General features: G+C 64.7%; 94 protein-coding genes (2 of these 94 running past the window's edge). 45 read left to right on the top strand and 49 right to left on the bottom strand.

The window, feature by feature from the left end; translation table 11 throughout:
* The 4 genes in view from kdpB to XH83_RS29260 are tightly spaced (at most 40 nt apart) and all read left to right on the top strand, a layout consistent with a single transcriptional unit that may run on beyond the window.
* A protein-coding gene (gene kdpB / locus XH83_RS29275; RefSeq protein WP_194404092.1) for a potassium-transporting ATPase subunit KdpB crosses the window boundary here: on the top strand, positions 1 to 1,843 show its 3' portion. The gene continues 275 nt to the left of window position 1, outside the view; only the last 1,843 of its 2,118 coding nucleotides appear in the window; its start codon lies off the left edge, out of view; it ends in the stop codon at positions 1,841 to 1,843.
* Between the two features lie 12 nt (positions 1,844 to 1,855).
* Entirely contained in the window at positions 1,856 to 2,461 is a 606-nt protein-coding gene (locus XH83_RS29270; RefSeq protein ID WP_194404091.1) for a K(+)-transporting ATPase subunit C, read from the top strand.
* Between the two features lie 40 nt (positions 2,462 to 2,501).
* Complete coding sequence (locus tag XH83_RS29265) at positions 2,502 to 5,219, top strand: sensor histidine kinase KdpD (RefSeq protein ID WP_194404090.1); 2,718 nt, start codon at positions 2,502 to 2,504, stop codon at positions 5,217 to 5,219.
* Entirely contained in the window at positions 5,216 to 5,905 is a 690-nt protein-coding gene (locus XH83_RS29260; RefSeq protein ID WP_194404089.1) for a response regulator, read from the top strand. Before XH83_RS29265 ends, XH83_RS29260 begins: the two co-directional genes overlap by 4 nt.
* A 117-nt stretch (positions 5,906 to 6,022) precedes the next feature.
* Here the strand turns inward: XH83_RS29260 and XH83_RS29255 are convergent, their stop codons facing one another.
* Positions 6,023 to 6,907, bottom strand: coding sequence for a Ku protein (locus XH83_RS29255; protein WP_194404088.1), 885 nt, complete (start codon positions 6,905 to 6,907; stop codon positions 6,023 to 6,025).
* Positions 6,908 to 7,026: 119 nt separating this feature from the next.
* Between XH83_RS29255 and ligD the strand changes: the two genes are divergently transcribed.
* Positions 7,027 to 9,726 (top strand): DNA ligase D, encoded by a 2,700-nt coding sequence (gene ligD / locus XH83_RS29250; protein ID WP_194404087.1) that lies wholly within the window; start codon positions 7,027 to 7,029, stop codon positions 9,724 to 9,726.
* A gap of 127 nt (positions 9,727 to 9,853) precedes the next feature.
* Here ligD and XH83_RS29245 read toward each other — a convergent pair whose 3' ends face one another.
* Positions 9,854 to 10,018 carry a DUF3309 family protein gene (locus XH83_RS29245; protein WP_007595743.1) on the bottom strand — a complete coding sequence of 55 codons (165 nt, stop codon included), beginning with the start codon at positions 10,016 to 10,018 and terminating at the stop codon, positions 9,854 to 9,856.
* A gap of 181 nt (positions 10,019 to 10,199) precedes the next feature.
* Here XH83_RS29245 and XH83_RS29240 point away from each other — a divergent pair, with 181 nt between their 5' ends.
* Positions 10,200 to 10,517 carry a polyhydroxyalkanoic acid system family protein gene (locus XH83_RS29240; protein WP_194404086.1) on the top strand — a complete coding sequence of 106 codons (318 nt, stop codon included), beginning with the start codon at positions 10,200 to 10,202 and terminating at the stop codon, positions 10,515 to 10,517.
* Between the two features lies 1 nt (position 10,518).
* On the opposite strand, the gene treY is transcribed toward XH83_RS29240, so the two are convergent.
* Genes treY through XH83_RS29210 form a run of 6 tightly spaced genes read right to left on the bottom strand, consistent with a single transcriptional unit; the run spans position 10,519 to position 24,519 of the window.
* Positions 10,519 to 13,305: a malto-oligosyltrehalose synthase gene (gene treY, locus XH83_RS29235; protein ID WP_194404085.1), complete on the bottom strand. Its 2,787-nt coding sequence runs from the start codon at positions 13,303 to 13,305 to the stop codon at positions 10,519 to 10,521.
* A gap of 1 nt (position 13,306) precedes the next feature.
* Positions 13,307 to 15,061, bottom strand: coding sequence for a malto-oligosyltrehalose trehalohydrolase (treZ, locus tag XH83_RS29230; protein ID WP_194404084.1), 1,755 nt, complete (start codon positions 15,059 to 15,061; stop codon positions 13,307 to 13,309).
* The gene (gene glgX, locus XH83_RS29225) at positions 15,058 to 17,136 is read right to left on the bottom strand and encodes a glycogen debranching protein GlgX (protein ID WP_194404083.1); all 2,079 of its coding nucleotides are present in this window, start codon (positions 17,134 to 17,136) and stop codon (positions 15,058 to 15,060) included. Before glgX ends, treZ begins: the two co-directional genes overlap by 4 nt.
* 3 nt (positions 17,137 to 17,139) lie before the next feature.
* On the bottom strand, positions 17,140 to 19,278 hold the full coding sequence (gene glgB, locus XH83_RS29220) for a 1,4-alpha-glucan branching protein GlgB (RefSeq protein WP_194404082.1): 2,139 nt from the start codon (positions 19,276 to 19,278) through the stop codon (positions 17,140 to 17,142).
* Positions 19,271 to 22,561 carry a maltose alpha-D-glucosyltransferase gene (gene treS, locus XH83_RS29215; RefSeq protein WP_194404081.1) on the bottom strand — a complete coding sequence of 1,097 codons (3,291 nt, stop codon included), beginning with the start codon at positions 22,559 to 22,561 and terminating at the stop codon, positions 19,271 to 19,273. Before treS ends, glgB begins: the two co-directional genes overlap by 8 nt.
* A gap of 11 nt (positions 22,562 to 22,572) precedes the next feature.
* Positions 22,573 to 24,519 carry a maltotransferase domain-containing protein gene (locus tag XH83_RS29210; RefSeq protein WP_194404080.1) on the bottom strand — a complete coding sequence of 649 codons (1,947 nt, stop codon included), beginning with the start codon at positions 24,517 to 24,519 and terminating at the stop codon, positions 22,573 to 22,575.
* Positions 24,520 to 24,723: 204 nt separating this feature from the next.
* On the opposite strand from XH83_RS29210, the gene malQ reads away from it, so the two are divergent.
* Both malQ and XH83_RS29200 read left to right on the top strand, forming a co-directional pair.
* Positions 24,724 to 26,685, top strand: coding sequence for a 4-alpha-glucanotransferase (gene malQ, locus XH83_RS29205; protein WP_194404079.1), 1,962 nt, complete (start codon positions 24,724 to 24,726; stop codon positions 26,683 to 26,685).
* A gap of 31 nt (positions 26,686 to 26,716) precedes the next feature.
* On the top strand, positions 26,717 to 28,519 hold the full coding sequence (locus XH83_RS29200; RefSeq protein WP_194404078.1) for a glycoside hydrolase family 15 protein: 1,803 nt from the start codon (positions 26,717 to 26,719) through the stop codon (positions 28,517 to 28,519).
* A 65-nt stretch (positions 28,520 to 28,584) separates the two neighbouring features.
* Here XH83_RS29200 and XH83_RS29195 read toward each other — a convergent pair whose 3' ends face one another.
* From XH83_RS29195 to XH83_RS29165, 7 genes are all read right to left on the bottom strand, one after another.
* A complete protein-coding gene (locus XH83_RS29195) occupies positions 28,585 to 29,397 on the bottom strand; it encodes an HAD family hydrolase (protein ID WP_194404077.1) in 813 nt (270 codons plus the stop codon).
* A 26-nt stretch (positions 29,398 to 29,423) separates the two neighbouring features.
* Positions 29,424 to 29,954: a gluconokinase gene (locus tag XH83_RS29190; protein WP_194404076.1), complete on the bottom strand. Its 531-nt coding sequence runs from the start codon at positions 29,952 to 29,954 to the stop codon at positions 29,424 to 29,426.
* Positions 29,941 to 30,690 carry a 6-phosphogluconolactonase gene (gene pgl, locus XH83_RS29185; RefSeq protein WP_194408436.1) on the bottom strand — a complete coding sequence of 250 codons (750 nt, stop codon included), beginning with the start codon at positions 30,688 to 30,690 and terminating at the stop codon, positions 29,941 to 29,943. Before pgl ends, XH83_RS29190 begins: the two co-directional genes overlap by 14 nt.
* Positions 30,690 to 32,201, bottom strand: coding sequence for a glucose-6-phosphate dehydrogenase (gene zwf, locus XH83_RS29180; RefSeq protein ID WP_194404075.1), 1,512 nt, complete (start codon positions 32,199 to 32,201; stop codon positions 30,690 to 30,692). Before zwf ends, pgl begins: the two co-directional genes overlap by 1 nt.
* Before the next feature lie 28 nt (positions 32,202 to 32,229).
* Entirely contained in the window at positions 32,230 to 33,228 is a 999-nt protein-coding gene (gene gnd, locus XH83_RS29175; RefSeq protein WP_194404074.1) for a phosphogluconate dehydrogenase (NAD(+)-dependent, decarboxylating), read from the bottom strand.
* Between the two features lie 12 nt (positions 33,229 to 33,240).
* Positions 33,241 to 36,090, bottom strand: a complete 2,850-nt coding sequence (locus XH83_RS29170) for a bifunctional transaldolase/phosoglucose isomerase (protein WP_194404073.1) — start codon at positions 36,088 to 36,090, stop codon at positions 33,241 to 33,243.
* Positions 36,091 to 36,228: 138 nt separating this feature from the next.
* Entirely contained in the window at positions 36,229 to 36,462 is a 234-nt protein-coding gene (locus tag XH83_RS29165; protein ID WP_210347025.1) for a hypothetical protein, read from the bottom strand.
* Here XH83_RS29165 and XH83_RS29160 point away from each other — a divergent pair.
* The 4 genes from XH83_RS29160 (at position 36,461) to XH83_RS29145 (ending at position 42,196) form a co-directional block, all read left to right on the top strand.
* On the top strand, positions 36,461 to 37,114 hold the full coding sequence (locus tag XH83_RS29160; protein WP_246776346.1) for an STM3941 family protein: 654 nt from the start codon (positions 36,461 to 36,463) through the stop codon (positions 37,112 to 37,114). The genes XH83_RS29165 and XH83_RS29160 overlap by 2 nt on opposite strands.
* 295 nt (positions 37,115 to 37,409) lie before the next feature.
* On the top strand, positions 37,410 to 39,353 hold the full coding sequence (locus tag XH83_RS29155; protein WP_194404070.1) for a PrkA family serine protein kinase: 1,944 nt from the start codon (positions 37,410 to 37,412) through the stop codon (positions 39,351 to 39,353).
* Between the two features lie 30 nt (positions 39,354 to 39,383).
* A complete protein-coding gene (locus tag XH83_RS29150) occupies positions 39,384 to 40,661 on the top strand; it encodes a YeaH/YhbH family protein (protein WP_194408435.1) in 1,278 nt (425 codons plus the stop codon).
* Complete coding sequence (locus XH83_RS29145) at positions 40,658 to 42,196, top strand: SpoVR family protein (RefSeq protein WP_194404069.1); 1,539 nt, start codon at positions 40,658 to 40,660, stop codon at positions 42,194 to 42,196. Before XH83_RS29150 ends, XH83_RS29145 begins: the two co-directional genes overlap by 4 nt.
* A 210-nt stretch (positions 42,197 to 42,406) precedes the next feature.
* Here XH83_RS29145 and XH83_RS29140 read toward each other — a convergent pair whose 3' ends face one another.
* From XH83_RS29140 to XH83_RS29115, 6 genes are all read right to left on the bottom strand, one after another.
* Positions 42,407 to 42,850 carry a DUF1801 domain-containing protein gene (locus XH83_RS29140; protein ID WP_194404068.1) on the bottom strand — a complete coding sequence of 148 codons (444 nt, stop codon included), beginning with the start codon at positions 42,848 to 42,850 and terminating at the stop codon, positions 42,407 to 42,409.
* A gap of 9 nt (positions 42,851 to 42,859) precedes the next feature.
* Entirely contained in the window at positions 42,860 to 43,063 is a 204-nt protein-coding gene (locus tag XH83_RS29135; RefSeq protein ID WP_194404067.1) for a hypothetical protein, read from the bottom strand.
* A 45-nt stretch (positions 43,064 to 43,108) separates the two neighbouring features.
* Positions 43,109 to 43,540 (bottom strand): SRPBCC domain-containing protein, encoded by a 432-nt coding sequence (locus XH83_RS29130; protein ID WP_194404066.1) that lies wholly within the window; start codon positions 43,538 to 43,540, stop codon positions 43,109 to 43,111.
* The gene (locus tag XH83_RS29125) at positions 43,537 to 43,860 is read right to left on the bottom strand and encodes a helix-turn-helix transcriptional regulator (protein WP_194404065.1); all 324 of its coding nucleotides are present in this window, start codon (positions 43,858 to 43,860) and stop codon (positions 43,537 to 43,539) included. The genes XH83_RS29130 and XH83_RS29125 overlap by 4 nt, the downstream gene beginning before the upstream one ends.
* A gap of 98 nt (positions 43,861 to 43,958) precedes the next feature.
* Positions 43,959 to 44,408, bottom strand: coding sequence for a DsrE family protein (locus XH83_RS29120; RefSeq protein WP_194404064.1), 450 nt, complete (start codon positions 44,406 to 44,408; stop codon positions 43,959 to 43,961).
* Between the two features lie 40 nt (positions 44,409 to 44,448).
* Positions 44,449 to 45,069 (bottom strand): hypothetical protein, encoded by a 621-nt coding sequence (locus tag XH83_RS29115; protein ID WP_194404063.1) that lies wholly within the window; start codon positions 45,067 to 45,069, stop codon positions 44,449 to 44,451.
* A 330-nt stretch (positions 45,070 to 45,399) separates the two neighbouring features.
* Between XH83_RS29115 and XH83_RS29110 the strand changes: the two genes are divergently transcribed.
* Entirely contained in the window at positions 45,400 to 46,908 is a 1,509-nt protein-coding gene (locus XH83_RS29110; RefSeq protein WP_194404062.1) for an SUMF1/EgtB/PvdO family nonheme iron enzyme, read from the top strand.
* A gap of 16 nt (positions 46,909 to 46,924) precedes the next feature.
* A complete protein-coding gene (locus XH83_RS29105) occupies positions 46,925 to 47,374 on the top strand; it encodes a DUF4399 domain-containing protein (RefSeq protein WP_194404061.1) in 450 nt (149 codons plus the stop codon).
* On the opposite strand, the gene XH83_RS29100 is transcribed toward XH83_RS29105, so the two are convergent.
* The 10 genes from XH83_RS29100 to pqqA form a co-directional block, all read right to left on the bottom strand.
* The gene (locus XH83_RS29100) at positions 47,375 to 48,430 is read right to left on the bottom strand and encodes a 2-oxoacid:ferredoxin oxidoreductase subunit beta (protein ID WP_194404060.1); all 1,056 of its coding nucleotides are present in this window, start codon (positions 48,428 to 48,430) and stop codon (positions 47,375 to 47,377) included.
* Positions 48,427 to 50,274 carry a 2-oxoacid:acceptor oxidoreductase subunit alpha gene (locus tag XH83_RS29095; RefSeq protein WP_194404059.1) on the bottom strand — a complete coding sequence of 616 codons (1,848 nt, stop codon included), beginning with the start codon at positions 50,272 to 50,274 and terminating at the stop codon, positions 48,427 to 48,429. The genes XH83_RS29100 and XH83_RS29095 overlap by 4 nt, the downstream gene beginning before the upstream one ends.
* The gene (locus XH83_RS29090; protein ID WP_194404058.1) at positions 50,244 to 52,043 is read right to left on the bottom strand and encodes an FAD-dependent oxidoreductase; all 1,800 of its coding nucleotides are present in this window, start codon (positions 52,041 to 52,043) and stop codon (positions 50,244 to 50,246) included. The genes XH83_RS29095 and XH83_RS29090 overlap by 31 nt, the downstream gene beginning before the upstream one ends.
* A gap of 240 nt (positions 52,044 to 52,283) precedes the next feature.
* A complete protein-coding gene (locus tag XH83_RS29085; protein ID WP_194404057.1) occupies positions 52,284 to 52,961 on the bottom strand; it encodes a DUF4286 family protein in 678 nt (225 codons plus the stop codon).
* A gap of 13 nt (positions 52,962 to 52,974) precedes the next feature.
* On the bottom strand, positions 52,975 to 53,961 hold the full coding sequence (gene pip, locus XH83_RS29080) for a prolyl aminopeptidase (RefSeq protein WP_194404056.1): 987 nt from the start codon (positions 53,959 to 53,961) through the stop codon (positions 52,975 to 52,977).
* On the bottom strand, positions 53,951 to 55,132 hold the full coding sequence (gene pqqE / locus XH83_RS29075) for a pyrroloquinoline quinone biosynthesis protein PqqE (protein WP_194404055.1): 1,182 nt from the start codon (positions 55,130 to 55,132) through the stop codon (positions 53,951 to 53,953). The genes pip and pqqE overlap by 11 nt, the downstream gene beginning before the upstream one ends.
* Entirely contained in the window at positions 55,129 to 55,440 is a 312-nt protein-coding gene (gene pqqD / locus XH83_RS29070) for a pyrroloquinoline quinone biosynthesis peptide chaperone PqqD (protein ID WP_126255155.1), read from the bottom strand. The genes pqqE and pqqD overlap by 4 nt, the downstream gene beginning before the upstream one ends.
* 12 nt (positions 55,441 to 55,452) lie before the next feature.
* Positions 55,453 to 56,232: a pyrroloquinoline-quinone synthase PqqC gene (gene pqqC / locus XH83_RS29065; RefSeq protein WP_194404054.1), complete on the bottom strand. Its 780-nt coding sequence runs from the start codon at positions 56,230 to 56,232 to the stop codon at positions 55,453 to 55,455.
* A complete protein-coding gene (pqqB, locus tag XH83_RS29060; RefSeq protein WP_194404053.1) occupies positions 56,229 to 57,158 on the bottom strand; it encodes a pyrroloquinoline quinone biosynthesis protein PqqB in 930 nt (309 codons plus the stop codon). Before pqqB ends, pqqC begins: the two co-directional genes overlap by 4 nt.
* 131 nt (positions 57,159 to 57,289) lie before the next feature.
* A complete protein-coding gene (gene pqqA / locus XH83_RS29055; RefSeq protein ID WP_007595659.1) occupies positions 57,290 to 57,370 on the bottom strand; it encodes a pyrroloquinoline quinone precursor peptide PqqA in 81 nt (26 codons plus the stop codon).
* Positions 57,371 to 57,631: 261 nt separating this feature from the next.
* Here pqqA and XH83_RS29050 point away from each other — a divergent pair, with 261 nt between their 5' ends.
* From XH83_RS29050 to tarD, 5 genes are all read left to right on the top strand, one after another.
* Positions 57,632 to 57,889, top strand: a complete 258-nt coding sequence (locus XH83_RS29050; RefSeq protein WP_194404052.1) for a hypothetical protein — start codon at positions 57,632 to 57,634, stop codon at positions 57,887 to 57,889.
* Between the two features lie 206 nt (positions 57,890 to 58,095).
* On the top strand, positions 58,096 to 59,496 hold the full coding sequence (locus tag XH83_RS29045) for an amidase family protein (protein ID WP_194404051.1): 1,401 nt from the start codon (positions 58,096 to 58,098) through the stop codon (positions 59,494 to 59,496).
* Between the two features lie 2 nt (positions 59,497 to 59,498).
* On the top strand, positions 59,499 to 59,975 hold the full coding sequence (locus tag XH83_RS29040; protein ID WP_194404050.1) for a glutathione peroxidase: 477 nt from the start codon (positions 59,499 to 59,501) through the stop codon (positions 59,973 to 59,975).
* An 11-nt stretch (positions 59,976 to 59,986) separates the two neighbouring features.
* Positions 59,987 to 60,229 (top strand): DUF3297 family protein, encoded by a 243-nt coding sequence (locus tag XH83_RS29035; RefSeq protein ID WP_041748727.1) that lies wholly within the window; start codon positions 59,987 to 59,989, stop codon positions 60,227 to 60,229.
* Positions 60,230 to 60,356: 127 nt separating this feature from the next.
* A complete protein-coding gene (gene tarD, locus XH83_RS29030; protein WP_194404049.1) occupies positions 60,357 to 61,526 on the top strand; it encodes a D(-)-tartrate dehydratase in 1,170 nt (389 codons plus the stop codon).
* Between the two features lie 204 nt (positions 61,527 to 61,730).
* Here tarD and XH83_RS29025 read toward each other — a convergent pair whose 3' ends face one another.
* Positions 61,731 to 63,083, bottom strand: a complete 1,353-nt coding sequence (locus XH83_RS29025) for a malonyl-CoA decarboxylase (RefSeq protein ID WP_194404048.1) — start codon at positions 63,081 to 63,083, stop codon at positions 61,731 to 61,733.
* Positions 63,084 to 63,314: 231 nt separating this feature from the next.
* Positions 63,315 to 64,136, bottom strand: a complete 822-nt coding sequence (locus XH83_RS29020) for a helix-turn-helix transcriptional regulator (protein ID WP_371746173.1) — start codon at positions 64,134 to 64,136, stop codon at positions 63,315 to 63,317.
* Between the two features lie 52 nt (positions 64,137 to 64,188).
* Between XH83_RS29020 and XH83_RS29015 the strand changes: the two genes are divergently transcribed.
* Positions 64,189 to 65,361, top strand: coding sequence for an MFS transporter (locus XH83_RS29015; RefSeq protein ID WP_194404046.1), 1,173 nt, complete (start codon positions 64,189 to 64,191; stop codon positions 65,359 to 65,361).
* A 371-nt stretch (positions 65,362 to 65,732) separates the two neighbouring features.
* Positions 65,733 to 68,000: a cation:proton antiporter gene (locus XH83_RS29010; protein ID WP_194404045.1), complete on the top strand. Its 2,268-nt coding sequence runs from the start codon at positions 65,733 to 65,735 to the stop codon at positions 67,998 to 68,000.
* Here the strand turns inward: XH83_RS29010 and XH83_RS29005 are convergent.
* Positions 67,997 to 71,146, bottom strand: coding sequence for an efflux RND transporter permease subunit (locus tag XH83_RS29005; protein WP_194404044.1), 3,150 nt, complete (start codon positions 71,144 to 71,146; stop codon positions 67,997 to 67,999). The genes XH83_RS29010 and XH83_RS29005 overlap by 4 nt on opposite strands.
* A 12-nt stretch (positions 71,147 to 71,158) precedes the next feature.
* Positions 71,159 to 72,352 carry an efflux RND transporter periplasmic adaptor subunit gene (locus XH83_RS29000; protein WP_194404043.1) on the bottom strand — a complete coding sequence of 398 codons (1,194 nt, stop codon included), beginning with the start codon at positions 72,350 to 72,352 and terminating at the stop codon, positions 71,159 to 71,161.
* Positions 72,353 to 72,585: 233 nt separating this feature from the next.
* Between XH83_RS29000 and XH83_RS28995 the strand changes: the two genes are divergently transcribed.
* Positions 72,586 to 73,377, top strand: coding sequence for an ABC transporter substrate-binding protein (locus tag XH83_RS28995; RefSeq protein ID WP_194404042.1), 792 nt, complete (start codon positions 72,586 to 72,588; stop codon positions 73,375 to 73,377).
* 151 nt (positions 73,378 to 73,528) lie between these two features.
* Here the strand turns inward: XH83_RS28995 and XH83_RS28990 are convergent, their stop codons facing one another.
* The gene (locus tag XH83_RS28990) at positions 73,529 to 74,533 is read right to left on the bottom strand and encodes an NAD-dependent epimerase/dehydratase family protein (RefSeq protein ID WP_194404041.1); all 1,005 of its coding nucleotides are present in this window, start codon (positions 74,531 to 74,533) and stop codon (positions 73,529 to 73,531) included.
* Positions 74,534 to 74,784: 251 nt separating this feature from the next.
* Here XH83_RS28990 and XH83_RS28985 point away from each other — a divergent pair, with 251 nt between their 5' ends.
* Both XH83_RS28985 and XH83_RS28980 read left to right on the top strand, forming a co-directional pair.
* A complete protein-coding gene (locus tag XH83_RS28985) occupies positions 74,785 to 74,964 on the top strand; it encodes a hypothetical protein (RefSeq protein ID WP_194404040.1) in 180 nt (59 codons plus the stop codon).
* 207 nt (positions 74,965 to 75,171) lie between these two features.
* A complete protein-coding gene (locus tag XH83_RS28980; protein ID WP_194404039.1) occupies positions 75,172 to 75,942 on the top strand; it encodes an outer membrane protein in 771 nt (256 codons plus the stop codon).
* 130 nt (positions 75,943 to 76,072) lie between these two features.
* Here XH83_RS28980 and XH83_RS28975 read toward each other — a convergent pair whose 3' ends face one another.
* The 3 genes from XH83_RS28975 to XH83_RS28965 all read right to left on the bottom strand — a co-directional run bounded on the left by XH83_RS28975 (position 76,073) and on the right by XH83_RS28965 (position 79,281).
* Positions 76,073 to 77,140, bottom strand: coding sequence for a hypothetical protein (locus tag XH83_RS28975; RefSeq protein ID WP_194404038.1), 1,068 nt, complete (start codon positions 77,138 to 77,140; stop codon positions 76,073 to 76,075).
* A 95-nt stretch (positions 77,141 to 77,235) separates the two neighbouring features.
* On the bottom strand, positions 77,236 to 78,723 hold the full coding sequence (locus XH83_RS28970; protein WP_194404037.1) for an NAD(P)/FAD-dependent oxidoreductase: 1,488 nt from the start codon (positions 78,721 to 78,723) through the stop codon (positions 77,236 to 77,238).
* A gap of 93 nt (positions 78,724 to 78,816) precedes the next feature.
* Positions 78,817 to 79,281 carry a cupin domain-containing protein gene (locus tag XH83_RS28965; RefSeq protein ID WP_194404036.1) on the bottom strand — a complete coding sequence of 155 codons (465 nt, stop codon included), beginning with the start codon at positions 79,279 to 79,281 and terminating at the stop codon, positions 78,817 to 78,819.
* Positions 79,282 to 79,467: 186 nt separating this feature from the next.
* On the opposite strand from XH83_RS28965, the gene XH83_RS28960 reads away from it, so the two are divergent.
* Positions 79,468 to 80,493: an AraC family transcriptional regulator gene (locus tag XH83_RS28960; RefSeq protein WP_194408434.1), complete on the top strand. Its 1,026-nt coding sequence runs from the start codon at positions 79,468 to 79,470 to the stop codon at positions 80,491 to 80,493.
* 102 nt (positions 80,494 to 80,595) lie between these two features.
* Here XH83_RS28960 and XH83_RS28955 read toward each other — a convergent pair whose 3' ends face one another.
* Together XH83_RS28955 and XH83_RS28950 are read right to left on the bottom strand one after the other, a co-directional pair.
* On the bottom strand, positions 80,596 to 82,464 hold the full coding sequence (locus tag XH83_RS28955) for an ATP-binding protein (protein ID WP_194404035.1): 1,869 nt from the start codon (positions 82,462 to 82,464) through the stop codon (positions 80,596 to 80,598).
* A gap of 128 nt (positions 82,465 to 82,592) precedes the next feature.
* Positions 82,593 to 83,225: a cupin domain-containing protein gene (locus XH83_RS28950; RefSeq protein WP_194404034.1), complete on the bottom strand. Its 633-nt coding sequence runs from the start codon at positions 83,223 to 83,225 to the stop codon at positions 82,593 to 82,595.
* A gap of 214 nt (positions 83,226 to 83,439) precedes the next feature.
* On the opposite strand from XH83_RS28950, the gene XH83_RS28945 reads away from it, so the two are divergent.
* From XH83_RS28945 to XH83_RS28910, 8 genes are all read left to right on the top strand, one after another.
* Entirely contained in the window at positions 83,440 to 85,125 is a 1,686-nt protein-coding gene (locus tag XH83_RS28945) for a peptide ABC transporter substrate-binding protein (protein ID WP_194404033.1), read from the top strand.
* A 27-nt stretch (positions 85,126 to 85,152) separates the two neighbouring features.
* Positions 85,153 to 86,103 carry an ABC transporter permease gene (locus XH83_RS28940; protein ID WP_194404032.1) on the top strand — a complete coding sequence of 317 codons (951 nt, stop codon included), beginning with the start codon at positions 85,153 to 85,155 and terminating at the stop codon, positions 86,101 to 86,103.
* A 4-nt stretch (positions 86,104 to 86,107) separates the two neighbouring features.
* Positions 86,108 to 86,983 carry an ABC transporter permease gene (locus tag XH83_RS28935; RefSeq protein WP_194404031.1) on the top strand — a complete coding sequence of 292 codons (876 nt, stop codon included), beginning with the start codon at positions 86,108 to 86,110 and terminating at the stop codon, positions 86,981 to 86,983.
* A gap of 40 nt (positions 86,984 to 87,023) precedes the next feature.
* Entirely contained in the window at positions 87,024 to 88,352 is a 1,329-nt protein-coding gene (locus XH83_RS28930; protein ID WP_194404030.1) for an FAD-binding oxidoreductase, read from the top strand.
* A gap of 7 nt (positions 88,353 to 88,359) precedes the next feature.
* The gene (locus XH83_RS28925) at positions 88,360 to 89,286 is read left to right on the top strand and encodes a glyoxylate/hydroxypyruvate reductase A (protein WP_194404029.1); all 927 of its coding nucleotides are present in this window, start codon (positions 88,360 to 88,362) and stop codon (positions 89,284 to 89,286) included.
* 9 nt (positions 89,287 to 89,295) lie between these two features.
* Positions 89,296 to 91,164, top strand: coding sequence for an ABC transporter ATP-binding protein (locus tag XH83_RS28920; RefSeq protein WP_194404028.1), 1,869 nt, complete (start codon positions 89,296 to 89,298; stop codon positions 91,162 to 91,164).
* 341 nt (positions 91,165 to 91,505) lie between these two features.
* A complete protein-coding gene (locus tag XH83_RS28915) occupies positions 91,506 to 92,021 on the top strand; it encodes a hypothetical protein (RefSeq protein WP_194404027.1) in 516 nt (171 codons plus the stop codon).
* A 315-nt stretch (positions 92,022 to 92,336) separates the two neighbouring features.
* Positions 92,337 to 95,711, top strand: coding sequence for an adenylate/guanylate cyclase domain-containing protein (locus XH83_RS28910; RefSeq protein WP_194404026.1), 3,375 nt, complete (start codon positions 92,337 to 92,339; stop codon positions 95,709 to 95,711).
* Positions 95,712 to 95,714: 3 nt separating this feature from the next.
* Here XH83_RS28910 and XH83_RS28905 read toward each other — a convergent pair whose 3' ends face one another.
* A complete protein-coding gene (locus tag XH83_RS28905; RefSeq protein WP_194404025.1) occupies positions 95,715 to 96,938 on the bottom strand; it encodes a polyhydroxyalkanoate depolymerase in 1,224 nt (407 codons plus the stop codon).
* Between the two features lie 159 nt (positions 96,939 to 97,097).
* Here XH83_RS28905 and XH83_RS28900 point away from each other — a divergent pair, with 159 nt between their 5' ends.
* Positions 97,098 to 97,754 carry a glutathione S-transferase family protein gene (locus XH83_RS28900; RefSeq protein WP_194404024.1) on the top strand — a complete coding sequence of 219 codons (657 nt, stop codon included), beginning with the start codon at positions 97,098 to 97,100 and terminating at the stop codon, positions 97,752 to 97,754.
* A gap of 280 nt (positions 97,755 to 98,034) precedes the next feature.
* On the opposite strand, the gene XH83_RS28895 is transcribed toward XH83_RS28900, so the two are convergent.
* On the bottom strand, positions 98,035 to 98,259 hold the full coding sequence (locus XH83_RS28895; protein WP_194404023.1) for a hypothetical protein: 225 nt from the start codon (positions 98,257 to 98,259) through the stop codon (positions 98,035 to 98,037).
* A gap of 184 nt (positions 98,260 to 98,443) precedes the next feature.
* On the opposite strand from XH83_RS28895, the gene XH83_RS28890 reads away from it, so the two are divergent.
* On the top strand, positions 98,444 to 98,800 hold the full coding sequence (locus XH83_RS28890; protein ID WP_194404022.1) for a hypothetical protein: 357 nt from the start codon (positions 98,444 to 98,446) through the stop codon (positions 98,798 to 98,800).
* A 9-nt stretch (positions 98,801 to 98,809) separates the two neighbouring features.
* Here the strand turns inward: XH83_RS28890 and XH83_RS28885 are convergent, their stop codons facing one another.
* Positions 98,810 to 99,913 (bottom strand): mandelate racemase/muconate lactonizing enzyme family protein, encoded by a 1,104-nt coding sequence (locus XH83_RS28885; protein WP_194404021.1) that lies wholly within the window; start codon positions 99,911 to 99,913, stop codon positions 98,810 to 98,812.
* A 170-nt stretch (positions 99,914 to 100,083) separates the two neighbouring features.
* Between XH83_RS28885 and XH83_RS28880 the strand changes: the two genes are divergently transcribed.
* From XH83_RS28880 to XH83_RS28860, 5 genes are all read left to right on the top strand, one after another.
* Entirely contained in the window at positions 100,084 to 100,917 is an 834-nt protein-coding gene (locus XH83_RS28880; protein WP_194404020.1) for an AraC family transcriptional regulator, read from the top strand.
* A gap of 140 nt (positions 100,918 to 101,057) precedes the next feature.
* Positions 101,058 to 101,984: an SMP-30/gluconolactonase/LRE family protein gene (locus XH83_RS28875; protein ID WP_194404019.1), complete on the top strand. Its 927-nt coding sequence runs from the start codon at positions 101,058 to 101,060 to the stop codon at positions 101,982 to 101,984.
* Positions 101,985 to 102,124: 140 nt separating this feature from the next.
* On the top strand, positions 102,125 to 102,718 hold the full coding sequence (locus XH83_RS28870) for a GNAT family N-acetyltransferase (RefSeq protein WP_194408433.1): 594 nt from the start codon (positions 102,125 to 102,127) through the stop codon (positions 102,716 to 102,718).
* Between the two features lie 16 nt (positions 102,719 to 102,734).
* The gene (locus XH83_RS28865; protein WP_194404018.1) at positions 102,735 to 104,381 is read left to right on the top strand and encodes a GMC family oxidoreductase; all 1,647 of its coding nucleotides are present in this window, start codon (positions 102,735 to 102,737) and stop codon (positions 104,379 to 104,381) included.
* A 166-nt stretch (positions 104,382 to 104,547) separates the two neighbouring features.
* Positions 104,548 to 105,048, top strand: a complete 501-nt coding sequence (locus XH83_RS28860) for an Imm42 family immunity protein (protein ID WP_194404017.1) — start codon at positions 104,548 to 104,550, stop codon at positions 105,046 to 105,048.
* A 1,003-nt stretch (positions 105,049 to 106,051) separates the two neighbouring features.
* Here the strand turns inward: XH83_RS28860 and XH83_RS28855 are convergent.
* Both XH83_RS28855 and XH83_RS28850 read right to left on the bottom strand, forming a co-directional pair.
* A complete protein-coding gene (locus XH83_RS28855) occupies positions 106,052 to 106,894 on the bottom strand; it encodes a MoxR family ATPase (protein WP_194404016.1) in 843 nt (280 codons plus the stop codon).
* A 94-nt stretch (positions 106,895 to 106,988) separates the two neighbouring features.
* A complete protein-coding gene (locus tag XH83_RS28850; RefSeq protein ID WP_194404015.1) occupies positions 106,989 to 107,234 on the bottom strand; it encodes a GlsB/YeaQ/YmgE family stress response membrane protein in 246 nt (81 codons plus the stop codon).
* A gap of 122 nt (positions 107,235 to 107,356) precedes the next feature.
* Here XH83_RS28850 and XH83_RS28845 point away from each other — a divergent pair, with 122 nt between their 5' ends.
* From XH83_RS28845 to sseA, 3 genes are all read left to right on the top strand, one after another.
* Positions 107,357 to 108,532, top strand: a complete 1,176-nt coding sequence (locus tag XH83_RS28845; protein ID WP_194404014.1) for a VWA domain-containing protein — start codon at positions 107,357 to 107,359, stop codon at positions 108,530 to 108,532.
* A 128-nt stretch (positions 108,533 to 108,660) separates the two neighbouring features.
* Positions 108,661 to 109,074 (top strand): rhodanese-like domain-containing protein, encoded by a 414-nt coding sequence (locus XH83_RS28840; protein ID WP_194404013.1) that lies wholly within the window; start codon positions 108,661 to 108,663, stop codon positions 109,072 to 109,074.
* Positions 109,075 to 109,265: 191 nt separating this feature from the next.
* Positions 109,266 to 110,114: a 3-mercaptopyruvate sulfurtransferase gene (sseA, locus tag XH83_RS28835; RefSeq protein WP_194404012.1), complete on the top strand. Its 849-nt coding sequence runs from the start codon at positions 109,266 to 109,268 to the stop codon at positions 110,112 to 110,114.
* A gap of 1 nt (position 110,115) precedes the next feature.
* On the opposite strand, the gene XH83_RS28830 is transcribed toward sseA, so the two are convergent.
* On the bottom strand, positions 110,116 to 110,889 hold the full coding sequence (locus tag XH83_RS28830; protein WP_194404011.1) for a hypothetical protein: 774 nt from the start codon (positions 110,887 to 110,889) through the stop codon (positions 110,116 to 110,118).
* Positions 110,890 to 111,258: 369 nt separating this feature from the next.
* On the opposite strand from XH83_RS28830, the gene XH83_RS28825 reads away from it, so the two are divergent.
* On the top strand, positions 111,259 to 112,467 hold the full coding sequence (locus tag XH83_RS28825; RefSeq protein WP_194404010.1) for a L,D-transpeptidase: 1,209 nt from the start codon (positions 111,259 to 111,261) through the stop codon (positions 112,465 to 112,467).
* Between the two features lie 57 nt (positions 112,468 to 112,524).
* Here the strand turns inward: XH83_RS28825 and XH83_RS28820 are convergent, their stop codons facing one another.
* Positions 112,525 to 113,487 (bottom strand): D-2-hydroxyacid dehydrogenase family protein, encoded by a 963-nt coding sequence (locus tag XH83_RS28820; RefSeq protein ID WP_194404009.1) that lies wholly within the window; start codon positions 113,485 to 113,487, stop codon positions 112,525 to 112,527.
* Between the two features lie 146 nt (positions 113,488 to 113,633).
* On the bottom strand, positions 113,634 to 113,849 hold the full coding sequence (locus tag XH83_RS28815) for a hypothetical protein (RefSeq protein WP_194404008.1): 216 nt from the start codon (positions 113,847 to 113,849) through the stop codon (positions 113,634 to 113,636).
* A 234-nt stretch (positions 113,850 to 114,083) separates the two neighbouring features.
* Here XH83_RS28815 and ettA point away from each other — a divergent pair, with 234 nt between their 5' ends.
* On the top strand, positions 114,084 to 115,343 hold the 5' portion of the coding sequence (gene ettA, locus XH83_RS28810) for an energy-dependent translational throttle protein EttA (RefSeq protein ID WP_194404007.1). The gene runs 390 nt beyond the window's last position; the window shows 1,260 of its 1,650 coding nt (coding positions 1-1,260); its start codon is at positions 114,084 to 114,086; the stop codon falls past the right edge of the window.

Here is a 115,343-nt window from a genome sequence, read left to right as displayed (position 1 = left end):
GGCCGAAGGCCGCGGCAAGGCGCAGGCCGAGACGCTGCGCAAGACCCGCACCGAGAGCCAGGCCAAGCTTTTGAGCGGCGCGGGCCGTGATTTCAGGCTGGTGCCCGGCACGAGCCTGAAGGTCGGCGATCTCGTCCTGGTTGAGGCGGGCGATACGATCCCCTCGGACGGTGAGGTGATCGAGGGCGTCGCCTCCGTCAACGAAGCCGCCATCACCGGTGAATCGGCGCCCGTCATCCGCGAATCCGGCGGCGACCGTTCGGCTGTGACCGGCGGCACGCAGGTGCTGTCCGACTGGATCCGCGTCCGCATTACGGCGGCCCAGGGCTCGACCTTCATCGACCGTATGATCAAGCTGGTCGAGGGCGCCGAGCGGGCCAAGACGCCAAACGAGATCGCGCTCAACATCCTGCTCGCCGGCCTCACCATCATCTTCGTTTTCGCCACCGTCACCATTCCGAGCTATGCGGCCTATGCCGGCGGCTCGATCTCGGTGATCGTGCTGGTCGCGCTGTTCGTGACGCTGATCCCGACCACGATCGGCGCGCTGTTGTCCGCGATCGGCATCGCCGGCATGGACCGTCTGGTGCGCTTCAACGTGCTGGCGATGTCGGGCCGGGCGGTGGAAGCGGCCGGCGACGTCGATACGTTGCTGCTCGACAAGACCGGCACCATCACCCTCGGCAACCGGCAGGCGACCGCCTTCCGTCCGGTGCGCGGAGTGACCGAGCAGGAGCTGGCGGACGCCGCCCAGCTTGCCTCGCTCGCCGACGAAACTCCGGAAGGCCGCTCCATCGTCGTGCTGGCCAAGGAGAAGTACGGCATCCGCGGCCGCGACATGGGCGAGCTCGGGGCCACCTTCATCCCGTTCACGGCGCAGACCCGCATGAGCGGCGTCGATGCCGGCGGCTCATCGGTGCGCAAGGGTGCGGTCGATGCCATGCTGAACTATATCGGCGGCGGCGCTGTGACCGCGGTCGCATCCGGCAATACGGCGCGGGCGATGCAGCCTGCCGCGCTCTCCGAGCTCGGCCGCGAGATCCAGGGCATTGCCGACGACGTGTCGAAGTCCGGCGGCACGCCGCTGGCCGTCGCCAAGGACGGCAAGCTGCTCGGAATCGTCCAGCTCAAGGACATCGTCAAAGGCGGCATTCGCGAGCGCTTCGCCGAGCTCCGCCGCATGGGCATCCGCACCATCATGATCACCGGCGACAATCCGATGACAGCGGCCGCGATCGCGGCGGAAGCCGGTGTCGACGACTTCCTGGCGCAGGCCACCCCCGAGGACAAGCTCAAGCTGATCCGCGACGAGCAGGCCAAGGGCAAGCTGGTCGCCATGTGCGGCGACGGCACCAACGACGCGCCGGCACTCGCCCAGGCCGATGTCGGCGTCGCCATGAACACCGGCACGCAGGCCGCGCGCGAGGCCGGCAACATGGTCGATCTCGACTCCAACCCGACCAAGCTGATCGAGGTGGTCGAGATCGGCAAGCAACTGCTGATGACGCGCGGCGCGCTGACGACGTTCTCGATTGCCAACGATGTCGCCAAGTACTTTGCGATCATTCCGGCGATGTTCCTGGCGTTCTACCCTCAGCTCAACGTGCTCAACGTCATGAACTTGTCGAGCCCGCAGAGCGCCATCCTGTCGGCGATCATCTTCAACGCGCTGATCATCATCGCGCTGATCCCGCTGGCGCTCAAGGGCGTTGCTTATCGCGCGGTCGGCGCCGGTGCCCTTCTGCGCCGCAACCTTCTGGTCTACGGCCTGGGCGGCATCGTCATTCCGTTCATCGGCATCAAGGCAATCGACCTCGTGGTCACTGCCCTGCACTTGGCCTAAAGGAGGCCTGTCATGTTGAGAGAAATCCGTCCCGCCATCGTCTTGTTGCTGGCGCTCACCGCCATCACGGGACTGGCCTATCCGCTGGCAATGACCGGCATTGCCGGTGTGCTATTTCCGAAACAAGCGCAAGGCAGTCTGATCGAGAAGGACGGCAAGGTGATCGGCTCCGCCCTGATCGGACAGGAGTTCAAGGACGACAAATATTTCCACGGCCGTCCCTCGGCGACGCTGGCCCCGGACCCGAATGATTCGACCAAGACGGTGTCGGCACCCTACAATGCCGCCAATTCCGGCGGCTCCAATCTCGGCCCGACCAGCAAGGCGCTGGCCGACCGGCTGAAGGAGGACGTGGACAAGCTCAAGGCCGAGAACCCGAGCGGGCCGGTCCCGGTTGACATGGTGACGACCTCGGCCAGCGGCCTCGATCCCGACATCTCGCCGGAAGCGGCGCAATTCCAGGTGCCGCGCGTGGCGAAGGCGCGGAATATGCAGGAAGACGCCGTGAGGCAGCTTGTGGCTTCCAACGTTCAGGGCCGCGTGCTCGGCTTGCTCGGCGAACCCCGGGTTAACGTTCTGGCGCTGAATCTCGCGCTGGATCGTGCGTCGGCGAAGTAGCGGCCTAGGCTGGGAATGCCCCGATGATTATATTGGCCTGATGGTTCAACAGCGCCGCGATCCCGAACAACGTCCGTCCCCCGAAGCACTGCTGGAAGCGGCGCGCCGGGAGGAGAGCGGCAAGCTGAAGATCTTCGTCGGCGCCGCGCCCGGCGTCGGCAAGACCTACGAGATGCTGCAAAGCGCCCACGCCAAGCGCAAGGCCGGCATCGACGTCGTGGTCGGCTTCGTCGAGACCCACGGCCGCGCCGAGACCGAGGCGCTGGTGCGCGGGCTCGAAATGGTCCCGCGCAAGCGGCTGGAGTACCGCGGCCAGATCGTCGAGGAGATGGATCTCGATGCGGTGATCGCGCGCCGGCCGCAGATTGCGCTGGTCGACGAGCTCGCCCACACCAACGCAGCAGGTAGTCGCCATCCCAAGCGCTATCTCGACGTCGAGGAGCTGCTGACCCACGGCATCGACGTCTACACCGCCGTCAACATCCAGCACATCGAAAGCCTCAACGACGTCGTCGCCCAGATCACCCATGTCCGGGTGCGCGAGACGGTGCCCGATTCCGTGTTCGACCGCGCCGATGCCATCGAGCTGATCGACCTCACGCCCGACGATCTCATCCAGCGGCTGAAAGAAGGCAAGGTCTACGTGCCCCGCCAAGCCGAGCGGGCGCTGGAGCACTATTTCTCGCCGGGCAATCTAACTGCCTTGCGTGAGCTCGCGCTGCGGCGCACCGCCGAGCGGGTCGACGAGCAGCTGCTCACTCATATGCAGGCGAATGCGATTTCCGGGCCCTGGGCCGCGGGCGAGCGGATCCTGGTCTGCGTCAGCGAGGATCCTCGCGCGGCGGGCCTCGTCCGCTACACCAAGCGGCTGGCCGACCGGCTGCATGCGCCGTTCACCGCACTCTCGATCGAGACGCGGCGCTCGCTGCAATTGTCCGACGAGGAGCGCGACCGGCTGGCCGACACGCTGCGGCTGGCGGAATCGCTCGGCGGCGAGGCGCTGACCATCCCCGCGGTCGGGCGCCGCATCGCCGATGACGTCGTCAATTTCGCGCAAGGCAACAACGTCACCCAGATCGTGATCGGCAAGTCGACGCGCTCGCGCTGGTTCGAATTAACGCGCGGCTCGGTGGTGCATGATCTGGTCCGCCGTGCGGGCAATATCAGCGTTCACGTCATTCCCGGCGACGAACTTCCGGCCGAGGATGCATCCAAGACGGCGGTGCAGACCGCCGCGCGATCCGAGCCTTTCGATGCCCGACCTTATCTCTACGCGCTCGGGATCGTGCTGATCGGCCTTGGCGCCGCCAAGTTGATCCAGCCCTATTTCGGCATCGAGAACGTCGATCTCGTGCTGCTGACCTCGGTCGTGGCGGTTGCTGTACGCTATGGCCTGTGGCCGTCTTTGCTGGCGACGGTCGCGGCGTCGCTCTGCTACAATTTCTTCTTCATCCCGCCGATCTACACCTTCACCATCACCGACCCGACCAACGTCGCCGCATTTTTCCTGTTCATGGTGGTGGCCATGCTGGTCTCCAACGTCGCCGCGCGCGTGCGCATCCAGGCCGATACCGCCATTGGCCGGATCAGGATGACCGAGCAGCTCCACGCCTTCAGCCGCAAGCTCGCGGGCACCGCGACGCTCGACGACGTGCTGTGGGCAACAGCCTACCAGATCGCGTTGATGCTGAAGGTCCGCGTCGTGCTGCTGCTGCCGGAAGACGGCTTGCTGACGGTGAAGTCCGGCTACCCGCCGGAAGACGATCTCGACCAGGCCGATCTCGCCGCCGCCAACTGGGCCTGGAGCAACGACCGCCCCGCCGGCCGTGGCTCGGATACGCTGCCGGGCGCAAAACGGCTGTTCCTGCCGATGCGCACCGGGCGCGGCCCGATCGGCGTCATCGGTATCGACAATGACCGCACCGGGCCGCTGCTGACGCCGGACCAGCGCCGGCTGCTGGACGCATTGGTCGACCAGGGCGCGCTGGCGATCGAGCGCGTGCTGCTGGTCGAGGATATGGACCGCGTCAAGCGCACCGTCGAATCCGAACGCTTGCGCTCCGCACTGTTGACTTCGATCTCGCACGATCTGAAGACGCCGCTCGCTTCGGTGCTGGGAGCGGCCTCGACCATGCGCGATCTCGCCGGGGCCTTGTCCGACACGGAGAAGCGCGACCTGCTGGCCACCGTCATCGATGAATCCGAACGGCTCAACCGCTTCATCGCCAATCTGCTCGACATGACCAAGCTCGAATCCGGCGCCATCGTGCCCAACACGGCGCTGCATGACCTCGGCGAGATCGTGGGCAGCGCGCTGCGGCGCGCAGCCAAGATCCTTGGCGGCCATAAGGTCGAGCTGGTGCTGGCCGCCGATCTGCCGATGCTCCAGCTCGATGCCGTACTGTTCGAGCAGGTGCTGTTCAACCTGCTCGACAACGCCGCCAAATATTCGCCACCCAACACGACGGTCTCGATCCGCAGTCGGCGCGATCGCGATCATGTCGTGCTCGAGATCGTGGACGAGGGGGCCGGCATTCCGCCCGACGAGCTCGAGAGCGTGTTCGACAAGTTCTACCGTGTGCAGAAGGGCGACCATGTCCGTCCCGGCACCGGGCTCGGCCTTGCCATCTCCCGCGGCTTCGTCGAGGCGATGCGCGGCACGATCTCGGCCGCCAACCGCAGCGAGCGGAGCGGCGCCGTCCTCACCATCCGTCTTCCCGTTCCGGCAGAGAGCCGCGCATTGGATACCGCCGCATGAGCGCCGCCCCGATCAAGGTCCTGATCATCGACGACGAGCCGCCGATCCGCAAATTGCTGCGGATGGGGTTGTCGACGCAAGGCTACGACATCCTGGAGGCGTCGAACGGCAAGATCGCGCTGGAGAAGCTCGAGGAAGCGCCGGCGTTGATCATTCTCGATCTCGGACTTCCCGACGTTCAGGGACACGAATTGCTGCGCACCATCCGCGCCCGCAACGAGGCCGTGCCGATCGTGGTGCTGTCGAGCCGCGGCGACGAGGCCGGCAAGGTCCAGGCGCTCGATCTCGGCGCCGACGATTATCTGACCAAGCCGTTCGGGATGGACGAGCTGTTGGCCCGCCTGCGCGCGGCGCTGCGCCACCAGCTCCAGGTCCAGGGCGAACGCCCGGTGTTCCGCACCGGCGATCTCTCCGTCGATCTCGTCCGCCGCATCGTCAAGGTCGGCGAACGCGAGGTCAAGCTGTCGCCCAAGGAATACGATCTTTTGCGCGTGCTGGTGCAGCACGCCGGCAAGGTGCTGACCCATCGCTTCCTGCTCAAGGAGCTCTGGGACGAATTGACCGACGCGCAATACTTACGCGTCTACGTCCGCCAGCTTCGCCAGAAGATCGAAGCCGATCCGGAACGGCCGCAATACGTGCTGACTGAGACGGGGATCGGATACCGGTTGAGGGCGGGGGATTAGTCTCGCTGTCATTCCGGGGCGCGCCCTTGGCGCAAGCCCGGAATCCCAATTCTCTGCTCGGCGCATTCGGCATGATGGAATCCGGGTTCGATGCTTCGCATCGCCCGGAATGACGAGCTATCCCGCCTTCCTCTGCCGCGCGGTCGACCGGTGCGTCTTTCGCGCGGCGCGTTGCCGCCCGGACGTCCGCCGCGCGTGAGACTTCGCCGTCGTCTTCTTCCCGCCGCGGCCCTTCAGGCTCTGCTTCAGGGCGTCCATCAGGCTGACGACGTTGCTCGGCCGCTCCTCGGGCTCGGGCAGCTCGATCTTCTTGCCGCTGGCCTTGCGTTTGACTAGCGCCTTCAGCGCGGTCTCATAGTCGTCCTTGAATTTGCCGGGGTCGAAATGCGCGGCCTTGGTGTGGAGGATATGGCCGGCGAGCTCGACCATGTCCTTGCTGATCTTCGGGCTCTTGATGTCGTCGAAGAACTGGTCCTCGTCGCGCAGCTCGTAAGGGAAGCGCAGCGTGGTGCCGAGCAGGCCCTTGCCGAGCGGTTCGATCGCGATCATGTGCTCGCGGTTGGTGAGCACGATCTTGGCGAGCGCCACGCGGTCCTGGTCCTTCATGGCGTCGCGGATCACCGCGAAGGCGTCGACCGCGGCCTTGCCGTCGGGCGCGATGTAGTAGGGATGGTTGAGGTAGCGCTGGTCGATCTCCTCGCTCGGCACGAAGCTCTCGATGTCGATGGTGTGATTGCTCTCGATCTGGACCGCCTCGAGCTCCTCCGGCTCGATCTCGACATATTTGCCTTTGCGCAGTTCATAGCCGCGGCCCTTCTGGTCGCTCTCGACGACGTCGCCGGTCTCGGAATCGATCATCTGCTGCTTGAGCCGGTTGCCGGTTTCGCGATTGATCAGGTGAAACCGCGTCTTCTCGGCCGCCGTGGTCGCCGGGTAAAGCACGACCGGACAGCTGACCAGCGACAGCTTCAACGTTCCCTTCCAATAGGCGCGCGGGGCCATTCCATTCTCCAGCGTTTTCAAAGGCATTTTGGAACCCCAACCCTCCCACAGGGTTTTGGTTCCGGATGGGACTTTGGCCGTGTTAGGCTTGAATCCTCGGAAGAAAAGCGGGACTGCTCGTGCTGCAAAAACTCTCCACTTACCGACAGAAGCGAGACTTCGAGAAGACACCCGAGCCGTCGGGCAAATCCGCAGTGGCGCCGTCGAAGCAGCGGCGCTTCGTCATCCAGAAGCACGATGCGTCACGGCTGCACTACGACCTCCGGCTTGAATTCGACGGCGTGTTCAAGTCTTGGGCCGTGACGAAGGGGCCCTCGCTCGATCCCCACGACAAGCGCCTGGCGGTCGAAGTGGAGGACCACCCGCTCGACTATGGCGATTTCGAAGGCACGATTCCGGAAGGGCAATATGGCGGCGGCACGGTGATGCTGTGGGACCGCGGCACCTGGGAAGCGGACGATCCGGAAGCGGGCTTCAGGAAAGGCGATCTGAAGTTCACCCTGCATGGCGAAAAGCTGCAGGGCAGCTGGGTCTTGGTGCGCATGCGCAACCGCGGTGGCGAGAAGCGCACCAACTGGCTGCTGATCAAGCATCGCGACGAACATGCCCGCGAGGGCAAGGACAATGACATTCTCGACGAGGACAAGTCGGTCGCCTCCGGCCGTGCGATGGACCAGATTGCCGAAGGCAAGGGACGCGCGCCAAAGCCGTTCATGCTGGCGAAGGGCGCCAATACCAAGGCTGACGCGGTCTGGCAGTCCAACCGTGCCGAAGAGGCGAAGGGGCGAACGGTCAAGCCGGCACCTCGTGCGGCGTTGAAGGCCGGCAAGAGCGCCAAGACCAAGTTCCCGAAGAGCAGGGCGGCAAAGAAGAAGGCCACCACAGCGACGAATGCGAAGAAGGTCGCGAAGATGCCGGACTTCGTGGCGCCGCAACTCTGCACGCTGGTCGAGCGGCCGCCGGCCGGAGAGGGCTGGTGCCATGAGATCAAGTTCGACGGCTATCGCGTGCAGCTGCGGGTCGGGGACGGCGAAGCGACGTTGAAGACGCGCAAGGGTCTCGACTGGACCGGCAAGTTCGGCGCCATCGCCAAGGAGGCAGCCACGCTGCCGGACGTGATGATCGACGGCGAGATCGTTGCGCTCGACCACAATGGCGCGCCGAATTTCTCCTCGCTTCAGGCTGCGCTGTCCGATGGCAAGACCGAGGAGCTGATCTTCTTTGCCTTCGACCTGCTGTTCGCGGAAGGTGAGGATTACCGGCGGCTGCCACTCGGCGAACGCAAGGCGCAGCTGAAGGAATTGCTGGAGGCGCGGAAGCGGAAATCGAGCCAGATCCGCTATGTCGAACATTTCGAGAGCGGCGGCGATGCCGTGCTGCAATCGGCCTGCAAGCTCGAGCTCGAAGGCGTGGTGTCGAAGAAGCTGGATGCGCCCTATCGTTCGGGACGCACCGAGAGCTGGGTCAAGTCGAAATGTCGCGCCGGCCACGAAGTGGTGATCGGCGGCTACAAGACCACGAATGGCAAATTCCGCTCGCTGATGGCCGGCGTGCAGCGTGGCGATCATCTCGCTTTCGTCGGCATGGTCGGCACCGGCTTCGGCGCCGACAAGGTCAAGCGCATCATGCCTTCGTTGAAGGCGATGGCAGCCAAGGAAAGCCCCTTCGGCGGCAAGAATGCCCCGAAGAAGAGCCGGGAGGTGCACTGGCTGAAGCCCGAGCTCGTCGCCGAGATCGAGTTCGCCGGCTTCACCGCCGACGGCAATATCCGCCAGGCCGCGTTCAAGGGGCTGCGGCAGGACAAGCCGGCCGAGGAGGTGGAGGCGGAGAAGCCCGTCGACACCGAGCTCGCCGCGCCCACGGCCGGCAGGCGCGTGGCGAAGACGGCCAAGCGGTCGAAAGATACCGGCACCGCCGAGGTGATGGGCGTCGTCATCTCCAAGCCGGACAAGGAGCTGTGGCCGGACGATGGTGACGGCGAGGGCGTGACGAAGCTTGATCTCGCCCGCTATTTCGAGGCGGTCGGCGCCTGGATGATCGAACATCTGAAGGGGCGCCCGTGCTCGATCGTGCGAGCACCCGACGGCATCGGTGGTGAAACGTTCTTTCAGCGTCATGCCATGCAGGGCAGCTCGAACCTGCTCGAACTGGCTAAGGTGTCTGGCGATCGTAAGCCGTATTTGCAGATCGACCGCGTCGAAGGGCTTGCCGCCGTCGCGCAGATCGGCGGCGTCGAGTTGCATCCCTGGAATTGCGCGCCAAACGCCTATGATACGCCGGGCCGGCTGGTGTTCGACCTCGATCCGGCGCCGGATGTCGCTTTCGCCGATGTCGTGGACGCGGCCAAGGACATGCGCCAGCGGCTGGCCGACGTCGGCATGGAGAGCTTCTGCAAGACCACGGGCGGCAAGGGCCTGCACGTGGTGGTGCCGCTGCTTCACGGCGCGCGCGACAAGGTGAGCTGGAAGGAAGCCAAGGCTTTCGCGCAGGGCGTCTGCCAGTGGATGGCTGACGACGATCCCGAGCGCTATCTGCTCAACATGTCCAAGAAACTTCGCAAGGGGAAGATCTTCCTCGACTATCTCCGCAACGACCGGATGTCGACGGCGGTGGCGCCGTTGTCGCCGCGGGCCCGCGCTGGAGCGACGGTCTCGATGCCTGTCACCTGGGCTCAGGTGAAGAGCGATCTCGACCCGAAGCGCTATACGGTGCGTAGCGTGCCGGGCCTGCTCGGGCGATCGAAAGCGTGGGAGGATTATGATGATGCGGCGACGTCGATCAAGGCCGCGATCAAGAAGCTTGCGGCGAAAACGAAATAGGGTGGGTCAGCCCGGCGACGACGCGAAGCACCGTCGCTGAGCGTAACCCACCACTTCCGCCTCCGTGGAAACCAAAGAGGTGGGTTATGCCTTGCGGCCAACCCACCCTCCGACATCGTGGATGCCGCTAGATCCGTCCGAGCAGCAGAAGGATCAGCAGGATGACGATGACGAGCCCGAGGCCGCCGCCGCCGTAATAGCCGGTCCCGTAGAACGGGCCGCCGCCGATGCCGCTGAAGCCGCCGAGCAAGGCGATGACGAGAATGATCAGAATGATCGTACCGATAGACATGCAAAAATCCTCCAGCCCTTTGTAGAAAGGGCGTTGCACCCTGTCCCTTTGTGCGGGGGCAACTTGCCGCAGGTTTTAAAGTTCCCGCGATGAAACACGGCGGGAGGATCAACTTGCATGGAACCTTTGTGGCCGTACTTGGCATGACTATGTTGAGATCAATCGTCATTTGGGCAGGGCCATGTCAGCACCGCTTGTCGTTTCAATCCCGCATCGTCTCGGCCGCGAGGAGGCGGTGCGCCGGCTCAAGACCGGGCTCGGCCGCGCGGCCGCCAGCATTCCCGTGATGCAGGTGGAGGAGGAGCGCTGGAGCGGCGACAGCATGGCCTTTCGCATTCGCGCGATGGGGCAGGTCGCAACGGGGAAGGTCGATGTCGGCGACGATCAGGTTCGGGTCGAGGTGGTGCTGCCCTGGCTGCTGCAGCGCTTCGCCGAGATGGCGCAGGCCACGATCAAGAAGCGCGGGCAGCTGCTGCTGACCAAGGACGGCGGAAAGTAATTCAGGCGCGTGCACGCGGCCGCGCCGGCCTGACGGCGCTTGCCGTGCGGGCTTCGACGACGAAAGCAGGAAAATCGCGGAAGGCCTGCGCGAGCGGCAGTTCGTTGCCTGCAAAGCCCGCCGCCGCATAGCCCGTGATATCGATGGTTGCGTCGACTCCGTCGGGCGCTGGCCATTCCCGGCCCGCTTGCGTGAACGGCGCGAAGTGACGCCCGACCACGACGATCGCCGCGCTGCGGCCGTGGCGGCGGGCGAAGGCAATGACGTGGTCGGCATGTGTGCCGTGCACCGCCAGCGGCTGGTAGTCGCCTTGCGCGAAGACGTCGGCGAGCTCGTTGCGCAGCCGTAGGAGACGCCGTGTCCAGGCCAGCTTGATCAGGCCGTCCGGCCAGCTCTTCTTAAGGCCGCCCCAGTCCGGATCGTCCAGCGACCCCAGCGCCGCATGCCGCGCGCCAAAATCGATCGGGCGGCGGTTGTCGGGGTCGACCAATGAAAGGTCCCAGAACTCGGTGCCCTGATAGAAGTCGGGCACGCCGGGCAGCGTCGCCTTGAGGGTGAGCTGGCTCAGCGCGTTCAGTGCGCCCAGCAGCGCCACGCGCCGGGCCAGCGTCTGCAGCGCCTCCAGGAATTCACCTGACAGCGTGGGATCGAGGATCTTGTCGATGAAGCTCTTGATGCCGTTCTCATAGGCTTCATGCGGGTTAAGCCAACTCGTCTCCTCCTTGCCTTCGCGCGCGGCCTTCAGGGCGTAGGCCTGGATGCGCTCGACGAAGCCCGAATCGATCGGCCCCTGCAGCGGCCAAGCCCCAAGCAGCGTCTGGTAGAGCATGTATTCGAAGGTCGCCGACGGCGCGCGGAAATTGCCCTGGAGCGTGAGATGCGGCGCGTTCAACACCTTCCAGCGCGAAACCGCGCTGGTCCATTCACCGGGAATTTCGCTTAAGCCCGCGATGCGCGCCCGGGCATCCTCGGCGCGTTTGGTGTCATGCGTCGCGGTCGCCGTCATTCCCAGCGGCCATTCCCTGGCGCGGGCCTGCATGGCCTCGTGGAAAGCTGGAATGTTGAGGCCGTTGCTGGCGGGATCGCCGCCGACCTCGTTCAGGGCGAGCAGCCGGTGGAATTGATAGAACGCGGTGTCCTCCAGCGACTTCGCCATCATCGGGCCGGTGAATTGCTGCACCTTCAGCGCGAAGCGGCGCACGCGCGGGGCGCTGTGTGGCGGGCGGCCGGGCTTGAGCAGATCCATGGTCAGGGCGTCGCGCAGGAAATCGAAGATGCCTTCGTCCGCGGCGAACCATTCGGAGCGGGCGCGCGCGATGGTGTCGTCGATCAGCTTGCGGTCGGCGGCCGTCGCGCCGCTGTTGGTCAAATAGGTACGGTACACCGGGAAATGCAGCACATAGAGTTCCAGTGCCTGCCGCAGGCTGTCCGCGGAGAAATCCCGGGTCGAGTAATGCCCGTTGGCGATGCGCGCGAGCAGGCGCGTCAGCACCGTGAATTCGCTGGTGAGCAGCGTCTCCAGCACGCGCCGCTTGGCCTCCTTGACGTAAGGCGCAAGCTGTGGCGGACGGTTGCTGATCTGCCGCCAGGTCTCGTCCAGCGCCGCCAGGCCCTTGGTGTCGACCAGGACCTGGGTGATGACGTTCATCCATTCATAACCGGTGGTGCCCTGAACGCCGGCGAAGTGCGGCAGGCGTTCGTGCTCGCACAGGATCTTTTCGATCACCGTGTAGAACGGCTTGCTGTTTCCTTGCGCATCGCGCACCAGGCGGCGCAGCCGCTGGCAATATTGCGCGGGATCGCGCAGGCCGTCGATGTGATCGAGCCGGATGCCCTGTAGCCTGCCGCCAGCGATGAGCTGCTTCACCAGCCGGTGCGTGGCGGCGAAAGTGGTCGCGTCCTCGACACGCAGGCCCGCAAGTCCGTTGACGTCGAAGAAGCGGCGGTAGTTGATATCGCTGGAGGCGAGCCGCCAGTGCCCGAGCTTGTAGTTCTGACGTTCCAGCAGATGATGCAGCGCCAGGGTCTGCGCGGGACGATCCTTGGCGGCACGATAAGCAGCAAGGCCGCGTGCGATGATATCGGCGCCACCTGCGATCTCCCTGAGCTCGGTCTTGAAAGCGGGGGCTTCCTTGCGGTTGGGGCGGCGCAGTCCGGTGTAGCGCGCCGCGAGCGAGAGCAGGCGTTTGCCGGCCTCCGTTTCGGCGGCTTCCGCGTCCTTCACGGTCATGCGCAGGATCTCGCCATAGCGCTCCGGCGCGATCGGCAAGCGATGTTCGAAATACCAGGCGGAGAAGCTGCCCTGGTCGGGATCGTAGCGCAGCTCGATCTCGCCGCTCTCCAGTGCGTCGCCGTAGGACTTGCCGAGGATCGGCAGCAGCACGCCGCCGCGCGCGCGGTAAGGCAACAGGTCCCAGTCGATGTCGAAGGAGACCGCGTGCGGCGAGGCCTGGCCCCATTCGAGCACGTCGAGCCACCAGGGATTGTCCGCGAAATGCACGCCGACATGGTTCGGGACGAAGTCGATGACGAGGCCGATGTCGTGGGCCTCGAGTGCGTCGCTCAGCCGTGTGAAGCCGGATTCGCCGCCGAGCTCCGGATTGAACTGGCTGTGATCGACGGTATCGTAGCCATGGGTCGAGCCCTTGCGCGCCTTCATCACCGGCGAGGCGTAGAGATGCGTGATTCCCAGCGCCTTGAGGTAAGGCACGACGGCGGCGGCCTTGTCGAAGTCGAAATCCGCGGTGAGCTGCAGCCGGTAGGTCGCGAGCGGAATGGCAGGAGGCATGTTAACCTCCGAGATGCCAGATCACCGACCATGGCGCGAGCCGCTCGCCGCTCGCGTCGCCCCAGATGGGAGCGCCCGTCGCGCCGTCGGGACGCGCGATGTCCTTGTCCGATAGATTGGCGGTCAGGCGCAGCGCCGTGGCGTCACCCATCCGCCAATGAGCGGTGAGCAGGCCGTTGTCTGCCGCCTCGGCCTCGCCGAAACTTGCGCCCCTCAGCCGCGGCACGATCTCCTTGCGACGCAGCGCAAGCAGCTGTCGGACCAACGCGAGCCGGGCGTCCTGCAGCGGCGTGCGGCCGGTCCAGTCGAGCGCGGCCGATTGCAGCGTTGCGGGATCGAGCGGATCGGGCACCTCGTCGCCGTATTTTTCGTAGGCCCAAGCATATTCCTGCTTGCGCCCCTTGCGGACGGCATCGGCGAGCCCGCCCTGGAAATCGCAGAAGAACGGGAAGGGCACCGTCGAGCCCCATTCCTCACCCTGAAACAGCATCGGCACCATCGGCGCGAGCAGGGTCACCGCGAGCGCGGCCTCGATTTGCTGCGGCGATGCCAGGCTTTCGAGTCGGTCGCCGAGCGGGCGGTTGCCGATCTGGTCGTGGTTTTGCAGGAAATTGACGAACGTCGCAGGTGGCAGCTGACTGCTCGGCTCGCCGCGCGGCTTCTTGCCCCAGAACTCCGAAACCTCGCCCTGATAGACGAAGCCCGAGGCAAGTGCGCGTGCGAGGTCCATGCGCGGCGTCTGGTAGTCGCCGTAATAGCCGGCATGCTCCCCGGTCAGCATCACATGCCAGGCATGGTGATAATCGTCGTTCCACTGCGCGCGATACTTGCCGTTCGGCGGCTCCTGCGCCGCGTCGAGCAAGCTAGCCCGGTTGTCGCCATTCTCGAGCACGAGATGGATGTGCCGACCCGTCGCCTTCGAGAGCTCGCCGACAGCGGCGCTGAGATCATGCAGCATCGATATCTCGCCGGGGATCGCCATGATGTGATTGGCGGCATCCAGCCGCAATCCGTCGAAACGGTAATCGGTCAGCCAAGACAGCGCATTCTCGACCGCGAACGCGCGCACCTGCGGCACGCGATAGTCGATCGCGCTGCCCCAGGGCGTATGCGCATCGGTGAAGAAGGCCGGCGCGTAGCGGCCGAGATAATTCCCCTCGGGGCCGAAATGGTTGTAGACGACGTCGAGGAACACCATCAGCCCGCGCAGATGCGCCTCGTCGATCAGCGTCTTCAGGTCCTCGGGGCGGCCATAGGCGCTGTCTGGCGCATACCACAGCACGCCGTCATAGCCCCAGCCGCGGCGTCCCGCGAAATCGGCCAGCGGCATCAGCTCCAGCGCGGTGATGCCGGTTGCCGCGAGATGATCCAGCTTGTCGATCATGGCGTGGTAAGTGCCTTTCGACGTGAAGGTGCCGACATGGGTCTCGATCAGCACCGTCTCTTCCCAGGGCCGGCCGCGCCAATCGCGCGCGCGCCACGGAAAGGCGTCGTGATCGATCACCTCGCTCGGGCCGAACACGTCGTCGGGCTGGAAAGCCGAGGCCGGATCCGGCACGTCGATGTCGTCGTCGATCCTGAATTTGTAGGAGCTGCCGGCGGTGAGACCGGCAATCTCGGCCACGTACCAGCCATCCTGCCGGCGCTGCATCGCATGTCGTCGGTCGAGCAGAAGGTCGACACGGCGCGCGGCGGGCGCCCACAGGCGGAACGACACGCCGTCCTTCGTCGGCCTCGCCCCGAAGGACGGCCTCATAGCGCCCCCGCGAAGGCGAGCACGGAGCGCGGCGGCGCCTTGCTGTCGCTTCCGGGCGGGAAGTCGATCGTATTCAGCTTGGCATCCGTCGTGTTCAGGATCTGCTGCCAGCTCTTGTATTCGGTCATTTTGGGCAATTTGAATGCGATGTCTTCGGGGGCGGCGTTCAGTACGATAAAGATCGCGGCGCCACCCGGTTCCATCGGCCCCATCACATAGGAGAGGAATCGTCCCTCCGGGAATTTCCAGTCGTTCTCCGTCATCTCGTCGCCGGCGGGCGTCAGCCACAATGCGCCGTAGGACACACCGTCCGCAGGGCGACCGTCGAGCCAGCGGTGACTGCGAAGCTGCGAGAACCGGCGGCGGATGTCGGCGAGATGGCCGACGAAATCGACCATGTCGTCGCTCTCCTTGCCGAGATTATCCCAGCCGACCCAGCCGATCTCGTTGTCCTGGCAGTAGGCGTTGTTGTTGCCCGATTGCGAGTTGCCGACCTCGTCGCCGGCGAGGATCAGCGGAACGCCCTGCGCCAGCATCAGGCAGGCCAGCACGTTCTTGCGAAGCTGGCGGCGCAGGCCGAGGATCTGGGGATCGTCGGTCGGCCCCTCGACACCGCAATTGTTGCTGTGGTTGTCGTTGGAGCCGTCGCGATTCTCCTCGCCATTGGCCTCGTTGTGCTTCTCGTTGTAGCTGAAGAGGTCGGCAAGCGTGAAGCCATCATGGACGGTGATGTGGTTGATGCTGGCGCGCGGCCGCCGTCCGTCGTGGTTGAACAAATCGGACGACGCCGTCATGCGGCTGGAGATGTCGCCGATCAGGCTGCCTTCGCCGCTCCAGTAGCGGCGCATGGCGCTGCGATAGCGATCATTCCATTCCGACCATTGCGAGGGGAAGGCGCCGACCTGGTACCCGCCGAGGCCGAGATCCCAGGGCTCGGCGACAAGCTTGACGGTCGCCAGCACCGGATCCTGCCGGATCGCGGTCAGGAAAGAGATGCCGCGGTCAAAGCCGTTCGGTCCGCGCGCCAGCGTGGTGGCGAGATCGAAGCGGAAGCCGTCGACATGGCAGACCTCGACCCAGTAGCGAAGTGAATCCATCACCATCTGCAGCACACGGGGATGGGTCAGGTTGACGGAAGAGCCGCAGCCGGTGAAGTCGTCGTAATAGCGTGGATTCTCGCGGTTCAGCCAGTAATAGGAAGCGTTGTCGATGCCGCGGTAGCACAGCGTCGGGCCGAGATGGTTGCCTTCGGCGGTGTGGTTGTAGACGACATCTAACATCACCTCGATGCCGGCATCGTGCAGCCGTGCCACCGTGGTGCGGAAGGAATCGAGCGCGTTGTCCTGGGCATAGCGCGGCTCGGGCGCGAAGAAGGACAGCGTGTTGTAGCCCCAATAATTGGCGAGCTTCTTCTCGACCAGGATGCGGTCGTCGACGAAGCTGTGCACCGGCAGCAGCTCGACCGTGGTAACGCCGAGCTTCTTCAGATGCTCGATCATCGCCGGCGAGGACAGGCCGCCATAGGTGCCGCGCAAATTCGGCGGCACGTCGTCGCGCTTCTGCGTCAGACCCTTGACGTGAGCCTCGTAGATGATCGTGTCTTCCCAGGGGATGTTGGGGCGGATCTCGCGGCGGCCCCAGTTGAAGGTTTCGTCGACCACGACGGCCTTGGGCATGCCACGCGCGTTGTCGCGCCGGTCGAAGGACAGGTCCTCGCGGGGCGAGCCGGTGCGGTAGGCAAAATGCGCATCGCTCCAGACCAGGCGTCCGGAGAGCCGCTTGGCATAGGGATCGAGCAGCAGCTTGTTGGCATTGAAGCGATGGCCGTGCTCGGGCTCGTAGGGACCGTGCACGCGATAGCCGTAGAGCTGGCCCGGCGAGACGTCATTGAGATAGCCGTGCCAGACATCCTCGGTCTTCTCGGGCAGCTCGATGCGCTCGAGCTCGCGGCGGCCTTGCGTGTCGAACAGGCAGAGCTCGACCTTCTGTGCGTTGGCGGAGAACAGCGCGAAATTGGTGCCGCGTCCGTCCCAGCTTGCGCCGAGGCGTGCGGGCGATCCAGCAGTCAGGCGCATGTGTCAGCTTTCCGGAACGAGGAAGATCGCGGCGAGCGGCGGAATGGCGAGGCGAAGCTCGCCGCCCTCGGCATTGACCTCGCCGATATTGCCGACATTGCTGCCGCCATAATGGGCGGAATCCGAGTTGAGCACTTCCTTCCATTTGCCGCCGAAGGGCACGCGAACGCGGTAGTTCTGATAGACGTTCGGCGAGAAGTTGACGATGACGAGGCACCGCGCGTGCTCGTCGAATCCCTTGCGCAGCCAGGCGAACACGTTGCGGCCGGCGTCGTCCGTGATCAGCCATTCGAAGCCGGCGGGGTCGCAGTCCATCTGGTGCAGCGCCGGCACCGCGCGGTAGAGCCGGTTGAGGTCCCGGATCAGTGCCTGGGTGCCGGAATGGTACTTGTATTCGAGCAGGTGCCAGTCGAGCGACTGGTCGTGATTCCATTCGCGGCTCTGCGCGATTTCCGCGCCCATGAACAGCAGCTTCTTGCCGGGATGGCCGAACATGAAGCTGTAATAGGCGCGCAGATTCGCAAAACGCTGCCACTCGTCGCCGGGCATGCGGCCGAGAATCGAGCGCTTGCCGTGCACGACCTCGTCATGAGACAGCGGCAGGATGAAGTTTTCCGAGAACGCGTAGTGCAGGCCGAACAGGATCTCGTCGTGATGGTATTTGCGGTGGATCGGATCCTTGCTGATGTAGTTCAGCGTGTCGTGCATCCAGCCCATGTTCCACTTGTAGCCGAAGCCGAGCCCGCCGAATTCGACCGGCCGCGACACCTGAGGCCAGGCGGTGGATTCTTCGGCAGCCGTGGTCGCCTGCGGAAAGCGGGCGAAGACCTCGGTGTTGAAGCGGCGAAGGAAGTTGATCGCCTCGATGTTTTCGCGGCCGCCATACTGGTTCGGGATCCATGCGCCGGGTGGCCGGCTGTAGTCGAGATAGAGCATGGACGCGACGGCATCGACACGCAGGCCGTCGATCGCGTAACGCTCCATCCAGAACAGCGCGTTCGACACCAGGAAGTTCGTCACTTCGGTGCGGCCGTAATTATAGATCAGTGTGCCCCAGTCGAGGTGGCGGCCCTGCAGCGGGTTGGCGTGCTCGTACAGCGCGGTGCCGTCGAAGCTGCCGAGCCCGTGCGGATCGTCGGGGAAATGACCCGGCACCCAGTCGAGCAGTACGCCGACGCCCTCGCGGTGGCAGGCATCGACGAGGGCGGCGAAATCCTCAGGGCTTCCGAAGCGGCTGGTCGGCGCGTAGAGGCCGGTCGGCTGATAGCCCCACGAGCCGTCGAACGGATGCTCGCTGACGGGCAGGAATTCCAGATGGGTGAAGCCCATGTCGCGGGCGTAGGCCGGCAGCTGCTCGGCCAGCTCGCGATAGGTCAGCCATTCATCGCCGTTCTTGCGACGCCATGAGCCGAGATGAACCTCGTAGATCGACATCGGCGCCGACAGCGCGTTGATGCCGTCAGGTGACGGGCGCGGCCTCGGCAGATGAGCCTCGTCGAACACGATCGAAGCCGTCTTCGGACGGACTTCGCTCGCAAACGCCATCGGATCGGACTTCAGCGGCAACAGATGGCCATGCGGTCCGATGATCTCGAATTTGTAGTGATCGCCGGCCTTGGCGTGCGGGATGAACAATTCCCAATAGCCGGCGCCGCGCACCCGCATGGGATGGCGCCGTCCGTCCCAGAAATTGAAATCGCCGACCACGGACACGCGCCGTGCATTCGGCGCCAGCACCACGAAGCCGATGCCGTCGACGCCTTCATGACGCATCGGATGGGCGCCGAGCTTGTCGTAAAGGCGCTGGTGGGTGCCCTCGCCGAGCAAATAGAGGTCGAAATCGGTCAGGATCGGCGGAAAGCGATAGGCATCCTCGAACTCAACGACGTTGCCGCCGAATTTCGCGCGCAGTTGATAGTGCTTCGAGCCGTTGGGCAGCGCACCGATGAACAGTCCGGCATCGTGCACGCGGTCGAGCGAGGCGACCTCGCCATGTTCGCCGACCGCCTCGACGTTGGAGGCCTCGGGCAGAAACGCGCGCACCACGCTTTTGCTGCCCTCAGGGTGCAGCCCGAGATAGTGGAAGGGGTCGGAGTGGCGGCCCTCGATGATCGCATAGGCCTCGGCAGGCAGTTTAGGCATGGGCTTCGCTCTCATTGGACAGAATGCGAAGCAGTCCGGTCAGCGGCGCATGGAGCCCCTCAGGCCGGTGGGACAGCTCGTACTCTAATTCATTGAAGGCCTGATCAAGCAGGAAAAATCTTATCAGGCCTTCCGCGGACTGCCGGTCCTCCGGCCACAGCCGGCGATCGGTCATGGCTTCGCGATAGGCGGACAGGAAGGTCGAACCGGCTCGCTCGCGCCATTCGTCGAGCGCGGCCGCGAGCCGGCCCTGCTCGTCGGAAACCCCCGTCAGCGCGCGGCCCAGCGCCGCGTTGACCGAGGCATCGATCGAGCGGATCAGGCCGGCGACGTCGCGCGCGGCAGGCAGCTTGCGCCGCTTGTCGGCCAGCGGCTGGCGCGGATCGCCGTCGAAGTCGATGATGAAGATATCGTCCTTCACGATCAGAGTTTGCCCGAGGCGGAAGTCGCCATGATGACGGATGTTCAACCCGCCGATCCCCGAAGGCAATAGCGCATTCAGGGCGTCGGACAGGCTCGCCCGCATCGCGGTGAGGCGGTCGATCAGGGGGCGGTCCGCCTCCCGCAGACCGTCGCGGCTATCGGCCAGCCGATCGAGAACCCGCTGGGCCCGCGCTTTGAGGTCGGACACCCAGGCCTTGACCTGGGCAGTCTCGATCGGCACCGGGGCGAGATCGTCGGACTTGGCCGCGGCGAGAGCGAGGTGCAGCTCGGCGAGCCTGCGGCCGATCTGCGCGATGAAATGCAGATAGGGCGCCTGCTCCTGGGTCTCGCGCGGCATTTCATCGGCCGACAACACGCGCTGCTCGTCGATATAGCGATCGAGATAACCCGTGGTCACGGTCCAGCCGTCGCCCTGGTTCTCGACATAGGCATGCAGCACGCCGAGCGCGCTGCGCTGTCCGCCCTCGACCAGCTCGACGCTGCCGAGCAGCGCCGGCGTGTTGGCGAAGCGCGCGACCTCGGTGAGATAATGGCCGATCTCGATCTCGGGACTGACGCCGCTTTCGAGCCGGCGGTAGATCTTGGCGACGTATTGGTTGTCGACCAGCGCGGTGCTGTTCGATTGCTCGATGGTGCGGATACGTTCGGGCTCCTTGACGGTATAGTCGGAGAACTTGCTGGTCGCCTTGAATTCCAGCCGCAGATTGTTCTCGTCCACGACCAGGTGTTGCGACAGACCTCGCAAGAACAGGCCGATGAATATCGGATCGGTGGCAACGTCAAGCAGAGTGCCCTCGCGCGCGCCCTGGCGGACGGCGGCGAGCGCCTTTGGGTTGAAGCGTTCGCGGTCGAAGCGCACCCATTCGATCTGCATGGGCAGCACGTATCGCGTAGTAACGTCGTCCCGCGCCGTCTCGAAGAACGCAATCCACGGCCTGTTGTCACCGATGTCGCTGAAAGGCACCGCCGACGTCAGCGTGGTCTTGATCTGCTTGGGATTGTGCTCGGGATACCAGCGGGTCCGCGACAGGAATCCCGGCAGCACGTCGCGCTCGAAGACGCCGCGCTCGCGGGCCAGTGACACCCAGTTGGAATTCACCGGCACCACCAGCGTCTCGAATTCCGGCACCGCGCGCGGCGTCACCGGCTCGGACTTGTCGCGCTCCTGAAGCTGGAACCAGTAGAAGCCGTAGGGCCCCAGCGTGATCATGTAGGGCAGTTCGCCGATCGCGGGGAATCGCGTGCGGCCGAGCATCTCCTGCGGGATGCGGTCCTTCCACGGCGACAAATCGAGCTCGGTGGCCTGCGCGGCGCGCGACAGATTGGCGACGCACAGGATTACCTCGTCGCGATACTGCCGGACATAGGCCAGCACGGCGCGGTTGGCCGGGCGGATGAAGGTCATCGTGCCGCGGCCGAAGGCGAGCGTCGACTTGCGCACCGAAATCAGGCGCTTGGTGGCGCTGAGCAGCGACGACAGGCTGCGCGACTGCGCCTCCACGTTGACCGATTCGTAGCCGTAGACCGGATCCATGATCAGCGGCGCGTAGAGGCGGGCGGGGTCGCAGCGCGAGAAGCCGCCGTTGCGGTCCGGGCTCCACTGCATCGGCGTGCGCACGCCGTTGCGGTCGCCGAGATAGATGTTGTCGCCCATCCCGATCTCGTCGCCGTAATAGATGATCGGCGTTCCGGGGAAGGACAGCAGCAGCGAGTTCATCAGTTCGATCTTGCGCCGGTCGTTGTCCATGAGCGGCGCGAGGCGCCGGCGGATGCCGACATTGATGCGGGCGCGGGGATCGTTGGCGTAGGTGGTCCAGAGATAGTCGCGCTCGACGTCGGTGACCATCTCCAGCGTCAGCTCGTCATGATTGCGCAGGAACAGCGCCCATTGGCAGCTCGCCGGAATGTCCGGCGTCTGACGCAGGATGTCGGTGATCGGAAAACGGTCCTCCTGCGCGATCGCCATGTAGATGCGCGGCATCAGCGGGAAGTGATAGGCCATGTGGCACTCGTCGCCACGGCCGAAATATTCCTGCACGTCCTCTGGCCATTGGTTGGCCTCGGCGAGCAGCAGCTTGCCCTTGGAGTATGAATCGAGCTCCTGGCGCAGGCGCTTGATGATCGCATGCGTCTCGGGAAGGTTCTCGTTGTTGGTGCCGTCGCGCTCGCAGAGATAGGGGATGGCGTCCAACCGGAAGCCGTCGACGCCGGCATCCAGCCAGCGCTTCATCACCTGGATCAGCGCGCTGACCACGCGCGGATTGTCGAAATTGAGGTCCGGCTGGTGCGAGAAGAAGCGGTGCCAGTAGAACGCGCCGGCCTCGTGATCCCAGGTCCAGTTCGACTTTTCCGTGTCGGTGAAGATGATGCGCGTGCCCTGGTACTTCTGGTCGGTGTCGCTCCAGACATACCAGTTGCGGGCGCTCGAGCCGGGATGGCTGCGGCGCGCGCGCTTGAACCATTTGTGCTGGTCCGAGGTGTGATTGACGACGAGCTCGGTGATGACGCGCAAGCCCCGCTTCTGCGCTTCCTGGATGAAGCGCTTGAAGTCCTTCATCGTCCCGAAATCGGGATTGACCGAACCGTAATCGGCGATGTCGTAGCCGTCGTCGCGACCGGGCGAGGGATAAAACGGCAACAGCCACAGCGCGGTGACGCCGAGCTCCTGCAGATAGGGCAGCTTCTCGGTCAGCCCGGCGAAGTCGCCGATGCCGTCATTGTTGCTGTCGGCGAAGGCCTTGACGTGGAGCTGATAGATGATGGCGTCCTTGTACCACAGCTCGTCCACGATCTCGGCAGCCTCAGCCTTCTTGGTGTCGACGGAAGATAGAACGTTCATGGCGTGCCCCTTTACGCCAGGCAGCGGAACAAATGCGCCGGATCGCGGTCGGGATCGATACGCAACCTGATCCCGCCCCATTCGATGCGGGACTGTTCGCCGGTGAGGAGGTTTTCGAGTGTCGTCACATGGTGACGCTGCCCGCCGGCGTCAACGGTGACGTCGCCGAGCGGCAGCCAGCATTCGCGCACGTGGCCGGAAAGTGCGATCACGATGACGACAATGTTGGCGGGCTCAGCCGCCTCCTTGACGAAGGCGATGGTCTCGCCGTCTTCGACGTCCAGAAAACGCAAATTCGCCGTTTGCTGGAGCGCGGCGTTGTCGTTGCGGATGCGGTTGAGTGCTGCAATATAGGCCTTGATGTTGCCGGGCTGGTCCCAGTCGCGCTGCTTGATCTGGTACTTCTCGGAATCCTGATATTCCTCGCGGCCGGGGATCGCCTCGTGCTCCAGCAGTTCGAACCCGCTGTAAACGCCGTAGCTGCCCGACAACGTCGCCGCCAGTGCGAGGCGCGATTTGAACGCCCAGGCTTCGCCGCCCTGGAGATGATAGGGCAGCAGATCGGGCGTGTTGACGAACAGATTCGGACGATAGAAGTCGCGCTCGGGATAGCGCGTCAGCTCGCCGAGATATTGCTCCAGCTCCCAGCGCGAGGTGCGCCAGGGGAAATAGGTGAAGGACTGCGCAAAGCCGAGCTTGGCTAGGCCCTTCATCAGCTTCGGCCGCGCAAACGTCTTGGAGAACAGGATCACCTCGGGATGCCGGCGGCGGATGTCGCGGATCAGCCAGTCCCAGAATGCCAGCGGCGCGGTGTCGTGGTTGTCGATGGCGAAGATGGTGACACCATGGTCGATCCAGAACAGCATGGCGTCGCGAAAGGCGTTCCACAGGCCGATGCGGTCGACCGAGGCGAAATCGGGAATCACGATGTCGGAATAGCGGCCGTCCGCGGTCCGCACCGAGCGGTCGGGCCGCCATTTGAACCATTCCGGATGCTCCGTCAGCCAGGGATGGTCCGGCGAGCACTGCACGGCGAAGTCCAGTGCAAGCTCGAGACCATATTCGAGGCACGTCGCGACCAGCGCGCGAAAATCCTCGATGGTGCCGAGCTCCGGATGCAGTGCATCGTGGCCGCCCTCGGCGGCGCCGATCGCGTAGGGCGAGCCGGGTTCGCCGTCGCTCGCCACCGGCGCGTTGTTGCGGCCCTTGCGGCGGCTGTGGCCGATCGGGTGGATCGGCGTGAAGTAGAGCACGTCAAAACCCATCGCCGCGATATCAGGCACGCGCGCGATGCAGTCGCGCAGCGTGCCGTGCTGGCCGGGGATCCGGCTCTGGCTGCGTGGCATCATCTGATACCAGGCGCCGAACCGCGCCCTGTCGCGGTCAATGGTCAGCGGGAAGGACGGTGAGCGGGTCAAATCGGGTCGGGACTGGCTCTCGGCCATGGCATCGCTGAGCTCGCTCGCCAGCAGCGAGGTGACATCGCCGGTCTGCAGATAATCCTCGCATTGTCTGACGATGACAGCCGCGGCGGCCTGCGGCGCGCCATGCGCCTTGGTCAGGAGGCCGGCCCCCTCGAGCGCATCGAGGCTGACATCGGCCCCGGTTCGCTGCTTGCGTGCGACGGCGTGGGACCAGGTGGCGAACTCGTCGGTCCAGGCCTCGATCGCATAGGCATATTGGCCGGGCTCCGCCGGCGTGAAAGCGCCGGACCAGCGGTCATTGCTGTGATGGATCATCGGCTCGCGCCGCCAATCCCGGTCCTGCTCGGGGCGCCAGAGCAGCGCGGCCCCGACCACGGCCTCGCCATCGCGATAGACATCAGCCCATACCTCGACCCTCTCGCCCGCGATCCGCTTCACGGCGAAGCGGCCGCCATCGATCGCGGGATAGACGTCTTCGATGAGGAAAGCGCTGCCGGCTGCGGCACTTTCGACAGTTTGAATTGTCTTGTTCACGGTGATGCCATTGACAAGAAAGCAGGGGCCCGTTTCCCTTGTCGGGAACCTACCCTTGGTACCTATATAGAAAGCCGCTTGTGTGTCATTAGTTCCGCCCGGGAACGGCAGGCATGGTTTTGAGTTGAGCCAGACTAACGTCTTCCGCTGCCTCGTTAAAATCGATGCCCCCGGCCCAAGGGTGGCCTGCAAGCTGCGTGCCGAATGGATCTTTTAGCTCAAGCCCGCATCAAGGGCGTTCAATCCGAATTCGTTGACGCCCTCGGAAAGCTGCGGGTCACTGACCCCGTGGCCCTGAAGTCCATCCTCGACGCCCTGCCGGAGAAACGGGTTTACCGCTTCGTGAGCGGGCCGGTCGTGGTTCGCGCACTCGGACATCCGCGCACGGAATTGGCGGCGATCGGCGCGCCGCCGCTGCAATGGACGTTGACCGCAACCAGCAAATCGATCGCCCAGGGGGAGACCCGCGAGCCCGTGATCGCCTGGCCGGCCGACCTGCCGCTCGGTTATCACCGCCTGACGCTGACCGATGCCCAAGGCGTGACGGAAGAGGTGCCGATGATCGTGGCGCCGGAGCGGGCCTTCGGCGGCGATTTCGACCGCGGCTGGCTGCTCGCCGTGCAGCTCTACAGCGTCCGCTCCAACCGCAACTGGGGCATCGGCGATTTCACTGACCTCGCCGATCTGGTCAGGCTCGCCAAGCAGCTCGGGGCCGACGGCGTCGGGCTCAATCCGCTGCACGTTCTGTTCGACGACCACCCCTCGGATTGCAGCCCCTATTCGCCGAACAGCCGGCTGTTCCTCAATCCGCTCTATATCGATGTCGAGGCCATTCCCGAATTCGCGGCTGATCTCGTGCCCGACGCAGCCGCGACCGCCGTCCGTCTGCGCGAAGGCGATCGCGTGCCTTACGCCGACATGGCCGCGCTGAAATGGCTGGCCTTGCGCGCTGCCTTCAACAGCTTCGTGACGAGCGCGAGCCAAGCGCGCCGCAAGGAATTTGACGCCTTCCGCGCCGAGCGCGCGCCATTGCTGTCGCGCTTTGCCTGTTTCGAGGTGCTGCGGCATCGTTTCAATGTGCCGTGGTGGGAATGGCCGGCGGAATGGCAGCAGCCGGACGAGGCGAAATGCGCCGGGCTGCGCAACGGACCCGACAAGCGCGAGGTCGAATTCGTCGAGTTCGTGCAATGGACGGCGGACAGCCAGCTGCATGCCGCCAAGCAGCTCGCCAGCCAGCTCGGCATGCGGGTCGGGCTCTATCTCGATGTCGCCGTCGGGGTGCAGTCCAATGGCTTCGATGCCTGGAACGAGCAGATGGCGATCTCGCGCCATCTCGCCGTCGGCGCGCCGCCCGACGTGCTCAACACCGTCGGCCAGGATTGGGGCCTTGCCGGCTTCAACGCCGGCGGCCTGGAAGCGCAATCTTTCGTGCCGTTCGCCGACATGCTGGCAGCCTCGATGCGCCATGCCGGCGCCATCCGCCTCGACCACGTGCTCGGGCTGAAGCGGCTTTATCTCGTGCCGCGCGGCTTCAAGCCCGATAACGGCGCCTATGTGCAGATGCCGTTCGAGGCGCTGCTTGGCGCCGTGGCGCGCGAGAGCGCGGCCCACAAATGCATCGTGATCGGCGAGGATCTCGGTACCGTGCCGGAGGGTTTCCGCGAGATGATGCAGGATTTCGGCATCTGGTCCTATCTCGTCATGATGTTCGAGCGCGACGATGCCGGTCATTTCCGCCCCGTCGACCACTACAGGCCCAATGCGCTGGTCACGCTGAACACGCATGACCTGTCGACCTATGCCGGTTGGCGCTCCTTTGGCGATCTCAAGATGAAGCGATCGCTCGGGCTCGATCCCGGCGAGAACGACCAGGCGCGCTGGGATGCGCTCGGCGCCCTCGACGAGATCCTGCGTCAGAACGGCATCAAGGCCAACGACCTCTATTCGGTGCTCGCCTTCCTGTCGCGCACGCCGTCGCGGCTGCTCGCGGTGTCGATGGAGGATCTGCTCGGCGTCATCGACCAGCCCAATATTCCCGGCACGATCGACGAGCACCCGAACTGGCGCCAGCGTCTTCCCGTCGCGCTCGACAAGATCGCCTCCAAGGTCGACCTCACGGCCTTGCGAGCGGCAACCCGGGAACGTTCGTTGAACGGCGGAAGTTGATCGGAAGGGGGCTTCTCAGGCTCGCACGACATTGTCACAGAAGATCGAAGACTATGCGCTGATCGGTGATTGCGAGACCGCCGCGCTGGTCGGGCGCAACGGCTCAATCGATTGGCTGTGCTGGCCGGCCTTCGATTCCGACGCGTGCTTTGCCGCCATCCTCGGCACCCATAAGAACGGCCGCTGGCTGATCGCGCCGAACGAGGACGTCATCGGGACATCGCGACGTTATCTCGGCGATACCCTCATCCTCGAAACGCGTTTTGAGACCAAGAGCGGCACCATCGCGCTGATCGACTTCATGCCGCCGCGCGGCAAGGCGTCGGACATCGTCCGGCTGGTGCGCGGCATCGAGGGCTCAGTGAAAATGCGGATGGAGCTCGTGATCCGCTTCGGCTTCGGCATCGACATTCCCTGGGTGCGGCGGATCGACCATTCGCTGATGGCCATTGCCGGCCAGGACATGACGGTGTTGCGCACGCCGGTCGGGACCCGCGGCGAGGATCTGACCACGGTCTCCGATTTCGAGGTGAGGGCAGGCGAGACCGTGCCGTTCGTCCTGACCTACGGCCCCTCGCATCTCGAGCCGCCCGCGCCGATCGATCCCGAGACCGCGCTCCGGGACACCGAGGAGTTCTGGAAGGACTGGTGTGGCCATTGCACCCGCGACGGCGACTATCGCGATCTCATCATGCGCTCGCTGATCACGCTGAAGGCGCTGACCTTCGGCCCGACGGGCGGCATCGTCGCAGCACCGACCACGTCACTGCCGGAAAAGCTCGGCGGCAGCAGGAACTGGGACTACCGCTTCTGCTGGCTGCGCGATGCCACCTTCACGCTGCTGGCGCTGATGAACTCGGGCTACACCGAGGAAGCCCTGGCTTGGCACAATTGGCTGCTGCGCGCCGCCGCAGGTTCGCCGGCGAACATGCAAATCATGTACGGCATCTGGGGCCAGCGGCGGCTCCTGGAATGGGAGGCCGGCTGGCTCGACGGCTATGAGGGCGCAAAGCCGGTGCGCGTCGGCAATGCGGCGCATGCGCAGCTTCAGCTCGACGTCTACGGCGAATTGATCGACGCATTCCACCAGTCGCGCATGGCCAAGCTCAAGCTCGACGATGAAACGACATGGGCGCTGGAATGCGCCGTGCTCAATCATCTCGCCGAGGTCTGGGACCGGCCCGATCACGGCATCTGGGAGCGCCGGGGCGAGCCCAGGCACTACGTCTTCTCCAAGGTCATGACCTGGGTCGCCTTCGACCGTGGCATCAAGAGCGCCGAGACGTTCGGCTTCAAGGCGCCGCTGCTGCACTGGCGCACCTTGCGCGAGGCCATTCATCGCGATGTCTGCAACAGGGGATTTGACGCCGAGGAAAACGCCTTCGTCGAATCCTATGGCGCGAAGCTGCTCGATGCATCCGTGCTGCTGCTGCCGGCCGTCGGTTTTCTGCCGGCGGACGATCCGCGGATCCGCGGCACCATCGCGGCCGTCGAGGCCCGCCTGATGCGCGACGGCTTCGTGCTGCGGCACGATCCGCGCGAGCTGCCCGCGGACCAGCCGCCGCTCGAAGGTGCGTTCCTGGCCTGCACATTGTGGCTCGCCGATGCCCATGTGCTGGCGGGCGATCTCGACAAGGCGCAAGCCTTGCTCGATCGCGTGGCCGGCATCGCGAATGACGTTGGTCTCCTGGCCGAGGAATATGATTCCGTGACCCGGCGCCAGACCGGCAATTTCCCGCAGGCGCTGACCCACATCGCGCTGATCAACACCGCACACAATCTGTCCGCGGCAAGGCAGAAGAGCGAAAAGCCGGCGATGCAGCGGTCGAAGTGAGGAGGAGAGGTGCGCTCCCGCGCTGCGCGGCGACCTCTTCCGCAAGCGGGAGAGGTTGAAACACCTCACCCCACTCCATTCCGCTTCAGGATCATCTCCATCGCTTCCGCAAAACCGTCCTGCTCGTTGCTCGCGGTGACGTGCGTCGCCTGGTCCTTGACGTTGTCGGTGGCGTTGCCCATGGCGATCGAGGTGCCGCTGACGGCGAACATCGCGAGGTCGTTCTGCATGTCGCCAATAGTGGCGACGGCGCTGGTCGCGATGCCGAGCCGCCTGGCCATTGCCTCGACGAAGGTGCCCTTGTTGAAGCCGGGCGGGGTGATGTCGAGATAATAGGTCTGCGAGCGCACGGCGGTGGCCTCGACGCCGAGCGCCTCCTGCATCGCCTTTTCGCAAGCCTCGAGGCCCGCGGCATCGGCACTGGCGCCGACGATCTTGCAGGCACTGGCGAGATACGGCGAGAAATCCGTCACAATGGTGGGATCGGAGCGGATCGTGTGCTGCTCGTGCGCGACGTACTTGCCGTCGGGATTGTCGATCAGCCATTTGTCGGTGGTAAACAGCCAGATGTCGGCGCCGAACTCGCGAAGGATCTGCAAGGCGCGCTCGGCCGCGCCGGCCGGGATCAGGTGCTGCTCGACCGGCCGCATCTCGGGATCGACGATCGAGGAGCCGTTGAACGGGCCGACCGGCAGCCACAGCGCCAGCGGCTCGATCAAAAAGCGCATGCCGATGGCGGGACGGCTGGAGGTGATGGTGAAGCCGATGCCGGCCTTATGCAGCCGCTGCACTGCGCTTCTCGCGCGCTCGGTCAGGGTCTTGTCCTTGGTCAGCAGCGTGCCGTCGACGTCGGATACGACCAGTGAGATTTGCGTCATGGCAGAACCTTCAGGTTTTTCAGGTCTCAGCGCTTCGCCCCGCCCAGCTTCAACTGCCGTACGATGCCGTCCACGATCGCTTCGACCGTTTCATCGATCGAGACGGTGATGACGTGCTCGCCGGCTTCCGGCGGCTCCAGCGTCTCGAACTGGCTCGTCAGCAACCCCGGCGGCATGAAATGGCCCTTGCGCTGGGCGAGCCGCTCGGCGATCAGCTCTTTCGTACCCTTCAGGAAGACGAAGCGGACATCGTCGCGCCCGCGCAGCAGGACGTCGCGGTAGGTGTGCTTCAGCGCCGAGCAGGCGATGATGACGTGCTCGCCCTCGTCGCAAACCCGCGCAATCTCATCGGCGATGGCGTTGAGCCAGGGCCAGCGGTCCTCGTCGGTGAGCGGGTGGCCGGCGCGCATCTTCTCGACATTGCTGGCGGGATGAAAGCTGTCGCCGTCCTCGAAACGCCAGCCGAGCCGCTGGCCGAGCGCTGCCGCGATCGTACTCTTGCCCGACCCCGACACGCCCATCACGATCAATGCACAAGGTGCTTCAACGCCCGCCACGAATGCCCTCCGGAAGCGCGGCTTGGTCGACCAGCCAGACGGTCTCACCCTTCGAGCGCGCGCGTAACGCCGGCAGAGTCTCGCCATTGAGGAGGCGCGTCAAGATCGGTTGCTTGTCGTGCCCGGCCATCTCGAACAGCATTTCGTAGCACGACGCAAGGACGGGCAGGGTAAGCGAGACCCGCGGCACGAAAGGCGCGACATTGGCCTTGGGCACCCCGACGACCCAGCGCTCGCTCTCCTCGACCTCGGGGAAGCCGGGAAACAGCGAAGCTGTGTGGCCGTCCGGGCCCGCGCCCATCAGGACCATGTCGAACAGCGGACGCGACGGATCGAGGCGTCCAGAGCCGTAGAAGGCCTGCAGCTCGCGCGCGTAGGCTTCGGCGCTTTCCTCGGGAGATTCAGTTTTGGTCGGAATCGGGTGGATATGGCTCGAGGCCGCATTGCGATCGAGAAACGTCGTGCGCGCGACCGCCATGTTGTTGAGGGGATCGCTCTCGCCGACGAAGCGCTCGTCGCCGATGAACCAATGCACGCGCTGCCACGGGATCTTGTAGCGATATGCGTCGCTGCCGAGCAATTGATAGAGCTTCTTCGGGCTGGAGCCACCGGTCAGGCAGATCGCGATGCGGCCGGGATTGGCCGCGATCCGTGCCATCACCCGCTCGGCCGCGGCCTGCGCCAGGGCTTCGGCGTCGGCCGCGACGATCAGCTTCGGCTGGCCCGCTGCGGCCATCACGAGAACTTCCGCCAGCTTCGCCCGTCGCGCCGCAGCAGCTCGTCGGCGCATTTCGGCCCGTCGCTGCCGGCTTCATAGGTCTCGATGCCGTTGGTGCCTTCACTCTTCCAGGCGTCCAGGAACGGCTGCACGGCCTGCCATCCAGCCTCGATGCCGTCGGCGCGCTGGAACAGGATGTTGTCGCCGATCATGCAGTCGTAGATCAGCGTCTCGTAGCCGGTCGAGGGGTCGGCCTGGAAATAGTCGCCGTACTTGAATTTCATCTCGACGCCGTCGATCGTGATGCTCGGTCCCGGGATCTTGGCGTTGAACTGAAGCTCGATGGTTTCAGTCGGCGCGATACCGATGGTGAGGAAGTTCTGCGACAGGCGGTCGACGTCGGTCCCCGAGAACATGGACAACGGTGCCTGCTTGAACTTGATCGCGACCTCGGTGCGCTTGTGGCCCAGCGCCTTGCCGGTCCGCAAATAGAAGGGGACGCCGGCCCAGCGCCAATTGTCGATCATTAGCTTCAGCGCAACGAAGGTCTCGGTGGTGCTGCCGGGTTTGACATCCTCGGTCTTGCGATAGTCCGGGACATCGTCGTCGCCGACGCGGCCTGCGAGATATTGCGCGCGGACCGAGTTTTTCAGCGCATCCTCCCGGCTCGGCAGCTGGATCGACGTCAGCACCTCGGCCTTTTCGGAGCGGACCGAATGGGCGTCGAAGCGCGCCGGCGGCTCCATCGCGACCAGCGACATCAACTGGAACAGATGGTTCGGCACCATGTCGCGCAGCGCGCCGGTCGCATCGTAGAAGCCGCCGCGATGGCCGACGCCGAGCTTCTCCTCCACCGTGATCTGGATATGGTCGATGTGGTTGCGATTCCAGATCGGCTCGAACATGCCGTTGGCGAAGCGCAGCACCAGGATGTTCTGCACCGTCTCCTTGCCGAGATAATGATCGATCCGGTAGATCTGGTGCTCGTCCATGATCTTCAAAAGGTCGGCATTCAGCGCCTTGGCCGACGCGAGATCGGTGCCGAACGGCTTTTCGATCACGAGGCGGCGCCAGGCGCCGTTCTCCTTCATCATGCCGGTGCGGCCGAGCTCACGCGCGGTCGGCGCGAACGCGGCCGGCGGCGTGGCCAGGTAGAACAGGCGGTTGCCGCCGGTTTCCTGCGCGCATTCCAGCGAATCCAGGTGTTCGCGCAGGCGATCGAACGACGGCGGGTCCTTCGGATCGGCCTCGACGAAGGTGACGCATTGCAGCAGCTGCTTTGCGATGTCGTCGTCGACCGGCCGCGTCGCGAACTTGCGCAGGCCCTTCATCAGGCTGTCGCGCAGCTCGTCATCCGACTGGCTCTTGCGGGCCACGCCGACGACACAGAACTTTTCAGGCAGCAGGTGCTCGGCGGCGAGATTGTAGAGCGATGGCATCACCAGCCGATGGGTGAGGTCGCCGGTCACGCCGAAAATGACGAAGGCGCAATTTTCCGGCTTGCGCTTGGCTTGCGGGTCTTTTGTCACGAATTGTTGGCCTTCGCTTCGCTACTTGCTATTTCGACTTCGCAGCGCCCGGCTGCTTCGGCTCCCTGTGGCCGCCGAATCCCGCGCGCATTGCGGAGAGAATTTTTTCGGCGAAGGTGTGTTCCCGGCGGGAACGGAAACGTGTGTAGAGCGCCGCGGTCAGCACTTCAGCCGGCACGGCCTCGTCGATGGCGGCATTCACGGTCCAGCGTCCCTCGCCGGAATCCTCGACGAAGCCGGAATATTCGGCGAGCTGCGGGCTGTCGGCGAGCGCGGTCGAGGTGAGGTCGAGCAGCCAGGACGGGATCACCGAGCCGCGCCGCCACACTTCCGCAATGTCGGCGAGATCGAAATCGTAGCGATGGTCCGCCGGCAGGGCCTCGATGTTGGCGTTCTTGAGAATGTCGAAACCTTCGGCATAGGCCTGCATCAGGCCGTATTCGATGCCGTTATGGATCATCTTGACGAAGTGGCCGGCGCCGACGGGGCCGGCATGGATGTAACCCTGCTCGATGCGGGGATCGCGTCCCTCGCGTCCCTCGGTGCGCGGAATGTCGCCGGCGCCGGGCGCGAGCGCGGCGAAGATCGGGTCGAGCCGGTCGACCACCTGTTTCTCGCCGCCGATCATCATGCAATAGCCGCGGTCGAGGCCCCAGACGCCGCCGGAGGTGCCGACGTCGACATAGTGGATGCCGCGGGCTTTCAGCGCCTTGCCGCGGCGGACGTCGTCCTGCCAGAAAGTGTTGCCGCCGTCGATGATGACGTCGCCGTCCTGCATCACGCCGGCGATCATGTCGATCGTCGTTTCGGTGATGTGGCCGGCCGGCAGCATCACCCAGGCCGTGCGGGGACGCTCGAGTTTCGAGATGAAGTCCTCGAGCGTCGCCGAGCCGACTGCGCCGTCGGCGGCAAGGCCGGCTACGGCCTTGGCGTCCTTGTCGTAGACCACGGTCGAATGTCCGTGGCGCATCAGGCGGCGAACGATGTTGCCGCCCATCCGGCCGAGGCCGATCATGCCGAGTTGCATTGGCGATATTCCTTAAGTGAGCGCGTCGGTGAGCGCCGCGTTGAGAGCGGCAAGACCCTTCTTGAGCCCGCCCTTGAGGTGGACGCGCAACGCGCGCCGGCCACGCTCGGTGAGCACGTCGAAATCGCCGCGCGCCTGCGCCGCCTTGATCACGCCGAAGCTGGCCTTCTGGCCCGGCACCTTGAGGTCCTTGGCATCGTCGGCCGTGATCTGGAGGAACACGCCGCTGTCGGGTCCGCCCTTGTAGGCCTGCCCCGTGGAGTGCAGGAAGCGCGGTCCGAACTCGGCGCAGGTTGCGACATGCCGCTTCTCGCGCACCTCGAGCCGCATGGCCTGGAGCGCGTCGATTGTCGCCTTGTCGCGCGCGACATAGCCGAGCAGGGCGACATAGTCGCCATCGCCCGAGCGCGACAGATGCGCCTTCAGCCAGGAGGTGAGATCGCCATTGGCGCCGGCGGCGCGCAGCGCCGTGGCGTTGGCCTCGTCGGTATAGAGATCGGCCTCATCAGTGCTGACCACCGGCTCCTCTTCCGGCAGCGCGCCGGTCTTCTCGAACGACGCCGTCAGCTCGCGAGTCTTGATCTTGGCCGCTTCCACGTCCGGCTGGTCGAACGGGTTGATGCCGAGGATCGAGCCCGCGACTGCGGTCGCCATCTCGAAGCGGAAGAATTCCTGGCCGAGATGGTCGATCGACTTCATGACGATGCGAACCACGGGATGGCCGGCCGCTTCGATCGCGGCGAGCTTGGAATCGTGGGCGGCGTCCGCTTCGCCTTCGATGCGGATGTCGATGAAGAACCGGTCGTTGCCGTAGACCGCGGGATCGCCCAGCGGCTCGCCCTCGATCGGGATCAGGCCCTTGCCTTCCTTGCCGGTCGATTCCGCGATGAGTTGCTCGGCCCAGGCGCCGAAATCGGCGATCTTCTTCGAGGCCAGGATCGTCACCTTGTCGCGACCTTCGAGGCCGGCATGGCCCAGGGCGAGGCCGAGCTGCACGCCCGGGTTTTCGCTCGGCGGCACGTCCGGCCCGCAGGAGCGGGCCATGGCGAGCGCGTGCTTGACGAAGGTCTTGACGTCGATGCCGGCGGTTGCCGCCGGCACCAGGCCGAACGGCGACAGCACCGAATAACGGCCCCCGATCGAGGGCTCGCCATGGAAGATGCGGGCGTAGTTCAGCTTCTTGGCGGCCTTCTCCAGCGACGAGCCGGGATCGGTCACAGCGATGAAGCGATGGCCGGTCTTCACCTTCGCACCCACCGCCTTGGCAACCTGCTCGTGGAAATAGTCCTTCATCGCGTTCGGCTCGGTGGTGCCGCCCGACTTGCTCGAGACGATGAACACGGTGCTCGCGATGTCGATCTTCGCCTCCATCGCCCGCACCTGCGCCGGGTCGGTGGAATCAAGCACATGCAGCTTCGGGAAGCCGGGCTTCTTGCCAAAGGTCTCGGCCAGCACCTCGGGGCCGAGGCTCGATCCGCCCATGCCGAGCACGACGGCGTCGGAGAATTTCTGGCCCTTCACGCGGCCCGCATAATCCTCGTAATCGGCGACGTCGGCCTTGGCCGCGCTGTCGAGCCAGCCGAGCCATTTGTCCTCATCAGTGCCGGTCCAGACCGACTTGTCGCGCTGCCACAGCCGGCGGATCTTGGCGGACGCCCGCCATTCCTCGGTGCTCTTGGCCACGGCCTTGCCGAGGCCGTCGCCGAGCGAGAGCTCCTGACCATCGAGCGCGGGCGCGAGCACGGTCGCGCGCTTGTGGGCGACGGCGCCGTAGAGCTTGTCGGCGGCGTCGGCGAACAGCTTGACGCCGTCCTTGACCAGTTCCTCGGTGATGGCGTCGAGCGAGATCCCGGAGCGCTCCAGCTCTTCGAGCACGCGCCTTGCGTCGTCGACGTTCTCCTCCAGGCTGTCGCGCGGCTTGCCGTGGTCGCGGAACGCGTCCAGCGTCGCCGGCGGCACCGTGTTGATGGTGTCGGGGCCGATCAGCTCCTCGACATAGAGGACGTCGCTGTAATCCTTGTTCTTGGTGCCGGTCGAGGCCCACAGCATGCGCTGCGGCTTGGCGCCCTTGGCGGCGAGCTTGTCCCAGCGGGGGCCCGAGAACAGGCGCTTGTAATCCTGGTAGGCAACCTTGGCGTTGGCGATCGCGACCTTGCCCTTCAGCGCGGCGAGCCGCTCCTTCTCGGACGGGTCGTTGGCGCGGGCGATCTTTTCGTCGAGCTGCTTGTCGACTACGGAGTCGATGCGGCTGACGAAGAAGCTCGCCACGCTCGCGACATGCGAGGGATCGCCGCCGCCGGCGACGTATTTTTCCAGGCCGGCGATGTAGGCTTCGGCCACCTGGAGGTAAACCGCTTTGGAGAATAGCAGCGTGATGTTGATGCTGATGCCGTCGCCGATCAGCGTCTCGATCGCCGGCAGGCCCTCGGGCGTTGCCGGCACCTTCACCATCAGGTTCTTGCGACCAACGTCCTTCCAGAGCCGCCGTGCTTCGGCGACCGTGCCTGATGTGTCCATGGCGAGATAGGGCGAGACTTCCAGGCTGACATAGCCGTCGCCGCCTTTGAGGCGGTCATAGACCGGGCGGAGCACGTCGGCGGCGGCCTGGATATCCTCGACGGCGACGGCCTCGAACAGATCGGCCACGGTCCGGTCGCCGCGCTTCAGCGCCTTGCCGATCGGGGCATCGTATTCGTCCGAGCTGCCGATCGCCTTCTCGAAGATCGAGGGATTGGAGGTGACGCCCTTGACGCCATCGGTGTCGATCAGCCGCTTCAGGTCGCCCTTGGCGATGAAGCCACGGGCCAGGAAGTCCAGCCAGACGGCTTGTCCGTGCTTTTCCAGTTCTTTGACGGGATTCATGATGCTTATTTATCTCCAAGCCTGCGGGCGAGGGGTTTCCGCGCCGGTCCTGACGCGCTATCCTCTAGCTTACATGCTCCCGGGAGGGAACCAATCAAGGGTACAGGCGTCATACCCTCCAGTGTAACTCCGTCGCGATCATGGCGATCCGGGCGGCAGCAGGGTTGTTGCGAAAAAGTCCTTGAGTTGCGTAATCTTTGAGTTGCGTAAAAGGTCGTTGGCCGAAAGTTCGGCCAAGTCTGGTTGCGTCAAGTCTGGTTGTGTAATGTCGGCCGCTTCGCTATCAACCAGTGGCTGTGCGGATGCCATCGGCTGATTCCAGTGCATCTGGTGAATAGCTCGGTCGCAAATGGCCATGCTGGGGGAAAGCATGCACGCTCGTCATGAAGGCATGGCGTTCGCCGTCGCCAATAGTGCGCCGCCGGGCGCGCAGGCCGGATCCGTCGACGGATCGCAGGATCTCGAAATCAGCCCATGTAGGACCTTGCTGCGACTGCTGGTTGCGGCGGGCTTTGCGATGACCCTGTTCAGTGCGACCCTTGCCTTCCACTGGTGGGATGGTCTTGGCGATTACAACACGATGGTCGGATATGCCGGCGTCGTGGTGTTCGCCTTGGTGACGATCCGGCTGATCTGGATGCTTCCCACCGAGCGGGGCCCGGTTCTCATCGTCAATCGCTACGGCATCCGCGATCTCCGCCTCGGCAATGAATTTCTGCCGTGGGATTCGATCGCGCGGATTTCTGCCGAACAGTGTCGCGGCCGCGAGATGATCGTGCTGACGCCGACGCCGGACTTGCAGCGGCACCTCCGCAGCATGCGCAACCTGGCCCGTCATGCGCAGAACGATCGTATCGTCATCCGGGCAGAGGGCCTGGCGACCGATTTTGATACAGTGCTGCGTGCTTGCCGCGACGCGCACGCAGCCAGCACGCCGCGCACCGCATTGCAGCAGGAAGATGAACGCGGCACCCAAGGCGATGCTCAAGACAGTGCCCAAGGCTTCGCCGTACAAGCGTCATAAGATCGCCGCCGGGATCGCTATGCTGCAACGCCGGATGAACGCATCCCCGGTAATGCCCGGATGTTGCGACCGAGTGACATTTTTTGGAAATGAGCCAATATAGACAGAGATTCGCACAAATTACGGGCATGTGCCTGTTCGTAACTCAACGAGTGCCTACGTTGTGCGTTGCGTCGTGTTGGCACCCGGGTGTCCAATGATCGTCATGTGCTCACGCTGATTCGAAACGGCCTGAGGAACGGTCCGGTAACTGCTTTCGTTTCAGCTTGTAGCGGAACTCACGCGGAGAGGGATCATGTACAACGATTCTCTATTCAACGCTTTCGCTCGGTCGTTCGAGGCGAGAAGCCAGCACGACATGTCGATGGCGGAATATCTGGAATCGTGTCGAAGCGATCCCATGAAATACGCGAACGCGGCCGAACGACTGCTAGCAGCGATCGGTGAACCTCAGACGATTGACACGGCCAAGGACCCACGCCTTGGCCGTATTTTTTTGAACCGCACGATCCGGACCTATCCGGCCTTCGCCGGCTTCTACGGCATGGAAGAAACGATCGAGCGCATCGTTGGTTTCTTCCGGCATGCGGCGCAGGGCCTCGAGGAACGCAAACAGATCCTCTATCTGCTCGGACCTGTCGGCGGCGGCAAGTCTTCGCTCGCCGAGCGGCTGAAGTCGCTGATGGAAGTGCATCCGATCTACGTGCTCAAGGCCGGCGACGAACTCTCCCCGGTGTTCGAGAGCCCGCTCAGCCTGTTCGATCCCGATCAGCTCGGCCCGATGCTGGAAGAGAAATACGGCATTCCGCGCCGGCGTCTCACCGGCTTGATGAGCCCGTGGTGCTACAAGCGGCTGGAAGCCTTCGGCGGCGACATCTCCCAGTTCCGGGTCGCCAAGATCCAGCCGTCGCGGCTGCGCCAGATCGCAATCGCCAAGACCGAGCCCGGTGACGAGAACAACCAGGACATCTCCTCGCTGGTCGGCAAGGTCGACATCCGCAAGCTGGAGACCTACGCGCAGAACGATCCCGACGCCTACAGCTATTCCGGCGGCCTCAACCGCGCCAACCAGGGCGTGCTCGAGTTCGTCGAGATGTTCAAGGCCCCGATCAAGATGCTGCACCCGCTGCTCACCGCGACGCAGGAAGGCAACTACATCGGCACCGAGAACATCGGCGCGATCCCGTTCACCGGCGTGATCCTCGCGCACTCCAACGAAGCCGAGTGGGCGAGCTTCAAGTCCAACAAGAACAACGAAGCCTTCATCGACCGCATCTGCGTGATCAAGGTGCCTTACTGCCTGCGGATCACCGAAGAGCAGAAGATCTATGAAAAGCTGATTCAGGGTTCCGAGCTGGCCTCGGCGCCTTGCGCGCCCTCGACTCTGGAGACCCTGGCACGGTTCTCGGTGATGTCGCGCCTGCGCAAGCACGAGAATTCCACCGTGTTCGCCAAGATGCGGGTCTACGACGGCGAGAGCCTGAAGGAATCCGATCCGAAAGCGCGCAGCGTCCAGGAATATCGCGACGCCGCCGGCGTCGACGAGGGCATGGACGGCGTCTCGACCCGTTTCGCGTTCAAGATCCTGGCCGCGACCTTCAACCACGACCCGCAGGAGGTCGCCGCCGACGCCGTGCATCTGATGTACGCGCTGGAGCAGTCGATCCGCCGCGAGCAGCTGCCGGAGGAAGTCGAGAAGCGCTATCTCGAATTCATCAAGGCGGATCTGGCGCCGCGTTATGCCGAGTTCATCGGCAACGAGATCCAGAAGGCCTATCTGGAATCCTACTCGGATTACGGCCAGAACCTGTTCGATCGCTACGTCGACTATGCCGACGCCTGGATCGAGGACCAGGACTTCAAGGATCCCGACACCGGCCAACTGCTCGATCGCGAGCTTTTGAACCAGGAACTGACGAAAATCGAGAAGCCGGCGGGCATCGCCAACCCCAAGGACTTCCGCAACGAGGTCGTCAAATTCTCGTTACGGTCGCGGGCCCAGAACGGCGGCAAGAATCCGACCTGGACCTCCTACGAGAAGATTCGCGACGTGATCGAAAAGAGGATATTCTCCCAGGTCGAGGACCTGCTTCCGGTCATCTCCTTCGGATCGAAGAAGGACGGCGAAACGGAGAAGAAGCATGGCGAGTTCGTCGCTCGCATGGTGGAGCGTGGCTACACCGAGCGTCAGGTTCGCCGGCTCGTCGAATGGTACATGCGCGTGAAGCAGGCCGGTTGAGGCGGATGGGAGGCGAATGGTAAAGTGCCCATTCACATTATTGACAGGCGCCTGAATCCAGGCGGCAAGAGTCTTGAGAACCGCCAGCGGTTCTTGCGTCGGGCCAAATCCCTGGTGCAGGGCGCCGTCAAGAAGACCTCGCAGGAACGCGACATCAAGGACGTCCTGGAGGGGGGCGAAGTCACGATCCCCCTCGACGGCATGCACGAGCCGCGCTTTCGCCGCGAAGGCGGTACGCGCGACATGGTGCTGCCCGGCAACAAGAAGTTCATCGAGGGCGACTATCTGCAGCGCTCCGGCCAGGGCAGTGCCAAGGATTCCGGCCCGGGCGAAGGCGACAGCGAGGACGCGTTCCGCTTCGTGCTCTCCCGCGACGAGTTCGTCGATCTCTTCCTCGACGATCTTGAGCTGCCGGATCTCGCCAAGCGCAAGATCGCGCAGACCGAGAGCGAGGGCATCCAGCGCGCCGGCTACACCACCTCGGGCTCGCCCGCCAACATCTCGGTGAGCCGGACGGTGAAGCTCGCGCTCGCCCGCCGCATCGCGCTCAAGCGTCCCAGCAAGGACGAGATCGAGGAGCTGGAGGCCGCGATCGCCGCCTGCACCGACGAGGACGAGCGCGTGGAGCTCATGGCTCGGCTCGAAAAACTGAAGGCGAAATCGAAACGCATTCCCTTCATCGACCCGCTCGACATCCGTTATCGCCGCTACGAGAAGGTGCCGCGGCCGGTGGCGCAGGCGGTGATGTTCTGCCTGATGGACGTTTCCGGCTCGATGTCCGAGCACATGAAGGATCTCGCCAAGCGCTTCTACATGCTGCTCTACGTGTTCCTGAAGCGCCGCTACAAGCACGTCGAGATCGTCTTCATCCGCCACACCGACCGCGCCGAGGAGGTCGACGAGCAGACCTTCTTCTACGGCCCGGCCTCGGGCGGCACGCTGGTCTCCAGCGCGCTGCAGGCGATGCACGAGATCGTGCGCGAGCGCTTCAACCCGTCGGACTGGAACATCTATGCCGCGCAGGCCTCCGACGGCGACAATTCCTATTCCGACGGCGAGCTGACGGGCATGCTGCTGACCGACAAGATCCTGCCGGTCTGCCAGTTCTTTGCCTATCTCGAGGTCGGGGAGTCCGGCGGCAGCGCCTTCGATCTCTCCGACTCCTCGCTCTGGACCCTCTATGAGCGCCTGCGCAACGGCGGCGCACCGCTCTCGATGCGCAAGGTCTCCGAGCGCAGCGAGATCTTTCCGGTGTTCCACGATCTGTTCCAGCGCCGCGAAACTGCCCAGGAGAAGGCCGCTCCATGACTGAACGATTGTTCGAAGGCGCGGATTGGGATTTCCACACCTTGCAGCGCATCACCGATGCCTGCGAGGCGGTGGCGTTGAAGGATCTCGGGCTCGACGTCTATCCGAACCAGATCGAGGTGATCACCGCCGAGCAGATGCTGGACGCGTATTCGTCGGTCGGCATGCCGCTGTTCTACAAGCATTGGTCGTTCGGCAAGCAATTCGCCTATCACGAGGCGTCCTATCGCAAGGGCCTGATGGGACTCGCCTACGAGATCGTGATCAACTCCTCGCCCTGCATCTCCTATCTGATGGAGGAGAACACGGCGACGATGCAGACCCTGGTGATCGCGCACGCCGCTTTCGGCCACAACCACTTCTTCAAGAACAATTACCTGTTCAAGCAGTGGACCGACGCCGACGGCATCCTCGATTATCTCGACTTCGCCAAGACCTATGTCATGCAATGCGAGGAGCGCTACGGCCGCGTCGAGGTCGAGCGCACGCTGGACGCCGCGCACGCGTTGATGTCGCACGGCATCGACCGCTATCCCGGCAAGAAGAAGCTGGATTTGCGCGTCGAGGAGAAGCGGGCAGGGCGCCGCCGCCAGCACGAGGAGGAGGTGTTCAACGACCTCTGGCGCACCGTCCCCAAGGGCGCCGCCAAGAGCCGGTCCGCGCTCAGCATCGAGCGCCGCCGCAAGCTGCTCGGGCTGCCGCAGGAAAACCTGCTCTACTTCCTGGAAAAGAGCGCGCCGCGCCTGGCTCCGTGGCAGCGCGAGTTGCTGCGCATCGTCCGCCACATCGCGCAATATTTCTATCCGCAGAGCCAGACCAAGGTGATGAACGAGGGGACGGCGACCTACGTCCACTATCGCATCATGACCAAGCTGCACGAGCAGGGCCGCATCAGCGACGGCAATTTCCTCGAATTCCTGGGCTCGCACACCAACGTGGTGTTCCAGCCCGAATTCGACGACCGGCGGTTCTCCGGATTCAACCCTTACGCGCTCGGTTTTGCCGTGATGCAGGACATCGAGCGGATCGTCACCAAGCCGGAAGACGAGGACCGCGAGTGGTTCCCCGACATCGCCGGCAAGGGCGACGTGATGGGCGTGCTGCGCGACGTCTGGGCCAACTACCGCGACGAAAGCTTCATCGGCCAGTTCCTGAGCCCGAAATTGATGCGGCACTTCCGCATGTTCCATCTGCACGACGATCCGGAGGAGCGTGCCGGCATCCGCGTCGACGCCATCCATGACGAGCGCGGCTTCCGCCGCGTTCGCCGCGAGCTGGCACGGCAGCACGATGTCGGCTACATCGACGCCAATATCGAGGTGGTCGACGTCGATCTTTCCGGCGACCGCCGCCTGATCCTGCATCACCACGTCATCAAGGGCTCGCAGCTGAACGAGACCGACGCCAAGCGCGTGCTGCAGCACCTCGCCGATCTCTGGACCTACGACGTCGCGCTGATCGAGGTCGATGCCAACGACAAGGTCCTGCGCGAATACGTCGTCAGCCCGCGCCCGATCGCAGCCGCGGTGGCGTGAGGGCCTGCCGATGTGAGCAATACAGCGGCGCGTTAATGTGCCCTCGCCCCTTGGGAGCGGGCAGCGACGCCGGTAGATGCAAGCGCACTGGGGTGAGGGGTATCGCTCCGCAACTTCCGTGTCGACAGAACTCCCATCCGGCGCTTCGCGCCACCTTCTTCGACAAGGGGAGAAGGGCTGTTCCCGCTGCGGCTACGCCACCGCGCGCTTTTATCCCGATCGCTTCACCGGCTTCTTCTTCGCCTTGCTCGCATTCAGCTCCACCGCCGCGCGGATAAGCGCCTTCAACGCCTTCTCGTTGACCTTCTCGCCCTCGCGAATATCGATCGCGCGCCGCACATTGCCGTCGAGGCTGGAATTGAACAGGCCTGAGGGGTCATCGAGCGCCGCGCCCTTGGCGAAGGTCAGCTTCACCACTTCCTTGTAGGTCTCGCCGGTGCAGATGATGCCGTCATGCTCCCACACCGGAACGCCGCGCCATTTCCATTCCTCGACGACATCAGGGGCGGCCTCCTTGATCAGGCCGCGGACCCGCGCCAGCATGTCGCCGCGCCAGTCTCCGAGCTCCTTGATCCTGCCGTCGATCAGCTTGGAGGGGGAGGCTCCATTCGCGTCCGACGCGCCGGCCTTCTTCGCGGTCACGGTCTTTTTCATGCTCTCGCCTCACGCGTTGCTGCGGCTGAGATAGGGCTGCGCGAACAGATACAGCCCTGTCGCGAGCAGCGGAATCAGCGGCACGAGCGCCAGGAAGCCGATCCACACGGCCTGGAGCTGCATGATCATGGCGACGATGTTGGCGATGACCGCAAGCGTGAAAGCCATCGACAGCCAACGATGAATTTGCCGTATCCACATCTGCGTGCTCATTGGGTCCTCTCTTGAGAATGTTCGGAAATAGGCGCGGGCGGAGAGCTAGGCTCCTCGCGCCAGCACCTCGTCCAGTTTTGCCAAAAACTGCTTCCAGCCGGCCTGCGCGCCGCCAAAAGCCTGCTTCTGTGTCGGGCTGAAGCCCGCCTGCTCGACGCGCAGATGCGTGCCGCTGCTGGTCGGCGTCAGCGTGAAGGTGACGACGCTTCTGAGGTCGAAGGCGGCGTCCTCATGCGAGAAATTCCAGGTGTAGGCGAGGCTCTTCTGCGGCTCGAGGGTGAGCACCTCGCAGTCCAGCACGCCGCCCCATTCGCCGCGCAGGTTGAAGCGATGACCTACCTCGGGCTTGAAGTCGTTCTTCATCAGCCAGTCCTCGATCAGATGCGGCTGCGTCAGCGCGCGCCAGAGCCGTTCGGCCGGAAACGCGAATTCGCGTTCGACGACCACGGAGCGCGTCTGGCTTGAGGCTTCAGTCATTGGTCCATCCTCTTCAGGAGATCATCGAGCGCGTCGAGCCGCTTCTGCCAGAAGCCGGCCATCTGGCTGGTCCAGTCGACCAGCGGATCGAGCGCGCCGGGCTGGGCGCTGTAATGGGTCTGGCGTCCCTCATGGCGGTCCCGCACCAGGCCGGCCTGCTTCAGCGCACCGAGATGTTTTGAGACCGCCGGCTGCGAAACGCCGGATCGCACCGTCAATGCCCCGACCGTCTGCTCGCCCTCGCGGCACAGCCGCTCGAAGATCGCCCGCCTCGTGGGGTCGGCGAGCGTCCTGAACAGGATATCGGGGGCGGGGGACATGGAAAATCCATAACCTTGGAGTTATGGATTAATGCATAACCGTGGAGTTATGGGTAAGTCAAGGGGTGTCGGACGCCATGGCGCGTCGCGGCGCCGCCCTACGGCCGCAAGTACAGATACCCCTGCGACTGCAGCTCGGCCAAACGAACCACGCCGCCCTTTTCCGCGCTGACGAAGCCCGGCAGCAGCTCCTTCAGCGTGACGTTCTGCGCCTTCATCGTGTTGCCGCAGGCGGCGAGCTCGACGCCGTCCTTGGAGAATTCGCCGATCCGCTTGCTGAGATCGGGGTTGGCTTGGCCAGCGTGAAACGCTTTCAGCGCCGGACCGTGGATCACCAGCGCTATCGTGACGTGTTCGGGGCCACCGACCCCGTCGATGTGGTTCTGGATGTTGCCGAGCACGAAGTTGACCTTCTCGGCGTCGCTGAGGTGATAGACCACTTTCAGCTTGTTGCCCGCGCCCGCTTCCGTCGCGGCTTGCGCACGCGAGGCGCCGAACGCTGCGCCCAGCGCCGAGACGGCGCTCCACAGGATGTTCCGGCGGTTCATGGCGATCTCCCTCGACTGGCCTGGATTCGCCGGACACATATCACTTGTGGCGCAGTGCCGCGAGTTCCTTGCGGTCGGTCACCAGCGAAGCGCATTCGCTGGAATCGGTGCGATCGAGCCGGAAAATCCTGTCGTCGGCGCCGCCGACGAGCGATCGCTCGGCGTCGTCGTCCGGCTTGTTGTTCTGCCAGACCCTGACGCGCTCGAGCCGCACGATCGCCGACCTGTCGTCCTTCGAGAGTGCAACGCCGATGCCGCCGCCCTCGCAGTCGACGCCGCAACCCAGGCGGACTTCGTTGCCGCCCTTGGTGAACACAGCGTGATTGCACGAACCGCTCGAATCGAAGTCGCCGGAGCGATGCCGGTACCTGAAGCCGAGCCGGAAGGAGTTGTGCAGCTCCTTGTCCTCCTTGTCCAGTTCCGCCGAGATCAACAGCTTCATCGAGGCGACCTTCTGCTTCGGATGCCGCGCAAGATGGTCGGCATCGTAGCGGCGGACGAAGCAGGCATAGGCTTTTGCGCCGGGGGCGCCCGCATACATGCGCGCGTTGAAGGTCTCGGCTTCAGCCTTGCTGGCCTCACGGATGTCGTCGCCTTCCTCGGCCTGGGCGGCGCCGATGAATGCGGCAAGGGCAAGCGGGAGGACAAGAGTAAGCTTCATGATCGCACCGGGCGCTTGGCGGCAATAGCCCGCCGCGGCAGGGCGGCGCAGGCCTGCCATTAGTCGCGGCGCCAGCGCACTGCGTTCAGGCCTTCGGCACGGTCACCCGTGCGACTATCCCGGCACGAACTCGGGCCGTCGTCTCAGGCCGGGCCTTAGTCATTGATGGCACCAAGAAGGTTCAATTGATGCACTCCTTGATTTCTCCGGAACCCGATGTCGGCGATGGCGGCGACATTGTCTCGGTTCGACAATGTGGTAGCGTTCACAGACGGCCGCCTTTGGCAGTCGTAAGCTGGGGCTGCCTTGTAAGCGTGTGGAGTCCCCCGCATGGGCGAAATTCGCAACTTCAGATCCGGCAATCAGGATGAGCCGCCGCCACACGGCCCCATGCCTCGCCGTCTCGCGGCGATCATTGTCGGCGACATCGCTTCCTACAGCCGCATCATGCAAGCGGACGAGGAGGGAACGCATGTCCGCGTCAAGCGGATCGAGCGCGATATCATCCAGCCCAGCATCATCGAGCACCATGGAAGTCTGGTGAAGACCACGGGCGATGGCTTCATCGCCATCTTCGACAGCCCCGTTGAGGCCGTTCGCTGCAGCATCGTGATCCAGCAGAACCTCATCGGCCGCAATGCCTCGCTTCCAAAGCATTCGCGGCTCGAATACCGGATTGGCGTCAATCTCGGCGACGTGATCGTGGAGCCGGACGATATCTACGGCGATGGCGTCAATATCGCCACACGTATCGAAGGCATTGCGGAGCCTGGTCAGGTCTATATCTCAGGCGCGATCTACGAGCAGATCAAGCACAAGGTGGTGTGCGGCTATGAGTCGCTCGGAGACCGCAAAGTCAAGAACATCACCGATCCGGTGCGTGTCTATCGCGTGCTGCCGGATGCAGATGCGGTCGGCAGGACGCGAGGGCGGCGCGAAAATACCCTTATCTTCCTTTTGGCCATCACGGTGCTGATTATCGCGACCGGCGTGCTCTGGTATTTGCTGGTGCAGCCCGGCAGGATCAACGAGCAGGCCGCCACGCCCACCGCCGCCCCGGCCGCGCTGCCGCAGGAGGCAGCGACGCAGACGCCACAACCCTCCCCATCATTGGCTTCCGCCCCTCCGTCGCCGTCGCCGGCGCCCAGCCCATCGGCGACGCCGCCTCGCGAACCCGAGATGATCGCCATTCGCGGCGGAAGCTTCGCGATGGGAAACAATGACGACCCGACCGAACGGCCTGTCCACCAGGTCGCGGTCAAGCCGTTCTCGATCGGAAAATTTCCGGTAACCGTGCGGGAGTGGAACGAGTGCGCCGCCGCCGGGGCGTGCGGATTTACGGCCACCGGCAAGGACGATGCCCCCGTCAGCAACGTGAGCTGGGCCGATGCGCAACAATATGCCGCCTGGCTCGCGCAGACGACGAAGAAGCCTTACCGCCTACCGAGCGAGGCCGAATGGGAATATGCCGCGCGCGGCGGAACGCAGACCAAATACTGGTGGGGCGACAAGCTCCAGCCGGGCATGGCCGGGTGCAAGGATTGCGGTGATCTTGCGGCTGAGCAGCCGGCCAAGGTCGGCAGCTTCAGGCCCAATCCATTCGGGCTTTATGACATGGGCGGCGGCATCGATCAGTGGGTCGAGGACTGCTGGCATAAGACCTATCAGGGCGCGCCGGGTGACGGCTCGGCATGGAGCAGCGGCGACTGCAGCTCTCATGTCCTGCGCTCGGGGTCCTGGAAGAACGATTCGAGATATGTGCGGCCGTCAAATCGCGATGGTTACGACACTAATGTTCGCTACCCTACACATGGATTCCGTGTCGCACTCAGTCCGTAAGTGCTGGAGTAGTTTGATGAAGATCATTGGCTGTGTCGCGCTGGTAGTCGCGATCGCATTGCTACCGGGCCCGGCCTGTTCGCAGGGCAAGGCTGCGCCCAAGGACGCCAAGCTCTATTTCATCACGCCGCATGACGGGCAGAAGGTTCGCGGTGGGGTCTGGGTCCGGTTCGGCTTGCGTAACATGGGTGTGACGCATGCTGGCGACGACTACCAGAACGCCGGCCATCATCACCTGCTGGTCGACGTCAACGACCCCATCGATCCGAATGAGCCGATCCCGCAAGACAAGTCGCACCTGCATTTCGGCGCAGGGCAGACCGAAACCATGCTTGAGCTTGCGCCGGGCACGCACACGCTCCAGCTGGTGCTCGGCGACGCCAAGCACTATCCGTTTCAACCGCCCATCGTGTCGGAGAAGATAACGATCCGAGTCAGGTCGTCGGCTTCGGCGCGGAGCAAATGATCACCGCAGGCTGGCGTTGATCTTGTCCAGCACGGCCGAGCCCGGGCACAGCGTATCCGCCTCCAGCGTGTTGAGCGGCGTCTCGACCGTGTTGAGGTGCTCGTGCAGATCTTCCGCGTCGGGGTCGACGTAGAGGAGGCCTGTGACGATCTGCCCCTTGGCGGCGTGCTTCGCGAGGAAGGTCTGGGCGCCCAGCCGGTCATGCGGATCGTAGTCGGCGTCGATCTTGCGCAGCGCGATCTTGCTGCCGTCATGCTGCTCGACCATCTGCACCGTGCCGGGCGCGTAATCGACGGCGATGGGATCGCGGCCGACCAGCACATCGAGCCGGTTCACGGCGTCATTGTGCTCGCGGACATAATCAAAGCTCTTGGTCGAGCCGGCGTGGTTGTTGAAGGCGATGCAGGGGCTGATGACGTCGATGAAGGACGCGCCCTTGTGGCGGATCGCGGCCGCGATCAGCGGCACCAGCTGGGTCTTGTCGCCGGAGAAGCTACGCGCGACGAAGGTGGCCCCGAGCTGCAGCGCGATGGCGACGAGGTCGATGGCGTTGTCGGTGTTGGTCACGCCCTTCTTGCTCTTCGAGCCGCGGTCGGCGGTCGCCGAGAACTGGCCCTTGGTCAGGCCGTAGACGCCGTTGTTCTCGACGATATAGGTCATGTTGACGCCGCGCCGGATCGAATGCGCGAACTGGCCGAAGCCGATCGAGGCGGAATCGCCGTCGCCGGACACGCCTAGATAGATCAGGTCGCGATTGGCGAGGTTGGCGCCGGTCAGCACTGATGGCATGCGGCCATGCACGGAGTTGAAGCCGTGCGAATTGCCGAGGAAATAGTCCGGCGTCTTCGAGGAGCAGCCGATGCCGGAGATCTTTGCCACCCGGTGCGGCTCGATCGACAATTCGTAGCAGGCCTCGATGATCGAGGCGGTGATCGAATCGTGGCCGCAGCCCGCGCACAGCGTCGAGATCTTGCCCTCGTAGTCGCGATGCGTGTAGCCGAGCTCGTTCTTCTTCAGGCCCGGATGATGGAATTTCGGTTTTGCGATGTAGGTCATGACACGGCCTTGCGGAGCGGGGTCACCTTGAGGTGATCCTGGTGATCGCCAATGGCTTTTGCGATGAAACGGGCGGTGATCGGCGAGCCGTCATAATGCACGATCGGCACCAGACGCACCGGGTCGATGCCGTTCTCGTTGACGATGAGCTGGCGCAGCTGGCTGTCGCGGTTCTGCTCGACCACGTAGACGAAGTCGTGCTCGGCGAGGAAGCTTGCGACGCTCGAGTGGAACGGGAAGGCGCGGATGCGCATCCGGTCGAGCTGATGCCCGCGCGCTTCCAACAGGCCGATCGCCTCGTCCATCGCCGGCGACGTCGAGCCGAAATAGATCACGCCGTATTTGGTCGGCCGCTCTGCATTGGCCTGCAGCGGCCGCGGCACCAGGTCCTGCGCGGTCTCGAACTTGCGCATCAGGCGCTGCATGTTGTCGGCGTAAACCGAGCCTTCCTCGGAGTAGCGCGCATAGCGATCACGCGAGGTGCCGCGGGTGAAGTAGGAGCCCTTGGTCGGATGCGTGCCGGGATAGGTGCGGTAGGGGATGCCGTCGCCGTCGACGTCGAGATAGCGGCCGAAGTCGCGGCCCTCTTCCAGCATCTCCGCGGTCATCACCTTGCCGCGATCATATTGCTTGGCATCGTCCCACTTCAGCGGCCGGCAGAGCCGGTGGTTCATGCCGATGTCGAGATCGAGCATCAGGAAGATCGTGGTCTGCAGCCGCTCGGCGAGATCGAAGGCGGCCGCCGCGAACTCGAAGGCCTCGGCCGGGTCTTCCGGGAACAGCAGCACGTGCTTGGTATCGCCGTGCGAAGCATAGGCGCAGGCGATGATGTCGCATTGCTGGGTGCGGGTCGGCATGCCCGTCGAGGGGCCGGCGCGCTGGATGTTCATGATCACGGCCGGAATCTCGGCGAAATAGGAGAGGCCGATGAACTCGGTCATCAAGGAGATGCCGGGGCCGGAGGTCGCGGTGAAGGCGCGGGCGCCGTTCCAGGAGGCGCCGATTACGATGCCGATCGAGGCGAGCTCGTCCTCGCCCTGCACGATGGCGTATTTCGCCTTGCCCGTTTCAGGGTCGTGCCGGTACTTCTTGCAATGGGCCGTGAAAGCCTCCGCCACCGACGATGACGGCGTGATCGGATACCAGGCGCACACCGTAGCGCCGCCATAGACGGCGCCAAGAGCGGCGGCGCTGTTGCCCTCGATGAAGATGCGGTCGCCGACCTTGTCGGATTTCTTCACCCGCAGCCCGATCGGACATTTCAAATTCTGCAGCGCCCAGTCGCGGCCGAGATGCAGCGCGTGGACGTTGGAGGAGAGCAGCTTCTCCTTGCCCTTGTACTGCTCGCCGATCAGCTGCTCGATCAGCTTGGGGTCCATGTCGAGCAGCGCCGAGAGAGCGCCCAGATAGATGATGTTCTTGAACAGCTGGCGCTGGCGCGGATCGGTGTAGGTCGAGTTGGTGATGGCGGTTAAGGGCACGCCGATCACGGTGATGTCGTCGCGGAACTTGGTCGACGGCATCGGCTTGGTGGAATCGTAGAACAGATAGCCGCCCGGCTCGATGCCGGCGACGTCCTTGTCCCAGGTCTGCGGATTCATGGCGACCATCATGTCGACGCCGCCGCGGGCGCCGAGATGGCCTTCTTCGGTCACCCGCACCTCGTACCAGGTCGGCAGGCCCTGGATGTTGGAGGGGAAGATGTTGCGGGGGGATACCGGCACGCCATGACGCAGGATCGCGCGTGCGAACATCTCGTTGGCGCTGGCCGAGCCCGAACCGTTGACGTTGGCGAAACGGACGACGAAGTCGTTTACGCTGCTGATCGGCTTTTTGTCGGACATGTCGAACCTGCGTGGGTCATCTCGATGAAATATTTCTGCATGTCCCAGGCGCCGGTGGGACAACGTTCGGCGCACAGCCCGCAATGCAGGCAGACGTCCTCGTCCTTGACCATCACGCGTCCGGTCTTGAGGTCCGAGGAGACGTAGAGGTCCTGGTCGGGATGCGCCGAGGGTGCCTTGAGCCGCTGGCGCAGATCGCCTTCTTCGCCGTTGTCGGTGAAGGTGATGCAATCCATCGGGCAGATGTCGGCGCAGGCATCGCACTCGATGCAGAGCGAGGTCGAGAACACGGTCTGCACGTCGCAGTTCAGGCAGCGTTCGGCCTCGCCGAGCGCCAGCTTGACGTCATAGCCGAGCTCGACCTCGGCGCGGATATCTTTCAGCGCGATCACCTTGTCGCGATGCGGCACCTTGTAGCGCTTGTCGACGGAGATGTCGTTGTCATAGCTCCATTCGTGGATGCCCATCTTCTGCGACGAGACATGCACGTCCGGCAGCGGACGTTCGGTAATGTCCTCGCCCGACAGCATCTTGTGGATCGACAGCGCGGCGTCGTGGCCGTGCGCCACCGCCCAGATGATGTTCTTCGGGCCGAACGCGGCGTCGCCGCCGAAGAACACCTTTGGATTGGTCGAGACGAATGTCTTGGGATCGACCTTGGGCATGTGCCATTTGTCGAACTCGATGCCGCAATCCTGCTCGATCCAGGGGAAGGCGTTCTCCTGGCCGACCGCGACCAGCACGTCGTCGCATTCGATGGTCTGGTCCGGCTCGCCGGAGGGAACGAGGTTGCGGCGGCCCTTGGCGTCGTATTCGGCCTTCACCTTCTGGAAGGTGACGCCGGTGAGCTTGCCATTGTCGTGAACGAAAGCGACGGGGACCATGAAATTGAGGATCGGAATATCCTCGTGGAGCGCATCCTCCTTCTCCCAGGGCGAGGCCTTCATCTCCTCGAAGCCGGAGCGCACTACGACCTTCACCTCTTCGCCGCCGAGGCGGCGCGCGGTGCGGCAGCAATCCATCGCGGTGTTGCCGCCGCCGAGCACGATCACGCGCTTGCCGATCTTGTCGACATGGCCGAACGACACGTTGGCCAGCCATTCGATGCCGATATGGATGTTGCCGGCTGCTTCTTTGCGGCCGGGAATGTCGAGCTCGCGGCCGCGCGGCGCGCCGGAGCCGACGAAGATCGCGTCATATTTCTCCGCGAGCAGCGCCTTCATGCTCTCGATGCGGTGGCCGCCCTTGAATTCGACGCCAAGACCCAGGATGTAGCCGGTCTCCTCGTCGATCACCGAATTGGGCAGTCGGAATTTGGGAATCTGCGACCGCATCATGCCGCCGGCTTCCGGATCGGCATCGAACACGGTGCAGTGATAGCCGAGCGGCGCCAGATCACGCGCCACGGTCAGCGAGGCCGGGCCGCCACCGACGAAGGCGACGCGCTTGCCGTTCTTCGCTGCGGGGCGCGGCAGGCGCTGCCTGATGTCGTCCTTGAAGTCCGCGGCGACGCGCTTCAAGCGGCAGATCGCAACCGGAGTTTCCTCGACGCGTCCGCGCCGGCACGCCGGCTCGCACGGACGATCGCAGGTGCGTCCCAGGATGCCGGGAAACACGTTCGATTTCCAATTGATCATGTAGGCGTCGCTGTAGCGGCCTTGTGCGATCAGTCGGATGTATTCGGGAACCGGAGTGTGTGCAGGACAGGCCCATTGGCAATCGACCACTTTGTGAAAGTAGTCGGGGGCCGCGATATCGGTCGGTTTCATTCCTACCCTGTCCGCGCAGGCCCAAAGACCCCGCGGCCTTTTTTTGTGAGCATGGCGAGCGCTTAACGCGCTTCGATCTGGTTTCTGAATGACGTCATTGGGTTAGCTTATTAGAACGGCTCCGAAGTACAACGGCAAATTTGCGGGATCACCGGCTTTCATGGGAGCCAAGCGCGCACAGCATTAACGGCGGCGCGTGATGCGCGTGCGGTGCAGCATGTTGCGATGCGCGCGAGCGCGTCAACTCTGCGCGATGTCGCTCTTCGCGAGGTCCCACATCAGGCTGTACGTGCCGACGGAGACGGGGGGCGGGAAGGGCGCAGCCGCCGGGCCGGTGAAACGTTCGGCGATCACGGCCGAGACCGCGCCGACATGGGTGCCGTCGATCAGCACGAACCAGTCGCGCGCGCCTTCGTTGCGGATCGCGGGCATGTCCGCCTTTGCGCCGGACAATTCCGGCTCGCTTTCGAGCAGGTGCATCGAGATGATGCCGTCACGCTCTTGCGGCGCCAGCTTGTCTTGCAGTGCGTCACGCCACGCGGCCGCATTGTCCGCGGCGGGACGCAGCCGCACCAGGCCGAGCGCAGCGCCCCGGCCGGTGCCCTTGCTGAGCGTGATGCGCGCCACGACGCGCAGCATGTCCTTGAAACGCGCCATGGACCGCCGGGACCATTCGGTCTGATTGGCGAGCCGCGCGCGATAGGCGGGGCTGTCCAGCACGTCGATCGTTTCCGTCGAGTACAGCGAGAGATATTTGGGACTGGCGGCATGCGCGACATAGCGCCGCGCCTCCAGGAAACCCTCGATCGCGACGCGCTCTTCCAGATGCTCGCGATCGTACCAGCGGTTGAAATCGTCCTCATCGGCTGCGTCGATATTCATCGACGTCAGCAGCATGCCTTTCCCGGCGAGCGGCATTCTTCTTGTCCTCTCATCGCCCGATCTTCGATGCGAGGTCGGCGATCGACTTCATCACCGCGTCCCTCACGCCGGCATCATAGAGCGAATGCCCGGCTTCTTCCACGACGCGAAGCTCGGACGTGGACCAAACTTTTGCGAGCGCGTGGGATGTCTCGGGAGGACACAACAGATCGTAGCGGCCCTGCACGATCATGCCGGGAATGCCCGCGAGCCGGCCCGCGTTCCGCAACAACTGGTCTTCGCTCATGAAGGAATTGTTGACGAAATAATGCGCTTCCATGAACGGTGTCGCCGGCAGCGTGCGCCAGACGTTCAGCGACGCGAGGTCGAGCCGCGTCTTGCCGGGCTTGTGCTCCGACAGAGCGCGCTCGGTGTCGTGCCAGGCCCGCGCCGCAGGGCCGTGCACGGCCGGATCGGCATCGAGGATGCGGCGCCAATAGGCGTCCACCGGCTGCGCCCGCTTTTCAGGCGGCAGCACGCTGAGAAAATCCTCGTACAGTGCGGGATAGAATTGCGCCAGGCGCACCGTGAACGCCGTCTCGACCTCCGCCCGGGTGCCGAGGAACGTCGCGCGCAGCGCAATGCCGGAGACGCGCTCGGGATGTGCCTCTGCGTAAGCCAGCGCCAATGTCGCGCCCCAGGAGCCGCCGACCACCATCCAGCGTTCGAAGCCGAACTTCTCGCGGATTCTCTCCATGTCCGCGATCAGATGCGCCGTGGTGTTGTGCTCGCGCGAGCCCTTGGGCCGGCTGCGGCCGCAGCCGCGCTGGTCGAACAGCACGGCGCAGAAGCGGTCGGGATCGAACAGCCGGCGATGGTCCGGCTGGCAGCCGCTGCCGGGCCCGCCATGCAGATAGATCGCCGGAATGCCGTCGCTGCGGCCGACGCTCTCGACATAGAGCTCATGGCCGTCGCCGACGTCGAGCATGTCGGAGGTCAGCGGCGCAAAAGGATCGGCACGCCTGGCGGAAGCGGCCGCGTCGGCGTCAGGTCCCATTCTCGGATTCCAGGGTGCCGCCGGCAAAATTCCGATAGAGGAAGCGGCTGGTCTCGCCCTCGGCCTCGGCTTCCGCCTGCTTGAAGATGGTCTCGTGCAGCGGCGACAGCGCGCAGGCCGGATCGGTGTTGGCGGCGTCGCCCGTCAGAGCAAAGGCCTGGCAGCGGCAGCCGCCGAAATCGATCTCGCGGAATTCGCAGGATTTGCACGGCTCCTTCATCCAGCCGGTGCCGCGATAGCGGTTGAAGGCCTCCGAGTTCTGCCAGATCCAGGCGATCGAATGGTTGGAGCGCACCGATTCGAACTCGAGCCCGGTGATGCTCTCGGCGGCGTGGCAGGGCAGCACCTTGCCGGCCGGCGAGATGTTGAAGAACTGCCGGCCCCAGCCGCCCATGCATTTCTTCGGCCGCAGCGCGTAATAGTCGGGAACGACATAGTCGATCGCGAGCGTGCCCTTGAGCCGTTCGCGCGCCTCCTCGACAATGCGCGTGCATTCGTCGAGCTGCGCGACGGTCGGCATCAGGGCAGCGCGGTTCTTCAGCGCCCAGCCGTAATACTGGACATTGGCGACCTCCAGGCGATCGGCGTCGAGATCGACGGACATCTGGATGATGTCAGGCAGCTGGTGCAAATTCTGCCGGTGCATCACCGCGTTAACGGTGAGCGGCAAATCCAGCTCGCGCGTCCATTTCGCCACTTCGAGCTTCTTGCGATGGCCGCCCTTGTAGCCGGCAACGCGGTCGGAGAGGCCCTCTTCGATGCCCTGGAAAGAGATCTGCACATGGCAAAGCCCGGCGTCCGCAAGCTCGCTCAGCCGCTCGCGCGTCAGCAGCACGGCCGAGGTGATGAGATTGGTGTAGAGCCCGACATCGCTGGCGTGCTTGACCAGCTCGACCAGGTCCTTGCGCGCCGTCGGCTCGCCGCCGGAGAAATGCACCTGGAGCACGCCGATCTCGGCGAGCTCGCTCAAGACTTTCTTCCATTCCTCGGTGGTCAGCTCCTTGCCCGAGCGGTCGAGCTCGACCGGGTTGGAGCAATAGGGGCATTGCAGCGGGCAGCGATGGGTGATCTCGAGCAGCACGGCAAGGGGGATGCCGAAGGTCTCCGCCGTCGAGCGCTGCTTCTCCAGCACCGCCAGGCTGTCGCTGGGTGGGATGGTCACGTCGCTCATGACGTCTTCTCCCTGATCTCCGTCAGAAAGCCCTTGTCGGCGAGGTCCTGCAGCATGACGATGACGTCGGCCAGGATCGCCTCGCGGGGAGCTGCGTATTTCGCCGCCAGCTGATCGGATACGTCGCCGACACTGCGCTTGCCGTCGCAGAGCTGCAAGACCTCGACAGCGATCTCGTCCGGGGCCAGCACGCGTTCCGGGGCCAGGATCACCCAGACCTTGCGGGTCTCGTCATATTTCAGCTTGGCATGCCGCGGCAGCACGGGGCGGCTCGCCTCGCTGACGCTGATGTTGCGCGGCCCGGCCATTGCTGCTCCTCTTCAGCCCGCCTTGGGCACGAACGCGCCCGGCGGAATGTTGCCCTCGACATAGGCGTGCTGGAGCGCGTCCAGCTGCACCCACAGCACGTTGGTCTTGAAGATCAGCGCGTTGCAGACCGAAGCGCGCTCTTCCGGCGTCCTCGCATGCGTCCTGACATAGTCCAGCGCGAAATTGGCATCGCGCGGCGCCTGCGTCAGGCGGCGCTTGAAGTAGCTCATGATGTCGGGATTGACGAAGTCGTAATGCTCCAGCATGCCGGCGATGCGCTCTTCGTGCAGGTTGGGCGCAAACAGCTCGGTCAGCGAGGAGGCGATCGCCTCCAGCGGGCTCTTTTCGCGGCAATAGTGCACGTAAGCCTCCACCGCGAAGCGCGTCGCCGGCAGGATGCCTTCGGTGGATTCCACGTAGGCCGTGTCGAGGCCGAGGCCTTCGGTCAGCTTGATCCAGCGCTCGATGCCGCCTTCGCTGCCGACATCGCCGTCATGGTCCTCGATGCGGTGGCGCCATTCCACGCGCGTGGCGCGGTCGCGGAAGCGCGAGATCACCACCGCGTCCTTGATCGGGATCGTGCTCTGGTAATAGTAGCGGTTCAGCGCCCAGGCCTGCACCTGGCCCTTGTTCAGCTTGCCGCCGTGCAAGAGCTTATGGAACGGATGCAGGCTGTGATAGCGCGTTGCCCCGATATGGCGCAGCGTCGCCTCGAGCTCCTCGGCGGAGTTGAGCCTGATATCCCTGCCGATCGAGAGTGCAGTCATTCCCGTCATTGACGCCGTAGTCACAGCACGATCTCCGTTCCATCCGCCGGTATCTGCCAGCCCGCCGCTTCAGCCGTCTTGCGCTCGGGTGAGGCAGGCAGCAGCGCCGGGTTCGAGTTGTTGATATGCAGAAATATCTTCCTGTCGATATTGAGGTCGGCGAGGCGCGCGATGGCGCCGTCGTCACCGGACATGGCGACGTGTCCCATGCTCCTGCCGGTCTTGTGGCCGAGCCCGGCCCTGATCATCTCGTCGTCGCGCCAGACCGTGCCGTCGAAGAACACCAGCGAAGCGCCGTCGATCTCGGCCTTGAGCGCGTCGGTGATTTCGGCGCAGGCGGCGATGAAGTAGAAATATTTGCCGGTCGACTTGTCGGTGATCTTCAGGCCCAGCGTATCGCCGTCGCCGCTCTCGCCGCCGGGATGCGCCTTGCCTTCCAGATACCAGGCCGACTTGCCCGAGACCGCGAACGGCAGCATTTCGAGCCCTGAACGCGCACCATCGGGAAGGCGCGGCTCGAACGGCTCATGGATGCCGATCGGCTGGCGCCGCACGTGCTTCTCGTTCAGCACGTTGAAGATGCTGTTGCTGGCCAGGATCGCCAGCACTTTCTCATGTGCATAGATCGTGAACGGCGAGCTCTCGCGCATCGATAGCAGGCCCGCCACCGCATCCACTTCGCTGTTGGTCAGGACCACGCCCGCGACAGGCGTATGGCGTAGCGCCCCGGCCTTGGGGTGCAGCTGCGGCGTGGCATTCAATTGCTGGCGCAGGTCGGGGGAGGCGTTGATCAGGAACCAGTTCTCGCCGTCGCCGCTGAAGGCGATCGAGGCTTGCGTCCGGTGCAGCTCATTCCCGCCATTGCGGGCCGCCCGGCAGCCCTCGCAGCCGCAATTCCACTGGGGAACCCCGCCGCCGGCTGCGGCACCCAGGACGACGACGCGAAGCATGATCCGTCTCCTGGAAAGGAACACGCGCGGTGGATCTCAGGCCGACGCAAATGCCGACACGGATTCTTTCCTTCGGAAACGCGTCGTGACCGAAAGATCCACCGCCGCAGAACGCGAAATCGCCAACCGGCTTACTTGCGGGTGGCGCTCACATACATGTTGATTTCCATGCCACAGGGCACTTCGACGATCTTCGGGGCTTTCCATGCCATTTTGGCTCTCCATTTTTGCGAATTCGGACGTATCCGCCCACCCTCTAAGTTAATGCGCGCCGAGAAGTTCGCTAGTGAAATTTTCCCGGACCTAGGTAGTAGGCCTCCCGAATGCTGCACTGCGAGAGAGCGCATTCCGGCCGCAAAGATGCGCGAATGACACACGCAAAATGCCGATAGGTCGTGATCCCTGTCGGGATAAACGAGTTGTGAGTTTGCAACGGCTTCCAATCGGCTACAGGCGACCCCATTGGATCAGGCATGCCCAGATATTTCTTCAACACCCGTATCGGCGACGAACTGATCGTGGATCCTGACGGCGAGGACCTGCGCAACCCCGATCGCGCCTGGGAGGTCGCCCGCCAGATGATCCTGGAGGTGGTGAAGTCCGAGGGCACTCAACGGGCCCTGCTCGAGGCGGTGATCGAGGTGACCGACACCGAAGGCGAGGTCGTGCTGGAGTTTCCCTTCACTGAGGCGCTGCTGGACATCCCGGATCCGTCCGCGACAAGGCATTAGAGCCACGCGAGGTGCGCTGCCTCCCCCACTTGCGGGGGAGAGCTGGGGAGAGGGTGTCTCCGCAAGCGAGAACCCCCAGGGGACAGAGCCCTCACCCGCGCCTTCGGCGCGATTACGCGCTGAGCTCCCGCCCTTCACCCCCGCGAAATCCGCATGGCTTTGCCGCGTTCCCGGCGCTAAAAGACGCCGGTTACACGGAGCAAGCCATGCAAGATCTCTGGCGCCTGTCGGCTGCCGACCTCGCCACCCTCGTCAAGTCCAAAAAGGTGTCCGCCAGGGAGGCTGCCAAGGCCGGTCTCGCCCGGCTCGATGCCGTCAATCCCAAGCTCAATGCGGTGATCGACCACCGGCCGGACGACGTGCTCAAGCAGGCCGATGCCGTCGATGCCGCCATCGCGCGGGGCGAGGATCCGGGCGTGCTCGCCGGTGTGCCCGTCACCATCAAGGCCAATGTCGACCAGGAGGGCTTTGCCACCACCAATGGCCTGAAGCTGCAGCGCGACGTGATCGCGCGCGAGGACAATCCGGTCGTCGCCAATTTCCGCAAAGCCGGCGCCATCCTGCTCGGCCGTACCAATTGCCCGGCCTTTTCCTATCGCTGGTTCACCACCAACCTCATCCATGGCGACACCAAGAACCCGCGCGATGCCTCGCTGACGCCGGGCGGCTCCTCCGGCGGCGCCGGTTCGGCGGTCGCGGCCGGCATCGGCCACATCGCCCACGGCACCGACATTGCCGGCTCGATCCGTTATCCCGCCTACGCCTGCGGCGTGCACGGTCTGCGCCCCACGCTGGGGCGCATCCCCGCCTTCAACCCCGCGCTGCCGGAGCGCCCGATCGGGCCGCAGATCATGGCGGTGTCGGGTCCGCTGGCGCGCACCGTCAACGATTTGCGCATCTCGCTCGAAGCCATGTCGGCGCGCGACATCCGCGATCCCTGGTTCGTGCCGGCGCCGCTGCAAGGCCCGGCGCGAGACAAGCGCGCCGCGCTCTGCCTCAATCCGGGCGGCCTTGCCACCACGCCCGAGGTGAAGGCGGCGGTGAGCGACGCCGGCAAGCGGCTGGAGCGGGCGGGGTGGACCGTCGATATCATCGAGGACACGCCGCCGATGCGCGAGGCGGTCGAGTGGCAGATCAAGCTCTGGCTCGGCGATGGCTATGAGGCGCAGCTCGAGGCGGCCGAACGCGAAGGCGATCCCGGTGCGCTGGCCTGCCTGCGCGGCAACCGCGCCAGGGTCACGCCGATGGACCAGGCCAATTACGCCAAGGCGCTGACGCGGCGGGCCACGCTGACCCGCGACTGGATGCTGTTCTTCGAGAAATACGCCGTGCTGTTGACGCCGGTCTCGGGCGAGTTGCCATTCCCGGATCATCTCGACCGCAAGGACGACGAGTCCTTCAAGCGGGTGTGGGAAGCGCAGCTGCCGCAGATCGCGATTCCCTTCATGGGATTGCCCGGCCTCGTGGTCTCCACAGGTCTCGTCGGCAAGGCGCCGGTGGGCGTGCATGTCGTGTCCGGCCGCTATCGCGAGGATCTCTGCCTGCTCGCAGGCGAGGCGATCGAGGCGGGCGGCGTGCCGCCGTCGCCGATCGATCCCGTGGGCTAGCGATGTCGGTGATCTACGACTTCAAAGCCAACTCGCTGGCCGGCGAGGAGGTCCCGATGCGCCGCTTCGAAGGGCAGGTGCTGCTGATCGTCAACACCGCGAGCAAATGCGGCTTCACGCCGCAATATCGCGGACTGGAAGATCTGCATCGCGATCTGTCGCCGCGCGGCTTTGCCGTGCTCGGCTTTCCCTGCAACCAGTTCGGCGCGCAGGAGCCGGGCCAGGCAAGCGAGATCCAGGCGTTCTGCTCGACCAATTACGACGTCACCTTTCCCCTGTTCGAGAAGATCGACGTCAACGGCGCCAATGCGCACCCCCTGTATGAGTACCTGAAACGCCAGCAATCCGGGCTTCTCGGTGCCTCCATCAAATGGAATTTCACCAAATTCCTGGTGGACCGAGCGGGCAAGGTGGTCGCGCGCTACGCGCCGACCGCACGGCCCGAAGGATTGCGCAATCAAATCGAAACACTGCTGTGAGCGAGACAATCATGAGCGACGAATTTCCGGACCGCCTGTCGGTCGATCCGAACAGCCCGTATTACAACGCGGACATCCTGTCGCGCGACGTCGGCATCCGCTTCAAGGGTGTCGAGAAGACCAATGTCGAGGAGTACTGCATCAGCGAGGGCTGGGTCCGCGTCACCGCAGGGAACGCCAAAGACCGCCACGGCAACCCGCTGACCATCAAGGTGCACGGACCCGTCGAGCCGTACTTCAGGGATAAGAAATAGTCACCGTCATTCCGGGGCGATGCGAAGCATCGAACCCGGAATTTCGAGATTCCCCGGTGCGCAATTGCGCACCTGAGGTCTGGTCCTTCCGACCCTCCCGGAATGACGCCAAGAGAAAGCCTGCCCCATGTCCGTCCGCATCGTCGACGTCCGCGAGATCACCAAGCCGATCTCGTCCCCGATCCGTAACGCCTATATCGACTTCACCAAGATGACGACGAGCCTCGTCGCCGTCGTCACTGACGTCGTGCGCGACGGCAAGCGCGTCGTCGGCTACGGCTTCAACTCCAACGGCCGCTACGGGCAGGGCGGCCTGATCCGCGAACGCTTTGCCTCGCGCATCACGGAGGCCGATCCGACGTCGCTGCTCAATGGCGCCGGCGACAATCTCGACCCCGACAAGGTCTGGGCCGCGATGATGACCAACGAGAAGCCCGGCGGCCATGGCGAGCGCTCGGTCGCGGTCGGCACCATCGACATGGCGGTGTGGGATGCGGTGGCCAAGATCGCCGGCCAACCGCTGTTCCGTCTGCTCGCCGAGCGCCACGGCGTCAAAGCCAATCCGCGCGTCTTCGTCTACGCCGCCGGCGGCTACTATTATCCCGGCAAGGACCTCTCGATGCTGCGCGGTGAGATGCGCGGCTATCTCGATCGCGGCTACAACGTCGTGAAGATGAAGATCGGCGGCGCGCCGATCGAAGAGGACCGCACGCGGATCGAGGCGGTGCTCAAGGAGATCGGCAAGGACGCGCAGCTCGCCGTCGATGCCAACGGCCGTTTCAACCTGGAGACCGGCATCGCCTACGCCAAGATGCTGCGCGACTATCCCTTGTTCTGGTACGAGGAGGTCGGCGATCCCCTCGACTACGCGCTGCAGGCCGCGCTCGCCGAATTCTATCCGGGACCGATGGCGACGGGCGAAAACCTCTTCAGCCACCAGGACGCCCGCAACCTAATCCGCTACGGCGGCATGCGCCCCGACCGCGACTGGCTGCAATTCGACTGCGCGCTGTCTTACGGTCTCTGCGAATACCAGCGCACGCTGGAAGTGCTGAAAACTTACGGCTGGTCGCCCAGCCGCTGCATCCCGCACGGCGGCCACCAGATGTCGCTCAACATCGCCGCGGGCCTCGGCCTCGGCGGCAATGAGAGCTACCCCGACCTGTTCCAGCCCTATGGCGGCTTCCCCGACGGCGTCCGCGTCGAGAACGGACACATCACGATGCCCGATCTCCCCGGCATCGGCTTCGAGGGCAAGTCGGATCTCTACAAGGAGATGAAGGCGCTGGCGGAATAGGGTAGGCCGTACTGCGGGTTCGAAGGCTGCGCCAAACCCTCCGCTGTCATGCCCCGGCTTGACCGGGGCATCCAGTACGCCGCGGCGGACGTGGATAGAGCGAGCTCTTTAACCCGGGCCTCTGGAATACTGGATCGCCCGGTCAAGCCGGGCGATGACACCGAGGTTGTCGCTGCAAACGGCGCTAGCCACCGTTGTCGCCGGTTACGACAGCCGCATATCCAGCAGCCGTCGCCCTTCGCCCTTCAGCAGCTTCTTCACCGCGCTGGACGCCACGACCTCGCCGTCATTGGCATAGGCTTCGTGGTTCTTCTCGATGTCGTCGAGGCGGTAGAGGTAGTTGACCATCACGCCGGCCGATTCCCGCAATCCCTTCGGCGAGAGGTCGCCCAGCCAGTTGATGCGTTCAAGCCTTGCACCGTTCCCGAGATGGAAGCGGGCGACGGAATCGATCAGCTTGCCCTTCGGCGTGCGCGCCTTGAGGAAATAATGCGCGGCGAGCGGCTCGATCACGGCGCGGAGCAGCGAGGTCGTCTCGGGGTTCTCGAACCATTTGGGATCGTCGAGGCGCTTCAGCACCTCGCGGTCCTCGTCCGAAAGCGGCAAGTCCCTGTCCTGCTTCACCCAGGCCATGAAGCCCGGCACCGGCGACAGCGTCACGAAAGTGTCGAGCTTCGGCGTCTCGCGGCGCAGCTCCTCGACCACCTGCTTGATCAGGAAGCTGCCGAAGGAGATGCCGCCAAGGCCACGTTGGGTATTCGAGATCGAATAAAACACGGCGGTGCGCGCGCGCTCGATCGGCAGATGCTGGCGGTCGACCGCAAGCAGCGGCGCGATCGCGCCCGGAATCGTCTCGGTCAGCGCCACCTCGACGAAGATCAGGGGCTCGTCCACCATCGCGGGGTGGAAGAACGCATAGCAGCGGCGGTCGACCGGATCGATGCGGCGGCGCAGATCGTCCCAGTCGGAGATCTCGTGCACGGCCTCGTAACGGATGATCTTTTCGAGGATGTTGGCCGGGGTCGACCAGTCGATCCTGCGCAGCACGAGAAACCCCCTGTTGAACCACGAAGAAAGCAGATGCGAGACGTCGCGATCGAGCGCGGCGAGATCGCTGTGTCCGTTCATCATGCCGAGCAGATCGGCACGCATGTTCACGAGCTCACCGGTGCCGCCGGGCGCGCGGTTGAGCCGGCGGATCAGCTCCTGCCGCCGCGGCTCCGAAGCGAAATGCAGCGAGCTCGCGTCCTCGTCGCTCGGGGCGGCACGCCATTTCTCGATTGCTTTCGACAGACGCTCCCGGTCCGGGCCGAAATCGCGCACCAGTCCGTCGAAGAAGGCGCGGCGTCCCGCCGCATCCAGCTCACGGTAGATGTCGAGCACCTCGCGGGCGATGGCGATGCCCGATGCTTCGCCCCGGCCCGACAGCAACGCATCACAGAGCTCGATCAGCCCATCAGCATCCCGTCTAGTGTCGGCGGACTCGCCGCGACGAAGCAGCGTGCGGCCGCGCTCGGAGATGGTGGCGAGCAAGTCGGAGAAGAAGGCGTTGGCCATCGGGGCTTTCGTGTCAGTTTGTGCGTTGCGGAAGCTTACACGGGATTTGGGCGGAAACCGATCACAATCAAGCGGAGGAATGCGGCAACTTTAGTCGGGCCGTGCGTTTGGAGAATGCAGGCATGCTGGGCGAGGCGAGGGCGATCGCATATGGCCATTTGAGGCATTCCAGTTTCCGCATCGTCATGGCCGGGACAAGCTTGGGCACGACGACCTGTGAATGCGAGCAGCCTACTTCCCCGCAAACTCCGTCGGCGTCCGTCCCGTCACTTGCCGGAACGCGGCCGAGAATGCCGGCACGCTGGCATAGCCGAGCTGGGTCGCGAGCTGCTTCACGGAGACATTTGCATCTGTCGACAGCCGCTGGATTGCCGCGGCAATCCGCGCGCGCTGGCACCAGCTCTTGAAGCTCAGCTGTGTCTCCGCGGAAAACAGCCGTGACAACGTGCGCGCGGAGGTTCCGACTTCGCGCGCCAGCGTGTCGATGTCGTGCAGGCCGGTTGGGTCGTCGAGCACGATCATCGCGGCGCGGCGGCAGCGCGGCTCATGCGGCAGCGGTACGAAGGTCGCGGAATCCTCGGCCTGGTGCAATTCCAGCATGACGAGGCGCACCAGCAGCTCGGCGCGCTCCTCGGTATTGCCAGTGTCGAACAGCGCGAGGATCGCCTGGTTGAGCAGCGGCGAGACCCGGACCACGAATTCCCTGGTCAATCCCTCATAGCGCTTTTCGCGCTTCAGCCAGGACAGGTCGAAATACAGCGTGCGCATCTCGATATCGGCGAGCAGGTCGAGGGCATGATCGAGCCCGGCCGGGACCCACACCGCCCGGTCCGGCGGCACCAGCCAGCGTCCCCCGGGCGTCGTCACCTGCATGGTGCCCTTGGCCGCATAGATCAGCTGGGCCTCGCGGTGCAAATGCGGATCGATCCGCATCCCCTTGGGATAGTCGCGCGCGACCAGGTGCACGCCGGCGGGCGAGCGGTGGTTGCTCCGGACCTCCCGGAGGATAGGCGTTTCCAAGTTTGGCCTTTCCAAGACAGTCATTGGCGGCATCCCGTCATGGGGAGGACATATAACTCATTTCGGAGCAGGAGAGGATTCGGGAATGAACAGCCCCAGCCGGGTGATCAGTTTCGTCAACGCAGGCCATTTCATCGACCATTATTCGATGCTGATCTTCGCCGCCGCCGTCATCATCATGGGCCCGGCGCTCGGCATGGCCTATTCGGAACTTTTGCCTTACGCGACGCCGGGCTTCGTCGCCTTCGGCGCCGGCTCGCTGCTCACCGGCTGGCTGGGGGACCGCTGGAGCCGCCGCCACATGATGCTGATCTTCTTCGTCGGCATCGGTCTGTCCATGATCGCGGTCGGCTTCGTGCAGACCCCGGCGCAGCTCGGCGCCGCGCTGCTTTCGATCGGCATCTTTGGCTCGATCTATCATCCGGTCGGCACCGCAATGATCGTGTCCTATGCCGACCGGCTCGGCCGCGAGATGGGCATCAACGGCGTCTGGGGCAATCTCGGCGTCGCCTCCTCGGCGCTGGTCACCGGCGTGATCGGGCAATATCTCGGCTGGCGTTTTGCCTTCATCGTTCCCGGCGTGGTCACGATCCTGATCGGCCTCGCCTTTGCGATGATGGTCGTGCACGAGGACCGCAAGGGCGCCAAGCAGGCGGCGGCGCAGGCGCGGGTGGCCAAGCAGGACATGTGGCGCGTGGTGCTGTCGCTGCTGATCGTGGTGATCGCGATCTCCACGACGTTCAACGCCGTCACCGTGGCGCTGCCGAAGCTGTTCGCGGAGCGGCTGGCGGACTTGACGAGAAGCCCGGCGCTGCTCGGCGTCATCGCCGCCTGCGTCTACGTGTTCGGCGCGATGACGCAGTACACGATCGGCCGGCTGCTCGACCGCTACTCGCTGAAGACGGTGGCGTTGCCGCTGTCCTTCATGCTGGCGCCGTTCCTCTATCTCGCCGCGACCCTGAACAATCTGCCGCTGATCCTGGTGTCGATCGGCATCGTCATGGGCGCGTTCGGCCAGGTCACGGTCAACGACGCCATGGTCGGCAAATACACCAGCGAGGAATGGCGCTCGCGCGCCTACGCCGTGCGTTACTTCATCGGCTTCACCGCGGCGGGTGCTTCGGTCGGCCTGGTTGCCTGGCTCTACGAGCAGGGCGGCTTCGTCACCATGCTGCACGCCTTCGCCGGCCTCTGCCTGCTCGCCATCGCAGCCGCGATCATCCTGCCCCGCGAGATCCGGACGCCGCAGCCCGTGTGAGGGGCCTCGTGTCCCGGACAAGCTGCAACGCGCGAGCGTTGCCGCGCAGAGCCGGACCCAGAAGCGACATGGCATGCGGCGAGATGGGCCCCGGCTCTGCAGCGCCTCGTCGAAAAGACGCTGCGCTGCGTCCGGGGGCACGCTCGCACCGTCCATGATCCCGCTCCAACTCCTGTTTTGCCCGACGGAGCAAAGCGCTTCGGTAACGCCAAAATTTTCCCGAGCCTTTTCAACTCCATCCCTACTGTGCATGGGGTTGTTTTCGACTTTTTGTTGCCGCCGGCAGCCTCCTCTGCCGGGAACCCGCGCCACCTCCCGCGGGTTCTATCCCCGTGGCCCCGACACCGGGGCAAAGGGGGAAAGACATCTGCATGCCATGGCGCCTGCTCGGATCGGCCAGCCTTGCCTTCGCGGCGCTCGTCCTCACCACCATTGCGGCCGGCGCTGAAACGGGCAAACCGGCCGGCCCGTCCGAATTCCTGCTGGTGGCGCAGATCGTGCTGCTGATCGCGGTGGGCCGCGGTCTTGGCGAGATCATGCAGCGGATCGGCCAACCCTCGGTGATCGGCGAGCTGCTCGCCGGCATCATCCTCGGTCCGTCGCTGTTCGGCTGGGTCTGGCCGGAGGCGCAAGCCGCGATCTTCCCCAAATCGCCCGAGCAGAAGGCGATGATCGACGGCATCGCGCAGGTCGGCATCCTGCTGCTTCTGCTGCTCACCGGCATGGAGACCGATCTCAAGCTGGTCCGCAAGGTCGGCAAGGCTGCGATCGCGATCTCGATCGCCGGCATCCTCGTGCCCTTCGCCTGCGGCTTCGCGCTCGGCGAATTCCTGCCCGATGCGCTGCTGCCCAATCCGCAACAACGTCTCGTCGCCTCGCTGTTCATGGGCACGGCGCTGTCGATCTCCTCGGTGAAGATCGTTGCCGTGGTCGTGCGCGAGATGAACTTCATGCGGCGCAATGTCGGGCAGATCATCGTCGCGACCGCCGTGATCGACGACACCATCGGCTGGATCATCATCGCCGTCATCTTCAGCCTGGCCTCGCATGGGGCGCTGGATATCGCCTCGGTGGCGAAAGCCGTGCTGGGCACGCTCGCCTTCCTCGCCGTCAGTTTCACGATCGGCCGCCGGCTGGTGTTTCAGCTGATCCGCTGGGCCAACGACAATCTCGTCAGCGCCGCGGCCGTCATCACGGTGATCCTGCTGCTGATGTGCGCGATGGCGATGATCACGCATCTGATCGGCGTGCACACCGTGCTGGGGGCTTTCGTCGCCGGCATCCTGGTCGGGGAATCCCCGATCCTGACGCGGCAGATCGACGAGCGCCTGCGCGGGCTGATCTCGAGCTTCTTCATGCCGGTGTTCTTTGGCCTGGCCGGCCTTGCCGCCGATCTCTCCGTGCTGCGCGATCCCCATCTGCTGATGCTCACCGGCCTCCTGGTTATGATCGCCAGCGTCGGCAAGTTCGGCGGCGCCTTCGTCGGCGGCACGGTCGGCGGCCTCAGCACGCGGGAGTCGCTGGCGCTCGCGAGCGGCATGAATGCCCGCGGCTCGACCGAGGTCATCATCGCGACCATTGGCCTGTCCATCGGCGTGCTCAGCCAGAACCTGTTCACGATGATCGTGACCATGGCGATCGTGACCACGATGGCGATGCCGCCGATGCTGCGCGCGGCGCTGGCGCGGCTGCCGATGAACAAGGAGGAGAAGGAGCGGCTGGAGCGGGAAGAGTTCGAAAAGCGCGGCTTCCTCGCCAATCTCGAGCGCCCTCTGCTGGCGGTGGACGAAAGCGTCAATGCCACCTTTGCCGCCCACCTCGCGGGCCTGATCGCCGGCATGCGCGGCCTGCCTATCACCGTGCTGCATATCGGCAAGCGGCCGGAGGAGCAGGAGAAGGGCCGCGACGCGGAGGAGAGCCACGAAGCCGTGGTGAAGAAGGCGGCCGAGGCGGTGGCCGCCAACACCGAGGGAGACACCGGCAGCGTCGACGTCGTGACCCGCGCGAGGCGTGCGGAGCTCGGCGAGACCATCGCCGAGGAGGCGCGCAAGGGTTTTGATCTCCTCGTCGTCGGCGTCGACAAGGTCGCCGCGACCAAGGATCGCTTCGACCGCAAGATCGAGGACATTGCCACAACGTTCGAGGGACCGCTCGCGATCGCCGCGGCCAAGGGCAAGCACCTGAAGCAGCCGATGCCCGAAGGACTCAACATCCTCGTCCCGGTCTCCGGCAGCGGCATCTCCAAGCGCGGCGCCGAGGTCGCAGTTGCGCTGGCGCAAGGAGGATCAGGCTCGCTCCGGGTGATCTATGTCGCGACGACGCGCGACAAGGGCGCGCAGCGCGGCACCTCCCGCGGCCTCAGTCAGGAGGCGGGCATCCTCAAGGACGCCAGCGATCTCGCCGCCCGCTACGACGTCGACATCACCACCACGCTGCGGGTGAACCGGGCGCCGGAGGCGGCGATCCTGCGCGAGATCGACACCACCGACGTCGATCTCGTCGTCATGGGCGTCGACCGCATCCAGGCCGATCATCTCTCCTTCGGCGGCGTCGCCGACGCCGTGCTGCGGCAATCGAAAGTCTCGGTGCTGCTGGTGTCGAGCGGCGAAGCGCGGCAGGCCCCGGCGGAGAAGGGCTAGGGCTTCACCTCGGCCACCTTCGGCGCCTTCTTGCTCGCCCGCCAGTTCTCGAAGCGCTGCACCACCACGAAGAAGGCCGGCACGAACAGCACCGCGAGGCAGGTCGAGGCCAGCATGCCCGAGAAGACCGTGATGCCGATCGACTTGCGGGCGCTGGCGCCGGCGCCGGTGGCGAGCACCAGGGGCACCACGCCGAGGATGAAGGCGAACGATGTCATCAGGATCGGGCGGAAGCGGGCGCGCGCCGCTTCTATCGCGGACTCCAGAACGGGCTTGCCGTCGCGGCCGTGCAGCTCGAGCCCGACCTCGACGATCAGGATCGCGTTCTTGGCCGACAGCGCGATCAGGAGGATCAGGCCGATCTGGCAATAGAGGTTGTTGTCGATCTTGAGGGCGGAGAGGATCAGCATCGGCCCGAGCAGCGACAGCGGCACGGCGAGGATCACCGAGATCGGTGCGTACCAGCTCTCATACTGGCCGGCGAGCACCAAATAGACCAGCAGCATGGCAAGGCCGAACACCCAGTAGATCTGGTTCGACACCGCCTTCTCCTGATAGGACATCGCGGTCCATTCGTAGCCGGTGCCCGGCGGCAGCGTCTTGTCCGCGATCTCCTCCATCAGCTTCAGCGACTGGCCGGAAGAATAGCCCTGTGCCGGCAGGCCGATCACGGTCGAGGAGGGATAGAGATTGTAGAGGCTGATCAGCGACGGCCCCGTGGCCGGCGTGATCTTGGCGACCGTGCCGATCGGGATCATGTCGCCGTTCGAGTTGCGCACCTGCATGTTGGCGATGTCGCGCTCGGTGACGCGGAAGGCCGGATCGGCCTGCGTATAGACCTGGAACACGCGGCCGAACTTGTTGAACTGGTTGACATAGGACGAGCCGAGATAGGTCGACAGCGCCGAGAACACCTGATCGGTGGTGACGTGCAGCGTCTGGGTCTTGACGCGATCGATCTCGACGTTGAATTGCGGTACCGAAGAGCGGAACGAGGACTGCACCCGCTGCAGCGCGCTCTGGCTCTGGCCGTTCGAGACCATCGCGCCGGTGATGGCCTGCAGCTTGGCGAAATCGCTGTTGCCGTCGCGCAGCTCGACCTGCATCGAGAAGCCGGCGGCGTTGCCGATGCCCTGGATCGGCGGCGGCGGCAGCACGATGGTGCGGGCCTCCATGATGGCCGCGAGCTTGTCGTTGAGGCCGTACACCAGCGAGCGCAGATCCTCGCCGGGTCCTTTGCGCGCGTCCCAGTCCTTCAGGATGATGTAGGCGACGCCGGCATTGGCAAGGCTGGCGCTGTTGTCGAGCGCGGAGATGCCGGCGATGGTGATGACCTGCTGGACGCCGGGGGTCTCCTTGATCAGTGTGCTGGCCCTGTCGAGCACCGCCTGGGTCCGCTCCAGCGCGGCGCCGTCGGGCAGCTGCACCGCGGCGATCAGGTAGCCCTGGTCCTCGATCGGCAAGAAGCCGGTCGGCACCCGCGACAGGCCGTAGCCGCTGGCGCCGATCACCAGAAGCGCGAACGCGACCGAGATAGTGGCGTGCTTGACGAGGAACGTGATCAACCTGGTGTAGCCGCGCTCGACGCGGTCATAGACCGCGTTGAAGCCGCGGTAGAAGAAATTGCGTTGCTCCGGCGGCACCGCCGGCCGCAGCCACAGCGCGCATTGCGTCGGCTTCAACGTCGCCGCGTTGATGGCGGACAAAAGCGCGGTCGCGGCGATCACCAGCGCGAATTGCGAATAGATCCGCCCGGTGAGGCCGGCAAGGAAGGAGGCCGGCAGAAACACCGAGATCAGCACCAGCGTGATGCCGACGATCGGCGCGAACAGCTGGTCCATCGCCTTGATCGCGGCGTCGTGGCCGTTCATGCCCCGCTCGATGTTGTGCGCGGCGCCTTCCACGACGACGATGGCGTCGTCGACCACGATACCGATCGCGAGCACGATCGCGAACAGCGTCGACATGTTGATGGTGAAGCCGAGCGCCGCCATCGCCGCGAAGGCACCGATGATGGTGACGGGCACGGTGGTTGCCGGCACCAGCATCGCGCGCCAGTCCTGCAGGAACACCAGGATCACGACCAGCACCAGCAGGCCGGCCTCGATCAGCGTCATGTAGACCTCGTGCACCGAGGCCTCGACGAATTTGGTGGTGTCGAACGGCGTGTCGTATTTGACGCCCTCCGGAAACCGCTTGGCGAGCTCCGCCATCTTCTTCTCGACGGCCTGCTCGACCTGCAGCGCGTTGGCGCCGGGCGACTGGAACACGCCGATGCCGACGGCCGGCTGCTTGTTCAGCGAGAAGATCTGGCTGTAGGTTTGCGCCCCCAGCTCGACCCAGCCGACGTCGCGCACACGCGTGACGTCGCCGCTGCTGCCTGACTTGACGATGATGTTCTCGAACTGGCTGGTGTCGTCGAGCCGGCCGTTGACGTTGAGCGTGTACTGGAACGCCTGTCCCGGCGGCGTCGGCGGCGCGCCGACCTGGCCGGCGGCGACCTGCTGGCTCTGCTGCTGGATCGCCTGGATGACATCCTGCGGCACCAGGCCGCGGACCTGCAACTTGTTCGGATCGAGCCAGACCCGCATCGAATATTGGCCGGCGCCGAACACGGTGACGTTGCCGACACCGGGCAGGCGGGAGAGCTCGTCGCGGATGTTGATGGTGGCGTAGTTGCTCAAATAGAGGCTGTCGTATCGCGAATCCGGCGAGGTCAGCGTCACGAACAGGAGGATCGACGTCGACCGCTTCTGCACGGTGACGCCCTGGTTCTGCACGGCCTGCGGCAATTGCGACAGCGCGCTGGAGACGCGGTTCTGCACCAGCACCTGCGCGAAGTTGAGATCGGTGCCGATCTTGAAGGTCACCGTCAGCGTATAGGTGCCGTCGGAGCCGCTATAGGACTGCATGTAGAGCATGTCCTCGACGCCGTTGACCTGCTGCTCGATCGGCAAGGCAACTGTGTCGATCACGGTCTTGGCGCTGGCGCCGGGATAGCGCGTGGTGACCTGCACGGTCGGCGGCACCACGTCAGGATATTGCGCGATGGCGAGGTTGAACAGCGCGACGCCGCCGATCAGGATCATCAGCAGCGCGATGACGTTCGAGAGGACCGGCCGCTCGATGAAGAATTGCGAGATCATGGCTGGCAGCCCTTACTTGCTCGAGGCCTGCGACTGCTCGATCTTCGTCACCTGCGGATCGATCTTCTGGCCCGGGATCACCCGCAACAGCCCCGCGATGACGACGCGGTCCTCCGGCTTCAGGCCGCTTTCGATGACGCGCAGGCCATTGTCGACCGGGCCGATCTGCACCTTGCGCTGCTCGACGACGTTGTCGGCGTTGACCACCAGCACATAGCGGCCGCCCTGGTCGCTGCCGAGCGCCGTATCGGGGACGAGCAGGGCGCTCTTCTCCTGGTCGAAGGGCACGCGGACGCGGACGAAATAGCCGGGCAGCAGCACCCGCTTGTCGTTGGGCACGAGGCCGCGCACCGCCAGCGTGCCCGTCGATTGATTAAGCGTCGGCGAGACGTAGTCGAGCTTGCCCTCGTGCGGATAGCCGGTCTCGGTCTGCAGTCCCACCTGAATCGGGAATTGCTTCATGTCGGCGGGCGTCAGTCCACGGCGGGTGGCTTCCGCGCGGATGCGCAGCACGTCCTGCTCGTTGACGGTGAAGTTCACATAGATCGGGTCCATCGCGACGATGGAGGCCAGCTGGGTCGGCGAGGAGACGCCGACGAGCTCGCCGACCGAGACCATGTGGGCGCTGACGATGCCGTCGAACGGCGCGGTCACCTTGGTGTAGCCGTAATTGACCTGGGCCAGCTTGGTGTTGGCCTGCGCCTGCTGCAGATTGGCCTGGGCGTTGTCACGCGCCGAGGTGGAATTATCGAGCGTGGCCTGCGAGACGGCCTGGCGCTGCACCAGCTCCGCCTGTCGCTTGTAATCGGCTTCCGACTGCCGGACCGAGGCCTGCGCGCCGGTCTCGGCCGCCTGCGCCTGTTCGAGCTTGAGCTTGTAGGTCTCCGGCTCGATCGTGAACAGCTGGGTGCCCTGCTTGACGAAGCTGCCGTCCTGATAGTCGATCGATTGCAGAAAGCCCTGCACCCGCGCGACGAGATCGACGCTCTTGATCGGCGCCGTGTTGCCGGTGGCCTCGATGTAGCGCGTCACCGGGCGTTGCACGGGCGTTGCCACGTCCACCTTGGGCGGGGGCGGCGCCACGAATGTGTTCTTGTCCTCGCAGCCGGCGAGCAAGGCCACGGACGCCGCAGCGCAAAGGCCCCGCACGATATGCCTCCACGCGCCATTGCGTCGTGCGCGAGAGGCGGGATTCGCTGCGGTCATTCGGTGGCCCCCGATTGCTGTCTGTTGATGCGGCAGGCTAGCAACAAACGACTGGCCGTGGAACACCATAGCCATGGCAGTCGCCGGCCTTGCACTGCAACGAGCGATGTGGCCTTTGACAAGTTTATCACGACAAACCGCTTTTCACCGAGGGTGTGATCGACCAGAATTGTATCAAAGGCCGCGAGCCGAACGGAGCGGCCGGGAAGAAGAAAAGGTGAGGAGACCATGACATGCCAACGCCATTCCGGTCGGCCCTCGCGGGCCTCGCTCTCGCAGCGATCGTTGCCATGCCCGCGCTAGCAGATGGCCTGAAAGACGAGATCGCGCCGACCGGCAAGCTGCGGGTCGCGATCGCCATCAGCCCCGCAGGCGGCGCGTTCTGGTCGACCAGGACCGAAGCCGGCTATGCCGGCGTGCCCGTCGATCTCGGCAAGGCGATGGCTGCACAGCTCGGTCTCCCCGTCGAATATGTCGTGCACCAGAATTCCGGGCAGATCACCGACGCTGCGTCAAAAGGGACGTGGGACGTCACCTGGCTCCCTAAGGATCCCGAGCGCGAGACCAGGATGCTGTTCGGCCCGATCTACGAGGTCGCGGACGCCACCTACATCGTCAAGCCCGGCTCGGCGGTCAGCAATTTTGCGACGCTCGACCAGCCCGGCATCAAGGTTGCGGCCGTCAACGCCACGACGACCATGCGCGGTGCGATCGCGCATCTAAAGCATGCGAAGGTCACGGGCTATCAGACCTATGACGAGATCTTCGGCCTGTTGAAGAGCGGCGAGATCGACGCCTTCGCCCTGTCGCGCGACCAGCTCAACAAGATGGCGCAGAAGATCCCGGGTACGCGCGTGCTGGACGAAACGTTCAAGAAGACGGTGACCGCCGTCGCCGTGCCGCTCGGCCACAACCAGGCGCTGGCCTTCGTCAGCAAGTTCATGGCCGAGGCCACGTCCAACGGCACGCTGCGCAAGGCCTATGACGATAATGGCCTGAAGGATTCGCCGATCCGGACGGAGTAGCGGCGGCGGCTCCGAACAAGCCGGAGAATTTGCGCATGATGCGATGAGTCCTGATCGCTGCGACGACGGAGGTACGCTTCCTCTCCCGCTCGCGGGAGAGGGTCGGGAAGAGGGTGCAAGCGTGAGAGGTGAACGACCGGCGGCAATCGGCTCAACGTGAAGCCATTCCGCTCTGGAGCTCTCTTTCCGCATGCCACGCCGCAAGCACGTCCCGCTCTTCATCGGCGGTCAGCCCGATGACCGGGCCTCCGCTGTTGAGAAGCCAATGCAGCGTATCGCGCGCGGTGTCTCCCGGCGGTCGCGAGGTCAGTCCGGCCTCGCGGGCCGGTGAGGTGTCGCGCGTCATGAAGCCGGCGAAGTCGGGCAGGGGCAGCCACAGCGGCAATGATCGCGGACCTGCCCAGCGCCGCACGGCGTGGGCCTCGAGAAACGCACGATCGATCCAGGTGAAGGTGCATGACACATTCAGCGCGGCTGCGCATTCGGCCAGCAATTCGCCGCGCGTGCGAATGGGCCCGATCCCGTCATAGATGCCGGTGAGGCGAATTTCCGCGGCATGCACGATCCATCGCGCGAGATCGCGCACGTCGATGAACTGGACGGCATCATCAGGAGACCCCGGGGCCAGCACCTCGCCGCCGCGCGCGAGCCGTGTCGGCCAATAGGCAAAGCGCCCCGTCGGATCCTCCGGCCCGGCGATCAGGCCGGCGCGGCAGATGAAGGCATCGTTGCCGACCGCCTGCTCGCAGGCGACCTTGGCGGCGCCGTAAATGGCATCCGTGCTGTGCTCCAGTTCCCCTGCCGCGGGCTCGCGCAGCGGCGCCGTATCCGCGCGTTGTCCTGGTATCCGGTTGTCCGCATACACGCTGATCGTGGAGACGAAGGTCCAGTGCACGCCGGGTCGCTTCAGCGCCGCGACCGCGCGTCGGACCTGGCCGGGATGACGCGAGACGTCGATCACAGCATCGAATGTCTCGCCCGCGAGCGGCGCAAGACCGTCGGCCACATCGCGGTCGATCCGGATCAAGCGGGCGCCCGCCGCAATCGGCCCGGCTTCGCCGCGGGCGGCGCAGGTCACCTCGTGACCGGCAGCGCAGGCATGGCTTGCGACCGCGCGTCCGAGAAACTGGCTGCCGCCGAGAATGAGGATACGCATGGATTGATCCGCGTCGCTGGTGAGAGCGAGAGGCTACAATTTTCGGTAGCGGTTGCAACCGCCCGCGTCGAGCGGCCGGCCACGGGTGCCGGACCGGGCAAATTGAGTGGAGTCAGATGCTCGATCTCGGTCGACTTGCCTTTTACCGCCATCCGCAGGATCGCTTCGCCCGGGCGTGAGTTCTCCTGGGCTCGGATTGGATGTGATCCAAGACCGACTTCCTCTCGTTTGAGTCACCGAGGAAGCTGTCTATGAACCAAACGCTTGCGAAGATCTGTCAGGAAATGGCCGGCCGGGTGCTCGAACTTCAGCGCGGCCTCAACACGCCTGAGCGGCGGTTGGAATTGGCGGGTGAACTTCAGGCCGCGATCGAAAAGTACCTCGCGTTCGAAAAGCGAAAGAACCGCGTTTCGGTGCGGAAAGACAGGTAGCACCGCTTCAATCAGGTTGAGTTCCGAAATGTTGGCACGTCGGCGCTGTGCTTTTATTGATTTTTTTGGGCTTTTGGCCCTGAACGTCCGGAATTGGGAGGAACTCTCCTGGCTAAACACCCACTAGACCCGTGTTTTCACGGCTACAGCGAAGCACCGCTCAATGGTGTCTATTTGTTACGGCATTTCAGCCCAAGGGGACTACATATGAAAAAAACAATGCTTGCCGGTGTCGCAGTGGCGGCACTGGCGTTGAGTACCCATGCGCAGGCCGCTGATATGGCGGCAAGGCCATACGTTAAAGCGCCGCCGCCCGCTGTGGCGTCGGTTTACGATTGGAGCGGCTTCTACATCGGCGGCAACGGTGGATACGGCACCACCCGCAACTGCTGGGACTTTGTGAGCTTCGCAGGCGCCCCCTTTACGGCAGGCGAGGGATGTCACAACGCAGACGGTGCCGTCGCTGGCGGTCAGATCGGATATCGCTGGCAGTCGGCGTCCTGGGTGTTCGGACTGGAGGCGCAAGGGGATTGGGCCGACTTGAACGGATCGCGGGTGTCGTCGCCTGCCTTCGTGTTCGCGCCGGGTGACCTCACCATCAATTCCCGGCTGCGCGCCTTCGGTCTTTTCACGGGCCAGGTCGGTTGGGCTTGGAACAACGTGCTGCTATATGCGAAGGGCGGCGCGGCCGTGGTGGATAACCGCTACACCCACACTTTCACGGCAACCAATGCGTTGATCAACTCCAGCAGCGATACGCGGTGGGGAGCTACCGTCGGCGCTGGCATGGAGTTCGGTTTCGCTCCCAATTGGTCGGTCGGCGTGGAGTACGATCACATCTTCCTTGATCGTCGGACTCTGAGCTTCGCGGCCGCCCCTGGAGGCGTTGCCACGACCAACAGCATCGGTCAGGACGTGGATATCATCACTGCGCGTATCAACTATCGCTTCGGCGGACCGGGCTTGACGCGCTACTGAGGACCTCTGGTCCCGTCGCGGATTGTCAACATTGATCCCGGCGATATGAAGTGAAGAGAAGGGCGACCGATCTTGCCGGTCGCCCTTCGCATGAACGCGGGGCAAACAGATAGAGTTGCCTGACGCGCCCCTACCGCCCCCTGATCTCCGCATACTTCGCCATCGCCTTCTCGAACTTGCGGTTGAACAGCCACATCGCAGCGAGGATCTCGCGGAAGCTGGCGGAACTGCGGGCGCGGTCGGCCTGTCCGAAGGCGAAGATGCTGTTGTTGCGCAGGTGCTTCATGATCGTGGGGCTGGACACCCTGTAGTTCAGGAGATCGCCGGATTTGAGCGCAGCCCGCGTCGGGGTCGGCACGATCTGAATCAGCTCGAACAGCTTCATCTGGTCGATCGGGTCGGGCAGTGTCTTCACGATGGCCGGGATCTCGCGGAACACCTCCGCATGCGCGTTCATCAGGCCGTCGCGCACGTTGGTCCAGTGGTTGAAGCGGCGGTCGATGCCGCTCGCCCGTGCCTCCTCCTTGTCGTCGCGCGCGCTCAAGGCCGCATCGATCGCGGCGATCTCGCCCTTGATCGCCTGCCATTTCCTGTGGCCGTTGCGGTCCTCGGAGGGGCCGGTCTGGAAGCTGCCCATATAGGTGTTGGAGCGCCCGTTGCGGACGTTCTGCTTGCCGTTGGTCTCGGCAAAGAACAGTCCGAGGCTGATCCGCCCCGCAGCGGCGGCGTGCTCAGGTGCGAGTCCCTTGGCGCGGGCGATCACTGTCGCGAGATCGACGACGTCCTTGAATGGTGTCGCCGAGTTCTGCGCATTGGCGGGCGGCGCCTCCATGACGTCGAACAGTCTTGAATATTCGTCGATCAGCGGCTCGATCTCGGCGTCGAAATAGGCCGGCGGAATCTCGAACTTGTTGGGCTTCCCGATCCGCGACGGCATGGCATCGGTGAGATCCTTGTACGAGCTGATCACGGCGACGCGCGCGAGATAAAGCGCCTGCCCCGGCAGATTTGGCAGCGGCTCTTTCGCGTCGATCTGGCGCCGTCGTTCGGCGAGGATCGATTTGAACTCGGCGAGCGCCTTGTCATAGGCGGCGACCGCCTCCGTCTGCCGCGGCGTGAGCGCACGCTGTTGGCTGGCGGCGGGCGCGGCGACGAAGAAGGCAACAACCGCAAAGATCGCGAGACGTCTGAATCCCATGGCCGGTTCCCATCGATTCGCTGGCCAGGGAGATCGTAAGCATCGGAGGTAAGGGCTGGCGAGATGCAAATCCCGCTCAGCCGTCATTCTTGCCCTCATGCCGCACGATAGTCGGGCGCCGTCGCCAGGAATTTTGCATAGGCATCCGCATTCGGCGGCTGGAAGCGTCCTTTCAGTCCGCCCGTCTTCTGGTTCTTGGTGCCGATGTCGGCCATCAGCTCGTCGAAATGGCGGTAGTGATAGGGCGCGACGCAGAGGCCGCCATAGACGCCCGCGGCCGGTCGCTCGACGCGCTTGAAGTGCAGCATCATCTCGATGTTGTCGCGCATGGCCTGCGCCGTCGGCTGCTTGGCGAGCTGGCCGTCGGCATAGCGCACCAGCCAGTTGGCGGCGAGGTCGGCGCAGAGAACGGTGCAGAACGAGGAGTTGAAGCCGACGAAGCCGAGTTCGGGCAGATCAGGATTGGCGATCAGGCGGTAGAGCCGGTACTGCCCGTCGGCATCGACCAGCTTCTGCCTGTAGGCCTCTGGCAGGAACGGCACGCCGAGCTTGTAGCCGATCGCGAGCACCGCGACGTCGGCACCGACGCGCTCGCCGCCGCTCATCACGATGCTGTCGCCGTCATAATGGTCGAACGTGCCGAACACCGCCTTGATGCGACCGTCGGCGACCATCGGATAGAAGCCGGGTGTTGCGATCGGCACCGAGCAGTTGACGCCGTCCTCGATCCGCTCCTTCGGCACCATCTTGCAGCGGCCGAGCTTGAGCTGCGCTTTCAAGAGGCTCTCCAGCCCGCGCCAGTTCGCCCACACCAGCGGGGCGGCGATGCGATGGGCGAGCCGCCCCATCGCGCCGATGCCCCAGCCTGGAAACATCTCCTCCTGCGCGCGGATGTAGAGGATGCGCTTGAAGTTCACGAGCCCGCCGATGAAATAGGGGATGCGCCAGACCGGCTCGCGCATCACGATGGTGACCTCGCGCGCGCCCGATTTCACTGCGTTGACCGCGATGTCGGTCGCCGATTTCGAGCCGCCGAGCACGACGACACGGCGTCCCTTCGCCAGCGAGGGATCGCCATATTTCGACGAATGCAGGATCTGGCCGCCTTGTGCCAGAAAGCGATCCTCGCCCGGGCAATGCAGCTCGCGCGGCTCGTTGAACTGGCCGGTGCACACAGCGACGAAATCGAAATCCGCATTCGTCGTACCGTCCTTGCCTGATAGTGCGAGCGTCCATCCCGGCTTGCCGTCGGCGCGGCGCGCCATGCCTGCCACGGCCGTGTCGACGCGCAACATGCGGTCGAGTCCAAAACTCTTCGCATAGTCGGCGAGATAGGCGTGGACCTGCGGCCCGGTCGGCCATTCCGGATAGGCGTCCGGCATCGCGCGGTCCGTGTAGCGGTAGAGCTCCTTCGGGCTTTGCGTCTGCACGTCGGGATAGGAGCGCGCCGGCTCCCAGACACCGCCGAGATCGCCAGAGCGTTCGACGATGGTGACGCGGTGGCCGCGGGAGGAGAACGCCTTGGCGGCGGCGAGGCCGGAGACGCCGGCGCCGATCACGCAGACATGCTTGGGAGTGACCATGAGTTTGCTCGCAATGTGTTTTCCGCGCAAGCGACCACGTTCGGCCGCAAGGCGCGGCCGGCGGGCCGGCAAGCAGATGAAGTGACGAGGAAGCTAGTCGTTGGCTTCGGGCGGCAGGAAATCCACCTCGTGCAGCGCCGAGATGCGCACGACTTCGGCCGGGTCGGTCAGATTGTGCAGCTGGTTGAACAGCGCCTCGAGCTTCTGCATCGGCGAGACCCAGAACAGCGCGCGGCACGGCTTGTCCGACTTGTTGAAATAGCCGTGCGGGATGCCGCGCGGCATGCGCACGAGATCGCCGGCATGGGCCTTGACCCATTGTCCGTCGAGCTTGAGGTCTAGCGTGCCCTCCTGCACCAGGATGAACTCGTCCTGGGTCGGATGGATGTGCACCGGCACGAACTGGCCGGGATCGCTGTTGGTCTCGAATGCGAAGGTGGAGTCGGTGACGGCCTTGGGGAAATAGACCTGGCCCAGGATGTTCCAGGTCTTGCCGCCGTAGCCTGTGCCGTTCGCGGTAATGCCCTTTTCGAGTGCAGTCTTTGCAGGTGCAGTCATGGCGCGCTCCCATTGGATTCCGGCGAGGATGGAGCTTCGGCAACAATGGGGCGGCTGTCTATCCGCTAAACGAATCCGGCGATGGTTGCTGCCATGCAGCACGACGATTTTGCGGGCACGGCCCTTCTCGGCCCGGCGGAATTATTATAAGCTTAAAGCAATTCCGCGACGCGAAGCGTGGTCGAGATGTCCGCAGCCGTGCTGGAAATGAGCGCAAGGGCATCCGCAGCCGAACGGCTCGCGGATTTCGCCCGCGTCACCACTGACGATGTCGACGAAGCGGCCGAGGAGATCGGGCGCATCTTCTGTCCGCACGACCTCGAGCCGGCACAGGCGCGCGCGTCCGGCTTCTCGGCCCGGCACAATTGCGCGGCTTTCGACGGCTTTTCCGTCAACTACGTCGCTTATGGCGGATCGGTCGGCATCGATCCCGGCTGCCTCGAGCGCTTTTTCCTGGTGCAGATCCCGCTCACGGGCACAGCCCGCATCCGCGCCGGCATCACCGAGCTCGAAGCCGCGCCGGAGCGGACGGCGTCGCTGCTGTCGCCGACGATCCCGACTCGGATGATGTGGCGCGACTGCGCACAGGCGATCCTGCTGCTCGACCGCCGCATGGTGGAGCAGCGCGCCGCGGCGCTGTCGGGCAGGGCTTCGGGCACGGTCGAGTTCGATCCGGTGATCGATCTCGATGCGCCGTCGGGGCGGCGCCTGCGAACCAGTCTCGCCGAGCTGATGCTGCTCGCCGAGCGCCTCGGTCCCACCGGCAGGCTGTCAGCGGTCGCGATCGCCGATTGGCGCGAGCTGCTGCTCGATCATCTGCTCAATGGCCAACGGCATGGCCTGTCGGATGCGATACGAACTTTCTCCGGCCGGGCCGAGCGGTTGCCGCGCGCGCTTCGTGCCGCGCGCGATCATCTTGCGGACAATGCCGGCGTGCCGCTCGACCTCGCGCAGCTCGCCTGCGTCTCCGGCATCGGCATCCGCGCGCTGCAGCTCGGTTTCCGCCGCCACTTCGGCGCGTCGATCTCGCAGATGCTGCTCGACATGCGCCTCGCCGCTCTGCACGCCCGGCTCGCACAAGCCGCGCCCGATGCCTCCGTCACCGACATCGCCTTCGATCTCGGCTTCACCCATCTCGGCCGCATGGCCGGCGCCTACCGCGAGAAATTCGGCGAGACGCCGTCGGCGACGCTGCGGCGAAGGATGAGCTGAGAGGCGCTCGGGCGGTCGTTGTTCACTTCTCCCTGCGGGAGAGGTGAACCCCGCGGCCAGCAGCGGTTCAAACAACGCGCATTTGCACTCGGCACGAGATCGCTATTTCCGCGGCCTCCTCGCGCCGCCGTCCTCCGCAGCCTGCTTGCGCAGAAATGCCTCGACGTCGGCCTGCACCGAGTAGGGCGTCGGGATCGCGTCGCCGGCGGAATCGACCGCCGTGTCGAGGCAGCGGCGCAGCATGCGTGCGAGCTCCGCCTTGCGGTAGGGCTTTCGCAGCAGCGGGGCGCCCATCGTGGCGCGGCCCTGGGTATGCAGGGAGTCGTAGGCATAGCCGGAGGTGAACAGGATCCGCAAGGAGGGACGCGCCGCCGCCATCTGCTCGGCGAGCTCGCGTCCGTTCATGCCGCCGGCCATCACGATGTCGGTGAAGAGCAAATCGAACGGCTTGCCTTCCGCCGCAATCGCGAGGGCCTCGGTCGCATTGGCGGCCGGGATGACCGTGTAGCCGAGGCTTTCGAGCTGGACCGTGACGTAGTGGCGGACATCGCGGTCGTCCTCGACGCAGAGCACGGTTTCCTTGCCGCCGACGATCTTGCGGTCGTCATACCCGGTGGGGCGCAGCGCGCTCGCCTCAGCCTTCGGCAGATAGATCGTGAAGACCGTGCCGCGCCCTTCTTCGGAGGCGACCTTGATGCCGCCGCCGGACTGCTTGACGAAGCCGAACACCATGCTGAGCCCGAGGCCCGTGCCCTTGCCGACCTCCTTGGTGGAGAAGAACGGATCGAAGATCCTCTCCAGGATGGCTTGCGGAATGCCAGTGCCTGTGTCGGCAATCTCGATCTCGACATAATCTCCCGCATAGCCGGCGCCGACCGCCACGGCCTCGCGCACGCCGAACACGACGTTGCGCGTCGTCAGCGTCAGCCTGCCGCCGTCCAGCATGGCGTCGCGGGCGTTGATCGCGAGGTTGAGCAGCGCCGAGCTCAGCTGGCCGCGGTCGGCGAAGGCGAGCCAGACGTTGCGGTCGAGCCGGGTGACGATCTCGATCTTCTTGTCGAAAGTTGCCAGCAGCAGCTTTGCCAGCTCTTCCAGGAGCTCGTTGACGTCGATATCGGCGGGCTGCAGCGCCTGCTTGCGGGCAAAGGACAACAGGCTCGACGTCAGCGCCGCGCCGCGATCGGCGGCTTCGCTGATCAGCTTGGTGATGGTCGCAAGCGGCGGGTTGTCTTTGACGGCATCGGCAAGGATCTCGATCGTGCCCGTGATCACCGTGAGCATGTTGTTGAATTCGTGCGCGATGCCGCCGGTGAGCTGTCCGACCGCCTCCATCTTCTGGGACTGCACGAGTTGCTCCTCGGCCGCGCGCTTCTGGGTGATGTCCCTGACGAAAGTGTTGACGACGGCGCGTCCGCCCAGCCGCAACACCGTGCTGGAGGCTTCCGCCAGGATCCGGTCGCCGTTCCTGTGGATCAAGGTCAGCTCGAAGCGCAGGCCGGACGGGGTGTCCGACAATTCCGGCACCAGCCGCGCCATGCGCTGCTTGAAGGCGGCGCGCAGCGGTTTGGCGACGATGAGGTCGACGACGTCGGAGCCGAGCGCCTCCTGCCGCGTCCATCCGGTCAGGGCCTCGGCCTGAAAGCTCCACTCCAGCACGGTGCCGCTGTCGTCGATCTGAATGAAGGCATCGAGGGCGGTCTTGATGACGGCTTGCGTCATCTGCGCGCTGTCGCTGCGCGCCCGCGCCAGCTCGGCGGAGTGCACGACGGCGCGTGCGTGCTCTGACCTTTCGATTGCGCCGGTGCAGAGGCCCACGAGCAGCACGGCAATTGCGGCGCTCGCCAGGAGCGCGACGAGCTGGAGAATGCCGAATTCACGCGGTCCGGTCAGAGCATAGGAGGCGAACAGGGCTACGGCCGTCACGATGGCCTGTGTAACCATCGCGAGTGTCAGAAGCCCTCTGAGTTTCATGGTCTCACACCAAGGACGCCAGCCGCGGACCGGGGCGGCCGCGTCGAGCAGGCCGCTTCATGTGAGCTACAGATTGGATGCAGCGCCGTCGAGGGGCAATTTCCGGCGGTCGCGGGTTTGGGCCGGCCTCAACCAGCAGGCGAATCGGTCTGCTGCAGCGTCGTCACCCAGATCACGCGCGCCGCCTGCTGGGTCGGATTGTCGAACATGTGCGGCACGATGCTCGGAAAGCGGAAACTGTCGCCGGCTTCCAGCACATGGGCCTGGTTGTCGAGCCACAGCCGCAGGCTGCCCGAGAGGATGTAGCCGGCCTTCTCGCCGGTGTGTTGCAGGAAGTCGGTGCCGGAGGAGGCGCCGGGATTGAGCGTGAGCTCATAGAGCTCGAGCTGGCCTTTGCCTGCGGGGGTGAGGGCTTCCTTGACCACGCCGCTGGCGGTGAGCCGCAGCAGCCGCCTGGCATTCTTGCGCACGATGTAGCGCGGCGCCTCGACGGGATCGCTGGTCTCGAAGAAATAGGAGATGGGCACGTCGAGCGCGATGCTGAGCAGGCGCAGCGTGCGGATGGACGGCATGGCGCGCGCGCGTTCGAGCTGGCTGATCATGCCGGTGGAGAGGCCGGTCTTGGTGGCGACATCCTGGATCGAGTAGCCGGCGCGCTGACGCAGCAGCCGCACGGTTTCGCCGAGGCGCTGGTCGACCGTATCGTCCGCCTCGATCGTCGCAGTGTCCTTCGGGCTATTCGTGTCGCCGCGACCATCCATGTCGCTCTCCCATGCATCATCTCGAGCCGCGGCCGCATCGGCCGAGGCTTCACTCGGAAAGGTCGCGCATACTAGCAATGCGATTGACAGCTGTATTTAGTCGTGATGAAATTTTGTCAGAAAAATTTAGAAGCACTAAAGCCCACTCCTGTCCCTTTGCCGGGGTCTCGGGGGCGCGGGAGACGGTGCCGCGTGCGGAAACGGAGAGTGGGTCATGGCAGACGACACCGGCAAGCTCGGCGTCCCGGCACTCGGCATTCCGAATCGCCGTCAGTTCTTTCAGCTCGGCGCGGGCGCTGCGGCGGGATGGACACTGTCAGGTAGCGCCTTTGCCCAGGCCGAACGCCCCGCCAATCCGCCGGACAAGCCGCGCGGACAGGTGATCGCGGCACTGTCGCAGGAGCCGACCGTCTTTCATCCGCTGATGCCGGGCATCGAGGTCGATCAGGGCATCTGGTGGCAGGTGTTCTCGCCGCTCTGGTTCATCGAGCCCGACGGCAAGTTCGTCCCCGACCTCGCCCGCGAGGTCCCGACCATCGAGAATGGCGGTCTGTCGGCGGACGGCCTGACCTGGAAGATCAAGCTGCGCAATGACGTGAAGTGGCACGACGGCACCCCGTTCACGGCGGAGGACGTCAAGTTCTCGCTCGAGCTGATCAACAATCCCGGTTTCCGCGCACGCAGCCGGGTCGGCCATAGCCTCGTCAAAGACATCACCGTCGTCGCGCCCGACGAGATCCATTGGCGGATGGAAGCGCCCTATTCGCCCTACATGTCGATCCTGGCGTCGTTCACCTTCATCGTGCCCAAGCACATCCTGGAGAAGGTGTCCGATCCCAACGCTTCGCCGTTCCACAACGCGCCGGTCGGCACCGGACCGTTCCGCTGGGCCGAGCGCGTGCCGGGCGACCATATCTTGCTGAATGCCCATGCCGGCTACCACGGCAAGGGACCTTACGTCGAACGTGTCGTCTTCAAGTACATTCCGGACCTCACCGTTCTCTACACCCAGTTCCGCACCGGCCAGGTCGACTACACCGGCCTGCAGGGCATCCTGCCGAACTTCGTCCAGGAAGCGAAGACGCTGAAGGGCCGCAAGATCTTCGTCTCCTCGACCTCCTCGGTGGAGCATATCGCGCCCAATCTGGAATTCGGGCCCTTCGCCGACCGCGCCGTGCGCGAGGCGCTCTATCTCGGTATCAACAAGCAGGCGATCATCGATGCGCTTTATTACGGCCTGCCGACGCAGACCGAGAGTTTTGTGCCGCAGCAGGCGTGGTCGTTCCAGCAAGGGCTGCCGCAACACAAATATGATCCTGCCAAAGCCAACGCGCTGCTCGACGCGGCGGGCTGGGTTCGTGGCTCCGGCGGCATTCGCGAGAAGGGCGGCGTCAAGCTCGAGTTCGCCAATTCGACCACGGCGGGCAGCGCCGTGCGCGAGCAATGTCAGCAGCTCCTGATTCAGGACTGGCGCGCGATCGGCGCTGCGATGCGCGTCAACAACATGCCGGCTGCGGTGATCTGGGGCGACTTCTGGCAGCAATCGAAGTTCAATTCGGTGATCGTCGGCGTGAACTTCATGCTGGGCAGCGACCCCGACGTGACGCCCCGCTTCGGCTCCGGTGCGATTCCCGCCAAGGGCGGCCGCGGCTACAACACCTATCAATATCAGAACGCGGAGGCCGACCGGCTGCTTTCTCAAGGCGCCAAGCAATTCGACCTGGTGCAGCGCAAAGCGACCTATGGTGAGCTGCAAAAGCTGATCCGCAACGACCTCGCCATCCTGCCGCTGTTCCAGGGCTTCATCGCCGAGGGCATCAAGGAGGGGCTGCAAGGCTTCCGTCCCAACATCAACATGTCGATCAACAGCTGGAACATGCGCGAATGGTATTGGGCGTGATGCGACCAATACGCTGGATCGCCTGAGATGGCCCGTTACGTCGTCAACCGCCTGGCGCAGGCGATCATGCTGCTCGTGATCGTCTCGGGAATCGGCTTCGCCATCCTGCATCTGGCGCCCGGCGGTCCGCTGTCGCAATTCGCGGCCTCCGCGCAGATGACGCAGGAGGATCTCGATCGCGTCACCAGCCAGCTCGGCCTCGATCGTCCGCTGCCGATCCAGTATCTCGATTGGTTCGGCCGCATGGTGCGGGGTGATTGGGGCAAGTCCTATCGCGATGGCGAGGCGGTGCTGGCGGTGATCTCCTCGCATCTCGGCGCCACCCTGGAGCTGATGGCGACGGCGACCATCATCGCGGTGCTGCTCGGCTGCTGGATCGGCATTCTCGGCGCGCTACGGCGCTATTCGCTGTTCGACACGCTTGCGACCGTCGGCGCCATGATCGCGCTGTCGATCCCGACCTTCTGGTTCGGCCTCGTCACGATCTACGTGTTCTCGGTGAAGCTCGGCTGGCTGCCGGCCGGAAACCGCGAGACCGTCGGCGACGGCTCCTTCCTCGACCTCATGCATCATCTGATCGCGCCGGCGCTGGTGCTGGCGCTGGTCGAGACCGCGATGTGGGGCCGTTTCATGCGCTCCTCCATGCTCGAGGTGATCAACCAGGACTACATCCGCACCGCGCGTGCCAAGGGCCTGCCGGAATGGCGTATCCTCACCGTGCACGCGCTGCGTAACGCGCTGCTGCCGATGATCACGGTGGCGGGCCTGCAGTTCCCGACGCTGCTCGGCGGCGCGCTGGTGGCCGAGACCGTGTTCACCTGGCCCGGCATGGGCCGCCTGTTCCTGGATTCGATCGGTTACCGCGACTATCCCGTGGTGATGGGCATCCTGATGTTCTCGGCGGCCATGGTGCTGATCGGCTCGTTGCTCGCCGACATCCTCTATGCCGTCGTCGATCCGCGCATCCGGGTGGGCTAAGGCGATGGCGACCGCAACCCTCTCTACCGTCCAGCTCGCGCCCGGTCAGGCCGCGTGGCGGCGCTTCCGCCGGCATCGCCTGGCGCTCGCCGGTGCCGTCATCATTCTGGTGCTTGTGCTCGGTGCGGCATTCGGCCCGTACCTGCTGCCGTTCGACGACACCTATATCGACATCATGAAGCGGTTCGCGCCTCCGCTCTCGGGCGCGCACATCCTCGGCACCGACGAGCTCGGCCGCGACGTGCTGGCGCGGCTGATGATGGGCGGACGCGTCTCGCTTTCGATCGGCATCGTCGCGATGGTGATCGCGATGGCGGTCGGCATCGTCGTCGGCGCCTTTGCCGGCTTCTATGGCGGCGTGGTCGGCGCGGTGCTGATGCGGCTCGTCGACGCCGTGCTGTGCTTTCCGACCATCTTCCTGCTGCTCGCGCTGGCGGCGCTCACCGAGCCAGGCCTCGTCACCACCACCGTGCTGATCGCGGCGACCGCCTGGATGGCGGTAGCGCGCGTCGTCGAGGCCCAGGTGCGGTCGCTGCGGGAACGCGAGTTTGCGGTTGCTGCACTCGCGTTCGGCTCGTCGAACCTGCGGATCATGTTCCGCGAGCTGGTGCCAAATGCGATCGCGCCGATCGTGGTAGCGGCGACCCTGAACGTCGCCAAGGCAATCCTGCTGGAATCCTATGTCAGCTATCTCGGCTACGGTATCCAGCCGCCGGCCGCGAGCTGGGGCAACATGCTCAACAACGCGCAGATCTATCTCACCAGCGCGCCATGGCTTGCGATCGCGCCGGGCCTCGCCATCACGCTGGCGGTCACCAGCTTCAACTTCCTCGGTGACGGCCTGCGCGATGCGCTCGATCCGCGGATGAACATCCCCTGATGAGCAAGAACTCGACCGAACTGAATGCCAGGAGTGCCCCATGTCCCCGCCGCTGAACCGAATCAATAGCGATGAACGCCTGCCCGCGCAGGTGGACGTCGTCGTCATCGGCGGTGGCGTCATCGGCGTGTCCGCAGGCTACCATCTGGCGAAGAAGGGCCACTCGGTCGCGCTTCTCGAGAAGGGCCATGTCGGCGGCGAGCAGTCGAGCCGCAATTGGGGTTGGTGTCGCCAGCAGGGCCGCGCGCGCGAGGAAATCCCGTTGGCGCGCGAAGCGCTGCGGCTGTGGGAGGACATGCAGAACGATGCCGGCGTCGATGCCGGCTTCCGCCGCACCGGCGTGCTGTTCCTCACCAAGAGCAAGGACGAGCTTGCGAGCTGGGAGCGCTGGGCCGCGGTCGCACGCGAGATGCAGGTGCACTCCACAGTGCTGACGCCGGCCGAAGTCGCCGAGCGCATGCCGGGCAATACCGACACATGGGTTGGCGGCCTGCACACGCCGAGCGACGGCCGCGCCGAGCCGTCGATGGCCGTGCCGGCGCTTGCGACGGCCGCGCGAAAACATGGCGTCACCATTCATCAGGGCTGCGCGGCGCGCGGGCTGGAGACGCAAGGCGGCCGTGTCAGCGCCGTCGTCACCGAGAAAGGCACCATCCGCACGCAAGCCGTGCTGCTGTCGGGCGGGGCGTGGTCGTCGCTGTTTTGCCGCCGTCACGGCATCGAGCTGCCGATCGGTCTCGTCAACGCCACCGCATGCCGGACCACGCCGGCGCCGGAGATCACCTCGGGCGCGCTCGGCACCGACTTCTACTGCATCCGCCGCCGCCTCGACGGCGGCTTCACGCTGGCGCTGCGCAACCGCGGCACGGTCGAGCTGTCGCCCGACCTGTTCCGCTACGCGCGCACCTTCTGGCCCACCTATCTGCATCGCAAGAACGGGCTGAAGCTCTCGTTCGGCAAGTCCTTCTTCGACCAGATCGTGCGCGGCACCGGCTGGCGCCTCGACAAGCCCTCACCGTTCGAGACCGAGCGCGTGCGCGATCCCGCGCCCGACATGTCGCTGGTCAATGCCGCGCTGGCCTCCTTGATCAAGGCGAATCCGGAATTGAAGGACATCGAGATCGCGGAAGCCTGGGGCGGCACCATCGACTGCACGCCCGATACCATCCCCGTGATCTCGCCGGTCGATGCGCTGCCTGGCTTCTTCCTCGCGACCGGCTTCTCCGGCCATGGTTTTGGCATTGGCCCCGCCGCCGGCAAGCTCGCCGCCGACATCGTGACCGGCGCGACGCCGCTGGTCGATCCCGCCGCCTACAGCCACAAGCGCATGATCGACGGCCGGCGCCTGGCGCCCGTCAGCCCGTTCTGAGGACGGCATGACGGTTCTCTACAAGGCCAACATGGAGCGCGGCGCCGAGTGGGCGACATTCTTCGCCGAGCGCGCGCCCGATGTGCCGTTCCGGCTCTGGCCCGATATCGGCGACCCCGCTGCTGTCCGCTATCTCGTGGCCTGGGTGCCGCCGGACGATATCGCGACGACGTTCCCCAATCTCGAACTGGTGTTCTCGGTCGGCGCAGGCGTCGACCAGTTCGACACCACGAAAGTGCCGGCGCACATCCCGCTGGTCCGGATGCTGGAGCCCGGCATTGCCGAGACCATGGTGGCATATGTTACCATGGTCGTGCTGGCCCTGCATCGCGATCTCCTCGATTTCATCAGTCAGCAGAAACAGCAGGTCTGGCGCGAGATCCGGATCACGCCGGCGAAGCGGCGGCGGGTCGGCGTGATGGGGCTCGGCCAGCTCGGCCAGGCCGTGCTCGATCGCCTCAGGTCATTCGGCTTTCCGCTATTCGGCTGGAATCGCTCGCCGCGCGAGATCGAGGGCGTGACCTGTTACGCCGGTAGCGAGGCACTGCCCGAATTCCTTGCGCAGGCTGACATTCTCATCTGCCTGCTGCCGCTCACCGACGAAACGCGCGGCATCCTCAATGCCGATCTGTTCGCACGCCTGCCGCGCGGGGCGGGGCTGGTCAATGTCGGACGTGGGCCGCATCTCGTCGAGGCCGACCTGCTCGCGGCGCTCGACGGCGGCGCGTTGTCCGGTGCGGTGCTGGACGTGACCGATCCCGAGCCGCTGCCTTCAGGCCATCCGTTCTGGAGCCACCCGCGAATCCTGCTGACGCCGCACAATGCCAGCATGACGACACCGGACACGGCCGTCGATTTCGTGCTCGACGTCATCGCACGCCACCGCCGCGGCGAGGCGTTGCCGGGGCTGGTCGATCGCACGCGCGGCTATTAGGGCACGTTCATGAGCATCGGCGCAAGCGCATCAAACGAAGTCGCCGCCGGAGCGCAGGCGCCGGTGCTGTCGGTCTCCGGCCTCACCACCTCCTTCATGCTCGAGCGGAGATGGATTCCCGTCGTCCGCAACGTCTCCTTCGACGTCGCAGCCCGCGAGACCGTGGCGATCGTCGGCGAGTCCGGTTCGGGCAAGAGCGTCACTGCGCTGTCGATCATGCGGCTCATCCCGAAGGAGATCGGCCGGATCGAGGGGCGGGTCATGCTCGCGGGCCGCGATCTGCTGGCGCTGCCGGACGCGAGCATGAAAGACATCCGTGGCAATGACGTCGCCATGATCTTCCAGGAGCCGATGACGAGCCTCAATCCGGTGCTCACCATCGGCTTCCAGATCGCGGAGGCGCTGATCCAGCATCGAGGCCTGTCTCGTGCGGCGGCGGAGGCCGAGACCGTCCGCCTGCTCGATCGCGTCCGCATTCCCGCGGCGAAATCGCGCTTCCACGAGCATCCGCATCGCCTCTCCGGCGGCATGCGCCAGCGCGTGATGATCGCGATGGCGCTGGCCTGCAAGCCGAAGCTCCTGATTGCGGACGAGCCGACCACCGCGCTCGACGTCACCATCCAGGCCCAGATCCTGGAGCTCCTGAAGGAGCTTCAGCAGGAGGAGGGGATGTCGATCCTCTTCATCACCCACGACATGGGCGTGGTCGCCGAGATTGCCGACCGCACCGTCGTGATGTATGGCGGGCAAGCGGTCGAGACCGATGCCACCGCGCGCATCTTCGCAGCGCCATCGCATCCCTATACGCGCGCACTGCTCGCCGCGGTGCCGCGCCTCGGCTCGATGGACGGACGCGCGCGGCCGATGCGCTTTCCGATCGTCGACAAGGTGACGGGCACCTCGGACGAGCCGGCGGAGACGCCCAACACCGTCTCGGCCGCCGAGCGCCCGTTGCTCGAAGTCTCAGGCCTCACCACGCGCTTTCCGATCCGCTCGGGCCTGTTCGGCAAAGTCTCGGGCCGCGTCCATGCCGTCGAGAACGTCTCCTTTACCTTGCGGGCCGGCGAGACCCTGGCGCTGGTCGGCGAATCCGGTTGCGGCAAATCGACCACCGGCCGCTCGATCCTCAAGCTGACGGAGCCTGACAGCGGCACCGTGCTGATCAACGGTCAGGATGTGCTGGCCATGAATGCCCGCACCTTGCGCGACGTCCGCAAGCAGATGCAGATCATCTTTCAGGATCCGTTCGCGAGCCTCAATCCGCGCATGTCGGTGGGAACGGCGATCGCAGCGCCTTTGCTCGCGAATGGTCTCGCGACGGCGTCGCAGGCGCGCGACCAGGTCGCCGACCTCCTCGTGCGCGTCGGTCTTTCCGCCGACATGGCCGCGCGCTTTCCGCACGAATTCTCAGGCGGCCAGCGGCAGCGTATCTGCATTGCCCGGGCGCTCGCGCTCGGGCCGAAGCTGATCGTGGCGGACGAGGCGGTCTCCGCGCTCGACGTCTCGGTCAAGGCGCAGGTCGTCAACCTCATGCTCGACCTGCAGGCCAGCATGGGCCTCGCCTATCTCTTCATCTCCCACGACATCGCCGTGGTCGAGCGCATGAGCCACCGCGTCGCGGTGATGTATCTCGGCGAGATCGTGGAGATCGGCCCGCGTGCTGCATTGTTCGGCAATCCGCAGCATCCCTATACCAAGAAGCTGATGGCCGCTGTACCGGTGCCCGACCCGTCACGCCGCGGCACGCGGCGCGAGGTGGCTAACGACGAGATCAGAAGCCCGGTGCGCGCGCTCGATTACCAGCTGCCGGTGCGGCAGTATCGTGAAGTCTCGCCCGGCCACGTCATGCAGGTCTGGGGCGCGGAGTGGTCCGGTTGAGGCGCGAGCTCCACATGTCCTCCGGAAATCGTGAGCGGATGGAGCGACAGGGAACAGCGGCATGTGAACCGCTTCATACTCCATCACACTCTTTCTGAACTACCACTTCCGCAAGAAATTGCCGCACCCGGACCTGATTGACGAACACGGGTGAGATGCAATGCCTGCGCAGCCGCGTGCTCGCAGCTTTGGGTTGGCTCCTCGTCTTGCTCACGAGCAAGCCAGCCCCATCACTCAGCACAGATCTTTCAGAAATGGAATCAAGGGCATCGAGAAACGCGTCCTGGCAGCTTCTATTCGGGTCGGCCGGTAGGCTGCCACTTACTCAGAAGGAGCCCCCGATGAAGATAAGCAGCGCATTTTCCAACGCATTTTCCCTCACAAGGCACGTCGGCAGTCTTCGGATCCCTCGTTCCCGTCTGATCAAGTCGGCTCATCTCCTTGAAAGAATTGGACTGGCAGCCGTTGGAGCCTCTTGCGGCCTCTATGTGGGTGCGACCCTGTTGCGTCAGAAAGGCGGACTGTTTGAAAGCGGCTGGATCGTGCTGATAACAATGCTTTACGGAGCTCTCAGCTATTATGTCGGCATCGACTTGGCCGGCAATGTCGCACGGAAGTCGAGATCGAGCATCTCGGAAGAATGGAACGGTTCCGAGCCGGCCGAGATCATGAGTGCAGCCGGAACGTTCGGCGCAGCGATTGCTGCGACTCTGTCCGTCAGCATCCTTGTCCTTGATCAAAATCTGCCCAACGGCCTGATCGCCTTTGTAGCCGGCTGTTGGGTGGTTGGCTCTTCGCTTCAGGTTGCGGCGGGCACGATGGCTCGCAACGACGCAACGCCCATCAACGAGCAATGAAGGGACGTGCGCTCACGGAAAAAGTCCGCTTGACATCGTACGTCAGCGCAAGCCGCAGTGTTGGTTCGGCTTCAGGTCTGGAATGAGCGATGACGGTTCATCGCAACCTCTGCTGTCCAACGCTGCGCGCCAGCGATGCTTGGTAGCGCAGCCGTTCGTATCGAGCAGTATCCCGATCGAAACCGTACCGGTACTGAGTAACCTAGATTTTCGCGCAACAAACAAGACGTGCCATCATGGCGGCGTTGGGATATTCTCCCGCGCGGCCGTGGTCCAGAATTCTGCTAACTGCCAGTCATAAGATCGGTGGGAGCCATGCAGATTGCGGAGTGGCTCGAGAAACTGGGGCTTGGGCAATACGCGGAGCGTTTTGCCCAGAATGGCATCGACGTGGGCATCCTCCCCGAACTGATGGACGAGGACTTCGACAAGCTCGGGGTGCTGCTCGGTCATCGCCGCAAGATGCTGCGTGCCATTGCCGAACTCGATCCAGCCGCGTTGATCGCGTCGCCGTCTCCTCCTCACGACGCCGAGCGGCGCCACCTCACCGTTATGTTTTGCGATCTGGTCGGATCCACCGCACTCTCAGCGCGTCTCGATCCCGAGGATCTGTGGGAAGTGATCCGGGCCTACCGCGTCGCATGCGCGCGCGTCATCGCCGCTTACGACGGTAGGATAGCCAGGTTCGTCGGTGACGGAATCCTCGTCTACTTCGGTTATCCGCGCGCCCACGAAGATGATGCGGAGCGCGCAGTGCGAGCGGGCCTCGATATCATCGCTGCGATTTGCGAGCTCAAGACAGGCGCGGGCGAACGGGTTGAACTTCGGATCGCAATTGCGACCGGGCTCGTGGTGGCCGGCGACCTCATCAGCGGAGATGCGTCAGAGGAACATGCGACCATCGGCGATACGCCGAACCTCGCTGCCCGGCTTCAGAGTCTGGCGGAGCCGGGGGCGGTCGTCGTTGCTTCATCGACACGCCGGCTGCTTGGCGACCTCTTCACCTTCCGCAATCTCGGGCGGCGCGAGGTCAAGGGGATAAGCGAGCCCATCGCGGTCTGGGCGGTGGAAGGAGCGAGCGCATCGGAGAGCCGCTTCGAGGCGGTCCGCGCCGCGCGCTCGATCGGCTTTGTCGGCCGCAAGGACGAGATCGAATTCATTCTCTCGCGCCAGCGGGCGGCATGGCAGGGCTTGGGCCAGATCGTCTTGATTTCCGGCGAAGCGGGCATCGGCAAGTCGCGCATCGTGGCAACATTGTCCGAAAGCCCCTCGCTGGGGACACACCGTCGGGTGCGGTATCAGTGTTCGCCTTATCACACCAACAGCGCACTTCATCCCTTTGTCGCGCAGCTCGATCGCGCCGCCGGAATTCGCTTGCACGACACGCCGGAACAGAAGCTCGACAAGCTCGAGGCCATGCTGGCGCTGGGAACCCAGCAGGTCGCCCGAGCAACCCCGCTGATCGCGGCTCTGCTTTCGATTTCCATTGGCGACCGTTACCCGCCCCTCGGCTTGAGCCCGGCGCAGCAGCGCAGACAGACGTTTGCCGCTCTTCTCGATCAGCTTGAGGGATTGGCGCGAGGCCAGCCTCTGCTGCTCATCTGCGAGGATATGCATTGGGCCGATGCCACGACGCTCGAACTGTTCGATCTCGCGGTCGATCGGATCAGGGCCCTGCCGATACTTGTGCTCATGACATCCCGGCCGGAGTTCGAGCCCTCCTGGTCGGGCCTTGCCAACGTCAGTCTGTTGCGGCTCGACCGGCTCGACCGACAGGACACGCGCGCGCTGGTGGAGCAGGTGGTCGTCGGCCGCCAGCTGCCACGCGAGATGATGGAGCAGATCATCGACAAGACCGATGGCATCCCGCTGTTCGTCGAGGAATTGACCAAGATGGTGCTGGAGTCCGGCTTGCTCGTCGAGGATGCCGGACGCTACCGGCTGAACAGTCCGCTGCCGCCGCTTGCCATCCCTGCGACGCTGCAGGATTCGCTGATGGCGCGGCTCGACCGGCTCGCTCCGGTCAAGGAGGTGGCACAGATAGGCGCGGCCATCGGCCGCGACTTTTCGTACGCGCTGCTGAAGACCGTGGCAGGACGCGATGATCTGACCCTGAGCGCTGCGCTGGCACAGCTTGAAGAGGCCGAATTGCTCTTGCGCCGTGGGACTCCGCCCGAAGCAAATTATAGTTTCAAGCATGCCCTCGTTCAGGAAGCGGCCTACGAGAGCCTGCTCAAGAGCAAACGGCAGGTGCTTCACACGCGAATTGGCGAGATCCTGCGCGAGAACTTTCCAGCCGTTGCCGAGACCGAGCCGGAAGTCCTGGCGCATCACTTCACTGAGGCGGGGCTGAGCGAGGCCGCCCTCGAATGGTGGCGCAAGGCGGGCCAACAGGCACTGAAACGTTCGGCCTATGCCGAAGCGATCGCGCATCTCGGCAAGGCCATTGCGATCGCCGATCAATTGCCTGACGAGCCGCGCCGGATGATGAGCAGGCTGCATCTTCAAATCGCATATGGTCGTGCGCTCCGGGGCAGCCTCGGTCATAGTGCTCCTGAAACGGTTGCGGCATGGACGCGTGCGCGCCAGTTCGCAGCCGACATCGATGATCCCGTTGAGCTCGCGCCGGTGCATTCGGGACTCTTCAATGCCTGCCTGACGCAGGGCGAACTCGCTCCGATGCGGGAGCTGGCGGACGCCATCAGGAGCGCCGCTGACCGACGACCGGACTCGCCGGTGGCCGCCGTCGTTGCCCATTGGGCAGGCGGCGTCACCTGCTGGTTCGCCGGCGATTACTTGAATGCGAGAACGCATCTCGAGCGCGCGCTGGCGGTCTATGGTGCCGAGCCGGATCCCGCGACCTTCAGGGCTTCGGCGTTGGATCTGCCGTTCGTGATCATGAGATTTCTTGCCCTGGTGCTCTGGCCGCTGGGCAGCACCGCTCGAGCGTGCAGGCTCGCCGCGGAAGCGGTGGGTGCTCCGGCAGAAAAACGAGCGCTGTCCCAGGCCAATGCGCTGGTTCATCGCGCAGTGTTCGACGGGGTATGCGGGGGCATGTTGCAGCAAACAGAGACGATCCTGGCGCTCGGTCTCGCGCGCGACCACACGATGCCGCTATACGTGGCCGCGGGCACCTACCTGAATGGCCTGGCCAAGTGGCGTGCCGGCGACCGAATGGCCGGAGTGGCGGACATGCGTCACGGCTGGACCTTGCTGCGCGAGAACGATTGCTATCTCTGCGAACCGTTTTGGGGGATGCACGTCGCCGTTGCGAATGCAGAGCTGGGCCAAGTCGAGACCGGGCTGGACATCCTGAACGAATTGATCGCCGGGACGGCACAATCCGGCCAGCATTGGCTTGATGCCGAGCTGCATCGTGTCCGCGGCAGACTCTTGTCGCGCCATGATCCTTCGGACGTACCCCGTGCCGAAGACGCCCTCGCGCGAGCGCTGGAAATCGCGCGACACCAGCAGACCAGGACTTTCGAGCTGCGCAGCGCGCTCGAACTTGCACGGCTGCACAAGACAAATGGCCGAGCGGATGCGATATCCCGAGTGCTTGATCCCGTGCTCGCTGAATTCGAGGCGGAGCGAAATCTTCCGGAGTTGGTTGAAGCCAGGGAGCTGCTCACGCAGGCGGATGAGGCACGTGACGCTTCCCCTGGCCGGGCGTCTTGGGGCAGGGGATGACGCTCACGAATTGACGTGCACGAAATCACGCAAGAGCGGGTAGATCTCGTTGTTCCAGCGTTTGCCCGAGAACACGCCGTAATGGCCGACCCCGGCCTGCATGTGGTGCACGCGCCGATAGGCGCGCACGCCGGTGCAGAGGTCCTGCGCGGCGAGCGTCTGGCCGATCGAGCAGATGTCGTCCTTCTCGCCCTCGACCGTCATCAGCCCCATGCGGCTGACGGCTTTCGTGTTCACGGGGCGACCGCGATGCATCAGTCTGCCCTGCGGCAGCAGGTGCTCCTGGAACACGTCGCGCACGGTCTCGATGTAGAACTCGGCGGGCAGGTCCATCACCGCGAAATATTCGTCGTAGAAGGTCTTGATGGTCGCGGCCTTGTCCTTCTCGCCCTTGGCGATGTGGTTGGCGAGGTCGAGATGCTGCTTGATGTGGCGCTCGAGATTCATCGAGACGAAGGCGGTGAGCTGCACGAAGCCGGGATAGACCTTGCGCAGCGCGCCACGGCATTGCACCGGCACGTAGTTGATCAGGTTCTGCTCGAACCATTCGATGGGCTTGCTCTTGGCGAATTCGTTGACCCTGGTCGGCTGGATGCGCGTGTCGATGGGACCTGCCATCAGCGTCAGCGTCGCCGGGCGCGAGGGATGGTTGTCCTCGCACATGATGGCGGCGGCCGCGAGCGCCGACACCGAAGGCTGGCAGATCGCGACCATGTGCGGGCGCGGGCCGAGCTGGCCTAAGAAGTCGATCAGGTGCTCGGTGTAGTCGTCGAGCCCGAAGCGGCCCTCGCTGCGCGGGATGTCGCGCGGATTGTGCCAGTCTGTGATGTAGACATCGTGGTCCTGCAGCAGCGTCTGCACGGTGCCGCGCAAGAGGGTCGCGAAATGGCCGGACATCGGCGCCACCAGCAGCATGCGCGGCTGCTCGCCAGCGCCGTCTTTCCTGAAATGCAGCAGCGAGCCGAACGGCGTCGCGTAGGCGATCTCCTCGGTGACGGCCAATTCGCGATTGCCCACCGTCACGCGGTCGATGCCGTAGGCGGGACGGTGATAGGTCAGGGTCGAGCGCGAGATCAGCTCCAGCGCGGCCGACAGACGGCCGACCACCTGGTCCGACATGCCCTGCGGCACCAGATGGAGGAATTTGAGCGCGGACGAGGCCCCCGCGCGCCACGGCGCCGTCAGGTCCATATGGTTCTGAAAGGCCTGATAATACATCGACATCATACTGAAACGCCCATCCGTCCCGCGGTGCTATGCAATAACGACGCCAAGCGGCGGGGTGGACCGCCCGCAAACAAAATTGGCACGTCGCTTGCTGCTCACCTCGCGGCAAGCAGGGCACATCCGCACGCCGGCGGAGAGGCGGGATCAAGGAAGAGCCACATGGCAAAGGCGACGCTGACCATCAGCAGCAAGAACTATTCGTCCTGGTCGCTGCGCGGCTGGTTGCTGGCAAAATTCTCCGGGCTCGATTTCGAGGAGATCGTCACCGCGCCGGACGATCCGTCCGCGCGCGCGGAGATCCTCTTGCTGTCGTCGTCGATCCTGGTGCCGTGCCTGCGGCACGAGGGCGCGGTGGTCTGGGATACGCTGGCGATCGCCGAATATCTCAACGAGGTGATGCCGTCAGCCGGCCTGCTGCCCGATGACCGCATCCAGCGCGCCCATTGCCGCTCGATATCAGGCGAAATCCATTCCGGATTCACCACGCTGCGCGCCTCGCTGCCGGTGAATCTGAAGGGGCGTTTTCCCGGCTTCAAGATCTGGTCGCGCGCGCAGGCCGACATCGACCGCGTCTCGTCGATCTGGCGCGATTGCCTGGAGCAGTCGGGCGGCCCCTTCCTGTTCGGCGCGCAGCGCACCATGGCGGATGCGATGTACGCGCCCGTGGTAACGCGCTTCGTCACCTATGACGTCAAGCTGGAGCCGGTGCTGCAGGCCTATGCCGACACCATCATGGCGATGCCCGAGATGGCCGAATGGATCGCCGCGGCGCGGGAAGAGCCGGCCGAGATCGAGGAGCTCGAGGTCGAATATTAGGCAGGCACGCAGCACCTTGCCTGTTTCGGGGGCGGCAGCGGTTGCACACGTCCGGAGGAGCTATCCCCTTGCTGGAATTAACCTTTGGCGCCGGTGAGCGGTCGATGCCGTTCGCCGCGCCGCACAGATATTGTACGCGCCTGCATTGCCGCATCGACATCTAGCCGTGAACAGCTGCGTACACGGCGATTCGGCTGATTCGGACGTGATTCGTTCGAGCCGCGTTCCGTTGGTTAAAGGCGGAGCGCGGCGCCGTTGCATTTTGGAACAGATATCCGCGTCAGGCAGCCCCGCGCTGCTTCACGCGTGGCAGGCGCCAGCCGATGACGGTGGCTTCGACCGCGATGCCGGCGTCGTGGTTCTGCCAGCGTCCCTCGACATAGCGGCAGGCGAACGGCAGTTGATACGTTCCGCTGTGGTCCTCGCACAGCACTTCGAGCGCCAGGCCCGGCGGTGGTTCTCCGGCGCCGTCGAATTCCGCCAGTCGTCTATCGCGCGTTGCCATTCCAAAAATCTCCCCTAAACAAAGCCGCGGAACGAGCGCCCACTTCTTCCGCGCGCGGATCATCGTTCCCCGTCCGAGGGAACGGACCCAAGCTCAACGCGAGAATGCGGTACGAGTGTGGTAGCCTTTGCCGGCTGCGCGCAAACAGCGCACATTGCCGTGATCGTTTGACGAGGAACTTTTCATGCTGCTTCGAGATGCCGGCATTTGTTTCGCGATATTGCTGCTCGCAACACTGGCGAATGCGCCGGTGCACGCGCAGGACGTGCCCGGCATCGAGATCTGCACGGTCGAAAAGACCATGGAGCGGCGCACCTCCTGCCTGCAGAGCAATGTCGACTTCCTGCAGAAGACGATCACCAAGCTCAATCTCGATCACCAGCAGAAGCTGGATGCGGCGGCTCGCCAGATCGACGCGCTGAAGACGAGCCTTGCCGGTCTGCAGAAGACGATTGGCGATCTCCAGGCCGCGCAAGCGAAGACGGCCGAGGATCTGAAGAAGAAGCAGGACGCGCCGCCGGCCAAGGATGCTGCGAAATAGGCCCGGCGGTCACGCCACCCGATAGCGCTCTATCACGCCGCGATCGGGCTCGTAGCCGAGCCCGGGTCCTGTGGGCACCGCGACATGGCCGGTCGCATCGCTGTCCGCACGGCCGCCCCAGAGGCAAGCCTCGCGCTTGAGATAGAACATCTCGACCAGCCCGTCGTCGCGCGTCGCGAGCAGGTGCAGCGTCGCGAGCAGGCCGGGCCCGAAATAGGGCGAGTGCGGCACGATCTTGACGCCGAGCCGGTCGGCCAGCGCCGCGATCTTCAAGAATTCCGTGATGCCGCCGACCTTGATCACCGACGGCTGGGCGTGGCTCACCGCGCCGGCCTCCATCATCTGGCGGAATTGATAATCCGTGCAGGCATTCTCGCCGGCGGCGATGTCGAGCCCGCCTTTGCGGCGGACCTCGGCGAGCGCGGCAAAGTCTTCCGGCGGCCATATCGGCTCCTCCAGGAACATCGGCCGCGCATCGCGGCATGAGGTTGCGAAGGCGATCGCCTGCTCGGCTGTCAGAGGACAGTTCATGTCGACCATCAGCGGAATGCTAGGTCCGATCGCCTCGCGTGCGGCAAATACCGCCGGCGCCGTGGTCTCATGCAGCTTGATCGCGCCATAGCCGAGCGCGAGCGCCTTCCGGCATTCGGCCGCGATATTGTCGGGCGAGCCGATCCGCAGCAGGCTCGCATAGGCCGGAATCGCCGTGCGCCTGGTCTCGCCGAGCAGCCGATGCAGCGGTACGCCCTCGATCTTGGCGGCAAGGTCCCACAGCGCGATGTCGAGCCCCGAGATCGCGAACATGGTGATGCCGTAGCGGCCGAACAGATGCAGATTGCGCTGGATCTGCTCCATGACGGCGGGAATGCCGGCCGCATCGGGCACCTTCAGCCCGCGCGCCTGTGGCGCGATCATCTCCTCGACCGCGCTGCGCGTGGTGTGCGGGCAGACATAAGCGAACGCATCGCCCCAGCCGGTCAGCCCGGCATCGGTCGTGACCTCCACCAGCACCATGTCGAGGGCTGTGATCGCGGAGGCGCCCTGGCGAAAGCTCGCGACACCGGCATCATAGGGGATGCGGATATGGTGCGCCCGCACATCGGTGATGTCCATGACCCGGTTCCCCTTTCTCGTGAGCGGTTCTGGCGAGTGTAGCTGCGAATGCCGGGGCGTTGCCAGTGGCCATTGGCGGACTATCCTCCCTGTGCCGACCAGCAATGCCGATCAAGCGACGCGGCCGCATGCCGCGCATCATGACCGCGCTTCGTACGAGGACGCCCGCCATGAACCCAGCGCAGCGCGCGCTCTGGTATATCGAGAGCCATCTGGCCGAGCCGATGACGCTCGACGAGATCGCTGCGGTCTCGGGCGTGTCGCGGTTCCACATCGTGCGTGCGTTTGCCGCAGCCACGGGTCTGCCAGTGATCCGTTACGTGCGCGCCCGCCGGTTGACGGAGGCCGCGCGCAACCTGGCGAATGGCGCGCCTGACATTCTGTCGCTGGCGCTGGAGGCCGACTACGGCTCGCACGAAGCATTCACCCGCGCGTTCCGCGACCAGTTCGGCACCACGCCCGAAGCCGTCAGGGCCGCGTCATGCGCCAGCCAGCTCAAGCTCCAGGAGCCCATCCTCATGGATTCCACCATGCTCGACCATCTCGCCCCGCCGCGTTTCGAAGCCGCCAAGGCCTTTCTCGTCGCCGGTCCCGCCGAGCGCATCTCCTGCGACAACGGCGCCATGATCCCGGGCCTGTGGCAGCGCTTCCATCAGGAGGTCGCCGACATTCCCGCGCGGGTCGGTCACGTCGCCTACGGCGTGTGCTGCAACGGCGACGATGCCGGCAATTTCGACTACATCGCCGGCGTGGAGGTCGCTGATTTCTCCGACCTGCCGCGCCGCTTCGGTCGCATCCGCATTCCCGAGCAGCGCTATGCGGTGTTCACCCACACCGACCACGTCGCCTCGATCCGCCGCACCGTCAACACGATCTGGAATCAGTGGTTGCCGGCATCCGGTCTTGCGGCCGCGGACGCGCCGAGCTTCGAGCGCTACGGCGAGGCCTTCGATCCCGCAACCGGCAATGGTGGCTTCGAGATCTGGGTGCCGGTGAGGGAGTAGAGCTTCCGCAACGCTGGCATACCGTCCCGCTTGCTTGGCAAGCCCTGGTGACTTTGTCATAACCCAAGGCAAATCTTGCGTGTGGGGCCCGTGCCGGACATCCCGTGCAAGCCATAACAAGCAGCCGGGAGGGTCTCCACATGTCCAACGTCCGCGTTCTCGCCACCGACCTCGAATTTCCCGAAGGGCCGGTCGTGATGCCGGACGGCTCGGTGGTGCTGGTGGAGATCCGCGGCCAGCGCCTGACGCGGGTCTATCCCGATGGCCGCAAGGAGATCGTCGCGAAAATTCCGGGCGGCCCGAACGGCGCCGCCCTCGGTCCCGACGGCAAGATCTACATCTGCAACAATGGCGGCTTCTCCTGGATCCCGACCCGCAACATGATCATGCCGGGCCCGCAGCCCGACGATTATCTCGGCGGTTCGATCCAGCGCGTCGATCTGCAATCCGGCAAGGTGGAGACCGTCGTGACCAAATGCGGCGCGCACGATCTGCGCGGGCCGAATGATCTGGTGTTCGACAAGCAGGGCGGCCTGTGGTTTTCCGATCTCGGCAAGCGCCGCGCGCGCGAGATGGACGTCGGCGGCATGTACTACCTCAAGCCCGGCATGACCGAGCTCGTCGAGATTGTGCACGGCATCCTGCCGGCGAACGGCATCGGGCTGTCGCCGGATGAGAATACCGTCTACATCGCGGAGACGCCGACCGGCCGGCTCTGGGCCTACGAGCTCTCGGCGCCCGGCACGCTGAAGCCGCGCGACGTGATCTATCGCGGCGAGCGGGGCAAGCCGATCTGCGGCCTCGGCGGCTACCAGATGTTCGACTCGCTCGCGGTGGAAGCCGGCGGCAATGTCTGCGTCGCCACCCTGGTCTCCGGTTGCATCTCGGTGATCGCGCCCGACGGCACGCTGGTCGAGCAGGTCCCGACCGGCGACCGCGTCACCACCAACATCGCCTTCGGCGGCCCCGAGCTGAAGACGGCCTACATCACGCTGTCCGGCAAGGGCGAGCTGGTCGCGATGGACTGGCCGCGCGGCGGAATGCCGTTGAACTTTTTGAACAAGTGACAATCGCGTAAAACGCGATTGTCATCCCGGGGCTATGCGGAGCATAGAACCCGGGATCTCGAGATTCCCCGGTGCGCAATTGCGCATCTGAGGTTCGGCTCTTCGAGCCGCCCCGGAATAACGTCATGAGGAACGATCAAATGCCCTGGCCCGATCCCGTCACCCTGCGTGGACAGCACGCTCGTCTCGAGCCGCTGTCGCAGCAGCATCGCGAGGCTCTGGTCGAGGCCGTCAAGGACGGCGAGCTGTCAAAGCTCTGGTACACGGCGATCCCGCTGCCGGAGAACATGGGCAAGGAGATCGACCGCCGCCTGGCCTTGCAGGCCGCGGGCTCCATGCTGCCGTTCACCGTGTTCGATGCCGGCGGCAATATCGTCGGCATGACCACTTACATGAATATCGATGCCGCGAACCGCCGCGTCGAGATCGGCTCGACCTGGTATGGCAAGAGCGCGCAGCGCGGCCCGCTCAACACGCAATGCAAGCTGCTCTTGCTCCGGCATGCCTTCGAGACGCTGAACTGCATCGCGGTCGAATTCCGCACCCACTTCTTCAACCACCAGAGCCGCCGCGCCATCGAGCGTCTCGGCGCCAAGCAGGACGGCATTTTGCGCAGCCATCAGGTCGCGCCGAACGGCACGCTGCGCGACACCGTCGTGTACAGCATCATTGCGGCGGAGTGGCCGACGGTGCAGGCGCATTTGAATTATCAACTCAACGACAAGCCGCGCTAGGAGCGGCCGAGGCACCATGGACAGATTTGATTATGTGATCATCGGCGCGGGCTCCGCCGGTTGCGTGCTCACCAGCCGGCTCAGCGAAGACCCTGATATCAGCGTCTGCGTGCTGGAGGCCGGGCCGTCCGACTGGCATCCCTACATCCATCTGCCGGCGGGTTTCATCAAGACCTTCCACATGAAGAGCATCAACTGGGCCTACCAGCAGGAGCCGGGGCCCTGGACCGGCGGGCGCAGCATCTACGCGCCGCGCGGCAAGACGCTCGGCGGCTCGTCCTCTATCAACGGCCACATCTATAATCGCGGCCAGCGCATGGATTTCGACACCTGGGCGCAGATGGGCAATCGCGGCTGGGGCTATGCCGACGTGCTGCCTTACTTCAAGCGGCTGGAGAAGCGGGTCGGCGAGGGCGACAACACGTTCCGCGGTCGCGACGGCAAGCTTACCGTCACCACGATGGACTGGCGCGATCCGCTGTGCGAAGCCTTCATGGAAGGCGCGGTCTCGCTCGGCATTCCCCGCAACCCTGACTACAACGGCGCCATACAGGAAGGCGTATCCTACTGCCAGCGCACCATCGACAAGGGCCTGCGCGTTTCAGGTTCGACCGCGTTCCTCAAGCCTGCGATGAAGCGGCCTAACGTGCATGTGCACACCCATGCGCATGCCACCGAGATCATCTTCGAGGGCAAGCGCGCCGTCGGCGTGCGCTACACGAAGGGCGGTCGCGGCGGCACCCCGATCGAAGTGCGCGCCAACAAGGAAGTCATCCTCTCCGGCGGCACCTACAATTCGCCGCAGCTGTTGCAGCTCTCCGGCATCGGCTCGCCGGATCTGCTGCAGCAACACGGCATCGCCGTGCGTCACGCGCTGCCGGTCGGCGAGGGCCTGCAGGACCATTACGCCCCGCGCACGGTGGCGCGGGTCAAGGACATCAAGACCATCAACGAGCTTCGCCGCGGCTTCTCGCTGTGGATCGAGGCGCTGAAATGGGCAACCGCGCGCCGCGGCCTGCTCTCGCTGTCGCCGACCATGGTCTATTGCTTCTGGCACTCCGGCGAGAGCGCGGACTCCTCCGATCTCCAGCTCACCTTCACGCCGGCAAGCTACAAAGAAGGCGTGCAGGGCCAGCTCGAGGACGAGCCCGGCATGACGGTGGCCTCCTGGCAGCAGCGCCCGGAGAGCCGCGGCTATGTCCGCATTCGCTCGAACGATCCGTTCGCACCGCCGATCATCCAGACCAACTACCTCGACGCCGAGCTCGACCGCCGCGTCATCGTCGGCGGCATGAAGCTCGCACGGCGCTTGTTGAAGAGCGCGCCGCTGTCGCCCTATTACGCTTATGAGGATTTCCCCGGCCCCAACATCAACACCGACGACGAATTCCTCGCCGCCGCCACTGAACGCGGCACCACCACCTTCCACCCCGGCTGCACCTGCCGCATGGGCCCGGCGGACAGTAGGTGGGCGGTGGTCGACGACCAGCTCCGCGTCCACGGCCTCGAAGGCCTCCGCGTCATCGACGCCTCGGTGATGCCGCGCATGATCTCGGCGAATTTGAATGCGTCGACCATGATGATCGCCGACCGCGCCTCCGATCTCATCCGCGGCAAGCAGCCGATGGAAGCGGCAAGGATTCCGGACGCCGCGGTGGCGTGAGGTTTCGTAGGGTGGGTTAGCTGTGCGATTGCGCGAAGCGCAATTCGCGCGGCGTAACCCACCACTTCTGCCGATGATGAAACAAAGGAGGTGGGTTACGCTGACGCTAACCCACCCTACGAGCTGATGAGTTTGGCTGTGCATTACCCGACCTACGCGTGTTAGTATGAGCAATCTTGTCGCTCAGTTCGAAATCAGCGAGACGATCGATCAGTGGGTCTACGGCAACTTCGTCCTCGTCGTTGACGGCTTGACAGTCGGAAATCAGGCTGACCGATCTGTTGATCTAAAGGGATGCTTGTCGTGGTGGCGCGACTTCGTCGATCATCCCAGAGATCGTTACGAACCCGGCCTATTCGACGCAAGCAAGGAAACGATATTCTTATTGTTGGCTTCGTCCGTTCTCGAAGCCGAGAGACAGCCTGGAATGTTGCTGGGGGAGTATTACCGGAATACTTTCTCCAGATTCCATATCTCACACCTCGGAATGTCGTCCTTTGACAACGTGACCATGTTGTTCGTGAAGAACGAGCGTGGGCAGGAGCGTTTGGTCTGGAGGATGGGGAGCGGCGACATAGCCGATGCCTATCTTGGAGAGGGCGAGGTTGAGCGGGTATTTGCCGAGGCTGCCGCGACGTTGGAGCAGACGATTGGCCGTCTGACCTAGAAGTCCCGTAGCTGGATGGAGCGCAGCGCAATCCGGGATGACTGCATCCGTTCGCACACCATTGTCAGATTTCGCTTCGCTCCATCCGGGGCCAAGAGCTGTTGCTGCATACATGTGACCCGTCGGGCAAAACACCCGCCACCCCGTCAACCCCTCCCCGCAAAAATATTCCACTTTACCGAAATTCGGAATTGCGGCATACATCGAAACAGCCCGGCCCACGAAGAGGGGCGGTTCGCGAGTCGTTCGAAACGCGGGCCGGGTTGCGGTGGACGCGGCAGCGTCGTGCGCGAGAGGCGTGGGCAGGGCGGGTAGTCCCTGTGAGCCCGAGGCTTCGTGCGGACGAGCGGCGCTGAGCGCGTACGGCAAAACCGTGTGGTCCTGGCCGTCGTTGCTACGGTCAAGCCTTTGCGGAGGTGTGCGCGAGCCCAACCGGGCAGACGGCATCGTCAATTCGCGGGGTGAGGGAGGCCAGAAGGAAAGTTCGGCTCCCGGGAGAGCACGGCATAAGCCGTCCGACCATCGCGCAGGGAAGGCCGGGCGTTCGGCCGCACCTGTATGCCGCTGTGCAGTCCTTTTGCGCTATTTGCGCACAGCGGACCGTGGGTGCCAAGCCGGCACCCGGCCTTCCCTGCGCCCTCTTTCTTGTGAGGGGCGTGATGGAGAGAGCAAAGCTCGGGCGCGCGATGCGCCGCGAAGCTGCGAAGGCGTGTCTGCGACCCAAATGCGAGTTGGAGGATGGCGGCTCCGTCATTGCGAGGAGCGAAGCGACGAAGCAATCCAGAGTGTTTCCGCGGAGGGATTCTGGATTGCTTCGCTGTGCTCGCAATGACGATGTGGAGGCAGCGCGCCACACTCTGCTCTCGTGCCCCGGACGCAGCGCGGCGCTTCTTCAGCGGTGCGCTGCTGAGCCGGGGCCCATGTCGCCGCATGGTACTGTGTCGCATGGGTCCCGGCTCTGCGCAGCAGCGTTGCACGCTGCAGCGCGTCCGGGACACGAGCCTCACACTTCCCGTCGGCTCAAAAACGCCAGCCGCTCGAACAGATGCACGTCCTGCTCGTTCTTCAGCAGAGCGCCGTGCAGCGGGGGGATCAGTTTGCGCGGGTCGCGTTCGCGCAGTTGCTCGACGCTCATGTCCTCGTTGAGCAGCAGCTTGAGCCAGTCCAAGAGCTCCGAGGTCGACGGCTTCTTCTTCAAGCCGGGCACCTCGCGCACCTCGAAGAAGATGCGCAGCGCCTCTTCCACCAGGCGCTTCTTGATGCCGGGGAAGTGGACGTCGACGATGCGGGCCATCGTGTCGGCGTCCGGGAACTTGATGTAGTGGAAGAAGCAGCGGCGCAGGAAGGCGTCCGGCAGCTCCTTCTCGTTGTTGGAGGTGATCATCATGATCGGGCGCTGCTTGGCCTTGATCGTCTCGCCGGTCTCGTAGACATGGAATTCCATGCGGTCGAGCTCGAGCAGCAAATCGTTGGGGAATTCGATGTCGGCCTTGTCGATCTCGTCGATCAGGAGCACTGGGCGCTGCTCGGCCGTGAAGGCCTCCCACAGCTTGCCGCGCTTGATGTAGTTCTTGATGTCGGAGACCCTGCTGTCGCCGAGCTGGCTGTCGCGCAGCCGCGACACCGCGTCGTATTCGTAGAGGCCCTGCTGCGCCTTGGTGGTGGACTTGATGTGCCAGGTCAAAAGCGGCGCGTTCAGCGCCTTCGCCACTTCCTCTGCCAGCACCGTCTTGCCGGTGCCGGGCTCGCCCTTGATGAGGAGTGGGCGCTCGAGCACGATCGAAGCATTGACGGCGACCTTGAGATCGTCGGTCGCAACATAGTCCTTGGTGCCGGTAAATTTCATTGCGTGTCCTTGGTCATCGTCGGCGAGAGGCGCTCGTCCCGTCGCGACAAGCGAACGGCCGCTCGCGGCGGCCGTTCCTGGTTCGGTCAGGCTTTCAGACCCGTTTTATCAGCGAAAGGATGACGAGCACAATCACCGCGCCGATGGTGGCATCGACGATGGCGCCGACCGTGCCGGTGGCCAGCCCGATATGGAGCTGCGGCAGAACCCAGCTCGCGACCAGCGCGCCGATGATGCCGACGACCATGTTGCCGACCAGCCCAAATCCCGCCCCGTGGACAATCTTGCCGGCAAGCCAGCCTGCGATCGCGCCGATGATGAGCGCTGCGACAATTCCCATTGCATACGTCCCCGAACAACCCCGTGAGGGCGCCAATTCTAGAGCAAAAAGCACCCGGGTCCAGCGTTCAGCGGCAGCCTCCGCCCCTTGACGTTCGTCCCCCGACGGGCAATCTGTCAGCCATGTTCCTGCAATTCTTCACCTCTCTGCGCGACGCGCAGGTCCCTGTGACGCTGCGCGAATACCTCACGCTGGTGGAGGCGCTCGACGCCGACCTTGCGGACTACTCGGTCGAGAATTTCTACTACCTGTCACGCGCCGCGCTGGTGAAGGACGAGCGCAACCTCGACAAGTTCGACCGCGTCTTCGGCACGGTGTTCAAGGGGCTGGAAAACCTGCTCGACGCCATGGAGAAGGCGGAGATTCCCGAGGAGTGGCTGAAGAAGCTCGCCGAGAAGTACCTCACCGAGGAAGAAAAGAAGCAGATCGAGGCCATGGGCTGGGACAAGCTCATGGAGACCCTGAAGAAGCGGCTCGAAGAGCAGAAGGGCCGGCACCAGGGCGGCTCGAAATGGATCGGCACGGCGGGCACCTCGCCGTTCGGCGCGCACGGCTACAATCCTGAAGGCGTCCGCATCGGCCAGGAGAAGAACCGCAACAACCGCGCCGTCAAGGTGTGGGACAAGCGCGAGTTCAAGGACCTCGACGGCAATGTCGAGCTCGGCATCCGCAACATCAAGGTGGCGCTGCGCCGCCTGCGCAAGTTCGCGCGCACCGGCGCGCCGGACGAGCTCGATCTCGACACCACCATTCGCGAGACCGCCAATCACGGCTATCTCGACGTGCACATGCGCCCCGAGCGGCGCAATGCGGTGAAGCTCCTGGTGTTCTTCGACATCGGCGGCTCCATGGACGCGCATATCGAGCAGGTCGAGGAGTTGTTCTCGGCGGCGAAGAGCGAGTTCAAGCACATGGAGTATTTCTACTTCCACAACTGCCTCTATGAAGGCGTGTGGAAGCAGAACAAGCGCCGCTTCACCGACCGCACGCCGACCTGGGACGTGCTGCACAAATACCCGCACGACTACAAGATCGTGTTCGTCGGCGACGCCTCGATGTCGCCTTACGAGATCATGGTGCCCGGCGGCTCGGTCGAGCACGTCAACGAGGAGCCCGGCTCGGTCTGGCTCGACCGCATCATCCGCACCTATCCGCACGCGGTGTGGCTGAACCCGGTCGCCCAGAAGCACTGGGACTATTCGGAATCCACCACCATCATCAAGCGCATCTTCGCCAACCGCATGTACCCGATCACGATCGAGGGTCTCGAAGGTGCAATGAAGGAATTGACGCACTAGTCTCTCGTCATTCCGGGGCGCGCGTAGCGCGAACCCGGAATCCATCGGGCCGCAATGTTCGTCGATAAATGGATTCCGGGTTCGATGCTGCGCATCGCCCCGGAATGACAAAAGAGAAGGGAAGACCCATGCCCCAGACCATCACCCGCGGTATCAAGGCGCTGATCGACGAGGCCAATGCCGAGATCGAGACGCTCGACGCGAAGGACGCCATCGAGATATCCAAGAACGGCGACGTCGTCATCGTCGATATCAGAGACCCCCGCGAGATCGAGCGCGACGGCCGCATCCCCGGCGCCTTCGCCTGCACCCGCGGCATGCTCGAATTCTGGATCGATCCGCATAGCCCGTACGCCAAGCCGATCTTCCAGGAAGACAAGAAGTTCGTGTTCCACTGCGCCGGCGGCCTGCGCTCCGCTCTCGCCGCCAAGACCGCGCAGGACATGGGCCTGAAACCCGTCGCGCACATCGCCGGCGGCTACGCCGCCTGGCGCGATGCCGGCGGGCCGACCGAGAAGTGGGAGCCGAAGAAGAAGGGGTGAGCTTTGCTCTCTCCACCCGTCATTCCCCGCGAAGGCGGGGAATCCAGTACGCCGCGGCCTCTCGGTTCAATCACAACCGTCTCGGAGTACTGGATCGCCCGGCCAAGCCGGGCGATGACAGCGGAGTTTTACGCGCGCTGTACCAACCTCGCTCGTGCTACGCGCACCGGAATGACTGCAAGGAAAGACCAATGACCGACCCCCTCGTCTCCACCGAATGGCTCGCTGCCCATATGGGCGAGGCCAACGTCAAGATCCTCGACGCCAGCTTCAAGCTGCCGGGCGTGCTGCCGCTGCCGAAGGACGACTATCTCGCCGCGCATCTGCCGGGCGCTGCGTTCTTCGACGTCGATGCGGTCTCGGATCATTCCAACCCGCTGCCGCACATGTATCCGAGCGCCGAGCAGTTCGGCCGCGACATCGGCAATCTCGGCATCTCCAACGCCGACACCGTCGTGCTCTACGATGCCGGCGGCTGGGTTGCCGCGCCGCGCGCGTGGTGGATGTTCCTGGCCTTCGGCCATAACAACGTGCGCATCCTCAATGGCGGCCTGAAGAAGTGGCGGGCCGAGGGGCGGCCGGTCGAGAGCGGCGAAGTGAAGCCGAAGCCGGCGACGTTCAAGGCGAGCTACGATGCAAAGCGCGTGCGCAGCATGCAGCAGCTGATCGCCAATGTCGAAAGCCGTGCCGAGCAGGTAATCGACGCGCGCGCCGCCGATCGCTTCGAGGGCCGCGCGCCCGAGCCGCGTGCGGGCATCCGCTCCGGCCACATCCCCGGCGCCCGCAACGTGCCGTACAATCAATTGTTCGACGTCGCGACCGGCGAGATGAAGCCGCTCGACGATCTGCGCGCCGCCTTCACCGGCGCCGGCGTCAAGCTCGACGCGCCGATCGTGACGAGCTGCGGCTCCGGCGTCTCCGCCGGCGTGCTGACGCTCGCGCTGTATCGCTTAGGGATCACCGACACCGCGCTCTATGACGGCTCGTGGTCGGAATGGGGCCAGGAGAGCGGTCCGGCCATCGCGACCGGGCCGGCGTAAATTACTGGCGCGACCTCGTGGCCGTCGTCGTCGCGAATGTCTGCTGCTGGCCGAACGGATCGAACTGCTGCTGCAATTGCTGAGGCGGCGGACGCCGCACCACGCGCTGCCGCTTCTTCGCCTTGGCCTTGCGCTTGGTCGCCTTGTCGTCGGCCTTGCTCTCGACCTTCTTCGCCGGCGGATCCTTCACGGCCGTCGTCGCCGGCTCGTTCAGTGCGGCCAGCTTGGCCGCGGCGATTTCGAGCGCGGAGGAGGCGAGGGCCGGATCAGCCGGCGGCGGCTCGCCGACGGTGGCGGCAGCGGCAGCGCCAAGGTCCGGCTTGGCATCCGGAAGCGAGGCCGTGGTGTCGGCCTGGGTGAGCGTGTCGGCGGGCGCCGGCATTGCGGCCTCCGTCGTCGGCTCGGCCTTGGCCGGCTCGACGGCCGCAGCTTCTGCCGGAGGCGCAGCGGCCTGCATTTGGACGTCAGCCTCGGTCGTCAGCGCAGCGACCTGCTCGGGCCCGGTTGCCGGCAGTCCAATGGTCGGCACCTGGTCGCGCACCGACGGCTCGGGCTCGGCCGCCACCTCCGGCTCGGTGCGGAGCACCGCGAGCACCGGCTGGGCTGGCTCGGGTCCTTGCGCGAACCGCTGCTCCTGCGGGCCGTTCAGCCAGGACGGGTTATTGGCATACTGCTCGTGGCTCGCGCGCAGGAGAGCGGCCGCGCCCAGGCCGAACACCAGGATGGAGGTTGACAGCAGGATCGCGGCAAACAGGAAGCGAAAGCCGGGAAGCATCGAAGGGTTACGAATTTCCGCCCGGGCGGCGTGGGATGCCGGGGCCCATGAGCCATCTGAACGCGGTGACGGTACTGTTGGCCGCGTTCGCCGCGCGGGATCGAGAGCTCAAATGGGCGGCGAATCAGGCTGATTCGAACATACCGCAACGATTTCGACCCGTTCCCTAAAAAACGGGGCCGCAGACTCCGGCAAATGACGGTGTGAGTGGATTTCCGCCCCGTGATGCAACGGGGCAACGGTAGTCTTGCGGATCACAAATCGGCCAATCCGGCGCAAATAAGCCTGATATGTCTTGAATGTGCCGCTATCTTCCGTCATCTGGCCGTTAACGGTCCGATCGGGCTTGGGGACTATACAAGAGCGATGATGATCAAACATTTTCTGACGATATGCGCTGCCGCAACAGTCGCTGCCGCGGGAACCTCGCTCGCGCAGGCTCAGAGCTATCCGGTCCAGCAGGCACCGAGCTACGGCGCCCCGGCCGAATATCGGCCCGGTGACCGTGCGCCGAATTTCGACGCGCTGGACGATGACGACGACGCGATGCCGCAGGCCGCGCTGCCGCCGCCCGGCCCCGCCGACGATCCACGCTATGGCCGCCCCGCCGGCGCACCCCCGGTCTACTCGGCGGCGCCGCCGCAGGGCCCGGTGATGTCGCCGGACGATCCGCGTTATGGCCGCCCGGCGGGTAGCCCGCCGGTCTATTCGGCCGCGCCGTCGCAGGGCCCCGTGATGTCGCCCGACGATCCCCGCTACGGCCGCCCCGCCGGTCCGCCGCCGGTGATTTATGCCAATCGTCCGGGCCAGCAGGGACAGGCCCCCGCCGGTGACGGCATGCGTCCGCCGGAAGCTGTCGGTGGTCCCGCCGCGACCGGTACGGTCCAGGCCGGCCAGCCGCCCGTCGGCGCCGATGGCCGTCCGATGACCATGGCCGCGCTGCCGCCCGAGGAGCAGCCCGATGCAGCGCCGGTGCAGTTGCCGCCGAACCTGCGCCGCCAGGAAGTCTCGTTCCAGACCAAGGAGCCGGCCGGCACCCTCGTGGTTGATACGCCGAACACCTACCTCTACTACGTGCTTGGAGGCGGCCGCGCGATCCGCTACGGCGTCCGCGTCGGCCGCGATGGCTTCACCTGGACCGGCGTGCAGAAGATCACCCGCAAGGCCGAGTGGCCGGATTGGCATCCGCCGACCGAGATGATCGAGCGCCAGCCCTATCTGCCGCGCTTCATGGCCGGCGGCCCCGGCAATCCGCTCGGCGCGCGCGCGATGTATCTCGGCTCGACCGTCTACCGCATCCACGGCACCAATCAGCCCTCGACCATCGGCAAGTTCGTCTCGTCGGGCTGTATCGGCATGCTGAACGAGGACGTCTCCGACCTGTTCGACCGCGTCAAGGTCGGCACCCGCGTGGTGGTGATGCCGGGCGGCCCGCCGCCGGGAACGGCGACCGCCTCCGCTGCGCCGGCGCCCGGTCCTGCCGCAGGCCCGGCTCCGATGGCCGCCCAGGCCGGCCCCGTTCCGGGCACCCAGCCGACGGTGGTGCCGCCGCTGCCCGCACCGGTCACCGTGCGCTAAGCGCTGCGAACCAGATCAGATTGCGAAGGGCGTGCCGTCGGCACGCCCTTTTCGTTTTCAGGCCAGCTTGCGCGGCAGCTCGCCGCCCTTGGTGAAGGCGTCGATCGCCTCGACCATCTGGCCGTAATGGATGCGCAGACCGTCCTCGGTGGCGTAGCCGAGATGCGGCGTCAGCACGAGGTTGTCGAGCTTGCGGAAGGGATGATCGACCGGCAACGGCTCGACCGAGAACACGTCGATGCCGGCGCCCGCGATTTTGCGCTGCTGCAGCGCTTCGAGCAGTGCCTGCTCGTCCACGATCGGCCCGCGCGCGGTGTTGACGAGGAAGGCGGTCGGCTTCATCCGCGCCAGGTCCGCGCGGCCCACGAGACCACGCGAGCGTTCGCTCAGCACGACATGGATGGTGACGATGTCGGCCTTGGCGAACAGCTCCTCCTTGGTGGCGTAGCCGACGCCGGCCGCCGCACACTTCTCCGGCGTCAAGTTCGGGCTCCAGGCGATCACGTTCATGCCGAACGCCTTGGCGATCCCGGCCATCTTGGTGCCGAGCTTGCCGAGCCCGACGATGCCGAGCGTCATTCCCTCGATCTCGACGCCGGCAAAGGCCTGCCAGGGCTCGCCGGCATGCATGCGCGCGTTCTCGCGGCCAATGCCGCGGGTCAGCTCCAGGATCAGACCCATGGTCAGAGGTGCCGTGGGATCGCGGGAATATTGCGTGCCGCCGATCGCGACGCCGCGCGCCTTGGCCGCCTCCATGTCGATCGACGCGTTGCGCATGCCGGAGGTCAGGAGCAGCTTCAGCTTCGGCAAGCTCTCGAACAGGCCCTTGGGGAAGGCCGTGCGCTCGCGCATCGCGCAGATGATCTCGAAGTCGGCAAGCGCGCTTGCCGCGGCCTGTTCGGAGGCGAAGGGATGGCTGAACACGGTGACGTCGACGCGGTCGGACATTTTCTGCCAGTCGGCGACGTCGAGCGCGAGGTTGAAATAGTCGTCGAGAATTGCACAGCGCAGCCGGCTCATCAGCGTTGATCCAGGGCCAGAGTTGATCGCGAGAGGTGAGGGCGCGAGGGGAGCGCCGTCGTCGGAATCAAGGCCATGGTTGCGCGCAATCGCACCGGCGCGCAAGCCGCTTGCGTCCTCAAAAGTCCGATAGGAGAGAGAAGCGCTTAGAGGTCGCGGGGCTTCAGGCGGAACGGCGCATCCATGCCGTGCTTGGCGCGCCAGGCGGGGCCGGGGCCGCGCATGTAATGCAGTTCGGGCCGGTAAGGGTTGAAGGCGGTGGCGAAGAAGCGCTTCCAGAAGCCCTTGATCTCCGAGGCGAAGTCGGAGACTGGGCCGGCTTCTGCCGGAACAGGAAGAGAATGGGTCTCGATCAGAGCCATGATGCGGCCTCGCTGTGCTCCCGTTCGTTCTGAGCGGGTGGCGCTGTTTCCGCGCGAAACCGAGCTTTCGGCCTGATTTATTAAAAGATGGTTTCAATTGTCCGGATCGGTGGCCGGATGGTGTCCATCCCGTATTCGTCCGTGGTGAACGGACGGAAAACGTTGCCCTTTTGGGACGGGATCGCTACATCGCAGGCGAAGCAAATTTCCTCAAATCAAAGGTTTTCGGGACCGATGGCGCGCCAGTTCATCTATTTCATGCAAGGCCTGACCAAGAGCTACCCGACCCGGAAGGTGCTCGATAACATTCATCTGAGCTTCTACCCGGACGCCAAGATCGGCGTGCTCGGCGTCAACGGCTCGGGCAAGTCGACGCTGCTCAAGATCATGGCCGGCCTCGACAAGGAGTATAACGGCGAGGCCTGGGTCGCCCAGGGCGCCCGCGTCGGCTACCTCGAGCAGGAGCCGCAGCTCGACGCCAAGCTTTCGGTGCGCGAGAACGTCATGCTGGGCGTGGCCAAGCAGAAAGCCATCCTCGATCGCTACAACGAGCTGGCGATGAACTATTCCGAGGAAACCGCCGACGAGATGACCAAGCTGCAGGACGAGATCGAGGCCCAGGGCCTCTGGGATCTCGACAGCAAGGTCGACCAGGCCATGGACGCGCTGCGCTGCCCGCCCGACGAGGCCGATGTGACCAAGCTCTCCGGCGGCGAACGCCGCCGCGTCGCGCTGTGCAAGCTGCTGCTCGACCAGCCCGATCTGCTGCTGCTGGACGAGCCGACCAACCATCTCGACGCCGAATCCGTGTCGTGGCTCGAAAGCCATCTGCGCAGCTATCCCGGCGCGATCCTGATCGTCACCCACGATCGCTACTTCCTCGACAACGTCACGAGCTGGATCCTCGAGCTCGATCGCGGCAAGGGTATTCCCTACGAGGGCAATTACTCGTCCTGGCTGGTTCAGAAGCAGAAGCGGCTGGAGCAGGAGGGACGCGAGGACGCCGCGCACCAGAAGACGCTGGCCCGCGAACAGGAATGGGTCGCTTCGTCACCGAAGGCGCGTCAGGCCAAGTCCAAGGCGCGCTACCAGCGCTATGAGGATCTGCTCAAGCAGGCCAGCGAGAAGCAGACCCAGACCGCGCAGATCATCATCCCCGTCGCCGAGCGGCTCGGCGCCAACGTGGTCGATTTCGAAGGCCTCAGCAAAGGCTTCGGCGACCGCCTCCTGATCGACAACCTCACCTTCAAGCTGCCGCCCGGCGGCATCGTCGGCGTGATCGGCCCCAACGGCGCCGGCAAGACCACGCTGTTCAAGATGATCACCGGCCAGGAGAAGCCGGATTCCGGTTCGATCACGGTCGGCGAGACCGTTCATCTCGGCTATGTCGACCAGTCGCGCGACGCGCTCGACGGCAACAAGAACGTGTGGGAGGAAATCTCCGGCGGCAACGAGCTGATCCTGCTCGGCAAGAAGGAAGTGAACTCGCGCGGC

Source organism: Bradyrhizobium sp. CCBAU 53351, assembly GCF_015291745.1.
In the GTDB taxonomy this organism is placed as follows: Bacteria; Pseudomonadota; Alphaproteobacteria; order Rhizobiales; family Xanthobacteraceae; genus Bradyrhizobium.
The sequence above is the reverse complement of the archived record's forward strand: the minus strand, read 5'-3'. Positions and strand labels throughout refer to the sequence as shown.

Excerpts from the sequence above, each read along its gene's own strand:
- XH83_RS29270 (WP_194404091.1), top strand. The coding sequence starts at position 1,856 with ATGTTGAGAGAAATCCGTCCCGCCATCGTCTTGTTGCTGGCGCTCACC.
- XH83_RS29265 (WP_194404090.1), top strand. The coding sequence starts at position 2,502 with ATGGTTCAACAGCGCCGCGATCCCGAACAACGTCCGTCCCCCGAAGCA.
- XH83_RS29260 (WP_194404089.1), top strand. The coding sequence starts at position 5,216 with ATGAGCGCCGCCCCGATCAAGGTCCTGATCATCGACGACGAGCCGCCG.
- XH83_RS29255 (WP_194404088.1), bottom strand. The coding sequence starts at position 6,907 with ATGGCCCCGCGCGCCTATTGGAAGGGAACGTTGAAGCTGTCGCTGGTC.
- XH83_RS29245 (WP_007595743.1), bottom strand. The coding sequence starts at position 10,018 with ATGTCTATCGGTACGATCATTCTGATCATTCTCGTCATCGCCTTGCTC.
- XH83_RS29240 (WP_194404086.1), top strand. The coding sequence starts at position 10,200 with ATGTCAGCACCGCTTGTCGTTTCAATCCCGCATCGTCTCGGCCGCGAG.
- treY (WP_194404085.1), bottom strand. The coding sequence starts at position 13,305 with ATGCCTCCTGCCATTCCGCTCGCGACCTACCGGCTGCAGCTCACCGCG.
- treZ (WP_194404084.1), bottom strand. The coding sequence starts at position 15,061 with ATGAGGCCGTCCTTCGGGGCGAGGCCGACGAAGGACGGCGTGTCGTTC.
- glgX (WP_194404083.1), bottom strand. The coding sequence starts at position 17,136 with ATGCGCCTGACTGCTGGATCGCCCGCACGCCTCGGCGCAAGCTGGGAC.
- glgB (WP_194404082.1), bottom strand. The coding sequence starts at position 19,278 with ATGCCTAAACTGCCTGCCGAGGCCTATGCGATCATCGAGGGCCGCCAC.
- treS (WP_194404081.1), bottom strand. The coding sequence starts at position 22,561 with ATGAACGTTCTATCTTCCGTCGACACCAAGAAGGCTGAGGCTGCCGAG.
- malQ (WP_194404079.1), top strand. The coding sequence starts at position 24,724 with ATGGATCTTTTAGCTCAAGCCCGCATCAAGGGCGTTCAATCCGAATTC.
- XH83_RS29195 (WP_194404077.1), bottom strand. The coding sequence starts at position 29,397 with ATGACGCAAATCTCACTGGTCGTATCCGACGTCGACGGCACGCTGCTG.
- pgl (WP_194408436.1), bottom strand. The coding sequence starts at position 30,690 with ATGGCCGCAGCGGGCCAGCCGAAGCTGATCGTCGCGGCCGACGCCGAA.
- gnd (WP_194404074.1), bottom strand. The coding sequence starts at position 33,228 with ATGCAACTCGGCATGATCGGCCTCGGCCGGATGGGCGGCAACATCGTT.
- XH83_RS29170 (WP_194404073.1), bottom strand. The coding sequence starts at position 36,090 with ATGAATCCCGTCAAAGAACTGGAAAAGCACGGACAAGCCGTCTGGCTG.
- XH83_RS29160 (WP_246776346.1), top strand. The coding sequence starts at position 36,461 with ATGCACGCTCGTCATGAAGGCATGGCGTTCGCCGTCGCCAATAGTGCG.
- XH83_RS29165 (WP_210347025.1), bottom strand. The coding sequence starts at position 36,462 with ATGCTTTCCCCCAGCATGGCCATTTGCGACCGAGCTATTCACCAGATG.
- XH83_RS29155 (WP_194404070.1), top strand. The coding sequence starts at position 37,410 with ATGTACAACGATTCTCTATTCAACGCTTTCGCTCGGTCGTTCGAGGCG.
- XH83_RS29145 (WP_194404069.1), top strand. The coding sequence starts at position 40,658 with ATGACTGAACGATTGTTCGAAGGCGCGGATTGGGATTTCCACACCTTG.
- XH83_RS29140 (WP_194404068.1), bottom strand. The coding sequence starts at position 42,850 with ATGAAAAAGACCGTGACCGCGAAGAAGGCCGGCGCGTCGGACGCGAAT.
- XH83_RS29135 (WP_194404067.1), bottom strand. The coding sequence starts at position 43,063 with ATGAGCACGCAGATGTGGATACGGCAAATTCATCGTTGGCTGTCGATG.
- XH83_RS29130 (WP_194404066.1), bottom strand. The coding sequence starts at position 43,540 with ATGACTGAAGCCTCAAGCCAGACGCGCTCCGTGGTCGTCGAACGCGAA.
- XH83_RS29125 (WP_194404065.1), bottom strand. The coding sequence starts at position 43,860 with ATGTCCCCCGCCCCCGATATCCTGTTCAGGACGCTCGCCGACCCCACG.
- XH83_RS29120 (WP_194404064.1), bottom strand. The coding sequence starts at position 44,408 with ATGAACCGCCGGAACATCCTGTGGAGCGCCGTCTCGGCGCTGGGCGCA.
- XH83_RS29115 (WP_194404063.1), bottom strand. The coding sequence starts at position 45,069 with ATGAAGCTTACTCTTGTCCTCCCGCTTGCCCTTGCCGCATTCATCGGC.
- XH83_RS29110 (WP_194404062.1), top strand. The coding sequence starts at position 45,400 with ATGGGCGAAATTCGCAACTTCAGATCCGGCAATCAGGATGAGCCGCCG.
- XH83_RS29105 (WP_194404061.1), top strand. The coding sequence starts at position 46,925 with ATGAAGATCATTGGCTGTGTCGCGCTGGTAGTCGCGATCGCATTGCTA.
- XH83_RS29100 (WP_194404060.1), bottom strand. The coding sequence starts at position 48,430 with ATGACCTACATCGCAAAACCGAAATTCCATCATCCGGGCCTGAAGAAG.
- XH83_RS29095 (WP_194404059.1), bottom strand. The coding sequence starts at position 50,274 with ATGTCCGACAAAAAGCCGATCAGCAGCGTAAACGACTTCGTCGTCCGT.
- XH83_RS29090 (WP_194404058.1), bottom strand. The coding sequence starts at position 52,043 with ATGAAACCGACCGATATCGCGGCCCCCGACTACTTTCACAAAGTGGTC.
- XH83_RS29085 (WP_194404057.1), bottom strand. The coding sequence starts at position 52,961 with ATGCCGCTCGCCGGGAAAGGCATGCTGCTGACGTCGATGAATATCGAC.
- pip (WP_194404056.1), bottom strand. The coding sequence starts at position 53,961 with ATGGGACCTGACGCCGACGCGGCCGCTTCCGCCAGGCGTGCCGATCCT.
- pqqE (WP_194404055.1), bottom strand. The coding sequence starts at position 55,132 with ATGAGCGACGTGACCATCCCACCCAGCGACAGCCTGGCGGTGCTGGAG.
- pqqD (WP_126255155.1), bottom strand. The coding sequence starts at position 55,440 with ATGGCCGGGCCGCGCAACATCAGCGTCAGCGAGGCGAGCCGCCCCGTG.
- pqqB (WP_194404053.1), bottom strand. The coding sequence starts at position 57,158 with ATGCTTCGCGTCGTCGTCCTGGGTGCCGCAGCCGGCGGCGGGGTTCCC.
- pqqA (WP_007595659.1), bottom strand. The coding sequence starts at position 57,370 with ATGGCATGGAAAGCCCCGAAGATCGTCGAAGTGCCCTGTGGCATGGAA.
- XH83_RS29050 (WP_194404052.1), top strand. The coding sequence starts at position 57,632 with ATGCCCAGATATTTCTTCAACACCCGTATCGGCGACGAACTGATCGTG.
- XH83_RS29045 (WP_194404051.1), top strand. The coding sequence starts at position 58,096 with ATGCAAGATCTCTGGCGCCTGTCGGCTGCCGACCTCGCCACCCTCGTC.
- XH83_RS29040 (WP_194404050.1), top strand. The coding sequence starts at position 59,499 with ATGTCGGTGATCTACGACTTCAAAGCCAACTCGCTGGCCGGCGAGGAG.
- XH83_RS29035 (WP_041748727.1), top strand. The coding sequence starts at position 59,987 with ATGAGCGACGAATTTCCGGACCGCCTGTCGGTCGATCCGAACAGCCCG.
- tarD (WP_194404049.1), top strand. The coding sequence starts at position 60,357 with ATGTCCGTCCGCATCGTCGACGTCCGCGAGATCACCAAGCCGATCTCG.
- XH83_RS29025 (WP_194404048.1), bottom strand. The coding sequence starts at position 63,083 with ATGGCCAACGCCTTCTTCTCCGACTTGCTCGCCACCATCTCCGAGCGC.
- XH83_RS29020 (WP_371746173.1), bottom strand. The coding sequence starts at position 64,136 with ATGCCGCCAATGACTGTCTTGGAAAGGCCAAACTTGGAAACGCCTATC.
- XH83_RS29015 (WP_194404046.1), top strand. The coding sequence starts at position 64,189 with ATGAACAGCCCCAGCCGGGTGATCAGTTTCGTCAACGCAGGCCATTTC.
- XH83_RS29010 (WP_194404045.1), top strand. The coding sequence starts at position 65,733 with ATGCCATGGCGCCTGCTCGGATCGGCCAGCCTTGCCTTCGCGGCGCTC.
- XH83_RS29005 (WP_194404044.1), bottom strand. The coding sequence starts at position 71,146 with ATGATCTCGCAATTCTTCATCGAGCGGCCGGTCCTCTCGAACGTCATC.
- XH83_RS29000 (WP_194404043.1), bottom strand. The coding sequence starts at position 72,352 with ATGACCGCAGCGAATCCCGCCTCTCGCGCACGACGCAATGGCGCGTGG.
- XH83_RS28995 (WP_194404042.1), top strand. The coding sequence starts at position 72,586 with ATGCCAACGCCATTCCGGTCGGCCCTCGCGGGCCTCGCTCTCGCAGCG.
- XH83_RS28990 (WP_194404041.1), bottom strand. The coding sequence starts at position 74,533 with ATGCGTATCCTCATTCTCGGCGGCAGCCAGTTTCTCGGACGCGCGGTC.
- XH83_RS28985 (WP_194404040.1), top strand. The coding sequence starts at position 74,785 with ATGAACCAAACGCTTGCGAAGATCTGTCAGGAAATGGCCGGCCGGGTG.
- XH83_RS28980 (WP_194404039.1), top strand. The coding sequence starts at position 75,172 with ATGAAAAAAACAATGCTTGCCGGTGTCGCAGTGGCGGCACTGGCGTTG.
- XH83_RS28975 (WP_194404038.1), bottom strand. The coding sequence starts at position 77,140 with ATGGGATTCAGACGTCTCGCGATCTTTGCGGTTGTTGCCTTCTTCGTC.
- XH83_RS28970 (WP_194404037.1), bottom strand. The coding sequence starts at position 78,723 with ATGGTCACTCCCAAGCATGTCTGCGTGATCGGCGCCGGCGTCTCCGGC.
- XH83_RS28965 (WP_194404036.1), bottom strand. The coding sequence starts at position 79,281 with ATGACTGCACCTGCAAAGACTGCACTCGAAAAGGGCATTACCGCGAAC.
- XH83_RS28960 (WP_194408434.1), top strand. The coding sequence starts at position 79,468 with ATGTCCGCAGCCGTGCTGGAAATGAGCGCAAGGGCATCCGCAGCCGAA.
- XH83_RS28955 (WP_194404035.1), bottom strand. The coding sequence starts at position 82,464 with ATGAAACTCAGAGGGCTTCTGACACTCGCGATGGTTACACAGGCCATC.
- XH83_RS28950 (WP_194404034.1), bottom strand. The coding sequence starts at position 83,225 with ATGGATGGTCGCGGCGACACGAATAGCCCGAAGGACACTGCGACGATC.
- XH83_RS28945 (WP_194404033.1), top strand. The coding sequence starts at position 83,440 with ATGGCAGACGACACCGGCAAGCTCGGCGTCCCGGCACTCGGCATTCCG.
- XH83_RS28940 (WP_194404032.1), top strand. The coding sequence starts at position 85,153 with ATGGCCCGTTACGTCGTCAACCGCCTGGCGCAGGCGATCATGCTGCTC.
- XH83_RS28935 (WP_194404031.1), top strand. The coding sequence starts at position 86,108 with ATGGCGACCGCAACCCTCTCTACCGTCCAGCTCGCGCCCGGTCAGGCC.
- XH83_RS28930 (WP_194404030.1), top strand. The coding sequence starts at position 87,024 with ATGTCCCCGCCGCTGAACCGAATCAATAGCGATGAACGCCTGCCCGCG.
- XH83_RS28925 (WP_194404029.1), top strand. The coding sequence starts at position 88,360 with ATGACGGTTCTCTACAAGGCCAACATGGAGCGCGGCGCCGAGTGGGCG.
- XH83_RS28920 (WP_194404028.1), top strand. The coding sequence starts at position 89,296 with ATGAGCATCGGCGCAAGCGCATCAAACGAAGTCGCCGCCGGAGCGCAG.
- XH83_RS28915 (WP_194404027.1), top strand. The coding sequence starts at position 91,506 with ATGAAGATAAGCAGCGCATTTTCCAACGCATTTTCCCTCACAAGGCAC.
- XH83_RS28910 (WP_194404026.1), top strand. The coding sequence starts at position 92,337 with ATGCAGATTGCGGAGTGGCTCGAGAAACTGGGGCTTGGGCAATACGCG.
- XH83_RS28905 (WP_194404025.1), bottom strand. The coding sequence starts at position 96,938 with ATGATGTCGATGTATTATCAGGCCTTTCAGAACCATATGGACCTGACG.
- XH83_RS28900 (WP_194404024.1), top strand. The coding sequence starts at position 97,098 with ATGGCAAAGGCGACGCTGACCATCAGCAGCAAGAACTATTCGTCCTGG.
- XH83_RS28895 (WP_194404023.1), bottom strand. The coding sequence starts at position 98,259 with ATGGCAACGCGCGATAGACGACTGGCGGAATTCGACGGCGCCGGAGAA.
- XH83_RS28890 (WP_194404022.1), top strand. The coding sequence starts at position 98,444 with ATGCTGCTTCGAGATGCCGGCATTTGTTTCGCGATATTGCTGCTCGCA.
- XH83_RS28885 (WP_194404021.1), bottom strand. The coding sequence starts at position 99,913 with ATGGACATCACCGATGTGCGGGCGCACCATATCCGCATCCCCTATGAT.
- XH83_RS28880 (WP_194404020.1), top strand. The coding sequence starts at position 100,084 with ATGAACCCAGCGCAGCGCGCGCTCTGGTATATCGAGAGCCATCTGGCC.
- XH83_RS28875 (WP_194404019.1), top strand. The coding sequence starts at position 101,058 with ATGTCCAACGTCCGCGTTCTCGCCACCGACCTCGAATTTCCCGAAGGG.
- XH83_RS28870 (WP_194408433.1), top strand. The coding sequence starts at position 102,125 with ATGCCCTGGCCCGATCCCGTCACCCTGCGTGGACAGCACGCTCGTCTC.
- XH83_RS28865 (WP_194404018.1), top strand. The coding sequence starts at position 102,735 with ATGGACAGATTTGATTATGTGATCATCGGCGCGGGCTCCGCCGGTTGC.
- XH83_RS28860 (WP_194404017.1), top strand. The coding sequence starts at position 104,548 with ATGAGCAATCTTGTCGCTCAGTTCGAAATCAGCGAGACGATCGATCAG.
- XH83_RS28855 (WP_194404016.1), bottom strand. The coding sequence starts at position 106,894 with ATGAAATTTACCGGCACCAAGGACTATGTTGCGACCGACGATCTCAAG.
- XH83_RS28850 (WP_194404015.1), bottom strand. The coding sequence starts at position 107,234 with ATGGGAATTGTCGCAGCGCTCATCATCGGCGCGATCGCAGGCTGGCTT.
- XH83_RS28845 (WP_194404014.1), top strand. The coding sequence starts at position 107,357 with ATGTTCCTGCAATTCTTCACCTCTCTGCGCGACGCGCAGGTCCCTGTG.
- XH83_RS28840 (WP_194404013.1), top strand. The coding sequence starts at position 108,661 with ATGCCCCAGACCATCACCCGCGGTATCAAGGCGCTGATCGACGAGGCC.
- sseA (WP_194404012.1), top strand. The coding sequence starts at position 109,266 with ATGACCGACCCCCTCGTCTCCACCGAATGGCTCGCTGCCCATATGGGC.
- XH83_RS28830 (WP_194404011.1), bottom strand. The coding sequence starts at position 110,889 with ATGCTTCCCGGCTTTCGCTTCCTGTTTGCCGCGATCCTGCTGTCAACC.
- XH83_RS28825 (WP_194404010.1), top strand. The coding sequence starts at position 111,259 with ATGATCAAACATTTTCTGACGATATGCGCTGCCGCAACAGTCGCTGCC.
- XH83_RS28820 (WP_194404009.1), bottom strand. The coding sequence starts at position 113,487 with ATGAGCCGGCTGCGCTGTGCAATTCTCGACGACTATTTCAACCTCGCG.
- XH83_RS28815 (WP_194404008.1), bottom strand. The coding sequence starts at position 113,849 with ATGGCTCTGATCGAGACCCATTCTCTTCCTGTTCCGGCAGAAGCCGGC.